The organism is Vibrio tritonius (genome assembly GCF_001547935.1).
In the GTDB taxonomy this organism is placed as follows: Bacteria; Pseudomonadota; Gammaproteobacteria; order Enterobacterales; family Vibrionaceae; genus Vibrio; species Vibrio tritonius.
In genome coordinates, this window is sequence record NZ_AP014635.1 from 1384118 (window position 1) to 1499460 (window position 115343).

99 protein-coding genes, 1 pseudogene and 1 riboswitch (2 of these 101 running past the window's edge) are annotated in these 115343 nt (G+C 43.8%); of the genes and pseudogenes, 60 read left to right on the top strand and 40 right to left on the bottom strand.

All coding sequences use genetic code 11. The features are described 5' to 3' along the window. The 7 genes from JCM16456_RS06235 to pspF form a co-directional block, all read right to left on the bottom strand. Positions 1–322 carry the 5' portion of a substrate-binding periplasmic protein gene (locus JCM16456_RS06235; protein WP_231894423.1) on the bottom strand. The gene continues 422 nt to the left of window position 1, outside the view, so the window shows 322 of its 744 coding nt (coding positions 1–322); its start codon is at positions 320–322; the stop codon falls past the left edge of the window. A gap of 164 nt (positions 323–486) precedes the next feature. Then, positions 487–1275, bottom strand: coding sequence for a peptide ABC transporter ATP-binding protein (locus tag JCM16456_RS06240; protein WP_068713394.1), 789 nt, complete (start codon positions 1273–1275; stop codon positions 487–489). A gap of 6 nt (positions 1276–1281) precedes the next feature. Further along, a complete protein-coding gene (locus tag JCM16456_RS06245; RefSeq protein ID WP_068713395.1) occupies positions 1282–2268 on the bottom strand; it encodes a peptide ABC transporter ATP-binding protein in 987 nt (328 codons plus the stop codon). Further along, positions 2268–3155: an ABC transporter permease subunit gene (locus JCM16456_RS06250; RefSeq protein WP_068713396.1), complete on the bottom strand. Its 888-nt coding sequence runs from the start codon at positions 3153–3155 to the stop codon at positions 2268–2270. The genes JCM16456_RS06245 and JCM16456_RS06250 overlap by 1 nt, the downstream gene beginning before the upstream one ends. Beyond that, positions 3142–4104 carry an ABC transporter permease gene (locus JCM16456_RS06255; RefSeq protein WP_068713397.1) on the bottom strand — a complete coding sequence of 321 codons (963 nt, stop codon included), beginning with the start codon at positions 4102–4104 and terminating at the stop codon, positions 3142–3144. The genes JCM16456_RS06250 and JCM16456_RS06255 overlap by 14 nt, the downstream gene beginning before the upstream one ends. Continuing rightward, complete coding sequence (gene sapA / locus JCM16456_RS06260; RefSeq protein WP_068713398.1) at positions 4104–5729, bottom strand: ABC transporter substrate-binding protein SapA; 1626 nt, start codon at positions 5727–5729, stop codon at positions 4104–4106. Before sapA ends, JCM16456_RS06255 begins: the two co-directional genes overlap by 1 nt. Positions 5730–5901: 172 nt before the next feature. Further along, positions 5902–6927: a phage shock protein operon transcriptional activator gene (gene pspF, locus JCM16456_RS06265; protein WP_068713399.1), complete on the bottom strand. Its 1026-nt coding sequence runs from the start codon at positions 6925–6927 to the stop codon at positions 5902–5904. A gap of 317 nt (positions 6928–7244) precedes the next feature. Here pspF and pspA point away from each other — a divergent pair, with 317 nt between their 5' ends. The 18 genes and pseudogenes from pspA (at position 7245) to JCM16456_RS06345 (ending at position 23018) form a co-directional block, all read left to right on the top strand. Next, the gene (gene pspA, locus JCM16456_RS06270; protein WP_068713400.1) at positions 7245–7907 is read left to right on the top strand and encodes a phage shock protein PspA; all 663 of its coding nucleotides are present in this window, start codon (positions 7245–7247) and stop codon (positions 7905–7907) included. A 41-nt stretch (positions 7908–7948) separates the two neighbouring features. Then, a complete protein-coding gene (gene pspB, locus JCM16456_RS06275; protein ID WP_068713401.1) occupies positions 7949–8182 on the top strand; it encodes an envelope stress response membrane protein PspB in 234 nt (77 codons plus the stop codon). Then, positions 8175–8552, top strand: a complete 378-nt coding sequence (gene pspC / locus JCM16456_RS06280; RefSeq protein WP_068713402.1) for an envelope stress response membrane protein PspC — start codon at positions 8175–8177, stop codon at positions 8550–8552. The genes pspB and pspC overlap by 8 nt, the downstream gene beginning before the upstream one ends. A 179-nt stretch (positions 8553–8731) precedes the next feature. Further along, complete coding sequence (locus JCM16456_RS06285) at positions 8732–9259, top strand: DNA-3-methyladenine glycosylase I (RefSeq protein ID WP_068715929.1); 528 nt, start codon at positions 8732–8734, stop codon at positions 9257–9259. Then, the gene (locus JCM16456_RS23605; RefSeq protein WP_156430466.1) at positions 9228–9383 is read left to right on the top strand and encodes a hypothetical protein; all 156 of its coding nucleotides are present in this window, start codon (positions 9228–9230) and stop codon (positions 9381–9383) included. Before JCM16456_RS06285 ends, JCM16456_RS23605 begins: the two co-directional genes overlap by 32 nt. A 19-nt stretch (positions 9384–9402) precedes the next feature. Then, on the top strand, positions 9403–9939 hold the full coding sequence (locus JCM16456_RS06290; RefSeq protein ID WP_068713403.1) for a shikimate kinase: 537 nt from the start codon (positions 9403–9405) through the stop codon (positions 9937–9939). Between the two features lie 256 nt (positions 9940–10195). Next, entirely contained in the window at positions 10196–10714 is a 519-nt protein-coding gene (locus tag JCM16456_RS06295) for an Hcp family type VI secretion system effector (protein ID WP_068713404.1), read from the top strand. 267 nt (positions 10715–10981) lie between these two features. Next, positions 10982–13042 carry a type VI secretion system Vgr family protein gene (locus tag JCM16456_RS06300; protein ID WP_068713405.1) on the top strand — a complete coding sequence of 687 codons (2061 nt, stop codon included), beginning with the start codon at positions 10982–10984 and terminating at the stop codon, positions 13040–13042. 2 nt (positions 13043–13044) lie between these two features. Beyond that, positions 13045–13341: pseudogene (locus JCM16456_RS24440) on the top strand (PAAR domain-containing protein); the annotation flags it as partial. Positions 13342–13646: 305 nt separating this feature from the next. Further along, positions 13647–14171 (top strand): DUF4123 domain-containing protein, encoded by a 525-nt coding sequence (locus JCM16456_RS06310; RefSeq protein WP_068713407.1) that lies wholly within the window; start codon positions 13647–13649, stop codon positions 14169–14171. Beyond that, positions 14164–14631, top strand: a complete 468-nt coding sequence (locus tag JCM16456_RS06315; RefSeq protein WP_068713408.1) for a hypothetical protein — start codon at positions 14164–14166, stop codon at positions 14629–14631. The genes JCM16456_RS06310 and JCM16456_RS06315 overlap by 8 nt, the downstream gene beginning before the upstream one ends. Next, entirely contained in the window at positions 14628–15014 is a 387-nt protein-coding gene (locus JCM16456_RS06320) for a DUF4123 domain-containing protein (protein ID WP_068713409.1), read from the top strand. Before JCM16456_RS06315 ends, JCM16456_RS06320 begins: the two co-directional genes overlap by 4 nt. Before the next feature lie 24 nt (positions 15015–15038). Continuing rightward, the gene (locus JCM16456_RS06325; protein WP_068713410.1) at positions 15039–15539 is read left to right on the top strand and encodes a hypothetical protein; all 501 of its coding nucleotides are present in this window, start codon (positions 15039–15041) and stop codon (positions 15537–15539) included. Next, positions 15536–20362 (top strand): RHS repeat-associated core domain-containing protein, encoded by a 4827-nt coding sequence (locus tag JCM16456_RS06330; protein WP_068713411.1) that lies wholly within the window; start codon positions 15536–15538, stop codon positions 20360–20362. Before JCM16456_RS06325 ends, JCM16456_RS06330 begins: the two co-directional genes overlap by 4 nt. A 2-nt stretch (positions 20363–20364) precedes the next feature. Further along, on the top strand, positions 20365–20784 hold the full coding sequence (locus JCM16456_RS06335) for a hypothetical protein (RefSeq protein WP_197655212.1): 420 nt from the start codon (positions 20365–20367) through the stop codon (positions 20782–20784). A 497-nt stretch (positions 20785–21281) separates the two neighbouring features. Beyond that, complete coding sequence (locus tag JCM16456_RS23610) at positions 21282–21446, top strand: RHS repeat domain-containing protein (RefSeq protein ID WP_156430467.1); 165 nt, start codon at positions 21282–21284, stop codon at positions 21444–21446. A 233-nt stretch (positions 21447–21679) separates the two neighbouring features. Then, positions 21680–22579 (top strand): hypothetical protein, encoded by a 900-nt coding sequence (locus JCM16456_RS06340; RefSeq protein WP_068713412.1) that lies wholly within the window; start codon positions 21680–21682, stop codon positions 22577–22579. Positions 22580–22625: 46 nt separating this feature from the next. After that, positions 22626–23018 (top strand): hypothetical protein, encoded by a 393-nt coding sequence (locus tag JCM16456_RS06345; protein ID WP_068713413.1) that lies wholly within the window; start codon positions 22626–22628, stop codon positions 23016–23018. Between the two features lie 333 nt (positions 23019–23351). On the opposite strand, the gene JCM16456_RS06350 is transcribed toward JCM16456_RS06345, so the two are convergent. The 3 genes from JCM16456_RS06350 to cls form a co-directional block, all read right to left on the bottom strand. Next, complete coding sequence (locus JCM16456_RS06350; RefSeq protein WP_068713414.1) at positions 23352–24431, bottom strand: alpha/beta hydrolase; 1080 nt, start codon at positions 24429–24431, stop codon at positions 23352–23354. 281 nt (positions 24432–24712) lie between these two features. Next, positions 24713–25909: a cystathionine beta-lyase gene (locus JCM16456_RS06355; protein ID WP_068713415.1), complete on the bottom strand. Its 1197-nt coding sequence runs from the start codon at positions 25907–25909 to the stop codon at positions 24713–24715. Between the two features lie 65 nt (positions 25910–25974). Then, positions 25975–27429, bottom strand: a complete 1455-nt coding sequence (gene cls / locus JCM16456_RS06360) for a cardiolipin synthase (RefSeq protein WP_068713416.1) — start codon at positions 27427–27429, stop codon at positions 25975–25977. 447 nt (positions 27430–27876) lie between these two features. On the opposite strand from cls, the gene JCM16456_RS06365 reads away from it, so the two are divergent. The 3 genes from JCM16456_RS06365 to JCM16456_RS06375 all read left to right on the top strand — a co-directional run bounded on the left by JCM16456_RS06365 (position 27877) and on the right by JCM16456_RS06375 (position 31003). Beyond that, a complete protein-coding gene (locus JCM16456_RS06365; protein WP_082712233.1) occupies positions 27877–29211 on the top strand; it encodes a sodium-dependent transporter in 1335 nt (444 codons plus the stop codon). 112 nt (positions 29212–29323) lie between these two features. Then, complete coding sequence (locus JCM16456_RS06370; protein WP_068713418.1) at positions 29324–30028, top strand: TIGR01621 family pseudouridine synthase; 705 nt, start codon at positions 29324–29326, stop codon at positions 30026–30028. Positions 30029–30067: 39 nt separating this feature from the next. After that, positions 30068–31003: a class I SAM-dependent methyltransferase gene (locus JCM16456_RS06375; protein ID WP_068715933.1), complete on the top strand. Its 936-nt coding sequence runs from the start codon at positions 30068–30070 to the stop codon at positions 31001–31003. Positions 31004–31198: 195 nt separating this feature from the next. Here JCM16456_RS06375 and JCM16456_RS06380 read toward each other — a convergent pair whose 3' ends face one another. Both JCM16456_RS06380 and JCM16456_RS06385 read right to left on the bottom strand, forming a co-directional pair. Then, positions 31199–32332, bottom strand: a complete 1134-nt coding sequence (locus JCM16456_RS06380; RefSeq protein WP_068713419.1) for an ABC transporter substrate-binding protein — start codon at positions 32330–32332, stop codon at positions 31199–31201. A 209-nt stretch (positions 32333–32541) separates the two neighbouring features. Further along, complete coding sequence (locus JCM16456_RS06385) at positions 32542–32982, bottom strand: META domain-containing protein (RefSeq protein ID WP_068713420.1); 441 nt, start codon at positions 32980–32982, stop codon at positions 32542–32544. Positions 32983–33135: 153 nt separating this feature from the next. Here JCM16456_RS06385 and JCM16456_RS06390 point away from each other — a divergent pair, with 153 nt between their 5' ends. Continuing rightward, on the top strand, positions 33136–33384 hold the full coding sequence (locus tag JCM16456_RS06390) for a DUF1289 domain-containing protein (RefSeq protein ID WP_068713421.1): 249 nt from the start codon (positions 33136–33138) through the stop codon (positions 33382–33384). Between the two features lie 99 nt (positions 33385–33483). On the opposite strand, the gene JCM16456_RS06395 is transcribed toward JCM16456_RS06390, so the two are convergent. The 3 genes from JCM16456_RS06395 to JCM16456_RS06405 all read right to left on the bottom strand — a co-directional run bounded on the left by JCM16456_RS06395 (position 33484) and on the right by JCM16456_RS06405 (position 36906). Then, on the bottom strand, positions 33484–33705 hold the full coding sequence (locus tag JCM16456_RS06395; protein ID WP_068713422.1) for a hypothetical protein: 222 nt from the start codon (positions 33703–33705) through the stop codon (positions 33484–33486). Between the two features lie 408 nt (positions 33706–34113). After that, a complete protein-coding gene (locus JCM16456_RS06400) occupies positions 34114–35373 on the bottom strand; it encodes an aromatic amino acid transport family protein (protein WP_068713423.1) in 1260 nt (419 codons plus the stop codon). Positions 35374–35706: 333 nt separating this feature from the next. Then, a complete protein-coding gene (locus tag JCM16456_RS06405; RefSeq protein ID WP_068713424.1) occupies positions 35707–36906 on the bottom strand; it encodes a DEAD/DEAH box helicase in 1200 nt (399 codons plus the stop codon). Between the two features lie 348 nt (positions 36907–37254). Here JCM16456_RS06405 and JCM16456_RS06410 point away from each other — a divergent pair, with 348 nt between their 5' ends. The 10 genes from JCM16456_RS06410 (at position 37255) to JCM16456_RS06455 (ending at position 46567) form a co-directional block, all read left to right on the top strand. Next, entirely contained in the window at positions 37255–37806 is a 552-nt protein-coding gene (locus JCM16456_RS06410; RefSeq protein WP_068713425.1) for a flavodoxin family protein, read from the top strand. Positions 37807–38068: 262 nt separating this feature from the next. After that, entirely contained in the window at positions 38069–39502 is a 1434-nt protein-coding gene (gene rhaB / locus JCM16456_RS06415; RefSeq protein WP_068713426.1) for a rhamnulokinase, read from the top strand. 14 nt (positions 39503–39516) lie between these two features. Beyond that, on the top strand, positions 39517–40776 hold the full coding sequence (locus tag JCM16456_RS06420; protein ID WP_068713427.1) for an L-rhamnose isomerase: 1260 nt from the start codon (positions 39517–39519) through the stop codon (positions 40774–40776). An 83-nt stretch (positions 40777–40859) separates the two neighbouring features. Then, positions 40860–41888, top strand: a complete 1029-nt coding sequence (locus JCM16456_RS06425) for an L-rhamnose/proton symporter RhaT (protein ID WP_068713428.1) — start codon at positions 40860–40862, stop codon at positions 41886–41888. 9 nt (positions 41889–41897) lie between these two features. Further along, the gene (rhaM, locus tag JCM16456_RS06430; protein ID WP_068713429.1) at positions 41898–42212 is read left to right on the top strand and encodes an L-rhamnose mutarotase; all 315 of its coding nucleotides are present in this window, start codon (positions 41898–41900) and stop codon (positions 42210–42212) included. Beyond that, positions 42209–43012 carry a rhamnulose-1-phosphate aldolase gene (gene rhaD, locus JCM16456_RS06435; RefSeq protein ID WP_068713430.1) on the top strand — a complete coding sequence of 268 codons (804 nt, stop codon included), beginning with the start codon at positions 42209–42211 and terminating at the stop codon, positions 43010–43012. Before rhaM ends, rhaD begins: the two co-directional genes overlap by 4 nt. A gap of 221 nt (positions 43013–43233) precedes the next feature. Then, positions 43234–44046 (top strand): helix-turn-helix domain-containing protein, encoded by an 813-nt coding sequence (locus JCM16456_RS06440; protein WP_068713431.1) that lies wholly within the window; start codon positions 43234–43236, stop codon positions 44044–44046. Between the two features lie 444 nt (positions 44047–44490). Then, positions 44491–45465, top strand: coding sequence for a calcium/sodium antiporter (locus JCM16456_RS06445; protein WP_068713432.1), 975 nt, complete (start codon positions 44491–44493; stop codon positions 45463–45465). 141 nt (positions 45466–45606) lie between these two features. Next, positions 45607–45945, top strand: a complete 339-nt coding sequence (locus JCM16456_RS06450; RefSeq protein WP_068713433.1) for a hypothetical protein — start codon at positions 45607–45609, stop codon at positions 45943–45945. A 103-nt stretch (positions 45946–46048) separates the two neighbouring features. After that, the gene (locus tag JCM16456_RS06455; RefSeq protein ID WP_404819156.1) at positions 46049–46567 is read left to right on the top strand and encodes a DUF3750 domain-containing protein; all 519 of its coding nucleotides are present in this window, start codon (positions 46049–46051) and stop codon (positions 46565–46567) included. Positions 46568–46670: 103 nt separating this feature from the next. On the opposite strand, the gene JCM16456_RS06460 is transcribed toward JCM16456_RS06455, so the two are convergent. The 7 genes from JCM16456_RS06460 to nikA all read right to left on the bottom strand — a co-directional run bounded on the left by JCM16456_RS06460 (position 46671) and on the right by nikA (position 52747). Further along, a complete protein-coding gene (locus tag JCM16456_RS06460) occupies positions 46671–46883 on the bottom strand; it encodes a cold-shock protein (RefSeq protein WP_068713434.1) in 213 nt (70 codons plus the stop codon). Between the two features lie 473 nt (positions 46884–47356). Next, entirely contained in the window at positions 47357–47806 is a 450-nt protein-coding gene (nikR, locus tag JCM16456_RS06465) for a nickel-responsive transcriptional regulator NikR (RefSeq protein ID WP_231894424.1), read from the bottom strand. A 7-nt stretch (positions 47807–47813) separates the two neighbouring features. Beyond that, a complete protein-coding gene (gene nikE / locus JCM16456_RS06470) occupies positions 47814–48611 on the bottom strand; it encodes a nickel import ATP-binding protein NikE (protein WP_068713436.1) in 798 nt (265 codons plus the stop codon). Continuing rightward, on the bottom strand, positions 48608–49393 hold the full coding sequence (locus JCM16456_RS06475) for an ATP-binding cassette domain-containing protein (RefSeq protein ID WP_231894425.1): 786 nt from the start codon (positions 49391–49393) through the stop codon (positions 48608–48610). Before JCM16456_RS06475 ends, nikE begins: the two co-directional genes overlap by 4 nt. 5 nt (positions 49394–49398) lie before the next feature. Beyond that, positions 49399–50229 (bottom strand): nickel ABC transporter permease subunit NikC, encoded by an 831-nt coding sequence (gene nikC, locus JCM16456_RS06480; protein ID WP_068713438.1) that lies wholly within the window; start codon positions 50227–50229, stop codon positions 49399–49401. Continuing rightward, on the bottom strand, positions 50226–51173 hold the full coding sequence (gene nikB / locus JCM16456_RS06485) for a nickel ABC transporter permease subunit NikB (protein WP_068713439.1): 948 nt from the start codon (positions 51171–51173) through the stop codon (positions 50226–50228). The genes nikC and nikB overlap by 4 nt, the downstream gene beginning before the upstream one ends. Beyond that, positions 51173–52747 carry a nickel ABC transporter substrate-binding protein gene (gene nikA, locus JCM16456_RS06490; RefSeq protein ID WP_082712321.1) on the bottom strand — a complete coding sequence of 525 codons (1575 nt, stop codon included), beginning with the start codon at positions 52745–52747 and terminating at the stop codon, positions 51173–51175. The genes nikB and nikA overlap by 1 nt, the downstream gene beginning before the upstream one ends. 360 nt (positions 52748–53107) lie before the next feature. Here nikA and JCM16456_RS06495 point away from each other — a divergent pair, with 360 nt between their 5' ends. From JCM16456_RS06495 to JCM16456_RS06505, 3 genes are all read left to right on the top strand, one after another. Next, positions 53108–53707 (top strand): hypothetical protein, encoded by a 600-nt coding sequence (locus JCM16456_RS06495; protein ID WP_068713440.1) that lies wholly within the window; start codon positions 53108–53110, stop codon positions 53705–53707. Continuing rightward, complete coding sequence (locus JCM16456_RS06500; RefSeq protein WP_068713441.1) at positions 53692–54399, top strand: helix-turn-helix domain-containing protein; 708 nt, start codon at positions 53692–53694, stop codon at positions 54397–54399. Before JCM16456_RS06495 ends, JCM16456_RS06500 begins: the two co-directional genes overlap by 16 nt. Before the next feature lie 120 nt (positions 54400–54519). Continuing rightward, positions 54520–55440: a DMT family transporter gene (locus tag JCM16456_RS06505; protein ID WP_231894426.1), complete on the top strand. Its 921-nt coding sequence runs from the start codon at positions 54520–54522 to the stop codon at positions 55438–55440. Positions 55441–55444: 4 nt separating this feature from the next. On the opposite strand, the gene JCM16456_RS06510 is transcribed toward JCM16456_RS06505, so the two are convergent. Then, positions 55445–56497, bottom strand: coding sequence for a GGDEF domain-containing protein (locus tag JCM16456_RS06510; protein WP_068713443.1), 1053 nt, complete (start codon positions 56495–56497; stop codon positions 55445–55447). Positions 56498–56879: 382 nt separating this feature from the next. Here JCM16456_RS06510 and JCM16456_RS06515 point away from each other — a divergent pair, with 382 nt between their 5' ends. Further along, positions 56880–58064, top strand: a complete 1185-nt coding sequence (locus JCM16456_RS06515; protein WP_068713444.1) for a flagellin N-terminal helical domain-containing protein — start codon at positions 56880–56882, stop codon at positions 58062–58064. A 1-nt stretch (position 58065) separates the two neighbouring features. On the opposite strand, the gene mntP is transcribed toward JCM16456_RS06515, so the two are convergent. Together mntP and JCM16456_RS06525 are read right to left on the bottom strand one after the other, a co-directional pair. Further along, on the bottom strand, positions 58066–58650 hold the full coding sequence (gene mntP / locus JCM16456_RS06520; RefSeq protein ID WP_068713445.1) for a manganese efflux pump MntP: 585 nt from the start codon (positions 58648–58650) through the stop codon (positions 58066–58068). An 8-nt stretch (positions 58651–58658) separates the two neighbouring features. After that, positions 58659–58823, bottom strand: a riboswitch (yybP-ykoY riboswitch). A 269-nt stretch (positions 58824–59092) separates the two neighbouring features. After that, positions 59093–59386 (bottom strand): hypothetical protein, encoded by a 294-nt coding sequence (locus JCM16456_RS06525; protein WP_156430469.1) that lies wholly within the window; start codon positions 59384–59386, stop codon positions 59093–59095. 418 nt (positions 59387–59804) lie between these two features. Here JCM16456_RS06525 and JCM16456_RS06530 point away from each other — a divergent pair, with 418 nt between their 5' ends. The 7 genes from JCM16456_RS06530 to JCM16456_RS06560 all read left to right on the top strand — a co-directional run bounded on the left by JCM16456_RS06530 (position 59805) and on the right by JCM16456_RS06560 (position 74363). Further along, entirely contained in the window at positions 59805–60494 is a 690-nt protein-coding gene (locus JCM16456_RS06530; RefSeq protein ID WP_068713447.1) for a hypothetical protein, read from the top strand. A 551-nt stretch (positions 60495–61045) separates the two neighbouring features. Then, positions 61046–61660 (top strand): hypothetical protein, encoded by a 615-nt coding sequence (locus JCM16456_RS06535; protein ID WP_068713448.1) that lies wholly within the window; start codon positions 61046–61048, stop codon positions 61658–61660. A 16-nt stretch (positions 61661–61676) separates the two neighbouring features. Further along, on the top strand, positions 61677–63800 hold the full coding sequence (locus tag JCM16456_RS06540; RefSeq protein WP_068713449.1) for a peptidase: 2124 nt from the start codon (positions 61677–61679) through the stop codon (positions 63798–63800). Positions 63801–63859: 59 nt separating this feature from the next. Then, the gene (locus JCM16456_RS06545) at positions 63860–68755 is read left to right on the top strand and encodes a DNA repair ATPase (protein ID WP_068713450.1); all 4896 of its coding nucleotides are present in this window, start codon (positions 63860–63862) and stop codon (positions 68753–68755) included. Then, complete coding sequence (locus tag JCM16456_RS06550; RefSeq protein ID WP_068713451.1) at positions 68752–69462, top strand: phospholipase D-like domain-containing protein; 711 nt, start codon at positions 68752–68754, stop codon at positions 69460–69462. Before JCM16456_RS06545 ends, JCM16456_RS06550 begins: the two co-directional genes overlap by 4 nt. A gap of 199 nt (positions 69463–69661) precedes the next feature. Next, positions 69662–70684 carry a toxic anion resistance protein gene (locus JCM16456_RS06555; protein WP_068715939.1) on the top strand — a complete coding sequence of 341 codons (1023 nt, stop codon included), beginning with the start codon at positions 69662–69664 and terminating at the stop codon, positions 70682–70684. Between the two features lie 211 nt (positions 70685–70895). Next, positions 70896–74363 (top strand): acyl-[ACP]--phospholipid O-acyltransferase, encoded by a 3468-nt coding sequence (locus JCM16456_RS06560; protein ID WP_068713452.1) that lies wholly within the window; start codon positions 70896–70898, stop codon positions 74361–74363. Between the two features lie 140 nt (positions 74364–74503). Here JCM16456_RS06560 and rplY read toward each other — a convergent pair whose 3' ends face one another. After that, positions 74504–74782 (bottom strand): 50S ribosomal protein L25, encoded by a 279-nt coding sequence (rplY, locus tag JCM16456_RS06565; RefSeq protein ID WP_068713453.1) that lies wholly within the window; start codon positions 74780–74782, stop codon positions 74504–74506. Between the two features lie 384 nt (positions 74783–75166). Here rplY and JCM16456_RS06570 point away from each other — a divergent pair, with 384 nt between their 5' ends. Next, complete coding sequence (locus JCM16456_RS06570) at positions 75167–75898, top strand: glycosyltransferase family 2 protein (protein ID WP_068713454.1); 732 nt, start codon at positions 75167–75169, stop codon at positions 75896–75898. Positions 75899–76144: 246 nt separating this feature from the next. Here the strand turns inward: JCM16456_RS06570 and JCM16456_RS06575 are convergent, their stop codons facing one another. From JCM16456_RS06575 to JCM16456_RS06585, 3 genes are all read right to left on the bottom strand, one after another. After that, a complete protein-coding gene (locus JCM16456_RS06575; RefSeq protein WP_068713455.1) occupies positions 76145–77065 on the bottom strand; it encodes a ParB/Srx family N-terminal domain-containing protein in 921 nt (306 codons plus the stop codon). Positions 77066–77392: 327 nt separating this feature from the next. Then, positions 77393–77683, bottom strand: coding sequence for a TetR-like C-terminal domain-containing protein (locus tag JCM16456_RS06580; protein ID WP_068713456.1), 291 nt, complete (start codon positions 77681–77683; stop codon positions 77393–77395). Positions 77684–77794: 111 nt separating this feature from the next. Continuing rightward, positions 77795–78975 (bottom strand): IS3 family transposase gene (locus JCM16456_RS06585; protein WP_408068373.1). Its coding sequence is split into 2 segments (ribosomal slippage): positions 77795–78708 and positions 78708–78975, totalling 1182 coding nucleotides; the frame shifts between segments, so codons are not numbered across the junction. 836 nt (positions 78976–79811) lie between these two features. On the opposite strand from JCM16456_RS06585, the gene JCM16456_RS06595 reads away from it, so the two are divergent. The 3 genes from JCM16456_RS06595 to JCM16456_RS06605 are packed head-to-tail and all read left to right on the top strand — an operon-like array spanning position 79812 to position 83358. Continuing rightward, the gene (locus JCM16456_RS06595; RefSeq protein WP_050941284.1) at positions 79812–80930 is read left to right on the top strand and encodes a hypothetical protein; all 1119 of its coding nucleotides are present in this window, start codon (positions 79812–79814) and stop codon (positions 80928–80930) included. Then, the gene (locus JCM16456_RS06600) at positions 80930–81409 is read left to right on the top strand and encodes a three component ABC system middle component (protein ID WP_021706403.1); all 480 of its coding nucleotides are present in this window, start codon (positions 80930–80932) and stop codon (positions 81407–81409) included. The genes JCM16456_RS06595 and JCM16456_RS06600 overlap by 1 nt, the downstream gene beginning before the upstream one ends. Next, positions 81406–83358, top strand: coding sequence for a DUF3732 domain-containing protein (locus tag JCM16456_RS06605; RefSeq protein WP_068713459.1), 1953 nt, complete (start codon positions 81406–81408; stop codon positions 83356–83358). Before JCM16456_RS06600 ends, JCM16456_RS06605 begins: the two co-directional genes overlap by 4 nt. A gap of 376 nt (positions 83359–83734) precedes the next feature. Here JCM16456_RS06605 and JCM16456_RS06610 read toward each other — a convergent pair whose 3' ends face one another. From JCM16456_RS06610 to JCM16456_RS06625, 4 genes are all read right to left on the bottom strand, one after another. Next, positions 83735–85084: an ATP-binding protein gene (locus JCM16456_RS06610; protein WP_068713460.1), complete on the bottom strand. Its 1350-nt coding sequence runs from the start codon at positions 85082–85084 to the stop codon at positions 83735–83737. Then, a complete protein-coding gene (locus JCM16456_RS06615; RefSeq protein WP_068713461.1) occupies positions 85074–85733 on the bottom strand; it encodes a response regulator transcription factor in 660 nt (219 codons plus the stop codon). The genes JCM16456_RS06610 and JCM16456_RS06615 overlap by 11 nt, the downstream gene beginning before the upstream one ends. Before the next feature lie 5 nt (positions 85734–85738). Further along, a complete protein-coding gene (locus JCM16456_RS06620; RefSeq protein WP_068713462.1) occupies positions 85739–86125 on the bottom strand; it encodes a PepSY domain-containing protein in 387 nt (128 codons plus the stop codon). Between the two features lie 144 nt (positions 86126–86269). Continuing rightward, positions 86270–88042 (bottom strand): DEAD/DEAH box helicase, encoded by a 1773-nt coding sequence (locus JCM16456_RS06625; protein WP_068713463.1) that lies wholly within the window; start codon positions 88040–88042, stop codon positions 86270–86272. An 86-nt stretch (positions 88043–88128) separates the two neighbouring features. On the opposite strand from JCM16456_RS06625, the gene rsuA reads away from it, so the two are divergent. The 3 genes from rsuA (at position 88129) to JCM16456_RS06640 (ending at position 90837) form a co-directional block, all read left to right on the top strand. Further along, positions 88129–88824 carry a 16S rRNA pseudouridine(516) synthase RsuA gene (gene rsuA / locus JCM16456_RS06630; RefSeq protein ID WP_068713464.1) on the top strand — a complete coding sequence of 232 codons (696 nt, stop codon included), beginning with the start codon at positions 88129–88131 and terminating at the stop codon, positions 88822–88824. Between the two features lie 151 nt (positions 88825–88975). Beyond that, positions 88976–90181, top strand: a complete 1206-nt coding sequence (locus tag JCM16456_RS06635; protein WP_068713465.1) for a Bcr/CflA family multidrug efflux MFS transporter — start codon at positions 88976–88978, stop codon at positions 90179–90181. Further along, the gene (locus JCM16456_RS06640) at positions 90181–90837 is read left to right on the top strand and encodes a DUF2913 family protein (RefSeq protein ID WP_068713466.1); all 657 of its coding nucleotides are present in this window, start codon (positions 90181–90183) and stop codon (positions 90835–90837) included. Before JCM16456_RS06635 ends, JCM16456_RS06640 begins: the two co-directional genes overlap by 1 nt. Positions 90838–90955: 118 nt before the next feature. Here the strand turns inward: JCM16456_RS06640 and JCM16456_RS06645 are convergent, their stop codons facing one another. Beyond that, positions 90956–92407 carry a DUF2867 domain-containing protein gene (locus tag JCM16456_RS06645; protein WP_068713467.1) on the bottom strand — a complete coding sequence of 484 codons (1452 nt, stop codon included), beginning with the start codon at positions 92405–92407 and terminating at the stop codon, positions 90956–90958. A gap of 546 nt (positions 92408–92953) precedes the next feature. Between JCM16456_RS06645 and JCM16456_RS06650 the strand changes: the two genes are divergently transcribed. The 7 genes from JCM16456_RS06650 (at position 92954) to nspC (ending at position 104597) form a co-directional block, all read left to right on the top strand. After that, complete coding sequence (locus tag JCM16456_RS06650; RefSeq protein WP_068713468.1) at positions 92954–93625, top strand: ABC transporter ATP-binding protein; 672 nt, start codon at positions 92954–92956, stop codon at positions 93623–93625. Beyond that, positions 93606–96062 (top strand): ABC transporter permease, encoded by a 2457-nt coding sequence (locus tag JCM16456_RS06655; protein ID WP_068713469.1) that lies wholly within the window; start codon positions 93606–93608, stop codon positions 96060–96062. The genes JCM16456_RS06650 and JCM16456_RS06655 overlap by 20 nt, the downstream gene beginning before the upstream one ends. Continuing rightward, positions 96062–97183, top strand: coding sequence for a lipocalin-like domain-containing protein (locus tag JCM16456_RS06660; RefSeq protein WP_068713470.1), 1122 nt, complete (start codon positions 96062–96064; stop codon positions 97181–97183). The genes JCM16456_RS06655 and JCM16456_RS06660 overlap by 1 nt, the downstream gene beginning before the upstream one ends. A gap of 168 nt (positions 97184–97351) precedes the next feature. Beyond that, positions 97352–98521 carry a Na+/H+ antiporter NhaA gene (nhaA, locus tag JCM16456_RS06665; RefSeq protein WP_068713471.1) on the top strand — a complete coding sequence of 390 codons (1170 nt, stop codon included), beginning with the start codon at positions 97352–97354 and terminating at the stop codon, positions 98519–98521. A gap of 641 nt (positions 98522–99162) precedes the next feature. After that, on the top strand, positions 99163–102051 hold the full coding sequence (locus JCM16456_RS06670; protein ID WP_068713472.1) for a pyridoxal phosphate-dependent class III aminotransferase: 2889 nt from the start codon (positions 99163–99165) through the stop codon (positions 102049–102051). Between the two features lie 16 nt (positions 102052–102067). Next, positions 102068–103318, top strand: a complete 1251-nt coding sequence (locus tag JCM16456_RS06675; protein ID WP_068713473.1) for a carboxynorspermidine synthase — start codon at positions 102068–102070, stop codon at positions 103316–103318. 145 nt (positions 103319–103463) lie between these two features. Further along, positions 103464–104597, top strand: coding sequence for a carboxynorspermidine decarboxylase (nspC, locus tag JCM16456_RS06680; RefSeq protein WP_068713474.1), 1134 nt, complete (start codon positions 103464–103466; stop codon positions 104595–104597). Positions 104598–104727: 130 nt separating this feature from the next. Here nspC and JCM16456_RS06685 read toward each other — a convergent pair whose 3' ends face one another. Together JCM16456_RS06685 and JCM16456_RS06690 are read right to left on the bottom strand one after the other, a co-directional pair. Further along, a complete protein-coding gene (locus JCM16456_RS06685) occupies positions 104728–106335 on the bottom strand; it encodes a methyl-accepting chemotaxis protein (protein WP_068713475.1) in 1608 nt (535 codons plus the stop codon). A gap of 301 nt (positions 106336–106636) precedes the next feature. Further along, complete coding sequence (locus tag JCM16456_RS06690; RefSeq protein WP_068713476.1) at positions 106637–107152, bottom strand: glycine cleavage system protein R; 516 nt, start codon at positions 107150–107152, stop codon at positions 106637–106639. Between the two features lie 740 nt (positions 107153–107892). Here JCM16456_RS06690 and JCM16456_RS06695 point away from each other — a divergent pair. Together JCM16456_RS06695 and JCM16456_RS06700 are read left to right on the top strand one after the other, a co-directional pair. Beyond that, entirely contained in the window at positions 107893–109134 is a 1242-nt protein-coding gene (locus tag JCM16456_RS06695; protein WP_068713477.1) for a CinA family nicotinamide mononucleotide deamidase-related protein, read from the top strand. Between the two features lie 268 nt (positions 109135–109402). Next, a complete protein-coding gene (locus tag JCM16456_RS06700; RefSeq protein ID WP_068713478.1) occupies positions 109403–109657 on the top strand; it encodes a 30S ribosomal protein S6 modification protein in 255 nt (84 codons plus the stop codon). Between the two features lie 38 nt (positions 109658–109695). Here JCM16456_RS06700 and yfaE read toward each other — a convergent pair whose 3' ends face one another. From yfaE to ubiG, 4 genes are all read right to left on the bottom strand, one after another. Beyond that, positions 109696–109974, bottom strand: coding sequence for a class I ribonucleotide reductase maintenance protein YfaE (gene yfaE / locus JCM16456_RS06705; RefSeq protein ID WP_068713479.1), 279 nt, complete (start codon positions 109972–109974; stop codon positions 109696–109698). After that, positions 109974–111107: a class Ia ribonucleoside-diphosphate reductase subunit beta gene (gene nrdB, locus JCM16456_RS06710; protein WP_068713480.1), complete on the bottom strand. Its 1134-nt coding sequence runs from the start codon at positions 111105–111107 to the stop codon at positions 109974–109976. The genes yfaE and nrdB overlap by 1 nt, the downstream gene beginning before the upstream one ends. A gap of 131 nt (positions 111108–111238) precedes the next feature. Then, positions 111239–113524, bottom strand: coding sequence for a class 1a ribonucleoside-diphosphate reductase subunit alpha (gene nrdA, locus JCM16456_RS06715; RefSeq protein ID WP_068713481.1), 2286 nt, complete (start codon positions 113522–113524; stop codon positions 111239–111241). Positions 113525–113971: 447 nt separating this feature from the next. After that, entirely contained in the window at positions 113972–114679 is a 708-nt protein-coding gene (ubiG, locus tag JCM16456_RS06720) for a bifunctional 2-polyprenyl-6-hydroxyphenol methylase/3-demethylubiquinol 3-O-methyltransferase UbiG (RefSeq protein WP_082712235.1), read from the bottom strand. 370 nt (positions 114680–115049) lie between these two features. On the opposite strand from ubiG, the gene gyrA reads away from it, so the two are divergent. Beyond that, positions 115050–115343: the beginning of a DNA topoisomerase (ATP-hydrolyzing) subunit A gene (gyrA, locus tag JCM16456_RS06725; RefSeq protein ID WP_068713482.1), read on the top strand. The gene runs 2346 nt beyond the window's last position; only the first 294 of its 2640 coding nucleotides appear in the window; it begins with the start codon at positions 115050–115052; its stop codon lies off the right edge, out of view.

Sequence of the window (115343 nt, forward strand, 5' to 3'; positions counted from 1 at the left end):
CGTTATAAAGATAAGGGTCAGAAAAGAGCAAGGTATCTTTACGGGTGTCTGAGTACCATGCTGCAATCACCACAACATCACGCCCATGTTCAGCTTCTTTCAATGAGCGAGACCATGGCTTAATCTCGATCTGAATATCGTAACCTTGAGTTGCATATGCAGCTTTAACGATGTCGACAGAGAGCCCTGTCGGTGGATTACCATCAATCACGTAGGGCGGCCACTCATTTTGCAGCCCGATGATTACCTGGGAATTTGCCAACGAAAGTGGGCTAAAGAGTAGCCAAATTACGCCAAGGAATGTGTAAAACCAATTTAGCACTGTATTGACCTTTCGTGAGGATACCTCGAAAGTTTAACCATTAACTCAATATTTTGCTGAGTATTTTTTGATTCGGCGTGTGGGATTTGAAAGTGTGATAGAGCCCGCTCAATAGATAGCGAGCTTTATCTTGTAGGTCGGTTTTTTTACTTAAAGCTTGTTTGTTATTTAAAGCTTGGCGCTTTATAAAAATGGCTTTCGATCATGCGTTCGGTAATCGGGTGTTGGGGATTAGACAGAACCTCTTGGGTATCACCAAATTCCACCACTTCACCTTCGTGCATGACCATGACTTTGTCGGTAATGTGTTTCACCACACCAATGTGCTGAGAAACATAAACAAAGGAGACGCCCATCTCTTCTTGTAGCTCTAAGAAGAGGTTGATAATTTGCGAGCGCATGGCCATATCTAAACCATTAAGTGCTTCATCTGCAATAATGATTGAGGGTTGGAGGACCAGAGCTCGAGCCAAACAAACACGTTGTTTTTGCCCTGTGGCAAGCATTTGTGGGTAGAAATAGGCGTGCTCAGGCAGTAGACCTACACGAACTAAAGTGTCTTTTACTCGGCGTTGGCGGTCTTCCGGGGCCATGTTGGTATTTCGTTTTAAAGGGCCTTCTAAAATATGCCCAATCTGCAGCCTTGGATTTAGCGAGGTGTTTGGGTCTTGAAAGATCATGCGTATGAGCTTACAGCGTGTTGCATAGTCTTTATGTTCCAATAGCTCGCCGTTAACACGAATTTCACCGCTAGAGGGTTCTATCATTCCGGCTAACATGCGAGCGAGAGTGGATTTTCCAGAGCCATTTTTGCCGATAAATCCCACGGTTTGACCTGCTTCTAAACGAAAGCTTACGGGTTTTACTGCATGATGAACGCGTTTACGAAACAGACCAGAGCGGGTCACGAACTCTTTCGATAAATTATCGACTTCTAAAAGAGAAATACTCACAGTGACTTACTCCATATTGAGCGGGAAGTGGCAAGAGAATTTATGGTTTTTGACCCACTTGGTTTGTGGTACTTCAACACATTGGCGCTGCGCGTAAGGGCAGCGAGGTCCAAGACGACAGCCAATCGGTAAATGCTGCAATGGAGGAATAGAACCAGGTAGTGATTGCAGTTTCTGCTTTGGCGGAATCCAATCGCTAAAATCGGGCATGGCCTTTAAAAGCGCAACGGTATAAGGGTGCTTAGGATATTCCAGCAAGTGTTGGGTTTCTGCTGATTCTACCGATTGCCCGCAATACATCACGGTAATGCGAGTTGCCCACTGTGTAATGGTATTCAAATCGTGCCCGATCAACATAATCGAGGTATTGTTGACCTGATTCATTCGGCTAAGCAAACGCAAAATTTGCGATTGTGTGATGGGGTCTAAGTCATTAGTGGGTTCATCGGCAATCAGAATTTTGGGTTTGGCTGCAATTGCCATGGCGATCATGACTTTCTGACACTCACCATCGGTCAGTTCATACGGGTAGCTTTCCATGATGCGTTTATGATCTTTAATACCAACTTTATGCAGTAGGGCGATCGCCTGTTTCTTACGCCAGCCAAATCGTTGCCACCAGCGCCCCTCAAAGGTTCGAAATGGAATAGACTCAATCAACTGTTTTCCTACTTCATCGGAAGGGTCCAAACAGGTTGAAGGTTCTTGAAAAATCATCGCGATATCTCGAGCAATAACACGACGACGCTCACGAGGCGTGAGCTGCAGTAGGTCAACGTTACCTAAACGCATCCGGTCAGCTGTGATGCGCCAGTTTTCTTTGGTTACACCGACAATGGCTTTCGCTACTAAGCTTTTCCCGGACCCTGACTCTCCCACAAGACCACGGATTTCTCCTTCACTCATCGTCAAGCTCATTCGGTCTACGGCTTTGACAATTCCTTGCGGCGTATCAATTTCAATCGTGAGGTGACGAATATCGAGAATAGGCATTATTCGACTCCAGCGTTCAGTGATTGGCGAATACCATCACCGACTAAGTTAATGATCACCACTGTGACCATGATGGCGATACCCGGTAGAGTCACCGTCCAAGGTGCAAGGTAAATCAGTTCAACCGAATCCCCCAAGATGGCACCCCATTCGGTACTTGGGGCTTGCGCGCCAAGACCGAGGAAACCCAGAGCGGTAATATCCAAAATAGCGATGGTAATTGCCATAGTAAACTCTGCCACAATCATAGGCAAAATATTGGGCAATATAGAATGCCAAAATAGATAAAAATCGGAAGCGCCATCTAAGCGTGCTGCCATGATGTAGTCTTTTTCTACTTCGGTGTGTACCGCAATGTAAACCGAACGAACGAAGCGTGGAATTAGGGCTAAACCAATCGCAAGTAACACATTCATTTCTCCAAAGCCCAAGAAAGCGACGAAAATGATCGCCAGCAGTAACGATGGGATGGACATAACCGTGTCAAACAGGTGATTAAGGGTACTTGAGAGTAAGCCGCGAGTCATACCGGCTAAGAAGCCGATTGAGCAACCGATGAGTGCTGACAGTAACGTCATTAACGCCGAGGCACCAAAGGTGAGGCGAGTGCCGTCGATCAAACGTGAGAGAATATCGCGCCCAAGGTCATCTGTGCCGAAGAAATAGTCTACGGTCCCCATCGGCTCCCAGGAAGGCGGGAGCAACAAATGACTGCTTTGTGCATGAGGGTCGTGTGGTGTTACCCAAAGTGAAAGAATGGTAATTAAAATTAAAAGCCCTAAACACCATAAGCTGAACATACTGAGCTTATCGGCTCGGTAGCTACGCCAAAAGCGCTGAAACTGTGTAGGAATATGCTCTTCTTGGTAAATGTTATTTGTTAGCATACCACTCTTTCCTTACCAGCGGATTGACCATAGCACCGATCAAATCTGAGAGAATGATGGCGGTTAACACTAGCGCTCCCACCACAATTACACCGGCTTGAATAGCCACATAATCTTGGCTTGATAAGGCATCAAGCAACCAACGGCCAATCCCGGGCCAATCGAATATCGATTCTGTAACGATGGCTAAAGTAAGCATACTCGACAACTGAACGCCGAATTTAGGTACGATAGGCGGAATTGCATTACGTAAAACATGCTGGGTTACGATTTCAAAATTGGACAAACCCTTGATTCGTGCGGCACGAATATAGTTTTGTGACATCACATGCGAGACGGACGTGCGCATTAAAGTAATGACTTGAGTGGTTGGGGATATCGCTAACACCAAGCAGGGCAAAATCATATGTTCAATGACGCTTTGCAAAGCATAACTGCGAAATGGTCCTTGTGCTAAAAACGCATCAATCAGCGAGAAACCGGTGACCCGTTTTACATCGTATAGCAGGTCATAACGTCCTGAGACTGGGAAAAATTGATAATGTAGTGAGAGCACCATAATCATCATCAAAGCGACCCAAAAAATCGGGGCTGAGTAGCCAGACATGGAAACGAATTTAATCAGGGTATCGACCCATTTACCTTGTTTCATTCCTGCAACCGTACCTAGGGGAATGCCGACCAGCAGAGAGAAAATAAAGGCAATGACGCACAGTTCCATGGTGGCAGGGAAGACCATGGCTAACTCTTTTGCAACGGGGATGCCGTTTTTATTGGTGCCAAAATTGAGGTGGGTGAGTTCACCTAAATAGACAGTCCAGCCAGACCAATAGCCCTGTTGTGACCACGGTGAAAAAGGATCAAGACGCAGTAGGCTATAGCCCACTAGAGTTAAAATTAGCAACGTAATCAAAAACAGATTAAAACGTCGCACAGTATAGATAAACATTACGGTTGAACCCTCTCTACGGTATTGAAGGGTTCGAGACTAAAGGGAGTCATGTGTAGGCCAGTCAACGATTTGTTATAGGCGATAAATTGCATGCCATGTGCCAAAGGAATCACCGGAAACTCTTGATTTAAAATATTTTGTGCTTGTCTGTATAAGTTAAGACGATATCGAGGTCGATCCACTTCGAGCGCCAAATCGAGCAAAAAATCAAAATCACTATTACACCACATGGAGTAGTTCAATCCTGCTCGATTCGCATCACAAGAGAGCATGGGACGTAAGAAACTATCTGGGTCACTGGTGGTGCCTTCCCAACCGGTGAGGATTAGATCCACACGTTCCCGGTCTGCTAGTTCAGTACGTTCTAAGCGGTCTTCTGGTATCAGGGTTAACTTTATACCGACCTCAGCCAGATTAGACTGGATAAGTTCAGCAGTTTTACGTGGGCTGGGATTATACCTACGTGGTTGTAAAGGTACAGTCATAGTTAATTCAAGACCTTTATCAAATCCAGCGGCGCGTAACAATCCTAATGCGTAGTTACGGTCGTAACGTATTTGTGAATGGTCTTTTTCATAAGCCCAGGAGTTGGGTGGCAACATATTGTATGCGATGCTACCAGAACCATAGAAGACCGAGTCGAGGATGTTTTGACGGTTTAATGCAAAACTGATGGCTTCACGCACACGCACGTCATTTAGCGCGGCATGGGTGGTATTGACAGCAATAAAGGCGACGTTCATCGCCGGAGTTGATGATAATGTGATGTTTTGCTGTTTTTTAATGGTTGGAATTTGGCTTGCAATAGGAGAATTGAGCACATCACATTCTGAACGTAACAGCTTAGCTAAGGTCCCGGTCCCGCGTTGTGAAATATCAAACACCACCTGCTCCATCTTAGCTACACCGTTCCAATAATGAGGGTGGCGTTTTAGGCGCACGTAATCGTGAATTTGGTAATCATCAAGATAAAAGGGCCCTGTACCAACAGGCAATGAGTCGATTTGGGATTTCTCGTCTAAGAGGCGTAGTTTGCGTGCGTATTCTGCCGATAAGATCACCGCATGTGGCGTGGCGATATTGGCTAGAAAGCTATTATCGGGACGGCTCAACGTGAATTTTACTCTATGTTCGTCAAGCTCTTGAACATCAACCAGCAAATTTTGGAAATCAAGGCTGGTAAACCACGGATAAATCCCGTCGTTAACATAGTGATAGGGGTTAGTTGCATCAATAATTCGGCGAAAGCTGAACACGACATCTTCAGCATTCATTTTGCGGCTTGGCGTAAACCAACGAGTGGTTTGAAATTCAACATCATCCCGTAAGGTAAAAATGTACTCGGTTCCTTCGAGATTGACGGTCCAATCTTTTGCTAAGCTAGAGGTCAACGATAACGTGGTTGGATCAAGAGTCAGTAAGGTATTGTATATTTGTGGGCTAAGCGCATTGGCGGTCAATTCATTGTCCACTAACTGTGGATTGAAAGTCGATAAATTACCCTGACCGCAATAGATGAAGCCAGTTTGCCGAATTTCACTGTGGTCTTCCGTTTTATCGCCGCAGCCTGCAAGCAGGCTTAAAGTACAAATTCCTAACGTGATTTTGATTAATGATTTCATATCGCCGATGCGTTAGAGAGTTAAGGTCATAGCCGAAACTGTGCCTCAAAGTCTCATCAATTTATCAGTTTTATGCAACAAAACCAAAAATAGCCACGATATTTGCTTTAGAGATGCAACCCTAATCGCAATCGAACTCCATTTATGGCGTTGTTACACCCCAGGTTTTGTATCACTTTTCGGTTGCTTTAATTGCGTGTTTACGCAATATGCCTCGCAGTTGATGATAGCTCAGCCCCAGCAATTCAGCGGCATGTCGTTGATTAAACTTAGCTGATTTGAGAGCTTGGTTAACAATCGTGCGCTCGTTTTCTTCTTGCCACTGTCGATAGTCAATGGGAAAGTTGATGTGTGGATTTGTCTTTATTTTGTCGTGACTAGTTTCATCGATGTTGTCTGAATTGGACAAATCGACAGTGGGTTCTCTTATCCATGGCGTGATAAAGGGGTCAAATATCAATTCTTCAATCGGTTGGTCAATTTCGCCATGCTGATAAATGGCCCTTTCTACGACGTTTTTAAGTTCTCGAACATTACCAGGCCAGGCGTAACTCAGTAGGGCCTGTTGCGCCGAGTGGCTAAAGCCGACAAAAAATGGCAATGACAGTTCGCGACACATGCGCATCGCAAAGTGCTCGGCGAGCAACAATATATCGGCGGTCCGTTCACGGAGTGGGGGAAGAAACACGACGTCAAATGCTAGGCGATCGAGCAGATCAGCGCGAAATCGTCCTTGTTTCGCTAGAGTTGGCAAGTCGGCGTTGGTTGCACAGACTACGCGTACATCGCTTGTAAGCGATTGTGAGCCACCGACACGCTCGTATTGACCATATTCGATTACTCGCAGCAGTTTTTCTTGCACCACCAAAGGCGCGGTTGCGAGTTCATCCAAAAAGAGTGTCCCACCTTCAGCGCGTTCAAACCGACCTTGGTGACGCTGCTTTGAACCAGTAAAGGCGCCATGTTCATGGCCAAACAGCTCCGAGTCGATTAAACCTTCACTCAATGTTGAGCAGTTTAATGTCACCAACGGTTGTTGCCAGCGAGGGGAAAGATAATGCAGACGTTCTGCGATGAGCTCTTTCCCTGTTCCTCGTTCGCCAATAATCAGAATGGGGCGGTTAATTCTCGCTAGATGGGACACTTTATCTAACACCGCGTGAAAGAGCGGTGATTCCCCTATAGGCGTATTTGGCATACGTACTCCTGATTCTGATAGCCAAGGTAATCTCCTTGGATATGTGAGAGGTTTATTTGTTGTGGTCAATCAAATAGAGCGTGGCGAAATTCACCACTAGTTAGTTAATTTATCCATGCGGTGAGGTGTTTTTTCAAGTGGTATTTTTTAACTACATGAAAAATAACAACTATTTTTTTGGCATTGTTCTTGTATTGACTAATATGTGAAAGCGAACTGAGCAATGAAGGGTTCGTTTATGTTGTGATAGGGTCGAGGTTAGCTGCAAAACGGCAAATCATCGACACCATGTAGTTAGTGATTCAAAGGAGTAAAGTATGGGTATTTTTTCTCGTTTTGCAGACATAGTGAACTCGAATATCAGCTCTTTGCTGGATAAAGCGGAAGATCCAGAAAAAATGATTCGCTTAATCATTCAGGAAATGGAAGACACGCTGGTGGAAGTAAGAACGCATTCTGCCCGCTCTCTCGCGGACAAAAAAGAATTGGTACGTAAAATCGCCGGGGTTGAGCAGCAAATCGCCGATTGGCAAAATAAAGCGCAACTAGCGTTAGCCAAAGAACGCGAAGACTTGGCGCGTAGTGCGCTATTGGAAAAACAGAGAGTGACCCAAGTTTTAGCCGGGCTGCGCACTGAATTTACCTTGGTTGAAGAAACCATTGAAAAGCTCACCAATGAAATTGCCAAATTGGAAACGAAAATCAGTGAAACGCGTGCTAAACAGCAAGCATTGATTATTCGTAATCAAAGCGCGCAGAGTCGCCGTGATATTCAGCGTCACTTGCATACCCATAAAACAGAAGATGCCATGGCTAAGTTTGATCACTACGCACGTCGAGTGGATGAGTTAGAAGCCGAAGCGGATGTCTATGCGCAATCGAACACTAAAAATTTGGAGCAGGAATTTGCTGAACTGCAAGCCCAAGAAGAAATCGATAGTGAGCTAGCTAAACTAAAACAAGCATTGCAAGATAAATAATTTTACAATAACAACAATGAGATACAGAGGCGGTAACAAACATGATGTCATTTTTGATGGTAGGCCCATTGATGGTGTTTATCTTAATTGTCGCACCATTATGGTTAATTCTGCATTATCGAAGTAAACGGAATTTCAGTGATTCATTGAGTCACGATGACTATGAGCAGTTGAATCAACTCAGCGAAACATCACGTCAATTGCAACAGCGTGTACAAACACTAGAAAAAATACTGGACGTGGAGTCACCAAATTGGAGAAATCACTATGAATAAAACACCGCTTTATAGGGATCCTCGTAATGGCAAACTTACTGGTGTGTGTGCCGGTGTGGCTAACTTCTTTGGGTTAGAGCGCTGGTTAGTTCGTATTTTAGTGGTATCAGCAACCTTGCTTGGTGGCGGGTTTTTAGTGATTTTACTGTATATCGCGCTGTCATTAATGTTAGAAAAGCAGCCTTATATGCAAAATGAATACTCAACGCATACCATCAAAAGTAAACCCTGGGAACAGGGGAAAACGGCGAAACAGCTATTGGAAACGATTGACCGTGATTTACAACAAGTGGAAAGCCGTGTAAAAAAAATGGAAGCTTATGTGACGTCAGAAGCTTTTGATGTCAATCGAGAGTTTAATAAATTGTAATGTTTAAAAGACCCCGTTTAATACCTAAACGGTTCTCTTCCAAAGCATGGCGAACAATTCAACGAGGGAAAGTGAAACCCATGTCATCTTCATCAGTTAATTCAAAGGATTTGAAAATAAACACAACAGAAACCAACGTTTCTAACGAAGAAACGGCCAAACCCGTATGCGCTTGGGCGATGAACCATCCCCTTGAAAGAGAGTATCACGACCGAGAGTGGGGCAACCCAGTGCATGATGATACGATACTGTTCGAGTTTTTGACCCTAGAGGGGGCGCAAGCTGGATTAAGCTGGCTCACGGTACTGAAAAAACGGGAAGGCTATCGTGCGGCATTTTTGCAGTATGATATTGCAGCTTTGGCGCAACTTGACGATTCAGCAATCGATGGCATCATCGCTCAATATGACGTGGTGAAACATCGAGGTAAAATTGCTTCTGTTTTTTCCAATGCGCGCGCGGCATTACAACTACAACAAGAGTTTGGTTCGTTAGATAGCGCCCTGTGGCAGTTTGTTGGTGGGGAACCTATGGTTAATCACTGGACGCAGCAGCATCAGGTCCCAGCATCGACCGAACAATCTAAAGCCATGAGCCGTTTTCTCAAAAAACGTGGTTTCAAATTTGTCGGTGAAACCATTTGTTATGCGTTCATGCAAGCAACCGGAATGGTGAATGACCATTTGGTGGATTGTCCTTGTCGATAGGGATAATGGCGCTTTTTACACCACGCACAAACCAGGCACGCTAGCTACCGATCATTTATTTTTTACCTTATTAATGATCGTTATCAATGATCGTTTGATGTTGCGTAGTACCCCATCCATTTAAATTAAACATGAATAACAAGATGAAAAAAATCAATATTGTCGGTACTAGTGGCAGTGGTAAGTCCACAGTTGGTCAAAGGTTGGCAGCAAAACTCAATATTCCCTTTATAGAAATGGATGCACTGTATTGGAAACCCAATTGGCAAGAGCCTTCTGATGAAGAGTTCTTTGCCCATTTAGCAACTGCATTACAGCAAAATAGATGGGTTTTAGATGGAAATTACAATCGGACTGTGGCGATTAAATGGGCTGATGTCGATACGGTTATCTGGATTGATTACAGTTTTGCCAGAACACTATTTCAGGCAGTAAGACGTGCGATTGTGCGCTCTTTAGGTCAAAAGGAAATTTGGGCTAATACGGGTAATAAAGAGAGCTTGCGTAAGGCATTTTTCAGCAAAGACTCGATCATTCTCTGGACATTAAAGACCTACAAAAAGAATAGAACACGTTACCAAGCTCTATTGGATGACCCCAATTACAGTCATATTCAATTTGTCCGATTAACCAGCCCAGCCAAGGTGGATGCATTTATTAACCAGATGTCGGTTGATTAAGTGCCGTGATAGTCAGCGCCAGTCTTCTTATTTCATCTCTCTCAAAACTATCCAATTTAATCGTATCCTAAAGAGAGTATGCAATAGTTTACTCCCATAAGCAATTATTTGCTCAACGTTGGCAAATAATTGCTTATGATGATAAAAATAACATTATAACTATATAATAATGTTGGTTTCGTTATTGGCATCATTAATGCTTTAGTGTTAAGCGGCACAGAATAGTGCCTAACTTACTAAAATAAAGGATTTTGCAATGCCAACTCCATGTTATATCTCAATCGAAGGTCAAACTCAGGGGCTAATTACTGCTGGTGCATGTACATCAGATTCAATTGGCGATTCTTACGTAGAAGGCCATGAAGATGAAATGCTAGTGCAACAATTTGATCACGTAGTGACAGTTCCGACTGATCCTCAATCTGGCCAGCCTTCGGGTCAACGTGTTCACAAACCATTTAAATTCACAGTATCACTAAACAAAGCTGTGCCACTGCTATACAACGCATTGGCTTCAGGTGAAAAGATGTCTTCAGTGACACTAAAATGGTACCGCACTTCTATTGAAGGTAAGCAAGAAAACTTCTTCACAACGACTTTAGAAAACGCATCTATTGTTGATATCCGTTGTGAAATGCCACACTGCCAAGATCCATCAAAATCAGACTTTACTCAAAACCTAACAGTGTCTTTGACTTACCGTCAAATCACTTGGGATCACGTAAATGCGGGTACTTCTGGTTCTGACGATTGGCGTAAGCCTGTTGAAGCATAAGTGATTGTCATAGATGCAATTGCTATCTAACTTGCTTAGATAAAAGAAAAAGCGTCGAGATTCTCGGCGCTTTTGTCGTTATGTTTGGGGCTAATGTGATTCGTATTCCAAATCAGACAGTATTGGCATAGTCCTTAACAAAGGGGTGTTTATCACACCATTATTTTTAGGTATTTGAAATAGGCTAAACCCGATAGCGTTACTTACTTCAGAGCTATGGCGTTTAGGTTATTTAAGTACAACATATTGGCTAGGGGTTATCATTCAATGGCAACATTAGGCTATACATTTACCGTCGATGGTCAGGATGAGGAAGCGTTTCTTGTCGTAAGCTATGAGGGACAAGAGTCTATTTCAGATTCAGTCATGCAATCGGGAGCGCCTTGTTTTGGTTTCCGCTACCATTTGGAATTAGCAAGTCGAGATGACACTCTAAAACCTGAGAATATCGTAGACAAAACCGGCTTACTTACTGTGTGGCGTAATGGTGAACCGGTTCAGTATGTTCACGGGGTGGTTCGTCGTTTTTCGTTAGGCGATATTGGTCATCACCATACTTTTTACAAACTCACTCTAGTTTCATCATTAGAGCGCTTATCTTTGCGCCATAATAGCCGGATATTCCAAACTAAAACGGTTCAAGAAATCATTTCTTCTCTGTTAGATGAAATGCAAATTACCGCTTATTCGTTTTCTCTAAAACGTACCTTGGCTCAACGTGAGTTTTGTGTTCAATATCGAGAAAGTGACCTCGAATTTGTTCACCGCCTCGCCGCAGAAGAAGGGATCGTTTATTACGTAAAGCATGAAAAAGGTAAGCACACTATTGTTTTTACCGACGATACTTCCAAGTTAAAAAAATCAACAGAAGTGCCTTATAACGGGCTTTCTGGGGGAGCAATTGATACGCCTTATGTTTCAGCTGTTCATGTTGATTACCAGAGTGAATCGAGCAGCGTTGTGATGCAAGATTACAGTTTTAAAAAGCCATCATATGGTTTTTTACAACAGCAAAAAGGCCAAAATCTCGATCATCAACAAGCGATCTATGAGCATTACGATTTTCCAGGACGATACAAAGATGACACGTCCGGTAAAGCGTTTAGTGAATATCGTATGGAATACTTGCGCCGAGATGCGATTTCAGGTCATGGCGAGTCTAATGAGCCTAAATTGCAAGCTGGGGTGAAGTTTGCCCTAACCGATCATTTGCAAGATTCAATGAATCGTGAATGGCTCGTGACGGTTGTGACTCATCAAGGCTCTCAACCACAAGCATTAGAAGAAGAAGCTGGCAGTGGTGCGACAACGTACGCTAACCAGTTCCAATGTGTTCCCGGAACAACATTATGGCGCGCGGCGCCTCAGCCAAAACCTCAGGTTGATGGCCCGATGATCGCTAAGGTGGTTGGCCCCGCAGGAGAAGAGATCTTTTGTGATAAAGATGGCCGCGTAAAAGTGCATTTTCCGTGGGACAGAGAAAGTCAACAAAACGAAAAAAGCTCTTGTTGGGTACGGGTTTCTCAAGGCTGGGCTGGCGTTCAATATGGCTTTATCGCGATTCCTCGCATCGGGCATGAAGTGATCGTTTCGTTCTTAAATGGCGATCCTGATCAGCCGATTATCACAGGGCGAACCTATCATGCCACCAATGTCGCTCCTTATGTCTTGCCCAATCATAAAACACGTACGGTGCTGAAAACCCAAACACACAAAGGTGATGGTTCGAACGAAATTCGTTTTGAAGATGAAGCGAGTATTGAGCAAATCTACATTCACGCACAAAAAGACCAAGATATTGTGACTAACAATATTCATCGTGAATCGGTAGGGGTTGATCAACATACCCGTATTGGGCGTCATAAATACGAGATGATCACAGAAAATGAGCATCGGTTAGTGGGTAAAAACGTCACCGAAGAATATGGGCAAGATCATCACCAAAAAGTGGGTCGCAATATTGTGCAGCGCGTGTTGGGCAAAGTCAGTCGTTATATTACTGGCGGGGTGATCAATAAGATTGATGGTAGTTCGGTGACCCAAGTGGCCGCTTCTGAAGAGAAAGAAATCGGCGCGAATCAAAGAATTAAAGTGAATAACGAAAGTTATCTCAACGCCAAAACCGTGGTGTTAGAGGCAAATAGTTCACTGACTATTAAAGGGCCGGGCGGTTTTGTGAAAATCGATAGTGGGGGCGTTACGATCTCTGGAACCAAAGTGAAAATCAACGAGGGTGGCTCTCCTGACACCGGAACAGCGCCAACTATGGTCACGCCAGATGACACAGATAAACCGCAAGAACCCGATAAACCGGATCAAAGGGGTTAAGTATGCCTAAAGCAGCAAGGCTTGGTGATACTGCTGGTGGACACGGATGTTTTCCACCAACCGTCATTATTGCCGGTAGTTCTGATGTATCCATTAATGGTAAACCGGCTGCTCGAAAGGGGGATGCCGCTCTATTACATGCATGTCCGTGTCCTTATGTGGTTCATGGCGTGCATGGTCGAACGATCAATGCTGGCTCTTCAACTGTGTCGATTAACGGTAAACCTGCAGCCCGTGTGGGCGATGCTTTTGACTGTGGTGGTTCAGTTGCTTCTGGTTCGGGAGACGTTTTAATTGGCGATACGCCTTACAGTTCCACAACGCAATCATGTGGTGAAGGAGCGGCGCAAGAGCAATCTACATTCTTAAAGATATTGCCATTGGCCGAACCCATATCAGCCGTCTGGAATAGCCCTGTATTCTCTCCCGATATGTTTAATGAAATGATTCAGGACCAATTAACAAGTACGACAGTGGATTTAGCGGTAGATAATACCTTGTCGAAATCTGCTTCAACGTCAGCAAGTTCTAGCAAGTTAACCAGCAGTTCGAATAACAACGCTAGTTCGATCTCTTCTACGTCAAAAGTGTGAGAGTAGAGAACGTGCAGCTATTTTCACTTGTAGAACCACATCCAAATTCGCTATTCCCTGTGCTCGATAACGCTGAGGGGAAATTGGTGTATTTGTTATTTGAGCAAGCGCTCTTTCCGACCGCCAAAGAATTCTGGGACACGATGCAATATCGAGATGATGTGCAGTGGTGCTCTTTGGTGGCAGGTACGCCACTGGCTTATTTGGAAAAGGTGGCTCCCATGTTGATTTCGGTAACAGATGGTAACCCCGGAGAAACCTTGTATTACTGGCTGTGTGAAAACGAAGATTTAGTGGAGCGTTTCGGTTTTGTGGGGGTATTTGATGGTTCATTTGAATCGCTGGCACGACATTGGCAGCGGTGGGTTAATTTTATCAGTGCCGACGAAAAAAACATGATGTTGCGTTTTTATGATGAAAAAGTGCTGCCTCGTTGGTTTGAAATATTAACACCTGCGCAAAAGCTGGCTTTTATTGGTCAGCATGAGGCGGTTTACTATCTCGATTCGAGAAGATGGCGTCATCCGGTTGCGTGAATGTGAAATTAAGCAAGGCTCTGTCAAACGTGATGAGCTTAGTGAAGAAGATACTGTGAGCTTTCCGATTACGCTCACTCAAGAGCAGCATGACCAATTTTACTATCCTGAACAGTTACAAAGGATTATTGATCAAACCTATCGCAAAATTGCCCCTAACTCGGCGTGGATCTTATCTAGAGAAAAGGTGGCAGAGCGGTTCTACGAGGGAATGGAGATAGCAACCCAGCGATATCGAGATGTATCCAAACTGGATGCTCAAACCTTTGCGTTATATCGCTTTTATATCGCTGACCGTTTCTATGAACACCCCCTATTTCTGCAAATGTTGGGTCATTTCACACTGCGCAAAGCGATCGGCAAGTTTTATGAAAAAGTGCAGGCAGGTGAGGTTGAGCTTGAAGACTACCGCACGGAATTTTGGTTAGACATTGAAGGCGAGGCAAGATTATTACCATGAACGAACATCTAAATGGTACCGCTCTCGTTGCGATGGGAGACTGGGAGAAAGACCTGCGACAGCCGGGATGGTTTATTATTGCAGATGCTGCAATCAACAATAATGTACGCAGTTTGGTCGCCGATGACAGAGCGACCGAACAACGCCTTTATTGGGGACAAATGGGAGAGCAACATGCCTCCATTTCTCCCTACTTATTGCCAATGCCTGAGTGGCAATGGTTGAGTGACAATATTACTTCCATACCCCATTGGGGTGTAGCCGTACAGCTTCATGAGTCTTTTCATTCTTATGATCTAGATGACCAAATTCGATTGGTGATGCAGCATTTTCGCGCATGGACATTGGCTGAGCTGCCAAACCAAGATACCGTCATTTTGTGATTAACCGATTGGGATATTTTTAATGTGTTGTGGAACGCCACAACAAACGAGCGCCTTGCTGAGCTGCAAGGGCCAATTCAAACAATCGGATATTGGTCAACTGGGGAGGACAATGCCATGGTGCGCCGTTGTGACTTCCCACTCTCCGCGATACCTATGGTGATGCCTAATCGCTTAGATGACACTCAATATCAAGCCTTAAGCTGGTGGAATGAACGGAAGATCTTCCAACAGTATCAGGCTCACCTCTTTCAGCAGCACGAAATCACCCATGATTGGGAACAAGATACTTGGCAAACCTTTATTCAAACCCATGTAACACAGGCACGCCAGTTGGGTTTTCAGCAACAGGCTGAAGTCGCCACCTTTTTAAGTCTAACAGTATTGTTAGGCGATACATTTTATCTCGCCCCTTGGGCGCAAACCATTTTGCAATCGCCCCAATTTGTGGGTAATGAAAGCCGCATGGATCGCTTAGTAGCAGAGGCGGTCAACCATATCGATGAGGAATCAACACCATCATGAGTGACAGTAAAAAGGCCGAATTGTTGTCGAGTGCAGAGGCCGCAAAACAAAACTTTTCTACTGACAATGTGCTTGATGGCGGTTGTGTGGAATGTGGTTGTGAAATTTTTATTCGTTATCACTACGATGATGATAAGCCTATTGGAAATGCTTCCTTTGTTCTAACCGACAGCAATAAAACGGAAATTTCCGGACAAACTGATGCAAATGGGATGTGCAAAGTCACCAACATGGGTTGTGGCGGCTATGAATTGTTGCTTGGGGAAGGGAGTGATGAATTTAAGCCAACTCCCCTTGCTGAGAATAACCCTGTTATACAGCAAAATCCCGAATACGCTGCGTTAGCTGGGGAGTATTTTGCGCTATTTACCTTGCTGCGAAATGCGGGGTGCTTAGTCTACGATGCTGATGACAGCAGCGACCAATATGTCGATGTGGATCGAGACACCTTTAATGTGCCAGATAAATACGAAGCAGCCTATGATCGCTTTTGGCAATTAGACAAGAAGGTTAATCAAGGCCCCGTTGATTTACGCAAAGCGGTCAACAAAATGCACTGCGGCTTAGCAGGAGAATTAGCTGGCCATGCACAAGATAACAGTGCGATCTTGCTTTTCTGCCAAATTGCTTTGGGGTTTGTTCCTGTGGTGGGGCAAGCCATGGACCTCTACGATTTAGGCGATTGGGGTTGGCGTACTTACGAGGGTAATCAATTAGATAATTGGCACTGGGCAGAAGGTGCACTTGTGTTGGTGGGATTTGTTCCGGGGCTTGGTGATGCGACCAAAAAAACCGGTAAAGCGATCATTAACGCACTGAAAAAATCCGATTCACGGTCGATTCAGTTTGCTATCAAAGTTCTACGTGGTTTATCCAACGGTAATATCGTTAAGTACCTAAAAGGGTTAGCTAGCACCTTAAAAGAGTATGGGAAAAAAGCCAGTGAGCTTATAGAGAAAATTATCGATGGCTTGAAGAAAGTTATCAACGAAAGTGACAGCTGGATTATCAAACTCGCTGCGGGCGCCTTTGAAGGCATCATTAAAGCGATGGAAACGCTCGAGAAAAAAATCGATGAAATGATCAATTGGCTTATCAAGCAAGTGGATAAATTCATTGGAAAAGTGACCACGCGAGTGACCGGAACGAGCGCACCGAAAAAAACATTGAAAGATGCTCAGGAAGTCAATGCTGGTACGGCGGACCTAACCCATGGTGATGGCAGCACGGCTGAGGCGAATAAAGCGGGTGTGTCCAAAAAAGAATCTGAAGCATGCACCAATGAAACTGAATGTAAGGGAACAGAACCGATTGATTTGAATACGGGTAAAATGCTAGAAACCCGTACCGATTTCACCGTCGATGGTCTAATGCCTCTCTCTATGACTCGTTATTATCAATCGACAGGTCAACGCGAAGCAGGATTGTTGGGACGTTTGTGGCGCACCAATTGGGATATCAGCTTAGAGATCAATGGCTCAGAGGCAGAATGGGTCGATTATGATCATAGTCGAGCACTGTTCCCACTGCCTAGCGCAGATGAACCAGCACTTTCTATGCGCAAGCCCGGTTGGGTTCTACAGCGGGATGGGTTTGACTTTACCCTGACCAATGTGTCTGGCTTGCAATATCGCTTTGGGTATGCATTGGGCAATACCCTTAAACTGAGCAAAATTACCGACGGGTTTGGTCATGAAACCGAATTCGTTTACGACCGCGGTACACTAAAAGGTGTGTTGTTGGCCGATGGTCGCTATGTCAAAGTCGCGACCCAACACCGCCGAATTGAATCGGTAACCTTGTGTGATGCAAATGGTGAGCCTTTAGAAACATTGGCGACGTACGATTACGATGCGTATGGCAGTTTATTGCAAGTGCGAGCAGGCCCCGGCTGTAACTTTGATTATCAATACGACAAACAAGGTTATCTTATTCGCTGGGATGACTTGGCGCACACCTGGGTTGAGCACGATTTTGACGAACAAGGGCGGGCGATTGCGACACGCTGCTCTGGCGATTTTTGGTGGGATAAAGTGCGCTATGATGATGAGCGCCATATTACTTACCACCATGATGCGTTGGGCGGGGTGGTGCAATACCATCTGGATGAGCGAAACCGCGCCATTAAAGTAGTGGCCGCTGATGGTGCTGAAACCTTGCAAGAGTGGCAAGGTGAGTTGCTTTCAGCCATTGTCAATCCACTAGGAGAGCGCACTGAATACACTTACGATGCGTTAGGTAACCTCACTTCGGTCACATTACCTTCAGGCATTGCTCACCAATATCAATACAATGATGCCGGGCAGCTCACGGCCTATGTTAATCCATTGGGAGCCAGTTGGGCGTTAGAGTACCACGCTGCGGGCACGCTCAAATCGGTAACCGACCCTGATGGTCATCAATGGCATTATGAATACAATGAGCACGGTTTACGCACGTTAAGCCAAGGCCCTGATGGGCTTGCGGTTCGTTATGACTATGACGACTTTGGTCGCTTAGTGCGGTTACGCCCAGAGATGGGTGAAGCGGTGAGTTTTGCTTATGACACGTTAGGCCGCTTAGAATCGCGCACTATCGCCAATCAAACCCGTCGCTGGCGCTATGAAGATGCGCAGCGCATGCCAAGCCAAGTGTGGTATGAAGATGGTACCCACGCCAGCTTTAAATACGACATTGAAGGCAACCTCATTAAGGTAACGGATGCGCTAGGTAATGCATCGACCTTTACTTATGGGGCGTTTGATAAACTGCTCTCGGCGACGGACCCAATGGGTTCGGTCACCCAGTATCACTACAACCCGATGGCGGAGTTTGCTGGGGTCACCAACAGCCAAGGTCGCCAGTGGCGTTATGAGTTTGATGCCTGTGGTCGCATTCATACCGAGCGCCATTACGATGGACGTCAAGAGCGTTACCAATACGACTTGGCAGGGCGGTTGGTGCAACACACCAAACCCGACCAACACGCCTTAACCTACCTCTATAACCAAGATGGGCAGTTAACCGAAAACCACACCTTCGACCCACAGGGTGAACGCACCAGTCGCACTTGGTATGAGTATGACGATGCTGGGCGTTTAATCAGTGCAGAAAACGGCGATATTGACGTGGTGATGCAATACAGCTTGGGTGGCCAACTGTTGCAAGAGAGCTTAGGTGGCGTGCCGCTGACTCACCATTATGATAAAGCGGGCTATCGCGAACAACTGATCGGCACTCACACTCCACGCCAATACCAATGGCAACAAGGTCAGCTAGCTGGGCTGCAAGTGGGTAACCACCAAGCGTTACTGTTTAACTACACCCCCATGGGGTTAGAGCAGCAACGTTTAAATGGTCAAGGTTTTCACCTGCATCACGATTGGGATGAGAAAGGGCGATTACAAGCGCAGCGCTTAGGCACGCAAACTATCACGGGGATGCCACAAGCGTTACGGGAATACCACTACGATAACCTCGACCGCTTAGTGGGCATTGATGATAGCCACTGGGGCAGTGAACGCTTTGAGCTTAACCGAAATGGCCAAATTACCCAACGTACCTTTACGCCACATAAGGGTAGCCAACGCCAATTTGTGACCTTGTTTGGTTACGACAGCGAACTGAACTTAAATGAAACGGCCAGTGCCACACAATACGCCGATAATGTGGTGCCTATTAGCCAAGCGATACTGACCAAAGAAGCACGCCACTACGATAACGCAGGGCGAGTGGTGCAAGTAGGGCGCTTTACCTACCATTACGATGAGTGTGGTCGGGCAATACAGAAAGTTGAACGCAAAGAGGGCTTTCGCCCACAAGCAACCCGCTTTACATGGGATGAGCATGACCGGTTAACCCGGATTGAACTGCCTAATGGTGAGCGCTGGCGCTACCGCTACGATGCCTTTGGGCGACGAGTCGCCAAAGAGTGTGAACAAGGCGCACAAGCGAGCCACCAAGTGCACTATCTTTACGATGGCGCGCAGGTGATTCAGCAAACGCTGAAAACGGCCAATGGTGAAGCCTTACAAAGCACAGAATACATATACGAACCTGGCTCGTTTAGACCGGTCGCGCAAGTTGATACCAACCATACGCTCGCTATTGAAAAACTGCATTACGTGGTGACCGACCACGCCGGTACCCCTCGGGAGCTGTGCGCAGAAGACGGTGATATTGTGTGGCGTGGTGAACAAAGCTTATGGCATCGCCATACCCAAACATTACAAAGTAATGTAAAGCGGCTATTTGAAGATGCAGCCAACGACCCAGTGCACTGTGACCTACGTTATCAAGGTCAGCTTGAAGATAAAGAATCTGGGCTTTACTATAACTTAAACCGTTATTACGATGCGGACAGCGGCCAATACCTCAGCTCAGACCCAATAGGTATGCTGGGTGGCTTGCGACCTCAGGCGTATGTGCATAATCCAATGGAGTGGGTGGATCCGCTGGGGCTGGCTGGACATCCTGATGAATCCAAGTTAGCTAAGCCAGGAGACGATCTATATGTAGGTACATATAATCAAGTCAGGGGAGCTAATATAAGAAGTGGTCTTAATCCAACTCATACTCCACACCATGCTATTCAAAATGCAGCCAGCCCTACAACTCATGGTAAGGGGATAACCATTAATATGACAAAAGAACTTCATGAGTTAACTTGGACTTACAAAAAGCCGATGGTAAAAGGACTGAGTAATCGAGAATATTTGGCTAGAGATATCGTTGATCTTCGTAAAATATTGCGTAATGCTGGCTATGATCGTGACGTTATTAATAGACAATTGGGTGAGTTAATTCGACAAAATAAAGAACTATGGAAAACTATAGAGCAATGAACATGACCAAAGAAGACGCATTTGATTTTTTATTTAAGCACCAGCCAATGCCATCAGATAAAGATTTAACTCAAGATATTATTGACAACTATGATAGGGTTAGATTGTATTTTATTGAAAATCCAGATAAAGATGCAATAGAGCTGTTTCTCCGCTCTTATGGTGATGGTGATGGTTGGGGAGTGTATCAAGTAGTAGAAGATTTCTATTATAAATGCCAAGAACGGGATGTAAAAAAAACATTAAAAAAGGTTCTTGAAGATAAAACTATTCCCGACAGCGTTAGATACTGGGTTACCCAAACAGCTGCTGCTTTTAATGACGATATGCTAAGAGATGGACTTATAGTGTCACTGAAATCTAACAATTCTGATATAAAAGAGGCTGCTGAAATGGCAATGAATTTGTTAGATGATGAATAGAAAAATTAATAACAGGGTGACGAAATGTCGGAAATAAGTAGAACACCCATAAAAAAGCAATGGAGTCAGTTCTTGTATCTTTCCGTTTGGGACTAACTTTATGATTAATAGAAAAATATAATTCAATTTAGTCTACATTATTTCTTTTAAGTGGCAGGTGCTTTCGTTATGAAAGCACCTGCCATCTTAGTGTTCTTTTTAAGCACTATTAAGACAATTCTGGTTGTCATATTCAACTGCTCGGAACCCACGCTTCCTGCGAATACCAATAGTAAAAAGGGTAGTTACCCATGCTACAAGCGGTCCACCATTAATCAATGAAAAAATTTAAATGGGACACACACCGTTAATTAAATAGTAACTTTGATTATCAATACGACAAACAGGGGTACCTCATTCGCTGGGATAACTTAGCTCATACCTGGGTTGAGCACGATTTTGACGAACAAGGGCGGGCGATTGCGACACGCTGCTCGGGAGATTTTTGGTGGGATAAAGTGCGCTATGATGATGAGCGCCATATTACTTACCACCATGATGCGTTGGGCGGGGTGGTGCAATACCATCTGGATGAGCGAAACCGAGTCATTAAAGTGGTGGCTGCCGATGGTGCTGAAACCTTGCAAGAGTGGCAAAAATTTAAATGGGACACACACCGTTAAATACAACGCCTATTCAGGGATTTAACTGGGACATTCACCTTAAAATAAGGCTCGTTTGACATCGATATCTATCAACACATTATCATACGTTTATAACGCTTTTAGTGTCGTAGATTCGCTGGCGGCACCAACAGTCAAAGTCGCCAATGGCGTTATGAGTTTGATGTCTGTGGTCGCATTCATACCGAACGTTTTTTGTATAAATCATCGTCAATAGCTCGTGTGGAAAAGTAATGAAAAAGCAAGTACAGAAAAATAAAGTACAGAAAAAGAAAGTACTCATCTGGCTAATGGTATTGTGGGTTATCGTTCTGGGAACGGCCACCTGGTTACATGCGGATGCCCCCCAATTTGGCAGCTATTTAGCGCTAACGCTGTTTCCCGTTCTGTTGTCCATCGGGCTATTTCTACTTTTTCTTGCATGCGATGAAAAAGTGATGAAAAACAAAGTAACCATTGGGCTATTGGTATTGTGGTTTATCGTTCTGGGAACGGCCACCTGGTTACATGCAGATACCCCACAATTTGGCATATATTTAGTGATAACGCTGTCACCAGTGCTGTTACCCTTAGCGAGCATTCTATTTCTAATTGCTGTTGTTTTACTGATTGAACTCTATAAGTCTGGGTTTAAGAAAGGAAAAAAACCGCGCTTTTGGGTTATCGTGTCTTTTGCCATTCCTTTATTCTGGATTCAGTTAGCCTTTGTCACCAGAGGTGCCGATCTTCCTTTTTGGTATAAACAGAATTACGCTGGGCTGCTGACGGCGGGAACAGCTCTCACTTTCTTGCTTCCTCTCATGTTATTGAAGAAACATGAAGCGGTTATGATTAAATATTGTACGCCTTTTGGTGTGCTGTTTCTTATTCTGAACCTGCTGTGTTTTGCTGAAATATGGGCGCCTTATCCTGTGAGTGTTTACACGTATCATACGAATGGGTGTTATTCTGGTACCTATCATGCTATTTCGGCAAAAGGTCCTGGCTACGATGTTGATTACACCAGATGCGATATAAAGTATGTCGATGATGCAGGTGACACCAGATATATAGATGACCTCAGTGCGTTTGGCCCTGGTGAAGGTAAGCTGTATATCCGTCACGGGTTGCTAAAGCATTATTCCCTCGATTAGCATCAGAAAACGTCCATCAGTTCAGGCCACGAATAAGGAATAAGTCATGTCTGGGGATCATATCACGATAAAAAAAGTGGATTCTTACGGAGAGGAAACGGCGACGGTGGTGGTTGACAGTGGTCAGCTATCCATCGAGGTGTTTTGTCGTCTGGGAGACTATCGTCAAGGTGATCTTACCGCGAACCTGTTACATGTTCTCGACGCTGATATCAAAGCCGCCTTTCTTTCAGACTGGCCGCAACCAACTTTTAAAGAGCAGGAGTTTATTAAACAAACGGGCCCATATTCGTATGTCGGTCGCGCAACCGCTATCGATCCAGAAAATCAAATAATAGAGGTTAAAGGCTTTAGAATTGAGGTGGGGGAGTTACCGGCAGGCGTGGGACAACTGGTTGATTTTACAATCACTCGCTTAGACCTGTGGTCGCATGATTAGCAGATTCCTTTCGATCAATAAAAGCCCATAACTGATCTGGATACGCCGTCATGGGCTTAATGTTAGCGTATCCAAACCATTCCATTCACAACATATTTATTTCCTTTACTTTCAACCGCAGCATTGACACTGGAGTTGAACCCTCGCTAGTTATCTTAAACCGCCAGTGAACATGGACGTTGCAAATGGTTGTTAGAATCACAGCCACAGGGTTGAAAGACTTTTTCCGATTGGTCATACAGAAAAATAAACATTGCCACGTGGGTTAACTCGCGTGGCAATGTTGAGCTGATGTTATTCTTGGCAGTTTAGAGCCAGTGCGCGTTTGTTGGATTAAAACGAGAAAAGCGTATTAAGATAAGTCGGGTAGATGGTTTTCCAGTTTTTATCAAAAAAGTGACCGCCGGGATGGGTGGCAACTTCTAACTGATTATCCTTAGCGAAATAACCACTGAGTTTTTTATCCAGCTTTAGGTTACTGGCATACTCATCTTCACCATAACTAATAACGATGCGTTTACCTTTTGGCGCGGCGGTATTAAACGATGTTTGATGACCTCCGGGCGAGAGTAGTAGCGCGGCCATATAGTGATCACTGTAGTCAGTAATAAGGTGTGCGCCGTGCAATGCTCCCTGTGAAAAGCCCATTAGTACCACTTTATTCGTGTTGATTGTGGTAGATTTTTTCGCCTTGGTCAGAGCGTTTTGAATCGCTAAATGGGTCGATTTTATGTCGGTGCGCGACCAACGGAAACTGTGATGGTCGAGTTTTTCTGTACCGTTAATGCCAATAAACACCACGCGTTTGCCCAAAACCTTAGCGATGCCGTCGCTTTGTTTACCTTCAGTGCCGTATCCAGAAAGCCACACTAGCACCGGCCAGCCCCCAGCGGGCGCTTTGCCTTTAGGAATATGAATAGAGGCCTGACCGGCATCTTTGGCCATCACGTCGTAGCGTGCTTTAGTGTGGATCAGCAGTTGTTTATACTCTTCACTATCACTAACGCTGGCCATTTCGTCGTCATTATTGGCGATATAATATTGCCAGAAACCACGTTTATCAGCTTCTTTGAGGTATTCTTTTGCTTGTGAGGTGATCTTGAGAGTGGCTAGTGCCGCCGCTGCCTGATAAGGGGCAAAGGCATTTTGGGGATCGCGGTTGGTGGCTGTCAGGTAATACATTAGAGCACCTGCGTAGTTACCCCATTCTGATTTTTCTGTGTCTCCCTGCTCCATAAATTTGCTGGCAGGGGCATCTTGTAGCAGCAGGTTAACCATCGGGGCGCTTGCATCCCAGCGAATATCTGCTTCGGATTTTTGTTGTGGCGGTTGTTCGTCTGCATAGCTGGCAAAAGGGGCAGTCAGCGCGAGTAATAATAATCCGGAATAACCGATACGACTAAGGTGTTTCATGTTGTCAACTCTACGATATGAGGGGAGGCTTACGCTAACATAAGTGCATAATTATGCTAAATCTGATGAGAGTGTCGTCATCCATAATGGGAAATAATGTCACAATATTTAAATTGAGGTTTGCAGTGTCGTTACATGAATCCTGTCTGCTGTAAAAGCGAAGCCGCCGAAACAAGGCTAAAAGCTAAAGAATGGAAAGTTGTTGGACAAAATACGACGATACAGCTGATATAAAAAAGAGCGCCGTAGCGCTCTTTAACTTTCTGTTTTCTTCAAGAAGATTAAGCTTCTTGCGCAAGCACTTCTTGGTAGATTTTTAGTGCGGAGTCTAAGTCTGCAATAAGATCGTCGGTTTCTTCCAAACCAATATGTAAACGAATCAACGTGCCGGCAAAGTGCGGGTTGGCAACCGTACGTAGCACATCAAAACTCTTTGGCTCATTCGCTAAGGCTAAGCTTTCAAATCCGCCCCAAGAATAACCCATGCTGAAATGGGTTAGGTTATCTAAAAAAGCGGTTGTCGCTTTTGGACAACTCTGTTTGAGCACAAACGAGAATAGCCCGTTGCCGCCAGTAAAATCGCGTTTAAAGAACTCATGGCCTGGGTTGGTTTCTAATGCCGGATGGCGAACTTCTGCTACTTGAGGATGCTGCTCAAGCCATTTGGCAACTTTGAGGCTGCTTGCTTGGTGCTGCTGTAAACGTACGCCAAGAGTACGAATGCCGCGCATGGCAAGGTAAGCATCATCAGGAGAGACGCATTGACCCATCAAATAGCTTTGTTCACGCAGTTGATCCCAATAAGGAGCTGATGCAACAGCGGTGCCTAGCATCACATCTGAGTGACCCACGATGTATTTGGTTGCAGCTTGAATTGAAATATCGACACCATGTTTAAACGGGTCGAAATTAACCCCAGCAGCCCAAGTATTATCCAACATCACAACGATGTCGTGCTCATGAGCAATACGTGACAGGGTAGGGATGTCTTGCACTTCCATAGTGATAGAACCAGGCGATTCAGTAAACAGCACCTTAGTATTAGGTTGAATCAGATCTCGGATACCTTCACCAATCATTGGATCATAGTAAGTGGTTTCCACACCAAGCTTTTTCAGCATGATATTACAAAAATCACGAGTGGGTTCGTAACAGGTATCAACCATCAAAACATGGTCACCGGTGCTGACAAACGACAAAATAGAGTTGGTGATGGCGGCTGCTCCGCAAGGGAATAGTGCGCATCCTGCGCCACCTTCCAGTTCAACCATCGCTTCTTGAAGCGCAAAGTGCGTGGTGGTGCCTCGACGTCCATAAAAAAGCGCTTTATTGGCACGATTGACGGTGGCTTGATGTTTTTGAGCTACAGAATCAAATACAACGGTGGAAGCGCGCTGTACCGGTGGGTTAACCACGCCTTGTGTCCATTTTTTATTGCGGCCTGCGGTGACAAACTGTGTCTTCTTACCTTCTGACATTGGCTGTCCTTGTCTAACTAATGATGTAAAACATGGGCGGCTTCAAGGCCGACCCATCTGAAAAATTACAGCAGTGGACTAAAGAGATAGAACAGTCGTTCTTTAAAGCGATGTCCTAGGGAGCGTTGTTTCCATTGCTTAGCATCAATCGTTTTGGATTGACGCATATAGTCGCACTGTTGCCAGTAGAGCTGTTTGGTAAATTGTTCATCATCGACAGCAAGGGTCAACTCAAAATTGAGCCACAGGCTACGCATATCGATGTTAACGGTACCGATTAAGCAGAATTTCTGGTCGATCACAACCGATTTAGTATGCAGCAGGCCCCCATGAAATTCATGAATTCGAACGCCTGCCAGCATCAGTTCTTCATAGAACGCACGTGATGCCCACTGCACCATGTAAGAGTCATTTTTTTCTGGCAAGATAATGTCAACGGATACCCCGCGCTGCGCGGTCATCTTGATGGTGGCAAGAAGATCGGCGCTAGGAACAAAGTAAGGCGTTGTAATACAAACCGATTTCCTAGCCTGATGCATCGCCAGCGTGAGCACTTGAGAAATTAAGTTTTCTGGCATGCCAGGGCCTGATGGCACCACCTGAATCGGATGATGATGTTCAAGCGGATCAAGCTGACACTCAGGAATCGCGGGTAGGCGACGTTCTCCAGTCTCAAATTCCCAGTCCCAAGCATGAATGGCAGACAGCACATTGACCGTGGGTCCCGTCACTCTCACAAACACATCGATCCACTGTCCCACGCCCGAGTCTTGCTTGAAGTAGGCAGGGTCGACCATATTCATTGACCCTGTATACGCAATTTTTTCATCAATCACAATGATTTTTCTGTGCTGACGTAGATCCAATCGATTTAAGAAAATGCGCAATACGTTGACATGCATGACTTCGACTAAGTGAATATCTGCCTCACGCATCATATTGACCCAGTGACTACGAAAGAAGCGAGCACTGCCTGCGGAATCGAGAAGTAGCTTTACCTCCACACCTCGTCTAGCGGCACGGATTAATGCCGATGCCACTGCATCAGTAAGTCCACCGGGGTGCCAGATATAAAACACCATGTAAATACTCGTTTGTGCCGATTCAATATCTTTGATGACGGAATTGAGAATATCACTAGGCGAATTCTGCAGAGTCAGAGTGTTACCGCTTAATGCTGGGATGCCCATTCGATGGTTACACAACTCATCTATTTTAGTGATGTGAGCACCCATACCTTGTGGATTATGCGCTTGGCAATCCATAAGGGAGCGAAACCATTGCTCAAAAGGTGCGAACATGACTTTTGCTCGCTCAGCACGTTTTCTTCCGAGGTTCAGTTCGCCAAATAAGAAGTAACAGAGCACGCCCACGATAGGAATGATGTAGATAATCATCAACCATGAGAGAGAAACACTGACGGCCTTGCGTTTTAGTACCACTCGCAAAGTTACCCCAGCCACTAACAGCCAGTATATTCCAATGCCAACTAAAGTAAGTATGTGATAAATCTGTTCCATGCGTCACTGTTCTGAAAGTGTTCAACTCTGTGATAGTAAAGCGAATGCGTAAGCATAGGAAGAGCGCTGCCATGTTTTCTTACCATTCTTATACAAACTTTGTTTTTTCCAGTAAATATTTTGATTGGGAACGCATTCAATAGTGTTTAGATGCGTGTTATTAGCGTGATTATCACTCGTTATATTCGCACGAAAGAGGTGTAGACAATTATGGTTGAAATGGGGAAATGGCGAGAGGGTAATGCATGATATGAGCAAAAAAACAGCACTTAAACATTAAAAGCGCGGCTAATGCAGGAATTTACACTGTTCGGGCTTCCAATTTTAGCGGCTAACTGGTCTACTTGCCATATTAACGGTGCCACTTCACTTTTTAAAAGGTGTAAATAAAAATATACACATAAAATTTTGGCACACCATTCCACACAACATATTTGGTATACACATATGGCGAGTAGTTCAAGAAGCCAATTTAGTTCGAGATTTGGATTTATCATGGCGGCTGCTGGGTCGGCAGTCGGTTTGGGTAACGTTTGGGGGTTCCCAACGCAAGCAGCAAGTAATGGTGGGGCGGTCTTTTTGATTGTCTACTTATGCATGGTGTTTTTGCTTGCTTATCCTATGTTAGTGGCAGAGATGACCATTGGGCGTTATGGACAATCTAATGCGATTCGTTCGTTTCGTGCCGGCTGGCCGAAGGGACAACTCGGCGCAATTTTACTGGGTATTGTTGGCCTAGTGGTGGTATCACTTATTTTGAGCTTCTACGCGATTGTTGCCGGTTGGCTGATGGGGTCGTTTGCAGATAGCGGAATGAATTTGTTTGGTATTCACGACCACAGTCATTGGTTAACTACCTTTAGTACTTCGCGTAACTTGATTCTTATGGTGACCTTTATGTTACTTACCATGTACGTGGTACGTAATGGGGTGGCTGATGGTATCGAGAAATGGTCAACTCGGTTAATGCCATTGTTGTTCATTCTCTTTTTCGTCCTAACGGCGTATATATTTACGCAAGATGGAGCGATGGAAGGTTTGAAGATGTATCTCATCCCAGACTTATCGCACCTAACGCCAGAATTGTGTGTAAGCGCCATGGGACAAGCGTTCTTCTCTCTTTCGCTCGGGGTGTGCGTTATGACAACGTACGGCTCTTATTTAAAGAAAGACGCCAATATTCCTAAAACGGCTGCTCAAGTTGCGTTGATTGATACCGGTGTGGCTTTCACCGCAGGTTTGATGGTATTACCTGCTATGTTCGTAGCAAAACAGAATGGCGTGCAAATTTTTTCTGATACTGGAGCACTGCTTAACTCGGATACATTGGTGTTTGATGTACTGCCTGCCATGTTCAATACCATGGGGATTGTCGGTGCATTGGTTGGTGCGATTTTCTTCTTACTGATGATCATTGCTGCGCTAACTTCATCCATTTCAATGTTAGAAGTGCCAGTGTCATGTGCGACAGAGGAGCTAAAACTGAGTCGTAACAAAGCGGTATTATTGATTGGTGGTTTGATTACCTTAGTTTCAGCTATCGTCGTTGTTAATTTCTCTGATTTATTTGGTTTAGTTGTTACCTTTACCACGGTTTATTCACAACCTATCATCGCCCTCTTGATTACGTTGATTGTGGGCTGGATCTGGAACCGTAACCAAATCCTTGGCGAGTTAAAACAAGGTTGTCCTGATATTGAGCAGGGTTGGTTCTGGAAAATATGGCCATGGTATGTGCGCGTGGTTTGTCCAATTTTAATGTTGCTTGTGTTCTTTGCTTAAGAACTGCGCATTAAAGAGAAAAAGCTGCCGATGAGGCAGCTTTTTTTATGGCTGACTTACTGACCTTTTAGGCGACATAGGTATAATTGGCAGCCTATTACAGAGAGGTCTTATGTTTGATATCGTCTACACTCATGCGGATTTTGTGTTAATCAACAAACATCCAAACGTCTCCGTTCATAAAGACGATGGCGATGTAATGTTGTTGCAAGAAGTGGCCGCAGCTACGGGAGATGAACATCTTTACCTCGTACATCGACTCGATAAGATGACCTCTGGATTGTTACTGCTGGCGCGCAGTGCAGAAGCGGCCAGTTTGCTTTCTGGCTTGTTTGCACAACGTGCAATGCAGAAGTTTTATTTGGCCATTGGCAGTAAAAAACCGAAGAAAAAGCAAGGATTGGTCAGTGGCGATATGGAACGGTCGCGCCGTTCTGCGTGGAAGCTTGTCACAACGCAGAATAATCCAGCCATCACGCAATTTCTCTCTGCGGCTGGCGAACCTGGTGAACGACTGTTTATTTGTAAGCCCTATACCGGTAAAACGCATCAGATTCGAGTGGCCCTCAAATCCGTGGGGTCAGCGATTTTGGGCGACCCAATTTATAACCCAACGAGCCAAGCTGACCGTGGTTACTTACACGCATTCGCGATGCGTTTTGATTACCAAGGAGAGACGCTCTCTTTTGTTTGTGATCCAAGGCAATTCACCGCGTGCGGTAGTAAATGGCAGGAATCGACAGTGAGCCAAGGAATTGATGCATGGTTATCGCCTTGGGAACTTAATTGGCCAACGTTAAAAGTATTTTCAAAATAAGGACCCTTTATGCAGGATCTTTCCTCTACTGATGCCGGAATGCAGGTCAGCGCATTACCTGCTTTTTTCAGCCATGTTACTCAGCAGCTTGCCACAATGACTGATGAAGTGAGACGTCTATTTCATGGTCGTGGTCGCCAATGGCCGGGGTTAGAGCAATTAACCTGTGATTGGTTAGGTGGGCAATTGGTCGTCAACTTGTTTAAACCTGTTGATGATGAGTTTATGCAAGCGCTCGTCATGGGCTTAGTGTCATTGAGTGAGAGCGAGCAGTGGCAGACGGTGCAAGGCACGTCAATGACGGTTCAACATCGTTATGCCGATGGTGCGCCAGCGCAGGTGGTCGTGGGAGAACTAGAGTCTCGCCCTGTTGTGGTGGAAAACGGTTTGCAATACCAACTTGATTTGGGCCGTAACCAAAATATGGGCCTGTTTTTAGACATGCGCTTGGGTCGTCAATGGGTTCAAGAGCATGCCAAACAGAAAAATGTTCTTAACTTATTTTCGTACACTTGTGGTTTTTCTGTTGCGGCGATTGCTGGTGGGGCGGACCAAGTGATCAATGTTGATATGGCGAAAGCGTCGTTGTCAAAAGGACGAGAGAATCATCGTCTTAATGATCATAACCTGAATCAAGTGAAATTTTGGGCACACGATATTTTCAAATCGTGGGGCAAAATTAAGAAAAGCGGCCCTTATGATTTGATCATTATCGACCCACCATCGTTTCAAAAGGGCAGTTTTGCACTCACTAAGGATTATCAAAAGATTTTACGCCGTTTACCCGATTTACTCAGTGAACAAGGGGAGGTGTTAGCGTGCGTCAACTCACCTGCGGTTCGAGAAGATTTTCTTATTGATGGCATGGCCGAACAAGCGCCAGAGTTAACATTCCGTCGTCGATTAGACAATCCAGTTGAGTTCGCTGATATTGATGATCAGGCTGCGTTAAAAGTATTGCTGTTTAGCCGCTAAGCGGAAACGGCAGTTGCGCCGACCAATACATTCTCGCTGAAACAGCATCTTGAGGTTACTTGGGTATAGTATAAAAATACGACGATAAAAAACGCCGATTCTACTGTAGAGTCGGCGCTTTCTTATGGTCGTTCCCTTAGACCAATCACTATCTATCGCTACGCTGGGGATCAACGCTTAAACAGCAACTTGAGGTTACTTGGGGATATACCGTTTTATCCATGCTTCATTTAGTGCTCTTGCCCAAGAGGGGTCTGGAGCCGTGATCGGATAGTAGGTGGATACGTGTTTGACTGCACCAGTAAGTGACTCGCTGCGCAGTATTGAAAGGTCGCCCCATACACTGATCATCCCCTTGCGGCTTTGTGCTTCTGGGCTAAGTAGAAAATTAATCGTGACCAAAGCGCCTTCTTTTGCTTGTGCCGCTGATGGGATGGCTAAGTAATGGATAACCGTGAGCGCGCCTCTGTCCATGGAGTAAACTTTAGTGCTCAGTGGCAAATGTCCTTTCGATTGCGCGTCGTACAGCATATTGGTATTAAAAGTTGGAATTAGGTCAATTTTATTTTGCGCTAGCATCTTCATCATTGCTGTGGCACTGGTAGGAAACACTTTTCCTTGTCGCCATAAATAAGGGTGCAAATCGTCTAAATAACGCCATAGAGGTGCAGTTAGCGCGGCAAAGTCTGCATCGTTAACAGGCTGTTGTAACGCGGGGTTGTTATTGGTAAGTTCAATCAGCAACGCTTGCAGAAATTGGGTTCCTAAAAACTGCTTGGGACTCGGATAAGCAATTCTGCCGGGAAATGCACGCGCATAACTCAGCAGTTCATGGTAGTTTTGCGGGGGATTATAGAGCCGTTTACTGTCGTAAATATAAGCCAATTGACCCATTCCCCATGGTGCTTCTAAACCTAAAGTTGTTAAAGCTGCATCTTGTTCTATTGGTAAAGATTGATCGACATAACTCCAGTTAGGTAACTGTTCTACGAATGGTCCATACAGCATAGCGTTGTTGCGTAAGTGCGCGAATGAAGATCCACTGAGCCAAAATACATCTGCTTTTGCCTTCAAGGGGGCGGAAAGATCTTGAATAACGGCATTAAAGTCATGAATAGGATGAATACGCAAAACTATTTGATAGCGAGTATGCAAAATTGATGCGCTCCATTTTAGATAGTTGATTGCATCAGAGCTTCCTGCTGGAAGATAAAAATCGACGACTTGACCTTGGGCGTTCTCTGTTATTTCACTCCAAGTTTGCGCATGTGCGGGAAGAGTGAATAGCAACATCAAAGATAAATAGATTGTTCGGATCTTGCCCCACATAGCAACTCCTTGTGGTGGGTGGAAATCGTTTTAATTCATCGTATACATGAAATTAGCAAAAAAACGTCCAGAGGGAGAGGTTCATAAGCTGCTGCTTGAAGTATGCGCTATAGCACGATATTTACGCAGGTGGGAGCATATAAATGAGAGGTAGATTAAAAAAGCAGCTCTAGGCTGCTTTTTATTTAAGAGGATTAAGGTTTTAGATATTACTTTTGAGCAACTTCTTGGAATTCCAAAGTGTGAACGTCGTTTTTAAGAGTAAGAATGTTCTCTTTTAACGTCATATGATTCCAATCCCCTAGGCTTTGCTGAACCAAAAACTCATTATCCATGACGTCGCCAATACACATTTTCATGGTCATTGACATTTTTTCAATGCGGAATTTATTTTTCTTTTTGAGTTCGCCTTGGCCGAAGAAATCATTACAGCCGGCGTTGCCACTTGCCATCATTTTCTCACCAAATTGGAGAAATGGTTTGGTATCGCGAGGGCTTGGTTTAACCGCTTGGTCGTCCACCTTTACTAGTTGCCAACGGTGGCCTTCAAGATCTTTCTCGGTGATAGGGGCATCGCCGTGATTGGCACAACCACTCAAAACAAGTGCACAGGCCGTTGCGGCTAGCAATGATTTTGAACTAAGCTTCATAGTAAATTACTCCAAATTCAGGCAGTGTGACCAGTATATGCACTTAGTCAGATAGTTTGTCAGTGTATCGTTATGGTTTGCTTTTATCATGACGTTACGCTGGTGTTATTCAGACATTCGTCAGTAATTGATGACCTTTGAGCAGATAACATTATGGAACAGTTAGAATTTTTTACAGTCCCAAGCCCTTGTGTCGGTGTCTGTACCGTCGATGAAAAGGGCTATTGCCAAGGCTGTATGCGTAAGCGCGATGAGCGGTTCAATTGGCTAACTATGTCCCCAGCTCAGCAACTGCATGTTATCAAGTTATGCAAACAACGTTATCGCCGTAAAATATCACAAAGTCAGGCTCAGCCCGAGAAAACTCATCAATCAGAGAGCCCACAACAAGAGTTATTTTAAATTTTTGGGCGAGCATCAAACTTTACGCTAATTGCGTTTTAGAAAGGGAACAATAGGGAAATGGAGACCGCCATTATTACATGGCGGTCATATGATTAATTACTCAGCAGGATTCCAGCGGTCACTCACCCAACCACCGACTTTTTCGTCAAAATGTACTCCAGCAAATTGCACTTTGGGCTCAGCATGTTGAACTCGAGCTTCAGGGTTAGCCATGATATTAAAAATATAATCCGCCATGGGATCGGTATGTGGCGTTTGGTTACGGGTTGCTACTTCTTTGATCATTTGTAAGCGATAGGTTTTGCTGGCGCGTTTCATTTCATTAACCTCCTAGTTTTTTGCAACGGGTAGATCAAAGTTAGATCTGTCACTAGGGAAGGTCAACACAAGGGAAGGAGTATATTTTCTAATGCGTAATACGCCTAAATTTGAGCTAACACACTGGAAAATGGGAAATGTCAGATGAAATTTTAGTCGATAAGGACCTCAATAACGGTGAATGTCTCACCAAGATGGTGATTTTATCAACACTAACGCACCAGTTTAATGCATTAAAAAGCACTGCATAATAACGTTATACCATGAGTTGCATTACAAATTGATAACACGAGATGCCAAATGTCACAATACTTTTTGTTGGCTACGAAACGAAATTGTGCGGATGATTGTACTTTTTATGTATGCCGATTTTCTTCACATTCAGAAAATCGGCATAGTTTGAAGGTGTTAAAACAGTAGATTATACAAAATTGCAGAGACAGCTAAGGCGCCTGTAAGCAGGATAAAATAGGTGCTGATATCTGAGCGGTATCGATTCAATGCCGGTACTTTAAATACTGCTAGCATTGGCATCAAAAAGAGTATCATCGCAATCACAGGACCTGATAACGCTTCCATCATTCCTAAAATACTCGGGTTCATGACGGCTGCAATCCAAATAGAGACAAACAAAATAGCAATACCCAGTTTATCTGCCTGTTTAGGTTGCAATTTTAAGTGTTTGGATAAAAGACCATTAATGCTTTCACGTGCGCCCAAAAAATGCCCCAAGAAAGAGGAAGTAATCGCAACAAACGCGACCAATGGACCTAGGCTTGCGATAAACGGGTTATCGGTGACATTTGCAAGATAGGTTAATACCGAGATATTTTGATCTTTTGCTTGCGCAAGCTGTGCTGGAGTAAGAGAGAATACACAAGAAAAAACGAACAACAACACGAAGATAATCAGTAACACGCTGGTATTACGTAGAATTCGTTCTGACTTTTCAACCGCTTCATGATGATAGTGACGACGTTGAGTGTTGGCGAAGCTGGAAATGGCTGCAGCGTGGCTAAATGAGAAGACCACTACAGGGATTGCCAGCCAAACTGTGCGGCCGAAATCAGACCATGCGGGTACGGATAAATTCGGCGCTTGCCAGTACGGGATAAGATAGAAAGACAACGCGAGCAGGGTGGCTGCTAATGGATACACCATGGCGGCAAAAGCGCGTAGCATTAATTTTTCCCCACCAAGCATAATGGCGATCAGAACAAAAATCATTGAACCAGAGAGTAACCAACGCTCAGGTGAGGCAAAGCCAGCCTGGTTGACTAAAAAGCTGTCTACCGTATTGGTTAGCCCAACACCATAAATAAGAAGAATTGGGAAAATTGACAAGAAGTACAACCACGAGATCAAGCGTCCTGCTTTAGGACCAAAGTGCTCATCAACTACGTCTGTAAAGTCGGTTGGTTCTTGCTTTGATGACAACACAAAACGGGCCAGACCGCGATGCGCTAAGTAGGTCATTGGTAAGGCAAGAATTGCCATAATGATTAATGGCCAAAATCCACCGATGCCAAGGTTAATAGGTAAAAAGAGAATACCTGCACCTACGGCAGTACCAAACAGGCTTAACAGCCAGTGCGTGTCGTGCTTTGTCCAAGTGCTAGATGGGTTTTTGGATATGCTAAAGTTGGTTGTTTCTTGAGACTCTTTCACTGATATACCGCTAATTGTGAAATTTAATGCGGAAGATACTACTACTTTCAGAATATATGGTCATATAAGTAACCTAGTTAGATTCTCTATGATAAAAAAACATCCCTTCCCGCAATAACCTGTTTTTTAATAAAAAGCAGTGGTTTATTCTAATTATAAATTAATTATTGGTTTAATTATCTAAATTTTAACCATAAATCAGAATTCAAGAGTTTGCCTATTTATTGTTCACAGAGTTTTTTACCCTGTTGCAACTGAGGCGGAGGAAAAAAAGAGAAAAATGGTGGCAGTATTATATGCCAACAGCTCAGTACGGAGCTGTTGGCGAGAAGGTTATTCTGCGTCTTTCTTTGGACGTTTATTTTTAGGGACGTAATTCAAAATGGAAATCGGTACGGGTTTTTTCGGTGTAAAACCTGCCACTTCTCGGCGTTCTAAAAGATGACCAAGACGACTTTCAATCATACAAAGATTTTTAAAGTTATCTTTAGAAACCAAAGAAATGGCTTCACCTTTGGCGTCTGCTCGTCCAGTTCGACCGATGCGGTGGATATACTCATCAGCAGGGAATGGTAAATCGTAGTTTATGACACGTTCGAGTTGGTCGATGTCGATACCACGTGCACCTACGCCAGTCGCGATCAGATAGGCTATCTCACCAGCTTTAAACTGTTCTAGCAATTGATTACGTACTGCTTGACTACGTCCGCTGTGAAACGCTTCGGCATGAATACCGCGTTTGGCTAACTGATCGGATAGCTTGGCCGCACCGTGTTTGGTTTCAATGAAAATTAACGCTTGTTTCCATTGGTTTTCTTTAATGAGATGACTCAGTAGAGCCGATTTGGTGTCTTTATCTACAGTAATGATCCACTGCTCGATGTTGGCTTTGGAAGCATCTTTCGCCGCAATGCTGATTTCGTGTGCATCATGTACCGCTGAGCGGGCTAAGTCTCGCACCTTATTAGACAGTGTTGCTGAAAAGAGCAACTGTTGTATTTCTTCTGGTAAGCGGTCCAAAATTTTGTTGATGTCGTCGATAAAGCCCATATCGAGCATTCGGTCTGCTTCATCAAGAACCACGGTTTCAATTTCTTCAAAATGGACAGCATGTTGGCCATATAAGTCAAGTAAACGCCCAGGGGTTGCCACCAAAATATCGCGACCTTCGATTAAAGCTTGTTTTTGGCTTTTATCGTCTACACCGCCGAAGGCAGCCATACCTTTAAGAGTGGTATAGCGACAGTAATCTTCAATCGATTTCGCCACCTGAACCGCCAGTTCACGCGTCGGAACCAAAATCAGCGCACGAACTCGTTTTTTGCGCTGTGTTTCTCCTTGGCGTAAGCGTTCGATGATGGGTAACAAATAGGCACCGGTTTTACCTGTACCTGTTTGTGACGCGGCAATCACATTTTTGCCCGCTAGAATCGGTGGAATGGCTTGATTCTGAATGCGAGTTGGTTTTGGGTAGTTCAGCGCTTTAAGTGCTTGAATTACGGTTTGGCTTAAGCCAAGTTGTTCAAATGACATAACATGCTCAATAAGTAATATCCGCGTTAGCGGAAATCACATCGGCTGATAGCTAGCGTTTATTTCGCTGTTATCGAACCCATGTGAGTGAATACAAAATAGGGTGTCGCAATTGGCGGCGACTATACCATATCTCTAAGCCTGAGCTGCATAAAAGCGAGCGTTTCAGCATAAAATCCCGATGTAAACATCTTCATTCTAGTGAGTAAACTTACCAAAAGGTGAGCTACCCACTTTTTTGTAGGTAATTGCTGTGTATGCTAACTAAGAGTTAGTATGTGACGTGTTGGCTAGAGAAAGAAGCGAACTATTCTCTGCCTGTTTTTTACAATAATAGGGGTTCTTTACATGAGTAATACCGTCGTTGTTTATTTTTCAGGATATGGTCACACCAAGAAAGTGGCTGAGTTTGTTGCCAAAGGTGCTAACGCAAAACTGATTGCGGTCAGCGCAGAAGGTGACATTACTGATGCCGATTGGGATACGTTAAATGCCGCTGATGCGATTATTTTTGGTGCGCCAACTTATATGGGTAACTACCCATGGCAATTCAAAAAATTCGCTGATGCATCGTCTAAAATTTGGTTTAATCAGGGTTGGAAAGATAAAGTCTTTGGTGGGTTTAGTAACAGTGCAAGCCTAAATGGAGACAAGCAAGTTACCTTGATCGCACTGCAGACACTTGCCTCACAACACGGTGGTATTTGGGTAAGCCTTGGTTTGCCACCATCAAATACGCAAGCGGCAACCCGCCAAGATGTGAATAACTTAGGTGCGTCCGTTGGCGTGTTGGTACAGTCTCCATCTGATGCTGGTGATGAAGCCATTCCTGCTGGCGATTTAGAAACCGCACGTCTGTATGGTGAACGCGTTGCCGCTGTTGCTGCGCGTCTAAAATAGCGTTTGCACACGCAAATGAATCTGTTGTTTGATATCAAAGCCGGTGCCTTGCATCGGCTTTTTAGTCTCACCTCATAAGGCATTTTTACGCCTCATTTCTTACCGATTCTTCTTCGGTTATGGCGAATGTTTGAAATTTTGAACTAGTACCGAACCATCTTAGAAAAAAAGGTCGCTTGCGACTGAGGTACGCCGTTTTATTAAGTTTTGTTTACGCGATATTGGCTTTAATACCTTTCATGATGAATAAGGATTATCGCCAATGAAAACCGTGATAGCTATTGACCTTGGAGCATCGAGCGGCCGTGTGATGGCAGGGCACTTCTCCCAAGGCAAAATCAGTTTAGAGGAAGCGCATCGCTTTCCTAATCAACAAGTGACCCGTGAGGGACACAGCTGCTGGGACCTCTACTCCATTCTTGAAGAGATTAAAGTTGGGATTAACAAAGTCGTCGCAACTTATCCCAATGTCAGCTCCTTAGGCATTGATACTTGGGGCGTGGATTTTGTGCTGCTTGATCAATACGGTACGCATCTTGGTGAATTTGTTAGCTACCGAGATGCGCGCACCCAAGGGGTTGGCGCAGCTTTACAACACCATCTTAGTGCCAATGAGATTTACGCGATCAGTGGTATCCAATTCCTCTCTTTTAACACCATTAATCAGCTCAAAGCGATCGTTGATAGTCAACCATCCTGGTTAGATAAGGTCGATACCTTGCTGTTTATTCCCGACTACCTCAACTACAAGTTATGTGGGATTAAACATTGCGAGTATACCAACGCGTCTACCAGCCAACTGCTTGATTGTGTGAAGAAAACATGGAGTTCAGACCTTATCAATGCTTGTGGTGCTAAAGAACAATGGTTTCTCCCTCCGCAAATGCCCAATCGTCTTATCGGGCAATATCAGCTAGGTAATGTGACCATTCCAGTCTGCTCTGTAGCGAGTCATGATACTGCTTCAGCGGTGGCAGCGACTCCATTACATAACAGTGAAACCGCCTATTTAAGCTCGGGTACTTGGTCGCTGATCGGTATTGAAAGCCTAACGCCATGTGTTAGTGAGAAAGCATTTAGCTACAACCTCACTAATGAAGGGGGAGTGGATGGACGCTATCGTGTATTAAAAAACATCATGGGCCTTTGGCTTATTCAACGAATTAAAGCGGAAAATCCGTCCCTTACTTTTAGTGATATCAAGTTACTTGCACAGCAAGCTACGCCCTTCGAATTCATTCTCAACCCAAACGATGATGCTTTCCTCAATCCGGCTTCGATGACGCAAGCGATCAAACAATGGTTCGAGCAGCGTGAGTTAGCTGCACCACAAACTCTTGCTCAGATTGTGCGCTGTATCTATGACAGTTTAGCGCTGGCATATAGTGATGCGCTTACCCAGCTGAGCGACGTGCTTGGCAAGCCCATTCAAGAGCTGCGTATTGTCGGTGGTGGTACGCAGGACGCTTTTCTCAATCAATTGTGCGCTGATGTTTGTGCGATCCCGGTTTCAACGGAGCCAACGGAAGCATCTGCGCTCGGCAATGTGATTAATCAACTTATCGCGTTGGATGTGATTTCGTGTTTGGAGGAAGGGCGGCAAATCATTGATGCCTGTTCAGATGTGAAGCGTTATCAGCCAACAGCTATCCCTCAATTACAACAAATCAAAATGCAGTATCAACTGCTGAAATGAACCAAGGTGAAACCATGAAAGAAGAATACATTACATCGGCATACCGTGCTGCTCAAGCACGCTTTCAAGAACTCGGCGTTGATACCGAAGCTGCGATGGCTCAACTAGCACAAACGCCTATCTCAATGCACTGTTGGCAAGGGGATGATGTACGTGGTTTTGAGTCACCAGATGTGGCCCTTAGCGGTGGTATCCAAGCCACGGGTAATTTCCCTGGTGCGGCCAAAACACCAGCGCAACTGCGTGCCGATATGGAACAAGCGTTTGCGATGATTCCTGGGAAAAAACGCATTAATTTGCATGCGATTTACCTCGATAGTGAAGAAAAAGTCGAACGTGACCAACTTGAGCCGAAACATTTTGCGTCTTGGGTGGAATGGGCCAAACAGCAGCAAATTGGTTTGGATTTTAACCCAACTCTGTTTTCACACCCGCTGGCGGATGATGGATTTACCCTTTCACATCCCGACGAAAAAGTACGTCAGTTTTGGATTGATCATGTCAAAGTGTGCCGCCAAATTTCCGCTTACTTTGGTAAAGAGTTAGGCACGCCTTCAGTAATGAATATCTGGATTCCTGATGGTATGAAAGATCAAACCTTTGACCGTCTTGCTCCTCGTCAGCGTTTGCTGGCTGCGTTGGATGAAGCCATCTCTGAAAAGTTTGACACCAAATATCATATTGATGCGGTGGAAAGCAAACTGTTTGGTATTGGCGCTGAAGCCTACACCGTCGGCAGTAACGAATTTTATATGGGCTATGCCGCAACGCGCGGAACGGCACTATGTCTTGATGCGGGTCACTTCCATCCTACAGAGGTGATCAGTGACAAAATCACCGCTTGCTCACTTTACATTCCTCATTTGTTACTCCATGTCACTCGTCCGGTACGTTGGGACTCCGACCACGTCGTGGCCTTCGATGATGAAACTCAAGCCATTATGCGCGAAATCGTGCGTAACCAACTGCAAGACCGAGTGTCAATCGGTTTGGATTTCTTTGATGCGTCGATTAACCGTATTGCTGCGTGGGTCATTGGCACACGTAACGCGCAAAAAGCGCTATTGAAAGCCCTACTTGAACCCACAGCAACACTTAAACGTGCGGAGCAATCTTTTGATTACACCACCCGTTTAGCTCTCCTTGAAGAAAACCATTCTCAGCCATGGAATGCGGTGTGGGATTACTTCTGTTGGAAAAATGGGGCCCCAGTGGGTCAAGAGTGGTTACCCCTAGTTAAAGACTACGAAGCGACGGTTCTCGCTGCTCGTTAATGCTATTTCGTGAAACACCGTATTTCGGCTCAAAGTGAGACCGAAATACGGATAAAACCCTACAAAATAATAAGGAAAATAGTATGTCTGTTGTCGCCGGTATTGGTTGGCACTTAGTTGGGGCAGCTTCCGCTGCGGCCTTCTATGCGCCATATAAAAAAGTTCAAGGTTGGTCATGGGAATTGATGTGGTCAATCGGTGGTTTGTTCTCATGGATCATCATGCCATGGTTAGTCACTATGTTGTTAGTGCCTGATCTTGGTGCATTTTATTCAAATATTCCGATATCAACATTCGCCATGTTGATATTCTGTGGCGCCATGTGGGGCATTGGTAACATCACTTATGGGTTGACCATGCGCTACTTGGGTTTATCGATGGGAATTGGGATTGCCATTGGTTTGAACCTCGCCGTCGGTACATTGCTGCCGCCATTGATTCGCGGTCAGCTTGGGGCGCTTGTTCACTCTCATGGTGGCTCTTTGACCATGCTAGGTATCGCGATTGCGCTGGTTGGGATTGCCATTGTGACTTATGCCGGCAATGAAAAAGAAAAAGTTATTGGTGAACGAGCACAAGAGTTCAATTTACGTAAAGGCGTCATGTTAGCCATTATCTGTGGCATTTTCTCCGCTGGATTTGCTTTTGGCCTCGATGCCGCAGGTCCTATCAAAGCGCAATCGGAAGCATTAGGCATTAATTACCTTTATGTCGCAATGCCTGCTTACGGTTTCATCATGGGCGGTGGGGCACTCGTTAACTTCCTGTTCTGTGGTTACAACATCTTTACTAACCGCGAAATTTCTGTGCGCCACGACTTATCACTCAGTAAATCGCTGATGACGCGTAACCTACTGTTCACCGCGATGGGTGGCATCATGTGGTATTTGCAGTTTTTCTTCTACGGTTGGGGAGAAGCTTCAGTACCCGAACGTTTAGGTTACATCAACTGGATGTTGCATATGTCTGGTTACGTTCTGTTCGGTGGGGTCATAGGCTTGATTATGGCGGAATGGAAAGGTGTAGGCACTCGCCCAGTGCGAATTTTGATTGCTGGCCTACTGGTGATTATTGGTGCTGCCAACGTGGTTGGTTTAGGTATGGCAGCTTAGGAGAACATTATGATTCGTAAAACATTTGTTATGTACGTGAACCCAGATTGCCATCAAATCTATGAGCAACGCCACAACGAATTGTGGCAAGGAATGAAAGACGTGCTCAAAGCCCATGGCGGACATAACTATTCCATTCATTTGTTTGCTGAACAGAACTTATTGTTTGGCTATGTAGAAATTGAAAACGAGGCGCAATGGGAAGCAGTCAGTGAGACTGAAATTTGCCGTGAATGGTGGGATTACATGCAAGATGTTATGGCCACCAACAGCGATCATTCCCCAATTAGCAAACCATTGAAAGAGGTTTTTTACTTAAAATGATTACATTAAATCAAGCGGTTCAACATGAAATCGACAAAGTGCAAGAAGTGTCGCAGTACTTGTGGCAAAAAGAGTGGGCCGAACGCAATGGTGGTAATATCTCGGTTGATTTAACGGATATCTTTGGTCCTGCGGTGGATATCAGTCTCTTTGAAGAGCATGCGTTACCGCTGCAATTGCCAATAAGCGCTGCTCATCGCATCTACTTTGTTAAAGGGACAGGGCAACGAATTCGTGAATTACGCGATCCAAGTTATGCTGGTTGTGTGTTGCAAATTAATGCAAACGCAAATGGCTACGTGATTCTTTGGGGAGGAAACGCGAGCCAACATTTTGCACCCACATCGGAATTCATCAGTCATATTAAAATCTTGGAAGCGAAGCGTGCACAGGGTGCAGCGGACAAATCGGTTGTGCATACTCATCCGTTAGAATTGATTGCTCTGTCTCACCACCCAGACATCTCTGCCAGCAGTGACTTATTTACTTACACTTGCTGGAAGATGCTGCCAGAGGTACGTGCGTTTGTACCGAAAGGCATTGCGATGATTCCGTATTGTTTACCTTCTTCCGAGGAGTTAGCCGACCGTACGACACAAGCCTTGTTAGACCACGATGTGGCGATTTGGGAAAAACATGGTGCGACGGCTTCTGGTGCCGATGTCCTGCAAGCATTTGACTATATTGATGTTTCAAATAAAGGGGCAAAACTGTATCTCATGTGTTTGGCATCGGGTTATGAACCGCAAGGGGTAAGCCGAGAAAATATGGAGATTTTAAAGCGCGAATTTAATCTCTAAACACACAATAATTAAGCAAAGTAAAAGGTCATTTTTAGAGTGGCCTTTTTTATTTAATTTATTGAAATATAGATTAAATTTTACCCATTGTGTTTGCTTCGTGATGTGTTTAACAATCTGACAAATTGTTGATGTCAACGACGTTCAGGATGAGAGAAGTATCGCATCTTCCCAAGGTCAAATATGGAAAATGACGAAAGGATCTTGATAAGGCAAACGGTATGCTATTTCTATCATCGGAAGAGTATGTGGGGAACGCGGGTAACATTCGTGTTTTATCACGTCAACCGCAATTGGATTATCCAGAACATTGTCACGATTTTTCAGAGTTAGTGCTCGTTAGTAGCGGCAGTGGTACTCATATCGTTAACGGTAAGCAGTCGCTTTTACTCCCTAACAGTGTGAGTTGCATTAGTGAAAAGGACTATCACCAGTTTACCGACAATAAAGACGTTTATTTGGTCAATGTACTTTACAGTAAACGCGATCTGCACATTAACCAACGCTGTGTACAAGTGATAGAGCAATTAGAGCAGCAGACGCGCCAGTTTTTTATCACCCATGATGCATTTCAACCCTTGTTTCAGTTGGCTCAATCCATTGAACGAGAACAAGAAACAGGATTTAAAAATGGCGATGTGATGATCACACTGCTGTTTGAACAGTTGCTTTTGAGTATTGACCGACTTGATGCACGCATGCTTGAAAATTCTCCGATGATGAATGCAATTGTTTACCTTTCAAATCACTACATGGAGCCCGACCTTTCTGTTGGTGCTGTTTGTGAGCAATTTTCTATTGCGGCGAAAAGCTTAGGCAAAGAAATTACCCGTCTTACGGGCTTGTCGACCAACAAGTTCATTAACCATTTGCGTATTCGCCATGCAATGCGTGAATTGGCTCTCGGAGAGAGTGTCACGGAAGTCGCGTTCAATTGTGGTTACACCGACAGTAACTACTTCAGTTCTAAATTTAAAGCAGTGACTGGGGCGACGCCAACAGGGTATCTAAAGCAACTTCAGTTACAGCGGTGAAATGCATCTTGTTGATTATGTCATTTTCACCCATGCACATTTCATTTTGTTTCAAGTAGAGATACAGGATTGTAATCTCTCATGGCCTTCTCTATAATCCGTTTCGCTTAAGGGAGTAGCCTTCTTTATCTGCTTATCGTGCATCAGCGTGGTAAGAGATAAAGAGTAACCATCAACAGTCTCCGAGCTATACGCTTGTGGTGGTTACATTCCTCTGGTTTGGCAAGACTTAAGCAGATGTTCTAACACGGGTAGGGGTTAGGGTATCTGCTATAAGTTGAAGTCCTACCCAAGGAATGTGTCTACAGTGCTACAACCGAAATGCTTCTCTAGTCAAAGCTTCTTTAACTGATGTTGCCTTTCTCTCACTGACACCTTCTAAACTTACTGTGCTTAATGTTTTTAACATTAGGTGACGAGTCACTTTTCTAAGAGAAATGAGCAATGTTAACTGCAATACTCGCCATCATTATTGGTTTTGTTTTATTGGTTTGGAGTGCGGATAAATTTGTAGAAAGCGCTTCTGCAACTGCTTTCCACGCTGGTATGCCACCGCTATTGATCGGTATGTTGATCGTCGGGTTTGGTACGTCTGCACCAGAAATGGTGGTATCAGCCATGGCGGCTTTAGAAGGATCACCAGCACTTGCGTTAGGGAATGCTCTGGGGTCAAACGTCGTCAATATCAGTTTAGTTCTTGGTTTTGCCGCCATTATCGCGCCACTGACAGTACAATCAAAAATAGTGACTAAAGAATTGCCATTGTTAATGGTAGTGGTGTTAGTACTGGGTGCAATGCTGTGGAACCACACATTGTCGCAACTTGAAGCATGGGCATTACTGATTGGTTTCTTTGTGGTTATTTTTTGGTCCATTTACAGTGGAATGAAAAATAAAGGCGATGCAATGGAAGCAGATACGGTAGAAGATCTAAAAACCAATACCATGTCACTTAAAGTGGCGGGTGTTTGGTTAGCGGTAAGCTTAGCGCTTCTGATTGGTAGCTCTCGTTTATTAGTTTGGGGAGCGGTGGACGTGGCTCATGCGCTTGGCATCAGCGATTTGATCATTGGCCTTACCGTTGTGGCACTAGGTACCTCATTACCTGAGCTTGCGGCTACCGTGATTGCGGCGCGCAAAGGCGAGCACGATATTGCATTAGGCAATGTGATTGGTTCTAACATGTTTAACATCTTGGCGGTGATTGGTATTGCTGCTGCAATTAAGCCGATGGAGAATATTGGCAGTGAAATTTTCTGGCGCGACTGGATGACCATGATGGTCACAACGGTTGTGTTGTTTATTACTGCGATAAGCTTTAAAGGTAAAAAAGGCCGCATTAATCGATTTGAAGGGGCTATTTTGCTGCTGTTCTATATTGGTTATAACGGTTACCTCATCATGGACGTTCTCAAGTAATTGATAGCCCACCTTAATATTAGGTGGGTTTTTATTTTGAGAAGAGCTAAAACTAGAGCCAGTCATTTGTCAGCTCTGGTTTGGTTATGCTGGCTGGTATTGTTAGGATATATTCGAGAAATAAGCAAAGGTAAATAAGTTATGTCGCTGGTGGAATACGTTGCTGCAATTGAAGGTTTAGCATCGGCAAAAGTGATTGTGGGCAGTTCGGTGCCTGTGATTGAACAGGTCGACGAATCACTAAGTGCTGCTGAGCAATATTTTCGTTTTTCTGATGGCGCTGTCATTACTAAACAGAGTGAAATGGATAGTGAAGAGCGTACTGAGTGTGACCAAGTGTGTGAAGAAGTGTGGTTGAAATACCAAGTAGCAACACAGCCTCAAGCAGAGACTATTGTTCCCACGCAAAAGTCGTTTACCAATCGCTGCCAACAATCCTTTTGGATAAAAATGCAGCGCCAGCAAGCTGGTGCCGTCTAGACTAACCAGTAAAGTCGTGTCGTAACTTGATCTAATCGGGCTAAGTATCTGTATGGGGGAGAGTATGGACCAACGAAGTATCAGTAAAGTGGTGTCCACTTTAATGACGTTCGCCTTAATGGTGAGTTTAACCGCGTGCAGTGATAGTGGCGGTTGGCGCGATGCAAGTCGAGAACCGGCTGGCATTGCTCTCGATCCTAGCGTATATCGTCAAGCAATTGTCGAAGTCTATGGCGCAGATGCCTACAGTTGGCGTGGATGGTTTGCGATTCATACTTGGATAGCGGTAAAGCCAAAGGATGCCGCCGAGTATACCGTTTATGAAGTGGTTGGATGGCGTCTAAAACAAGGGTTGCCTGCGCTACATCACTATCAAACTACCACTCCGGACAGATATTGGTATGGTTCACGGCCGAAGAAGATATTGTCGATTCAAGGCAAGCTTGCCAGTCAATTGATTCCCAAAATTGAAGCTGCGGTTGAACGTTATCCTTGGGCCAATGAATACACATTATTTCCTGGACCTAATAGTAATACCTTCCCCGCATGGATTGGGAAACAGGTACCAGAGATGGAGTTGAAATTGCCTTTTAGTGCCTTGGGGAGCGGATACGCTAACTAATACTAATCACAGCAACTGTCTGCTCATGCTTGTGGGGCGCAAACTGAAAAATAAAAGGGCCGGTTCTATAAACCGGCCCTAAGAAATCGATTTCGGTTGCAGCTTACAGCGGAGTGACTTGGCTGGCTTGAAGACCTTTAGGGCCATCTTCTACAACAAAGCTGACTTTTTGGCCTTCAGTAAGAGTTTTGAAGCCTTCGCCAGTAATAGCACGGAAGTGTACAAATACATCTTTCCCGCCATTGTCTTGTGCAATAAAACCAAATCCTTTTGTTTCGTTAAACCATTTAACTGAACCTGTCACTTTCTCTGACATGCTAACCTCTATTTTGACATCCTAAAAAACATATGTATCGATATTGTATTGCGTGAACTGAGGGTACTTGTTTAGGAGTTAATGACTCCTAGTAAGCAACAACTCAGATGTGGTGAGACAGAGTAAAGTAGGGTTGTCTATAACCACAGCGAATTAAATATCTTGTTTTACTATACTCGTCTTTGGGGGAATAGCGAGATATATTAGCGAATTTTTCGTGACTCCGACCAAGATATATCCAAATGAGTGCAATAGGACAAAATTTGAGACTTATCAGTACGCTTATTTGCTGCTCATTTGGTGCCAATTGACGATGTTATCGACAATTAGACTTAAGTTGATTTGCTTTTTTATGTGCGGATCACCTGCTTTTCTTATTTTATTCTCTCACCGTTTTCGGTTTAACGATGCCTGAGCGTCGAGAAATGCCTCTATTCACGAACGGAGAGAGTTGAGGGAACAACCTTGTCCAATTATTTGTTATTGTGCTGATTGTTATTCTTGTCGTCATTGATATCGGAAGCAGGTGCTGGTATCAATTGAAGGTGCCCATGGTTTACACCTCTCTGAGAGGTCACGCTGTCTGCAAATTGTTCTAATTCGTGTCGTAACCCTTTGAGGATACTGACTTCTAAACAGTCTGTTTCGTTAACATGCATGTGCAGAGTAGAGACCGAAAGGTCATGATGATGGTGTTGGCTTTCGGTTAAACGGCGAGCCAGTTCTCGGGTGTTATGCTCATAGAGGTATGACAGTATGCCAAAGCAGCGCGGTTCATCGGGCTGTTCATGGTGATTCACCAATGCATCGCGGACTAAATCTCGTACCGCTTCTGACCGACTAGCGTAAGACTTTTGCGCAATGTAGTCGTCCAAGTAGGTTGCAAGTTCATCATCCATCGTAATCGTAATTCGTTGCATCATTTGTTTCCTAAGCTTGAGTAACCATGGTGGGGAGTGGTGGCAAAATAGCTTCTTTAAGGCGAATTGAGGCTGGGTGCTCGAAAACCGTTGTTGTGCCAGGTTTGCACTCTTCTACAATTTCTCCGTTATCCATCACCAAAATTCGCTCGCAAAAGCGTTGGGCAATGCGCAAATCATGAGTAACAAGCAGCCATGCTGTGCCTGTTTTTTGTTGGATTTTTTTCAATAGTTCAATAAGCTGAATTTGTAGGACTAAATCCAGATTTGACAGTGCTTCATCGAGAATGACTAGTTCAGGCTGTAAGGCGAGGGCGCGAGCAATACATACGCGCTGCAATTGTCCACCGCTCATTTGTGATGGCCTTTTATTCATATCACTGGGCTTTAGGTCTAAACTCAGCAGTAGCTCAGAAATGCGAGCGTCTTGCTGTTCTTTATTCATATCTGCCAAATGGCGCAGTGGTTCACTGATGATATCACGAATGGTTTTACGTGGATTGACAGCGCTTACAGAGTCTTGAAACACCATTTGTATATGACGACGCATCTCTTGACGTTGTCGTTGATTCATCTGTTTCGTGGTGCGGCCACGAAATACCACTTCTCCCACCGTGGGGATTTCTAATCCGCATAAGGTTTTGGCAAAGGTACTTTTTCCACAGCCACTTTGACCAATGAGTGCAACGGATTCTCCGCTATGGATGTTTAACGTAATGTCTTTTAATACCTCACGATAGGTTTGCCGATGGAATAACGAAAAGCGTTTATAACCGTGGGAAAGATGATAAGTAGTTAACAAAATCATAATGTTGGTTCCAAATCAGAAAGAGACAGGCCATAAAGAGCGAGGTGGGCGCTGATAAGTTCGCGAGTAATGGGGTGTTTGGGATGAGTAAACAGTTCGGAGATATCGGCTCGTTCAACGATTTGTCCCCGATCCATCACCATTACTCGCTGAGCCATACGCGCTACAACTCCCATATCGTGGGTAACCAATAGCATGCCTAAGCGATGACTTTTTACTAAGGATTCAAGCAGGTTAAGTATGCTGGCTTGCATCACTAAGTCGAGGTCGGTGGTTGGTTCATCGGCAAATAGAAATGGACTATTACTGAGCATCACTAATGCGATCATCATGCGTTGTAGCATCCCGCCACTCATCTCATGTGGATAGAGTTTTAAAACGGAACTCACATCAGTAAGACCTGCGTTTTGCATCTGTTGAGTCACTTGCTCTTTCGCATTACTTGGTGTGGTTCCGTGAGCCGCGCTGAGCGTTTCTAAGGCATGCTGCCACATGGTGTGTACTGGATTAAAGGCGCTACGGGGATTTTGCATGATGGTTGATACATAGCGACCGCGTACTTGTTCCGCAGGTATTGGGTTACCGTTAATCAGCAGTCGACCACTGGTTTGAGTTAAACCATGTGGCAGCACTCCTTGTGACGCAGTGCAAGTGATGGATTTTCCCGAGCCACTAGCACCAATCAGGGCGAGGATTTCACCGCTATTAATGGTAAGCGAAAGGTGCGACACCAGTGGTTTACTGCCGGAATTAACGGATAAATTTTCTATGGTGAGCTGCATAACCATTAGTGACAGTGCTCCGATTGCAAAAAAGGGTCTAAGTGGTCACGCAGTGCGTCACCTAGCCAGTTAAATGCGATAACGCAAATAAAGAGCGCCAAGCCTGGCCAAATCATCAATGAAGGTTCTGTCCAAATATATTGCCGCGCATCGCTGATCATCACCCCCCATTCTGGGGTTGGTGCTTTAACACCTAGCCCCAAAAACGACATACCAGCAATGTGCAGCATCATGTGACCAATATCCATAGTGGCAAGTACGCCCAGTTGGGAAATAATAGGCACGATAAAATGTTCTTTAAACAGAGCAATACCATGGTTACCAGACATACGTGCCGCGAGGATAAATTCTCGGGTTTTCATCGATATCACAATAGAGCGTACCATTCGTGCGTACCATGCCCAGTGAGAGAAAACGATGGCGAAAATCACATTGGTAATACCGGTACCGAGTATCGCAACCATAAAAAGGGCGAGAACTAATGTTGGAAAGGTGAGAAAAACATCCGTTATTCTCATCAGCAGAGTATCGACTTTGCCACCCATTAAGCCGGCCAAAGCGCCAATCGTGATGCCGACCAGTAGAATGCAGCCAATCGCAGTGGCGACGGCACTTAAAGAGACTCGACTGCCAATGATGAGTCGCGTGAGCATGTCTCGACCGAGATGATCGGTTCCAAGCCAATGAGCGTCTGAGGGAGCCATAAGGCGTTGACTCAAATCGATAGTGTTTGGATCCCAACTGAGCCAGTAGGGACCAAACAAAGCAATACCAATGATCATTGCGACCAGAATCAGTGACACAGTATTGAGTCGATGTTGAAAGAAACCGTTCATGCATGGCTCTCCAAGGTAGATTTTCTAACGCGAGGGTCAAGGGCCGCACAAGCAATGTCGACCAAAAGATTACAAAGCACATAGATGACGACCATAACCAGTGTGACGCATTGAATTACTGGGTAGTCGCGATTGAAGACTGCCGTGACAGCGTAACGACCAACGCCTGGCCATCCAAAAATACTTTCTACGACGAGCGTCCCGCCAATCAATTCACCAATATGCATACCAAGAGAGGTAACGACCGGCAATAGAGCGTTTCGCAAGATATGCGATAACTCGATACGACGTTCATTTACGCCGCGCAGTCTGGCCCACACCACATGCCTTTGTGTGGCAATTTCCAGCATGTTGGTACGAATCAATCGAGCATTGATCGAGAGGGACATAAACGCGATTGAAAAAGCGGGCATCCACAGGTGAGATAACGTGCCATAGCCTAATGGGGGTAACCAATGTAGGTGGATTGAAAAAAGAATGACCAGCAAAAAAGCCAACCAAAAATTGGGAATGCTGACACCAATAAACATTACTAGGCGTGCCAGATGGTCGGGCAGGCGATTTCGCCAGCGCGCCGCCATGATTCCCATCGGAATGGACAGCAGCAAGATCATCACTAATGCGGTTCCTGCGAGCAGTAACGTGGCAGGAATAAAATGCAATAACTCAGGTAATACCGCACGCCCAGTGGTATAGGAGACACCAAAATCTAAGCACAATGCTTTTTTGACCCAAACACCATACTGAACCCACAAGGGTTGGTTGAGTCCTAACATCTCTCTGGTGCTGTTTAACAATGCATCTGTTGGCGGCAGTCCAGACAGGCGTAAATAATCCATGGCGGGATCGCTAGGTCCAAGACGTAGCATAAAGAAGATAATCACGGATGCGCACAATACGATAGGAATCAGTGTCAGTAGTCGATGTAGAACAAATCTGCGCATCAGAGAGCTTCCTCTGGAGTGATGCGTTCAAAAGGAATCTCACTCGGTATCGGGTTAAATGGAATTTGGCCAAGCTTAGGGTTGGCGACCACGTACATTCTCACCCAAGTCAATGGCAAATAAACGGCTTCGCGGTGTAAGCGAGTAATGACATCGCGGTAAAGTGTTTGACGCTGAGTTTCATCTGTCGCGATCAACGCTTGTTCAATTTTCTCATCAATCAGCGCCTTATCTTTCAATCCTAATTGTGCTTGATAGTCAGCATGAGAAGGCACCCGCATGGAACTCATAAAGGCATGGGGGTCGTATGGTGCGCCCCAAGTGCGATTAAATATCATGCCAAATTCACCGGATTTTTGGCGGTGGTAAACAGAGCTTTCTTCTTCACCGATCAAGTTAACTTCAACGCCGATATTGCGAAGATCCCCTTGGATAATCTCCGCCAATGATTTGTTGACGGCATTGGTTCCTACGTAGATAAGGTCGATACTGAGGCGTTGGCCTTCTTTATAGCGCACTCCATCATGTTGATTAAAATGCCATCCGGCTTCTTCCAATGTCTGACTGGCTTGCTCAAGGTCATATTGATAAGGCGTTAAACCCAGGTTGGCATAAGGAACCGATGGTGCAAACAGGCTATCGGCTGCCAGTTGGGTGTTATAGAGCACGGTGTCTAACATCAACTTTTTGTTTACTGCATGATTTATTGCAATACGTACTGCTTGATCTGCGGTTGGGCCTCGCTGAGAATTTAACGCAAGGTCGATGGTTTCAATGGGCTCAGAGAGTTCGGTGGTGTAAAGGCCTGAGCGGCGAAAACGTTCAAAGGTATCGGGAGAGACGCTTCCGTCAACGCCATACAGGAGATCGACTTCGCCAGTTTCAAATGCCATTGCTCGGCTATTGGGATCGGGGATCACTTTCACGGTAATCGAATCGATCGCAGGTTGGTTGCCCCAATAGTTGGGGTTACGGACAAATTCATCAAATTGATTAAGTTGAATGTGTGTCAATATCCAAGGACCAGTACCGATGGGGTTTACAATGCCGTTTTTGGTTTGGTTATGAATGAATTGCGATGGGGCGATAAAACGAAAAGGACGAGGAAGAGAAAGTTCAAGCAGTGCAGGATAATAAGGGTGTTTTAGAGTAAGTTCAAAAGTATCGTTATTTATCGCCTTAAAAGAGTCGATTTGATTGACCAACTCTAGCCATGAGTGCCGTTCTTTATTATCCATAACCGCCCGAAAGTTTGCTGCGACGGCTTGGGCATTAAAAGGTTCGCCATTTGAGAAGGTGACTTGATGGCGAAGTGTAAAAGTATAAGTCCGTCCATCTGGGGATAATGTCCAGTGGGTGGCTAGCCAAGGTTTTACGGTTCCATCTTGTTGATATTTGACCAACGGTTCGTAAACCATGCTTTGGGCAAACATTTGGTTGGGTGAATAAAGATGAGGATTTAATGGTCCGACATTCACAGGCCAGGCAAAATTAAGATGGTGGGCAGCCAGTACAGGTAAGCTGAACATCGTCATTAGGGCTGCAACCCAAAATGTAATACTAAACGATTTCATATCGGTTTGAATAAGATGTTGGAGACGGGATGTAAGATATTTTATAAAAAAGATCACACTGCATCCCGATCTATATCAATGTTTATTCAACTTGCTGCATTTAAAAGCATATGGCTGATGTGTCTTTTTTTTGATGGGGTCATGTGGTATCAATTGCATTAATTGATAAAAATGTGATAAGTAACTTAATGATATATATGATATTAAGTTACTATATCTAAGTCACTTCCGGATGCTGAATTTTGCACCTTGAGGTCATTTGGGGGTATCCATTTTTTCTAAGTCGTTTGAAGCCAATCTCGCAGGTGGATTGTGGGTAAAATGACTTACTCCCTGCCTTTGATATACGAGAGATAATTGATGAAGGTTGAATCTTTTCAAGTCATGAACCATGACCGTGTTACGGTAATGAAACCCAACACGCATTTAGCGTCAAAAATGCTGCAAGTGATAAAGAACGAGCCTTGCGCTGACCTCCTCTCTTTTTTTTCTCTCGGTCATTCATGCGCTTCGTTACCCGATTGGGTACTGTCGGATGTCGAAGCGACGCTTTCTGCATTAGCTCAAGAGTGGCGTGATGATTCTCAAAGCATCACCCTTATCATGTGGGATAACTGCCACAACGAATGGAATGGGTTGATACGTCTCACACAACAGTCAGATGTAGAGACCGTTAAGATCGATTGCTGGATTCGTCCCAGATACGCTGGCAGCGGGAATGCGAGGTTAGCATTAAACCTGATTCAACGTGAGTTACAGCAACAATATCCCCAATTAACACTAACGATTTGCTGTAAAGAAACCGATGTTATGCAGCGTGGCCTTGCTTTGATTTGTGGTTTCCATTATCACTCAACAGTAAAGCAAGCGGTAATTTTGCCCAGCGGCTTGATTGATAACTTAGTGATTTATGCTCAAAAAGCGTTAAATGAGTCAGATCCAATATGCCAAACTGCCTAACAATTCGTTCTTATTCAAAGCAAAAACATAGTCATGCTCATGATTACCATCAATTGGTGCTTCCTGTGGAAGGGAGCATCATTATTCGTGTTGCCGATTTCTCTGGAAAAGTGACGGTTGGAGAATGTGTTGTCATTCGCGCAGGTGAAGAACATCAGTTTTCCGCCGAAGAAGCCGCGCGATTCATTGTTGCTGATATGGATACTTTGCCAATCAGCATGACTTTAGCTGCTTTCAGTGTGTTTTCGATAACCCCTCCGCTGCTGAGTTACCTTTTTTACGTCAAAGCTCAATTGGAATTCCAAGTAGACAGTGCGATGGAGCAGGCGTTGCTGAATATGTTCTACCAGTTGCTTGAGCGGCAAACTTTCCATGGTCGTCATGACTTGAGAATTCATCAAGTACAAAGTTATATCGCAGACCACTTAGCTGAGAATCTAACACTCGATGAGCTTGCAGCTATTGCCTATTTGAGCTCGACTCAGTTTAAAAAACGGTTTAAACAAGAAACCGGCATGACCACATTTCAGTACATTACCCAGCAGCGAATGTTGAAAGCTAAAGCGTTATTAACTCATACCGATTTGCCGGTTCATCGCATTGCAGAATCGGTTGGATACCAAGATCTATCGGCATTTAGTCGTCGTTTTTCCGTTCACTTTGGTTTGTCTCCTCGTGCCTTAGCCCGTTAAATCATCTCCAGTCGATGTTTTTCTGCGCCTTACTAGACAATTTCAGCGTCCTTTGAGCAAAGTTCTATGCAGACTTTGATGTTAAATTGAAGCCATTCTTCACTGTTAATGGAGCAGTCTGTGAACGGCATTTTAGCCATTTTATTAGCATCGTTATTTTGGGGGACTACTGGCACAATGGCGGCGTCAGTGCCGGATGTGACCTCCTACGCTTTGGGTGCATTGTCAACGGGAGGTGGTGGACTGTTATTGGCGTTAACTGCCTATAAATCCTTACTCAAGGATTGGGAAAAACTACGGAGCAACGTTGGGTTATGCTTGCTAGGTGGTGTGTTTGTTGCTCTTTATCCTATGGCGTTTTATACATCGATGCGTTTTTCAGGCGTTGCGATTGGAACCGTTATTTGTATTGCAACAGCGCCTTTTGCCGCTGCGTTATTAGAGCGTCTGATAAGCAAATCGACTGGCTGGGAATTACGTTGGTTAGCCAGTGTCGGTTTTGGTGTGGTAGGGATCATCTTGATGACATTGCCACAGGCGTCAAGCTTATCTGGCAATGACACATCAGCCACCGTAACGGATGAAAAATTTGTGTTAGGAATAGTGTTTGCCGTATTGGGTGGATTCACTTATGCGGGCTATACGTGGGTCGCTAAGCGACTTATTGAGCACGGAGTCACATCGACAAGCGCCATGGGGTGTCAGTTTGGCATTAGTGCATTGTTATTGCTGCCAAGTCTGTGGTGGACAGGTCATGCTTGGTTAGCTGATTCGCATCACCTGTTCGTTGCAGGATATATGGTGGTTATCCCTATCTGTTTAGGTTATCTGCTCTTTGGTTATGGTTTAAAAAGCGTAGCAGCCAGTCAGGCGACTTTATTGAGTTTGCTAGAGCCAGTGATAGCAACACTTTTAGCTGTCACTATCGTTGGCGAAACGTTAAGTGGGTTAGGGTGGTTAGGTATGGGGGCCATAATGGTTTGCTTAATTATGCAGTCTTGGCCAAGTAAATCAGCCACTTTAAGACAAACTTCCACCTAAAAGGTTAAGCATATGCAGAGGCGTTGGACACAAAGACTTTTACGTTATTGCGTCCATCGTTTTTCGCAGAATAGAGTGCTTGATCTGCGCGGCTTAAAACACCTTCGAAGCTTTCTGCAGGCAACATTTGAGCTATACCAAAGCTGGCTGTTAAGTGCTCAACGTGGTTAAAGTCATGGTGATGAATAATAGCCAATAATGACTCTGCAACGGTTTGCGCTTGGGTAACCTGAGTATTGGGCATGACCACACAAAACTCTTCACCGCCAAAACGACCTACATAATCCGAACGACGCAAATTTTCTTGTAATAACTGAGCAAACTCGACTAATAAACTGTCTCCGACAATATGGCCGAATTTGTCGTTTACCTGTTTAAAGTAATCAAGGTCGACCATCATCACTGATATGGGTAGATGTTGTGACTGATAGCTTTTATGAAAAAAACGTTGCATGGCATTGCGATTCCATAAATGGGTAAGGCTGTCGGTATCCTCTACCTTAGCGAGTTTTTGCTGGTGAGTGAAAATTGAGTAATTTACCTGACGAAAAATGATTGCAGTGACCAAACCGAAAATAGCTGAAGATAGCATCCATAAGCAGTATAGATACATATAAGGATGAGGGAATTCTTGGTAGTAATGGAACATCATCGTTATAACGATATTGAAAAGTACCACGATAATACCTAGCCGAAGAGATAACCCCGACATTGCAATGGTCCATATGATGTTGAGATATATTTCTGGGACAAAATAGTCAAACGCTTCGGTTCCAACGTTTAAGTATAAATTACCGAATACAGCGCATATTGGAGAGATGAACAGCAGTGCTTTCATGATAGGAATAAAGCTAGGGATATAGGTCATTCCTAATATAACGATAAGCATGGATGGGACGAACAACGCATGAAAAAATACCCGAAGTTCAGGCATATGAAGATTCATGCGATATTCTACAAATCCATACAAAATATAAAGAGGTGCAGTGAATAGCATCATGTAGCGAATTTGTGGTAGTCGATTGTTAAAAAACCACGTGTCGAAATCTGTACTCATTGACAACCTTTTTTGTCTTTCAATCCCAACCAGTCGTTGGCATTTTTCACGTGTAACATGTGTGAATTAAGTTACTTTTAGGGCTTGAAACGATCTTAGTTGAGGATTCTATAGATTGGGTATTACCCTTCTTGGGTGTATTGCAAAGAGATTGAGATGTAATTGATTTGCATCAATTGACGTGCGAGATTGGTTTGTGTGAAACGCGTCACATAATAATTGCGGTTTAATACCAAATATTTTCAGTAGCATGCCGTTAACCTAAGTAGGATATGTGCAAGTTTATACAATAACTTACAAGTGATATGCCCAAGCAATCTCTAAGTTCAGCATCTTGAGGTTATTTGGGTACATGACATAGAGTAGTGGCATTTTTAGTAGCATGACGGTAAACCTACGAACCAATTTGACCAGTATGCACACGCAGCGTTATTTGAACGGTGCGAATCGTCGTGTCGACGATTCGTTGCAGCGCTTAATGTCAGGGCAAAAGGTCAATAGTGCAAAAGATGATGCTTCTGGGTTACAAATTGCCGGGCGCTTACAAGCACAGAAAAGTGGGTTTGACGTCGCCAGTCGTAATGCAAATGAAGGCATCTCTGTCGTTGAAACGGCCGAAGGAGCGCTTAAGCAATATGACGAAATTCTGATGCGTATGCGTGATCTCACTTTACAATATGCCAACGGTGCCAATTCATTTAACGAACAAGATGCTATTCGAGGTGAATTTGATTCTCTTAAAGATGAGTTAGGTCGTATTACCCAAACGACACGTTTTGGTGGGCAAAACCTTCTTACGGGATGGCATAGCGAACGTTCTTTTCAAATTGGAGCGCAATCAGGGGAGGCAATAAAGGTCACTTTACCTGATCTTAGCCAAATTCGAGATCAAGCCAATGTCAAAAACGAACCTGTCCGCGCGCGATTTTCCTATGTCCGGCCCCATTGGCATGCACAGCAAGGAGATACATTCCGTTTTCGCAATGATACCAACCCTTATCAACCGTCGTTAGAGATAAAGCTTAAGGGAGGGGAGTCGATGCAAGATGTGGCGGCTCATATCAATAGCGAACTTGGTGATAAATTGCATGCAGAGGTTCAATCGACTCAAGAGCATAGTGGTGAGCGGTTAGTTTATTACTCAAAAGGGGATGAACGCTACATTCATGACCCTTTTCAGGGGGCGAATTCGCACAGTCGCTCACCTTATTACGGCGTGGAAGGTGAAATGTCGTTGGTACCAGAGCAAGATTCTCAATTACTACTTCCGGTTCTTTCATCGGGGCATCATACCGATGAGGTGTTAAAGCGCATTGATGAAGTGATGGATTTTATCGACACTCATCGTTCACAGTTGGGGACGGTGCAAAATCGGTTTTCTCATGCTATTGATAATCTAACGCAGAGTTCGATTAGTGTGGCAAGTAGCCACAGCCAAATTCGCGATACTGATTTTGCCAAAGAGACCCAGAAACTGGCTCGTGAATCGATATTGAAGCAGGCTAATGTCACCATGCTGACACAAGCCAACCAAACACCTCAAGAAGCACTTCGTTTACTGAACTGATTTATAGCATCGCACTGGTGATGACGCCTGTATGCTCGCCCAAAATCCATAAACCAATCACAATCAGGGTGGCACCGCCGAGCAATTCAGCACGATGGCCGACAAGATTGCCTACCACTCGACCAATCATCACGCCAAGCGTCACCATAATGGTGGTGGCTAGGCCAATTAATCCTGCGGCAACAAAGATATTCACATTCACAAACGCTAAACTCACCCCAACGGCGGCAGAATCAATACTGGTTGCGATTGCGGTTAATACCAAGGAGAGAAAAGAGTGTTTATCGGCTTTGTTAGTCTCTTCATCGTCGTGACTCGATAAGCCAGATTTGATCATGTTTAGGCCAAGAAAGGCGAGCAGAGTAAAAGCGATCCAGTGATCCCAAGCTTCTACATAGGCTGAGGCAAACTGACCTAAGAACCAACCAATAAGCGGGGTAATGGCTTCAATAACACCGAAAAGAATCCCCATGCGTAGAGCATCAGTAAAACGAGGACGTTGTAAAGTGGCACCTTTACCAATGGCGGCGGCGAACGCATCCGTAGACATAGCAAACGCTAACAAGAGTAGAGCAATAATATTCAATGTGGGTTCCTCTCGGGCTACAACAACCACGACTTAACCATACGCCCGAACATCAGCATGATTAAATCGATGGTCTTGCCAACCGAAAAGGTGTTTGCACCACGGCAATGAGGCCGATTATGTTGATACAAACGCTTTCTTGCGAAAGCAGGCTACTCCCCAACGAGGCGCAATATAGCATCGCAATTCTGTCTAATCAACCTAGTGATTGTATGGAAAAGTACGCAAAATCATCAACTTATATGATAATAACTCTCATTCGCATGCATTATTGCTTAGGTTGTTACTTAGGTTATTACGTAGATTGTCGTTAGGTTATTGCTTGAAAATTAAGCTATTTGAACAAAGAGTCGTAAAGTTTATAACGGCGCTAATGTATGGGGGATAAAAACAAAAACAGCCCTCATTTTGGGGCTGTTTTTCTCTCGTCTAACTTGAGCGATTAGTGAGTGAGCATGACTTGAGAAACCACACTATATTTCGGCTCGACCTGCTGCCAAAGCTCATTGTGTTTGACTAGGTAGCCTTCGCGAGTGAATGAGAGAACTTTGACATTAGTACGTTCAAGGCGGTGAATATCAACATCAGACAGTAAAGCCCGAGGGAACTGACAATGGATGCTGCAAGGTTGCTGAGCAAAAATCGATTCAACGAAATCGTCAAAGCTCTCTTTACTACGAGCTATAAAAGTATTCAGTGATGGAGTCATTTTTTTTAGCCAACATTTACTATTCATTATTTTGTCAGTATACGGTGAAAAAATAAGCGTAATGTCACGGCAATTACAGAATTTTGTTTGGAAATAGCACAGAAAGTCGCGTATCTCGTATCATTTGCATCATTAAAATAGGGCGTTAAATTGAGATAAGGTCATAATAGAAATAAGAAAATACTTCATAAGGAAGCCTTTCACTCTCACTATTTATATGCAACTTTGAGTTCATCTTAGGTTCAGGTTGTCTTTGAGCCCCCTTATTTCTTTAAAAATAGCTCGCTGGTGGCAATAAAGTGACTCCAATCTTTACCCTCAGCACGGTCAATATTTTTCCTAGCTAACTTATTGATGTGATAGTATAAATGACACTCAGGTTCAACAGAAACTGTCAATAAGCCATATTGCGGGCTTTTATGTCAATAGGTAAGGAGAGCATCGGATGCAGGCCATATATGACCAAATGTGGAACTCGTTTGTCTGTGCGATGGACGAGGGAAACTACGTACTTGATCCGTGGTTAAATAAACTTGCAGAGGATGACCGGCGTGGTATTACCGCTTTGGCCTATCTTGAACCTCACAATTCGTCTTTAACGAGCAATATCGGAGAGTTTTTACGTTGTGTTCGAGCGCTAGAGCCGGACCAGTATTATCATCCCTTAAGAGAGCTACATATCACAGTATTGTCAATTATTAGCTGTGTCAGTGGCTTTACTCTTAATGATATCGATAGTCAGGCCTACGTAGACATTTTTCTTGATGTGGTGAAACAGCACCAGCAGCCGATAGAAATTGAGTTTCGTGGTATTACAGCTTCGCCTTCATGTTTGTTGCTGCAGGGTTTCACCAAAGATAATACCTTGGATGAGCTGAGAAGGAATCTTCGACTGGCTTATCAAGCATCCGGCCTTCGCACTAGTATCGATAGCCGTTATAAAATTGTCACTGCGCACAGTTCTTGTGTGCGGTTTTGTCGCCCGTTGAGAAATCCTCAGTCCCTTCTTGCCCTATGTCAACAGTGGCGAACAACGTATTTTGGTTCTTTGAATGTAAGTGAAATTGAGTTGGTATTTAATAATTGGTATCAAAATCTTTCCGTAACAAAAAATTTAAGCGATGTATCCAAATGACCTCAAGATGCAGAATTCATCAAGCATAGCTTAGGCGCAATAATGGAAGGGTGGGAATGTCCCTTCAGTGGAGTTTGGAGCAATTGCTTTTTTTGAAAGTCGATGCTTTACATTTGGACAGTTAATCTAAGGCATACTATTCGAAACATAATGAATATTCTGTGTTTTTTATCTATTACAGCTATTTCTATTTAAAATGAGAAGTTGTCCCAAAATAGTGGATCAGGAACTACGTGGCACACCATCTCTAGTGTAATCTACATCCATTGCTAGGTTACTTCTCGTTAATTAGGCATTAAGTTATTGAATTATTATCAATTTATTCGGCTTTTATAATTCAAAAATGTCGTTTCTTGTATTTAAGAGATTATAAGTTGCATTAAAGCAACCTTTTAAACGCACGACAATTCCATTCTTAATGCCATAAGGGAAGACAGGTTTGAATTCTCAAAGAAACGCACAAGACGGTTCTCGGATTCTTACACCCAAAAATAAATTCTAAGCGATTGAATAAACGATCATAATTATTAATAAACGTCAATTGGTAACTTATGGATTTACAAGGCTTTGTATCTCTATTACTGGGTTTTCCTACCAGTATATTCTTCATTCCGTTAACGGTTCTTTTTGTCATCATGTTGGTTGATATGGTGTGCAATGTGTTTGAAACCTTCACCGCGGACTTAGACCTGTTTGATTTAGATGATATTCCTGGCTCAGGAATTCTTCTACCTCCGGTTTTATCGAAAGTGCCATTGGCTGTTGCCTTATTTGTTAGCTTTTTTTTCGCCACCATTCTCTCTTTTTATTACCAAGAGTGGACGGTGCGATTCTCTGATTTAACCGTATGGTTTGTGGTAGATATTATCAGTATTCCTGTTACTGCATATCTCGCCCTATTTATTTCAGCTTGGGTTCTAAAACCACTGACTCCGCTATTTAGCAAACACAATTTCGCCGAGGTTAATTACATCGGCTTAAAAGCACGCGTGCATAGCAGCACTATTAATCAAGATATTGGAGAGATTATGGTTAAACATCGAGGTAATGAATATTTGCTCGATGCCATTATCGACCAAAACACTCCAGTTCATTATGGCGATGAGGTCATCATCGTTTCTAAAGACAAAGCCTCGAACCGTTATATCGTGGCAGTAAGCAGCTGATAATTGAGGAATTAGCATGGTACTTTCCCCCAGTATGATATTTGTAATCTCAGGAGTAGTCGTCTTCCTGTTGATCTTATTTTTCCTAACATCACGGTATAAAAAAGTACGCGGTGAAGGGGACGCTTTGATTGTCAATGGATTAGAGCGAACCCGAGCATCTTTAACGGGTACATTTGTTTGGCCTGTTATCAATCAATATGAATATATGGATATTACCCGTAAGAAGATCTCCGTTATTCGTAGCGGTAAAAAAGACAAAGATGGGGAAGAATATGAAGGTCTTCACTGCCGCGATAATATTCGCGCCGATTTAAAAGTAGATTTTTATATTGGGGTTAATCACGAAGAAGAAGATATTGTTCGTGTCGCTAAGTTGTTCACTGCTAAAGAAGCTTCAAACATTGAACGTCTTAAAGAGCACTTCCAGCCTAAATTCTCTGAAGCCTTGAAAACTGCAGTAAAACAGTTCGAGTTTGAAGAGCTCCTGACGAATCGCCGAGCATTCCGTGATGCGGTTGTGACGGTTATTGGCAGTGAAATGGATGGCTTTAAAATTTATGACGTGGTGATTGATAAGATCGATCAGACATCTTTAGATGCCCATAGCCCAGACAACATTCTCGATGTGGAAGGTATTCGCAAGATTTCGATGATCACTGCGCAAAAAAATACCGAAACCAACGCAATTCGCCAAGATGAGCAAACCACCATCAAGAAGAAAAACGTTGAAGCTGAAGCTAACCGCCTGCAGTTAGATAAACAAGAAAAAGAAAGCATTGCGAGAACTCAGCGAGAAATTGAGATCATCAAAGCGCAAGAAGAAGCGTTGGCTGCGGAAAAGCGTGAAGAATACAATCGCTTAACTCGCCTTGCTGAATTGGAAACTGAAGAAGAAATTTCCAAAAGACGTGAAAGTGTCGAGATGGAAGTTGAAATGACTCGTATCGCCAACCAGCGTCAGGTAGCCATTCAACAAGAAGAGTTAACTCGCTCTGTTGAAACGGAAAAAGTGCGTACAGCTGCAGAAGTGGCTGAAAAAGAGATGCACAAAGAAACTACCGTCGAAGAGGCACGTAAGTCGGTGGCTGAAATGCGCTCTCAACGTGTGGAAATTGAACGTAAGATTGCCAAAGAAGAAGAAGAGACTGAAAACCTTCGTGTTAACGAGCAAGTCAATCGTGATAAACGAGTGAAAATGGTTGAAGCAGAAGCTCAAGCAGAAGCGAAGCAACTGGAACTTCTCGTGGCAGCTCGTGCAGAAAAAGATGCGGCTCGTGAACAAGCAGAACGTCTGTTGATTGAAAATGAAGCAGAGATGAAAGTGAAAACTCGCACTGCTGAAAACGATCTTGCGGTACGCACTCGTGAAGCGGAAGCAGAGCAAGTGGTTATCACAAAACGCGCAGAAGCAGAACAAATCGCTGCAGAAAAACGTGCACAAGCTGAATACGTGGCGAAAGAGCGTGAAGCGGCTGCGAAAGAACGTATGGCACAAGCTGAGAAAGAATTCATCAGTGCTACTGGCCTAGCGGAAATTACAGTTGAACGAGAACGTGCTCAAGCGATTCGAGAAACTGGTGAAGCGCAAGCATATACATTGCAAACGACTGGCCAAGCGGAAGCGGAAGCACTACGTGCGAAAGGCATTGCAGAAGCTGAAGCGCAAACCGCGCGCTTTGAAGCAACTCAGAAATACGATGATCACACTCGTGAACATGACAAGTGGGTTATGCAGCTACAACAAGCGAAAGAGCTTGAGTTAGCACGTATTGACGCTCAGAAATCGGTTGTGAGTGAAAACGCGAAAGCACTTTCACAAGCATTATCTCAAGCCGATATCAAACTGTTTGGTGGGGAAGGAATGGAGCAATTACGCCGCACTATTCTTGATGCTGCCTCAATTGATACCAAATTTACTGAATCTGAAGTGATGAAGCCGTTAGTGGCTGAATATATGAATGGTAACCGCAGTTTACCGCAAGATCTCAAAGATATTTTAGAGAACAGCGAACTGAAGAGCAGCGATTTGAGCAATGTTGCATTAGCGGGCTTATTGAACTCGCAAGGTGGAGCAACAGAAGTGCTTAATAAGCTAAAAGCGACACTAGGATCTTCTAGTCACAACGATAACGCCTAACATTCATTTCTTCAAACTATCTCGCCTCTTGAAAGAGGCGAGATTTTAAAGGGTTTAGTATGTCAGAAAAGACGCAACAAGCAGTCACTGAAGGTGGTGCATACGAGGTTCTCAAATCCCGATTAGCACAGCAAGGTGAACAACTTAAATCTCTCGCCACATCATTTAATCAAGAACGCCAACAGATATTCGGTGGTCAGGAAATGGCCTTAATTGGGAAAACCAATGTGCAGACCGAAGCACGTTGCATCCCAATCGATATGGCTCAAGTGAATAATCAACTGCTGTTTGGTTATCAAGTTAAAGTTGGTTTAAAGGCAGTGCCAGAGCTTAAAGATGTATTTGGCCTGTATCAATTGCACGAAAACGATGGCATTTTCCGCGTTGAACCCTTATCGGTAAATGAGAGCTTCTTGGCAGATGACCGATTCCACCATGAATTCACCGAGCTATTTACCTATTATAGTGACGCGAAATTACAGCAAATATCGCGTCAAGAGAGCACTCTCTATGTGGTTTTTCAAATCGGGATGCGACCTGATGACCGCAAGGTATTTCGCTTTCAAGTTAATGGAGAATCGGTTAGCTACCTAGACGCCCTTGGTCACACTACATTAGAGAGTGTGCCTCAATTTGATTTTGATTGGATTGTGACCACACGCGATAACCATATTCTTGGTACTCACCCCCATGTTTCGATACAAGATAAGCTTTTTGTTGAATGTGTGGGCGGCGATTTAACGATTAAGGTCGAAGATAACACTGAAGATGGAAAAGGGATTTATAGCGAAGAAGTGGAAGATCCGCATCAAAGTGTTGCCGATGCGAGCATTGACTATGCATTCGTGGGTGAGTTAATTGCGCTGCGAATTAAGCCTCATCGTGAGAAAAAGCATCGTTACTTTATTTATAACCCAATGAATCAATCGGTCGTTCGGGCTGATTCGTTGGGACGAAGCGCGAAAGTTCTGCCGGAAAACCATGGCATTTTACTAGCGCATGGCTATGTGTTGGCCAATGGCGATTACAAGCTGTTTGATATTCCTTGGCAGGATTTGGAGTTTTTCCAAAAAATAGCATCACCCAATGGCGAAGATGTGATTTATTACTTCTTTAACAAAGCCAAAGGGGCTTATGTTTCTTTTTCATACAATATGATTGAGAAACGATTTTCTGCACCACTCGATAGCTATGGCTATAGCCTCTATGCGGATGGGCGAATGTTGGTTTTTCAGGCGGCGGAAAATCCGGAAGCCTCAACCATTCATCCATTGCAAATATGGGCAACTCCATACTGTACGCCGGAGTTTTACACCAAAGAAAATGCCAAGGAAGATGGTTCAAGTCCGCTATTTAATTTAGGGAATGCTGAGCTGGTTCGAGCGCTTTCCTCCATATTGTCTATCTGTCAGCTCACGTTCAATGAAGATGTGACTCAAGCCGCTTATGAAATGTTGCTTAAACAGTGTCATACCACGCTGGATCATTATCATTGGCTGAAACATCATTACGCATTAGGAATTGGTAATGCAATCAATGAGATCGTGGAAACGTCTGACAATATCATTGACGAATTTGCTAAGGTGCAACAACTTCAAATCGCCGCCGCACAGAGCCTAGAGCAGCAGCAAAACAAAGTCGTAGAGTTAATCGGTAAGATTAAACTTACGCCTAAAGAGCAGGCGAATGCGCTATTATCCTTGCTCGCTGTGGTCAAAACAGAAGTCGGTTCTGTGATGTCTTTGCGCCAACAACACTATATGGATATCCATAGTGTTGATGCGATGCTCGAACAACTTCAGCAGCAGCGTGATGAGCTCAATCATCATTTGTTAACACTCTTGCAAGAAGAAAAGGCGTATCAACCGTATAAGCAAACAATTACTGATATCGAAGTTCGGCTGGAAACCACCGAAAAAACGGCTGAGCTGCATGATTTGCAGCAGGAAGTTGATGAACTACGTTCGCAACTGCAGTTAGTGACAGAAGAAGTAACGGATATCGAAACCGAAGATCCTACGCAGTCTACTCGGATCTTAGATCTGACGACGGAAGTGTCATCGCTACTGAATGCGCTGTCGGCCAAATTGCGCGCTAAAGGTCAATCGTTACAAAGCGAAGAAGCTCAGGCAGAATTCAGTGCTCAGTTTAAGTTACTGGGGCAGGCTGTCAGCACTGCGATGGAGCAGGCGACGACGCCTGATGAGTGCGATAACCAGTTAGCGCGTTTGATCGGTCAATTAGATAAATTGGAGTCGCGTTTTGCTGACTTTGACCAATTTCTTGCAGAAATCTATACCAAGCGCGATGAAATTCAGTCGACATTAGATAATCACAAGCAGCAATTAGTCGCAGCGCAGCAACGTCGAGTTCAGAATTTACAACAAGCCGCGAACGTTACGTTAAATAGCATTGAAAAACGGATTGATCGCTTTGATGATGTTGCAGGATTGAACAGCTACTTTGCAACCGATGCGATGGTGATGAAACTGCGTCAACTTTCTGAATCAATCAGAGAACTAGGTGACAGTGTAAAAGCCGATAGTATTGATGCGAAATTAAAGTCGCTGCAAGATCAATCGCTGCGTTCAATGCGCGATAATCAAGATATTTTTGAGCAGGGCGGTAAAGTACTGCGCCTTGGTCAGCACCGTTTTAGTGTGAATCAGCAGGGGTTGGATTTAAGCCTCATTGAACAAAATGAGCAGTTATGTACTCATATTTCCGGTACCGACTTCTATCAGCCAATCGAGGATCAAGCGTTTCTTGAACTGCAGGATATCGCCAAGCTGGATGTTACATCAGAAAGTGAATATGTCTATCGTGGTGAATACTTAGCTTATTTGATTTTGCATGCTGCCCAACAGCATCGGAGTGACCTTTCTTTGGAGCGCTTATATCAAGCCCAGCAAGATAAATCATTAACAGAGTTGATCCAGCGTTTCGCGGCGCCGCGTTACAAAGAAGGGTATGTGAAAGGTATTCATGACCATGACGCAGCCCAGATATTGACGACGATGTTACCCATTTACCAGCGCGCAGGTCTTTTGCGTTATAGCCAAGGTGCTCGCGCTCTTGCATTGATTTGGTTACTTGAGCAAAACGATACCACTCAGTGGCAAGAGCAAGCAGTGAATGCCGTTTTGCTAAGGGAACACTTACAATCTACTGATGCTTACCAAGCTCTTCAGCAAGCCTTGATTCCGCAGCTAGACATAAAATATGCACATGAAGCGGCTGATTATTTAATTCAAATTTTGGCCGATAGCGTGCTAAGAATTGAAGTAAGCCAAGATGCTTACGAACTGTGTGAAGATTATCTTCAGTTTAGACGCAGCTTGGGCTGGGCGACGAAAGAAATGCCAATGGCCGCTGCATTTGCAGACCATGTGCAATGGCTCACGCCTTACACTAAACAGAATCAGACGGGTGAGGCCTTTGTTTTAGAAGCAGCGGCTATTGCGATGTGTAAGACCTTATCGCAACAATCACTCTCTTGCGTCGATTTTTCGTTGACGGGCAAAGTGACCAAATTACTTGGCGAGCATAAACGCATCAAACAAGGGGACTTACCTTTAGTCCTTGATGATTTTATTCGCCGTTGCGAGCATCACCGTAGTGTCATCGTTCCTCGTTTTGATACTTACTTGGAAAAACGTTCAGCTTTATTAGCGCAAGCGAAGCAACAGTTCCGTTTACAAGAATTTAAGCCGCGTCCATTAACTTCATTTGTCCGTAACAAACTGATCAGTGACAGTTATTTGCCGCTAATTGGCGATAACCTAGCTAAGCAGATGGGAACATTAGGCGATAAAAAGCGGACCGATTTGATGGGGATGCTATTGCTTATTTCTCCTCCTGGTTACGGTAAAACCACCTTGATTGAATACGTTGCCTCTAAGTTGGGCTTGGTGTTTATGAAAGTCAATGGTCCATCAATTGGTCACCAAGTGACCTCGCTTGATCCAGCTCATGCACCGGATCAAAACGCGGCTCGTGAAATTGAAAAAATAAACTTAGCGTTTGAAATGGGTAATAACGTTCTGCTCTATCTGGACGATATCCAACATACCAACCCAGAATTACTACAGAAGTTTATCTCTTTGTGTGACGGAACTCGTCGTGTAGAAGGCACGTGGCAGGGTAAGACGAAAACCTACGATATGCGCGGTAAAAAGTTTGCCGTGGTAATGGCGGGTAACCCTTATACAGAAACCGGTGAGGCGTTCCGTATTCCCGATATGTTAGCCAACCGTGCTGACATCTACAACTTGGGCGATATGTTGTCGGATCAGGGTAATGCCTTTGCGTTGAGTTTTATCGAAAACTCATTGACGTCCAACTCGGTATTGGCTCCGCTTGCGACTCGTGATCTCAATGATTTATACCGTTTTGTACGTATGGCGCAAGGGGAGAGTATCGCACTGAGTGAGATGACCCATTCTTACTCAGCAACACAAGCCAATGAAATAGTGACCACGTTACAAAAATTGATGCGTGTGCAGCAAACGGTTCTTAAAGTCAATCAACAGTATATTCAATCGGCTGCAACGGCGGACGATTACCGAGTGGAACCTGCATTTAAGCTGCAAGGTTCCTATCGAAATATGAATAAGTTGGCCGAGAAAATTTCATCGGTAATGACGGACGAAGAGCTTGATACCCTTATTCAAGATCACTATCAAGGTGAAGCACAAACCCTTGCCAACGGTACCGAGGAAAACTTGCTTAAGTTAGCAGAGCTGCGTGGCAATATGAGCAAAGAACAACAAGCTCGCTGGCAAGAGATCAAACAGAGTTATCAGCGTCAGCAAATGATGGGTGATTCTGAGGACCGTGCAGGACAGGTCGTACAGCAATTGGCAATGCTAAACCAATATGTCGCTGGTGTTTCAGCCCGCTTTTCAGGAGGCAGCGCCTCACAAGATAACGTTTTAGGAGATACAAGCGCATGAACCAGCAGCAGTGGCAACAGTGGTTAAAGGAGTCTCTTGCCGACGTTAGGTTGGACGACCAGGAACGAAAAGATCTCAAACAAAAATTGGCGCAGCTAAACTGTTCTGATGAAGAACGGGCCTATTTGCGCAATCAGGCTTTTCGTTTGGCACATGAAGCGGTTGAGTCAGGAGAAGATGCTCGCCAAGTTATCCGGTGGTTGGAGCGTATCGTCAAAATTTTAGACACTGCGCGTGAAACGCAGGTAAGTGAAATAGCGGGCAGTTGGTTTTCTCCGGGGAAAGCCTGTTTCAATGGAATTGTTGAACAGTTGAAATTAGCTCAACACCACATTGATATCTGTGTGTTTACGATTGCAGATGACGATTTGACCAAGCATATTCTACAGGCTCATGAGCGAGGTGTTGAAGTGCGAGTGATTACCGACCGAAATAAGCGCTTCGATGTGGGAAGTGATGTGGATTATCTCGCTCGCAAAGGAGTGCAAGTGAAGATAGATACATCGGATTATCACATGCACCACAAGTTTGCGATCTTCGATGGCATCCGCATGATTAATGGCAGTTTTAACTGGACGCGCAGTGCTTCTCGCTACAATCAAGAAGACATTACTCTGACAGATGATGAGCGCTTTATTACCGCTTTTCAGCAACAGTTTGAAAAACTGTGGCGGCAATTTCCCAGGCATCGCTCAAACGAGCACTAAGGAGACTATCCCTATGACTGAATCGATTCCAGAATCAAAGCCAACCATGGAGGCTCCTCATTTGAATGAGTCAGAACCCACACCTCAGGTTGAGCACCAACCTGATCTTGAGCCTTTGCAAGAACAAGCTAGTGAAGTTGAAGCGGCGCAGCAATCTCAGCAGCCACTACCGCAACAAGTAGTAGAACCTAAGGTCGATATGGTGGTGTCTCCCGAAGCAACGAAGTTGGCTGAAACCTTCGACCCTTTTAACACCGTAGCGACAATTACATTTGGTAAAGAAGCATTAGAAACCATTACCGCATTTTCAGATGAGATTCTTGACCAAATTCGTGTTAGAGATTCCGGTGAGGCTGGTGAAGTTCTGCAAGCCATGATCACGTCAATGGACTCGACCCACTTTGATGGTTTAGGTAATGACAGTTGGCTGGCGAAACTCCCTTTAATTGGAGAGTTATTTGATTCATTTAAGAAGTTCTCCGCGAGTTTTGATTCGGTGAAAGACCATATCGACTCTTTAGCCGAGAAGCTCGAAGGGCAGGAAGCTAAACTGGCCCATGATATTCAACAATTAGACGGTTTATACGGTCATAATTTAGAGTTACTCAAAGGGCTAGAAACTTATATTGAAGCCGGTCAGTTTAAATTGGCTGAACTAAATCAAGTGGTTTTGCCAACGTTACTGTCTCAGTCGCAAGCCAGTGGTGATGCGTTAGATGCGCAGAAATATCGTGATGCGACTCAGGCGGTGGCGCGCTTAGAGAAACGTGTTCATAACTTAGAGTTAACTCGATTAGCGGCAATTCAAACGGCACCGCAGATTAGGTTATCCCAAGAAGGCAATAAAATGCTGATGGAGGACATTCAAGATATTGTGCACAATACATTTCCACTTTGGAAACGGCAATTCTTGATTGCTATCTCTAACTATGAAAAAGAAAAAGCGCTCAAGGTGACTCGAGCCGTGAAAGATTACACCAATGCGCAATATCAGCAAAATGCACAAAAGTTGAAAGTGTTGGAAGAGCAGATTGCCGAGAACTATCAACGCGGTATTTTGGATGTGGAATCTTTACAAGCGGTGAATCAATTAACAATTGATACCTTGAATAATACGCTAGCTCGTGTCAAAGAGGGACGCCAGCAACGAGAACAGGCTCAAAAGCTAATTGAACAAGCAGAGCAAGAACTCAAAACGGCGTTAGCACAAACATTGGAATAGTCCTAAATCCCTAGTAAAGAGAATTTGGTGTCGTTAACGTCATCAAGCTTAAGACCAATGATAAAGAGAGCAGTAAATGGCTCTCTTTTTGTGTGTTCACTTCCACTTTTAAGTCAAGATATAAAATTCCTGTGGCATAACTTTACAATCGAACGGTGTTCGATTAGATTAAGTAAAAATTAATTGAACAGTGTTCGATTGGGAAAATACAATGAGCAGATTATTTAAAAACAAAGGCTTTATCGCTTATTTACTGGTGGCATTTATTAATGCATTCGTCGATTTTGGACATAAAATTGTTATCCAAAATACTCTTTTTAAAAGCTACGATGGTAATCAACAAATGTTACTGATGGCGATAGTCAATGCGCTAATCCTATTACCATTTGTTATGTTATTCACTCCATCTGGCTACTTAGCTGACCGCTTTCCTAAAGCAAAGGTGATGCGCTATAGCGCGATGTTGGCCATTCTAGTGACCTTGCTTATCACTTACTGTTACTACCATGGTTATTTTTATGCAGCGTTTGCTTTAACGTTTATCCTGGCAATGCAGAGTGCACTATATTCTCCAGCCAAGTATGGCTACATTCGTGAATTACTTGGGGCTGAATATTTGAGTGCGGGCAATGGCTGGGTACAAGCGGTCTCTATGATTGCTGTATTGGCAGGAAGCGCTGCATTTTCTGCATTATTTGAGTTTGATTTACACCTAGATACGCCGCTGATCCCGAGCGCCATTTTACAAGATGTTGCCAATATTGGCTGGTTACTGGTGTTAGGAGCAACCATTGAGTGTATTCTCGCGTTTCGTTTGCCTGAAGGGCAATCAGCGAAAAAGCATACTCCAAAAGTAGAGGTGAGCTTTCCTTGGAGTCAGTACGTTACAGGTAAAACCTTAATAAGTAATATCCGATTGCTCTTTAAAGAAAAAGCGATTTGGCAATCGGTGTTGGGGCTGACCTGTTTTCTCTCAATTAGCCAAGTACTTATTGCAGCATTTCCTTCTTACGCGAAGTCAACGCTGGGAATTGGTAATACTTTTGCCATTCAGTGTGTGATAGCAATGGCGATTATTGGCCTGATGTTAGGTTCGGCTTTTGTGGCGAAGCATTCGGTTCGTCATATCAACATTTCACTGATTCCAGCAGGGGCTGTGGTGGTGTGCATCAGCCTATTTTTCTTGGCTCAAGCGACCATGTTAACGTTGATGGCCGTTTTGTTCTTGTTAGTTGGGTTTGGCGGCGCGTTGATGTTGGTGCCCTTGAATTCACTGATACAGTTTCATGCTAGTGAATCGGAAATTGGCCGTGTATTGGCGGGCAATAACTTTATCCAAAACATTGGTATGTTATTGTTTTTAGGGCTGACTGTTCTTTTTGCTACCACATCTTTAGATGCACAATACGTGTTGTGGGGACTGTGTGGTTTTAGTGCGTTGGTGGCGCTATGCGCAATAGTGATTTTGCCTCAAGCACTCGTGCGTGGCTTAATGACCCGTTTGCTTGGGCACAAATACCGTTTGAAAGTCATCGGTTTTGATCATTTGCCAGAGTCGGGCACCGGGACTTTGCTGCTGGGTAACCATATTAGTTGGATGGATTGGGCGATTATTCAAATGGCCGTGCCTAAACAGGTCTACTTTGTAATGGATCGCAGTATCTACCAGCAATGGTATCTGAAATGTTTTTTTGACTTATTTGGTGTTATCCCAATTTCGGCAGGACAGAGTAAGCAAGCCTTAGCCAAAGTGACTGAGTTACTTAATGCTGGTGAAACAGTCTGCTTGTTCCCTGAAGGTCGTATCAGTCATTTGGGTCAACTAGGTGAATTCAAAAAAGGGTTTGAGCGTGCCTGCAAAGAAGCAAATGGTGTGATTGTGCCATTTTATCTGCGTGGTATGTGGGGCAGTGCATTTTCTCGTTCGACCAAGAAACTGGGGAAAATGCGTAAAAATGGTATCAAGCGTGACATTATTGCCGCGTTTGGAGAGCCAATTAGCATTCATTCTGATGCAGCACAAGTAAAACAAAAAGTGTTTGAAATGTCGGTTGCCAGCTGGAATGTGTACGCAGATACGTTAGATACTTTGCCGAAAACTTGGATTGAAACGGCGAAATCCAAACCGAGTGATTGGGCGGTAGTCGATAGCACTGGTAACCCGATTTCACATTTAAAATTTTTGGTTGGTAGCTTATTAATAAAGCAAAAGCTACAGCGTTTGCCTGGGCAAAATTTAGGCTTGCTAGTACCAACCTCTGCACCGGGTTTAATGTCAAATATTGCAACGCTTATGGCAGGTAAAACGGTCGTTAATATTAATTACACTTCATCTATTGAAGCGATCAGTAATGCTAAACAAAGTGCCGAGATCAAGAGCATCGTGACCTCACGTCGCTTTATTAACAAGCTTGAAAAACGAGGCATTGATTGCGAAACCATTTTGAGTGGCTGCGAACTGTTTTACTTAGAAGACCTTAAAACAAGCATAAGCCCAATACGTAAATGGTTGACCACTGCGGCTGCGCTTTGTTTGCCTGCAGCATGGATTCATGCACTATTGTGTAAGCCGACCGACTTGGATGATAACGCAGCGATTCTGTTTTCTTCAGGTAGTGAAGGGGCTCCCAAAGGTGTAATGCTGACACACAAAAATATTATGGCGAACTTACGTCAAGTGTCTGATGTGCTCAATGTACGTGAAGAAGACCGTATTATGGCGACATTGCCGTTGTTCCATGCGTTTGGTTTAACGGTAACGGGCATGCTGCCATTAATGGAAGGGATTCCTGTGATTTGTCATCCAGACCCAACAGATGGGCATAACATTGCGAAAGCGGTCGCTAAGTATGAAGCTACATTGATGTGTGCAACGTCGACTTTCTTACGTATGTATCAGCGTAACCGCCGTATTAAGCCGATGATGTTCAATTCCCTCCGAGCAGTCGTTTCTGGCGCTGAAAAGCTAGATAAGACGGTAAAAGAGGCGTTTCAGCAGAAATTTATGGTGCCTGTATTAGAGGGATATGGAACAACAGAGACGACTCCAGTAGCGAGTGTTAATTTGCCTGGCCATATGATTCGTGAGCAAGCCTATATTCAAGAAGCGGCTAAAGACGGCACGGTTGGCCTAGCGTTACCGGGAACGACTTTCCGTATTGTTGACCCTGTGTCTCTTGAAACACTGCCCGTTGGAGAAGATGGCCTAATTCTGATTGGTGGTGCCCAGATCATGAAAGGGTATCTAAATGACCCAGAAAAGACCGATTCTGTCATTGTGAATCTTGATGGCATGCGTTGGTACAAGACTGGCGACAAAGGGCATTTAGATGAAGATGGTTACTTAACCATTGTTGACCGTTACTCACGTTTTGCCAAGCTAGCAGGGGAGATGGTGAGCTTAGGTGCTGTTGAGCAAACCATTAAACAATTACTTGAAGATTCTGAGACAAATTTAGTTGCAGTCAATTTGCCCGACGAAAAGAAAGGTGAGCAGATCATCTTATTGATTGAAAGTGAGCAAGATCCTGCAAACATCAAGAAAACCCTAACACAAAAGGGTATGCCAGCACTGATGATTCCAAGCGCTATTTTTCAAGTAGAACAAGTGCCCGTACTGGGAACTGGAAAATTGGACTTTGCTGGTGCAAAAGCACTCGCTAAGGAAATGATAGGCTAGATATATAACCATCTAAAACGGTGAAACCCCGATGTTGGTAGCATCGGGGTTTCGAATTTTTAGATATTTCGGATGGTAAGGCCGATAATCTTAATGCAAAAGGCTGGATTAAATCCTAGCTAACTCTCTGGTAAGGAGAATTAGATACGGATGAAGTCCATGTGTTCAACTTTTGGCTTGAACGCGTGACGTTGAACGTCTTGTGGTTTAACCTTAAGTTCTTTACCGTCGATCACTAGAGTGATGCCTTCGTAGAATTCAGGTTTGTCCATTTGGTTCATCACTTCATCGTGATTCAACGCGATTGATACTGGAGCTGCTTCACCACCGTAAACGATAGCAGGAAACTCACCAGCGATACGTAGGCGGCGGCTCGCACCTTTACCTAGTTCAGTACGTACTACTGCTTCAAATTTCATAGTATTTACTCTCAAATAGTAAAATAAAAACAAATTTACAGGAACAATGCGACCTTGTTCGTCTGTAGTAATGTTTCGAAGTCGTTTATAACCACTCCAAAACGAGCGCGGATACTAACATCCCGCTGCTTTAAGGGCAATAGAAATTGTTATTTTCTCTAGGTTTAAAATGCGATTGTCGCATTATGCATCGATCTGGCGCTATCTTATCCGACAGATAACGATGAGTGGTAAGCAATAGAGCGAATGCATTTTCGCTGAAACAGCATTTTGAGGTGACTTGGATAGAAAGATGAACCGAATCTGAATGTTCGGATCAGCATGGGTTCAGTTGTGTTCACGTAAAGTGACTTTAAAACGTGGATAAACCAACGAGGAGCCCACATGAAGCCTATAAGTATCGTTATCATTGCCCTAAATGAAGAAAAACGGATTGGTCGTCTTTTGAGTGACTTAGTTGGCCAAAGTTATCGTCATTTTGAAGTCATCTTGGTTGACTCTAATAGTGATGATCTGACATTGCAGGTCGCTAAAGGGTATCAAGCACACTTACCAGATATGACCATTCATAAAATGGATCAGCGTGGCGTGAGCTTAGGGCGCAATACGGGCGCTGCAATAGCAAAACATGAACGTTTATTGTTCTTAGATGCAGACGTTCGTCTACCACCTGATTTTCTCGATAATGCGATGCAAGCGTTAGACGAAAGCAAGTTAGAAGTGGCTGGTGTTTATCGAAGCGCAGAACACTTGTCTACTAAGTACAAATTGGGTTACAGTTTGTTCAATTCAGGCTTGTATGCGTCGCAATTCTTCTTCCCAACCGCGGTAGGAGCGTGTTTGTTCTCAACTCAAAGAGTGCATAAAGAACTCAATGGTTTTGATGAGCAGATAGAGCTTTGTGAAGATTGTGATTATGTGAAACGAGCTTCTAAAACATGGCGTTATCGTATGTTGCCAGCGTCGGTTAAATTTGAGTTTGACCCAAGACGACTTGAGCAAGACGGGTATTTTAAAACGGGTGGTTTATATTTGAAAGCCAACTTACGTCGCTTGTTTTTGGGAGAGATGCGTAATCGTGAGATTCCATATCAGTTCGGTCACTATGAACATTAAGCCGTCACCCAATCGCGCTTCACGTTAATTTGTAAAGGCAGTCCCCTTTACGTCCACAAAAACGTTAACGTATTGAGCGATATGCCCCAGTAGCCTGCCAGCTACTGGGGCTTTTTATTGCCTGTCGCTTATGACCAATTCCTGTCATTGAACATGAAAGCCCTGTTATTACGGTTTACCCTAAGCAAAGTAATCATTGTCAAAAGGCAATACTTAACCCCATCGGCGCGACCCCATCCGTTTTTCTCACTTACTGAGTCGCTGTTTGTATTCGATCATGTAACTCAGTTTACTGAAGGTTTTTTGCAAATGCTTAAGTCCTTTTTTACTGACTTTTGGATATTGACCGAGATCGACGGCGTTTTTACCAGAGCCGCCTAGGTTTGAGCTACGCAAGCGAGTAATGGCCTCGCCACCTTCGGCTAAGGCTTTCAAGTAACCTTGTTGAGTGTTGAGATCATACGGATTCAAATCAAAGACAGTACGCACTGCTGTGGCCCAGTAAAACTCAATATATGGCATGGCTGGGTTAGGCTTATCCCAACTGACGCCTCGTGAAAAATACATAAATGACCGATAACGGTCATCATCAAATTTGCTTAACTCAAGATCGGTAGGTAATTGATGCCATGAAATCGGATTGTGGTAACGATTGAATAGCCAAGCGTTATTATCCATGATCATGTTCTGCCAAAAATCAGTGGTACTTTCGCTGCGGTAATCTTTAGTGATAATGACATGGACTTTAAGGTCCATCCCCGCTTCAGGCAGTTGCCATAAACTGACAAAAGTGTGGTGACCATCGGTAAGGTATAGTTTTGCATCAGGACCAATCACTGCGGTTTTCATGGCATCGCGCTCAGTACCAACAGGCTCTTTACATTTATAGCTAGAAGCATCGGTTGGTTTTGAGTGCTTGTAAAAATGGGCAATCCCTTTCTCGCCGTTTATCTCGCATAGCGTGTCATAAAGTTTTTTAGGCTCATGGGAAAACCGCCCCAATTTATAGTAGATTTCGTCATAACCAACAGAAGGCTGAGTGGGATGTAGTTGTGACAATGTCACTTGGATGATTTGATTAGGTTTTACGTTATCAATATTATCAGCCAAAGCAGTATGAGATCCTGCAATAAAGATGAGGGCTGACAGTATGTAGCCTAGTTTCATGAACATCGTCCTTTTATAAGCAAATTGAGCCGTCACAGCGTAGAGAAGTGGTATGGCAGGTATCACTCTTATTATCGAAGCAGCTTTTATCTCTATAATAATCCGCTAGGGATAAGATTTGGTTAAGATTTTTCTGTGACAGTGTCTTTACCACAGAGGAAGGAGCGGCGTATACAACGCGAGACACAGTGATAGTAAGGCGCCATTTACTGCTCTAAGAAGGTTTTGCCTCATTGTGTGTTTCGAATGGTGACAATGCCATTAAAAGTCCAACTGTCCCCAACTTAATCTAATCTATCTACTATGAGAAAAAGAGACGGTTAGCGGTCATCGTAACTTGTGTAGAAGGTTCAAAATATGTTCAACCATAATCGCTGGTTTGTAACGTGCTGGGCTTTTAACCCACCATTCAATAGTGCCAGTCATAGCAGAAGCGACAAAATGGTACTTTATTTCTTGCGGAATTGAATCTTCAGTATGTTGATTTCGGTTTGCCTTTGTTAAACCTGAAAATACCATTTCCTGTAACGTCTCTTTGAATGATGTGGCACCACCATTCATGAGTAATGTTTTAAAGACATCGACATTTTCTTCAATGTATTCAAATGTTCCCAGCATGAGCACTTCTGGGCTTTCTACAGAACATTCTTGTTGAAATGGAGCGATACAGCTAGCGATGTATTTTTTTAACAGGTCATTTTTGTCTGTGTAATGGGAATAGTGTAGTGGTCAACAAAAATTGGCCACAGTTTTAGAGTTTTCCCAATACAATCGTTCTGATTCATTGGGTGTTAAGCCACCATTGTACTGATGGGGTCTGAGTTGGCTGTAATAACCAATAATATATCTAATGATCTCTTGTTGAGCTTCAGCAAAGCTACGATAACCTGTTACTGGAACCCATTCTGTTTTTAAGCTTCGGAAAAAACGCTCCATGGGTGCATTATCCCAGCAATTTCCTCGTCGTGATAAGCTTTGCTTTATTTGGTAACGCCAGAGCAATTTTCGATAATAGCGGCTCGTATAATGACTTCCTTGGTCACTGTGGAACATGACATTATTAGGCTTTCCGCGAGATTCAAACGCCATTGTCAGTGCCTTACCAGTAAGTTTACTGTCTGGTGATAATGACATTGCCCAGCCAATCGGTTTGCGCGCAAATAAATCGATCACGACTGCTAAGTACATCCAACGGTTACCTGCCCACACATAGGTCACATCACCCACCCATACTTGATTGGGTTCAGTGACTGCAAATTGGCGACCTAAGTGATTGGGGATTTCAACATGCTCTTGTGTTGCCCGTTTATACCGGTGTTTGGGCGATTGACAACTCACTAAGCCAAGTACTTTCATCATTTTGGTCGCACGATAACGACTGAGAGAAACCCCTTTAGTATTCGTGACGATATCAGCAATAGTTCGTGCGCCAGCCGAGCCATTACTGGCCTCATGAGCTTCACGAACCATAGCTTGAAGTTTTACCTGCTCTGGTGACAATTGCTTTGAACGTTTACGCCAATATCGATAACTGCTGCGATGAACATTGAACACCTCGCACAGCTTTTTAACGCAATAGTTCAAGCTAAGCTGTTCGATTATCGAGAATTGTTCAGTGAGTCCGACATCACCAGAGCCGTAGCCTTTTTTAAAATTTCATTGTGTTCTCGAAGACGAGCATTTTCTTTCTTGAGTTCACGAATTTGAATCTGCTCTGGCGTCATTGGAGCAGATTTGGGAGCAACACCATCACGTTCTTGGCGAAGTTGTCGAACCCACTTATCCATGGTGGATTTACCTACGCCCATGGCATCCGCTGCTTCTCGAATGGAATAATTTTGTTCAACAACGAGCAGTGCGGCTTCAAGGCGAAACTCGGGGCTAAAAGTCGGTCTTGTTCGTTTAGTCATATTGTCACCTGTCTATTTATGAGGTGTATCATAACACCTCTTATCAGGTGGCCAAATTCACTATGCCACTACAGTTGGCTATTGGTTATAGCAGCCTTTCTTAGTTTCAGTATTGCTTGGAAGAACGCTCATTACAGAACTCATGACAAAGAAATTCATAAGTGGGTTAATGCGTGGCGGCACAATGGGTTGTCTAACGCATTTCTTTGTTTAGCCATGGCGCTGTTGATATCAGCATTCGCATACTTCAAGTAACGCGAGTTACAATCAAGGATAAGTTTCGCCCAGACCACACTTTATCTGGGCCTGGATCAAACCGTATTTTTTATTCAGTAAATTGACCGAGTGTGTCTGTTCAGCGAGTCTGCCTTATTAAAAATTATCCGTTAAAAGCTAACTTAGTGAAGTGACTAACACACTTTTGTCCATTTTCGTTTCATCCTGTTCGGGCTGAAACATTTCTGCCCCAAATGAGTTGCGCCTCCAAATCACAAAATGATACTCAGTCAACTTTGATATACAAAAAGTAATAAGAGACAAAAGGCAAGACCTGACCCCGTGAGCTTTAATAGCTTGCCCTTCAATGGTGTAAAAATTGTACGAGCGTAACCTTTTTACTAAGTCTCGTAACTACACCGCTCAATATTCAACAGGTTTTACTTGCATTCATGGAGTATTTGTACAAAATTAATCCCTTCTAACCGTATAGTAACTATGGTGATTTTATTTGCTTCGATCTAGCATGGTGGTGAAATTGGTTTCGAGAACATAACGAGATCGCGAGTTTTTCCCAGTGCGCGAAGTTAATGAGAGTGAATCTAGGAGTAATCGACAGGATGACAGAAGGTTTTGCCAACAACGCTACACCAAAGTATTTAGGCTATGTTTACCAAGTCTTAATCGCCATTGAGAAGTGCTTTGATGCAAAACCCAATGAGACTATCTGGATAGAGTGCTTTGGGGATGTCTATGATGGTAAGACGTTCACAGAGGTAAAACACCACGTAGAAGAGCATAACTTAGCTAGTAACTCAAAAGATTTCTGGAACACTTTGAAGAACTTGGTGGTTGAAGACTCCTCTATGTTTGAGCAAATTGTGTTACACACGACATCTTTCATTTCCGAGAGTTCAATATTTCATGGTTGGAACACACGAAGTGCTCATGAAAAACTCAATATCATAAAGTCTCACGTACCATCATCTTCAGTTAAGCCTCTCTATGACAAAATTTTTGAAGATGCATCGGATGCCGAGCTATTGAGCATATTGTCTAGATTTACAATTGATCAATCTCGGGAACATGTAGAAGATAAATGGAAGAGCTTATTGGAAGCTCGCAAATTGAAGTGCGTGTTAGAGCCATACAGAGAAAGCATTTTCCATTGGATATACTCATACGTTAATAAAAGTGCAATTGTAGACCACCGACATTGGAAGGTTAATATCAATGATTTTGATGATGCTTTCCAGTTTCAGGTTAACAGGTGGAGTGGAGATAGCATTCCTTTTCCTGTAGACCGCACGGAGTATGATACGGAGCAGCAGAATGCTGACGGTTACTTGTTTTTATTAGAGTATAGAGATATTGGTTTGAAAGGCAGAGATAGAGGTGTTGCTCTCAATGATTACTTCAAAGCTAAAAACAGTGAAGAGAGCCTTGTAGATCTTAAACCAGACATTATGCCCGAAATTATTGATAACTATTTAGTAGATGCAGTAGAGAAAGCTACAGGATATAAAAGACAATATTCTTACGAAATAGATTATGAAGATTTAGGTTCATCCAAATCTAACAAGGCAGCTTGTAAAGCATATTTTGAATTTCATAATAGTTCGGTGTTAGAAGTGCCTGAGGTAAGTGGTACGAAACCTTACTTCATGAGAGGTAAAGTACACGAGGCTATTAATAACACCGCTTATACTTGGAAATATAATAAAGAGGATATTGACTAATGAATCCTCAGGTTATTAGAGATTTGAAGTATTCTCCCTCTTTTGTTGCTGAAATACTATATTCATTTATTCAAGGAGCTAGACGAGTTGATGAGCGAGGCGCGAAGTTTGAGTTGATTTATCTTGTTGTTCCTTTTGTTATGGATGATGTTTTAAGGGCGAAACTAAATAGGTCTAATGTTAGTAGTACTTTTCAAACTGCATTTCTAAAGGATGATGAAATTAAAGAACGTTTGTTTTTGATAAATGATAAAGTTCAATACTCAAAGTCTGTAACAAATTGTGGAATAATCTACCTCAGTTCAATTTGTGAAATTATAATCAATTCTTTTATTTTGAATGGAAATGATTTAGAAGAAATATCAATAACAAATGACTATAAAAAAGAATTTATAAAGGCATCTTATAACTTAGGTATTATTTTTTCGAAAGAAGGATATGTTAATGTTCTTCTGAAATCCAAGGTTACAAATATATGAAAGCTTTTTTAAAAAATATAATTCTCATTGGTCACGATGGTGATTTGAAACGTCTTGGCTTTGACCGAGGGTTAAACATAATAACAGGTGACTCTAAAACAGGTAAAAGTGCTTTAATAGAGATTGTAGATTTTTGTTTGTTTTCGAATCGCTCTACAATCCCTATGGGAAAAGTTACTGATTTCACAGATATATTCTGTTGCGTATTTGAACACAATAATAAAAAGATAATCATTGGACGCTCAAATAATCAGCCAACAAAGTGTTATTTTTCTGTTGAATATTCGGCTGATTTCAATGTTGATAATAAAATTAACTCTAACTATTTTAAGTCCAAGAAAACTAGAACTAAATTCGAAGTTCAAAAGGATTTCGAAGAGCACTTAGGATTATCGGTTGAAGATACATCATTGAATGATGATGACGATCATAAACTTAAGAAAGGGAAAGTCTCGATTCGGAATGCTACTTCACTATTCTTTCAGCATCAAAACTTAATAGCTAACAAGCATAGTTTGTTTTATAGGTTTGATAACTTCATTAAAAGTAGAACAGTAATTGATCAATTTCCTATATTTATGGGTTGGGTTGATAGCAGATACTACAGATTGAAGAAAAGATCTGAAGATTTAGAAAAGCAAATAAAAAAGATAGAGATAGAAGAAAAGAAAGCTCTGCTAGGTATTCAAGAAAAAAGAGAAAAATTACTTATACCAATTAGGCAGTATTATAGAGTTTTAAATCTTAAATTTTTGGATGAAGATGCATCACTAGGAAAGCTGAAAAATTTAGCGAGAAACCTGCCTTCTGTACCATTGAATGCAGAGCAAAATGTTGATTTCAATAAGCAGCTAAATGCCTTAGAGAAAGCAAAAGATAAAGAGCTAACGTCTTTATATGAATGTAATCAATTGATAAGTCTTATTAAGGCGAATGAGGAGGAGTCAATAGATTACTCCAACTCGATGGCACGCCTTGCTGAAGTATCGCAAGATGAGTCAGTACCTAAAAACAGTGTTAGTTGCCCGTTATGTAGCACACCAGTAACTAGTGTTGTTTCTAAAGTGGAAGAGGTTAAGCGCTCTAGAGCGCTACTTCTTGATGAACTGTCCCGAATTGGTAGTTACAAACAGGACAGTTCTAAATCTCTTAACTCATTACTTTTAAAGCGAGACAAGCAAAAACAGGTCGTAGCTAATATAGATAATGAAATAAGACAATTAAGAAAATTATTCAAAGTTAAAAATAATCTAGATATAAGGGACTCACTAAATAATATTCGTGGGAGGATAGAGAACACCTTAGAATTCTTTATTGAAGGGAAAAAGTTAGAAAAATCTAACCACGATCTTCCAGCTATGAAAGAGGAATTAGAAAATTGTATCAGACTGATTCGAGGCTATGGTCTTGAACATAAATTTTCCGAGGCTAATGCACTTATCAATGAGACAATGAATGAGCTTAAAAAAGACTTAGATTTTGAAGATGATTTACGAAATGGTGAAATGAAATTCAAAACAGAAGATTTTACGTTCGCTTATTACTTTAAAAATCAAGAAATACTACTATCAGAAATGGGTAGTGGTGCGAACTGGTTAGCTTGTCATCTAGCGGTTTTCTTGTCAATTTTAAAATTAACCTCAAGCTCAAATTCTGTAATACCAGCAATGTTATTTCTAGACCAACCTAGTCAGGTATATTTTCCAAAAGTAACAAGAAGATTTTCTTCTAATAATAAGCAAGAGTTATTGGGTGAAGAAGAAGTTGATGAGAATATTAAACAAGTAATAAATATATTCAAGGTTTTTGAACGATTCTTAAATGAACTTGAAAGAGATCCAAAAATTGGGTTTAAGCCACAGATTATAGTTTTAGAACATGCAGATGAACCTGAGTTTGATCAGTATGTTAGATATAGATGGTTTTCAAATGGTCAAAAGTTGATATAATTTTACTAAGGTCAAGCAGTAACGTTTGACCTTAATATTATTGCTAATGATATCTATGACATAAAGGCTAACAATACTCGGGGTCAGATCTTTCTTTTTACCCTAGCAAAATTTATCTGAGAGTCCGACATTCACCAGATATCGTAACACGGAAATATCCAAAACCGAGTTTCAATCTTTGTTGTTCAAAATCCCATTACGCCTGAGTGGATGCCAACACTCTCTATTTTGGCCGTGCTTGCTATAAACAGTGACTTTCTGACTTCCTCTTTGCTGTTTGTAGAGGGCACGTCAGAAACACGTGCAGAAATAGCGTGGGGATTTAAACCAATAAAAAAGCAGAACGGATGTTCTGCTTTGATAGCAAAATAGCGTGTTAGTGGGCCATTTTTAATTTTAGGGTGGCTTTTAAACCACCAAGCTTGGCTTTTTCTAAGCGCAATTCACCGCGATAGCTGTGCGCCATTTCGGCGACAATGTTTAAGCCAAGGCCTGTTCCGGGCATGGTTTCATCAAGACGTACGCCGCGTTCAGTCGCGCTCTCAAGCTTCTCTGCCGCAATGCCGGGGCCATCATCTTCAATACACAGCTCAACCCATTCTTTATCGATAGGTTGGCTATAGATTCGAATTAAGGAATTAGACCATTTATAACTGTTTTCCAGTAGGTTACCTAACATCTCATCTAGGTCTGAGCCTTCGACCGCCACCAACAAATCTGAATCGAGTTCATTGACTAAGGTCACTTCTCGCGCAGCGTAGATTTTGTCGAACGCCATTGATATCGCGTCCACTCGTTCACTTGGACAGGATTTTACTGCCAGAATATTGCCAGCCCCAGCCATGCGGGCACGTCCAAGGTGATAATCTATCTGGCCCTGAATTTGGGATACCGGCGCCGACAGTTTTTGATACGTCTCTTCATCAAGTTTATCGATTTCGTTTTTCAGCACGGATAACGGTGTTTTTAACGCATGGGAAAGGTTACCCGCGTGGTTACGGGCTCGGTCGAGAAGCTCTTGATAATGAAAGAGTAGGGCATTGAGGTCGTTAACCAATGGTGAAATTTCTAGAGGATAACTATCGCTCAGTTCAGATTGTTGCCCGTTACGTAGAGATGTGAGTTCTTTTTGCATGCGTCGCAGTGGTAACAGCGACCATGAAACTTGGAGACTGACTAAGATGAGAATGCCAATAAACAGCATGCCAAGAATGATCCATAATTGCCCAATCACTTTCGACACCGTTTCTTCTACTGGTGCTTTGTCCATTCCCACCACGATATCAATAGAGTGAGAAAATTCAGGCAGATAGATAGTGCGAACAAGGGTGATAAGTGGTTCACCTTTAGCCCCAAGCCACTCCTTTTTTAAACCATGTTTATCTTGGCGTAGCACTTGGTCCCATAATGAACGAGAGCGCAGACGCTGGTCACCCATTTGAGCGGTCCAGTAAAGCCCACTATATGGTTGCGTATATCGTGGGTCGGATAAAGGAATTGGTAGGGTCAACTGGCCTTGGCTATTGGCACCTAAATTGGCGGTAATTTGATCCATCGCTAGTGTCATTTGTTGCTGAGCATTTTGCACCAAATATTGTTTTACTAGGCTTGGAATCAAATAGCCTGCGGCTAAAATCATTAAGCTCAACCAAAGCGTAGCCGCCCATAATAGGCGGCTTTTGATACTGAGTTTGATTGAGCGTTTACTGAGGGCGTTATTCGGCATGTAAACGGTAACCTAATCCACGAACAGTTTTGAGCACGTCAGGGGCAATTTTTTTACGAATTCGCCCGATAAACACTTCAATGGTGTTGGAGTCACGGTCGAAGTCTTGTTTGTAAATGTGTTCCACTAGCTCAGTGCGAGAAATGACTTTTTCAGGGTTGTGCATAAAGTATGCGACCACTTTATACTCCAAAGCAGTCAGACTAATTGCTTGACCTTGCCACATCACTTTTGAACTTCGGGTATCCAAGCTTAAAGAGCCCACTTGCATAATTGGCGAGGCATTACCTGAAGCGCGGCGTAATTGGGCTCGAATTCGGGCGATAAGCTCCATGGTCTCAAACGGTTTGGTGAGATAATCATCAGCACCGGCATTCAAGCCTTCCACACGTTGTGTCAGGTTGTCGCGGGCACTAAGAATCACAACCGGGGTATTGATGTTCTCATCACGCAGGCTTTTTAACACAGTTAAGCCATCTAGTTTGGGTAAGCCAAGATCCAGCACAATAACGTCCCACTCTTCTGATGTAGCTCGATAAAGCGCATCAACCCCATCTTGAGATAATTCCGGCACCCAATCATTGCCTTCCAGAGCAGAGATAATCTGCTCACCTAAACGAATGTCATCTTCAACCACTAATATTTTCATTATCTTTATCTTTTAATCAGTTCCATCACGTTACGACCGCGTATGGAAAAAATACTCAGGTCGCGTGCATTGTATTCCACTTTATAGACACTGTTTTGGTAGACTATTTTTAGCTCATACACCCACATGTCATCATCTTCTTCAAGCTCTACTTTTATCACACGTCCATTTAATTGCTGTGCAACCGTTTGATAAAGTTCGGAGAATGGGCGTATTTTCCCTTCTCGTACCGCCTCTAACACTTCGTCTTGGTCTTCATCGATATCGACCTTAGCACCGGGGGGATGCATATCTTGCCCAGGGAGTAGCGAAGGCGTGTCTGCCCAGCTCGCAAAGGAGAGACTGGTAAGTAAAGCACACAAGGTCAGTGCTTTCCTATTTGATATAAGCATAGTAGACACCTTAATCAGTTGTTCATAAGCCATGCCTTCACTTAATGGCGTTGTTCTATCGACTAGGGTAGCAACAACGAAGGCTGGCTTACAGAGATGGTAACAAGTATAAAATGCGTAATATGAACGGAAGCTGAACTTTCGTTAAGCTTGTGATACAGCGTTGATTTGTGCCATGGCTTTTTCACTTGGACGTTCGAATAATTTGTCGCGAATGACCCAAAAGCGGCCTTCTTTACGGGCAATAATCAGCTCCGGTGGCCGAAAGCGATGTTCATTAGCGGCGATTTTGGTTGGCGCGGTTTCAGTAAATGGTCGATGGCGATCCACCAAATGCGGATTCACAAACCGTTGCAGAAAATCGTCTTTCTGTTTTTTGGTTCCTAATTGCCAAAATTCGCTGATCTCCGCATCGGTATCACTGATGTAAACCACTTTAAGCTGCGGTTTGCCATGTTTGTTTTTGCCCGGTTCCATACGCAAATCAACACAATTCATGATAAGGGCATCTTTGAGTTTGAGCGCATCACGCAGTTTTTTATCTGGGTCGACCAGAACTGCATCACATTCATGGCAACGGCGTGCAGCAATGTCGTTATCGGCGCCACATTCACCACAGAATTTGGCACGGAAACGGTAACCACACTCTTCTCGTTCGCCTGTTTCGTCATCTTCAAAATAGCCTTGGCAGCGACGACCATAATGTTCGATAAGAAAACCGTTGCTATCGAGCTTGCCCCAAAAGTTATTGTTAAAACCACAAGCGGGGCAGGGAATGGTGACGATTTCACTATCCGAATTGGGCTGTGGTTCGCCAACTTCAGGTTGAAAAAGGTCGTAATGGTTACCGGCGTACTCCAACACCAAACAGTCGGTTTTTCCTTCGCTTAAACGTAAACCACGACCCACGATTTGTTGATACAAGCTGATGGATTCTGTTGGGCGTAGCACGGCAATTAAATCGACATGGGGTGCGTCAAACCCAGTGGTTAATACGGAAACATTCACGAGGAATTTGATTTCGCGGCGTTTAAAAGAATTGATAATTCGGTCGCGCTCATCGGCTGAGGTATCGCCAATCACCAATGCGGCCGATTCATCAGTGAGATAACTCATGATCTCTTTCGCGTGATCAACGGTGGAGGCAAAAATCATCACCCCTTGGCGCTCTTTCGCTAATTCAACCACTTGTTCGATGATAGCAGGGGTCGCACGGGAGGATTTTTTAAGTACCGCATTCAGGTCGGACTCGCGATAGTAACCGTTCGCTGAGGGGCGAATCGTGGAAAAATCATAGCCTAGTACCGCCATATCCATGATTTTGGCCGGTGTTAGAAAGCCCTCATCGAGCAGATATCGAATTGGCAGCTCGAAGATACAGTCGCGGAAAAAACGGTCTTGCTCGGTGCGCACTTGGCCACGAGTGTGGTAGCGATATATCCAGCCCATATCCAAACGATAAGGGGTCGCGGTTAAGCCAAGGATTTTGATATTGGGATTGCACTCTTGAACGTGCGCAATTGCTCGGCGATAGGTGCTTTTGTCATTATCAGGTACGCGATGGCATTCATCGATAACCAGCAGCGAAAACTCTTCAGTAAAAGCATCAAGACTGTTTGCCATTGACTGAACAGACGCAAACACCACTTTCTCGTCGGTTTCTTTACGGCCTAATCCTGCGGAAAATATGGCGGCGGTTAGCCCGTAGCTTTCATATTTCGCGTGGTTTTGTTCAACCAACTCTTTCACGTGAGTCAACACCAAAACACGACCTTTTGCCAGCCGCGCCAATTCTGCGATAACCAGGCTTTTACCTGCTCCTGTGGGGAGGACGATCACCGCTGGGGTGCTGTGATGACGAAAGTAGTGAATAACGGCTTTAACCGAATCACTTTGATAAGGGCGCAGTGTATACATAATAAGGGCGAATAAATTCTGTGAAATAGCTCAACTATTTAAGTTAGGCTCTGTATAATACCCGACTTAAAGCAGATGAGGTATGCATGCGTTTAGATAAATTTCTGTGTGATGTTTTAGGCGTGACACGTAAAGAAGCAACTCAGCTTCTAAAAAGCGGTGAAGTTGAAGTAGATGGCGCGGTAGTGAAGAAAGGCGCTACTCAAGTCAACGATCAAAGTGAAGTGCTGTGGCAAGAGCGTGAGCTTATCCTATCGGGACCAAAATACATCATGCTCAATAAACCAGAAGGGTTTGTTTGTTCTCATGCTGATGATTTTAATCAAACAGCGTTTGTTTTACTTGATGAGCCAAACATTAAAGATTTGCACTTTGCTGGTCGTTTAGACGCAGATACCACAGGTTTGGTGCTTATTACCGATGATGGTCAATGGTCGCATCGCATTACGTCACCAAAACATAAGTGTGATAAAACCTATCGAGTGTGGCTTGCTGACCCTATTCAAGCCGATTATGCAGAGCAATTTGCTGCGGGTATCGAACTGCGTAGTGAACGTGATAAAACGTTACCAGCAGAGCTAGAAGTCGTCGATGAAACACAAGTTTTGCTGACCATTCATGAAGGTAAGTATCACCAAGTAAAACGCATGTTTGCTGCTTTAGGCAATAAGGTCGTTGGTCTGCACCGTGAAAGTGTCGGTGCCATTGTTTTAGATGACACCTTAGAACCTGGTGAATATCGTTTTTTAACTGAAGAAGAAGTCGCTTCAGTTTGGGCTTAATTAACAATTTGGACTTAATTAACAACAAGTTCTAGCCTAATTACATAGTTACCATAGAGTTACGAACATACGTAACCGGTAAAGTCGTTCAAATGAAGTGAGATGGTACCCCCCATTTCACTTCATTTTTTTCATAGTAAATTGGAGAGTTATGAGTTCAACATCCCCAACGTCTAATCATGTCTCACATATCAGTTTTCTGATGTTTATCGCTCTCGGTGCCATCGGTACGTTGACTCCTTTGGCGATCGATATGTATTTACCTGCCATGCCTGCGATCGCAAAAGATTTAGGTGTTTCTGCGGGGGCAGTACAGGTTACGCTAACGGCATATACGGCAGGTTTTGCCATTGGACAGTTAATTCATGGTCCTTTGGCAGACAGCTATGGTCGTCGACCGATCATGATCGTCGGTACTTTATGCTTTGCGCTAGCAGGCGTATTGAGTGCCTTATCTCAAGGAATTATTGAGTTAACTTGGATACGAGCGGCGCAAGGTTTTGCTGGTGCTGCGGCAGCGGTGATCATTCAAGCTGTGGTGCGCGATATGTTTGATCGTGAAGATTTTGCCCGCGCAATGTCATTTGTGACCTTAACGGTGACGTTGGCGCCGCTGATTGCACCCATGTTGGGTGGTTACTTAGCCATTTGGTTTGGTTGGCGCTCGATTTTTTGGGTGTTGGCACTATTTGCTATCGCAGTGATTGGTTTGGTGCTTTGGCAAATTCCAGAGACTCTCAAACCCGAGAACCGACAACCATTGCATCTTGGTAGTACGCTCAAAAACTACTTTAGTCTGTGCCGTAATAGCGAAGCGATGGGGCTTATTTTCGCCGGGGCGTTTTCTTTCTCTGGGATGTTTGCCTTTTTAACAGCAGGGTCTTTTATTTACATCGATATTTTTGGCGTGAGTCCTAGTGAATTTGGCTACCTATTTGGTTTAAACATTGTCGCTATGATCGCCATGACCATGCTTAATGGTCGCATGGTGAAAAAAGTGGGCTCACATGCCATGTTGCGTTTGGGACTTACCATCCAATTACTTGCAGGCTTTGGTCTATTCTTAGGCTGGTGGTTTGATGCTGGAATTTGGGGGACGGTGCCATTTGTTGTGATGTTTATTGGTACGATTTCGACGATCGGCAGTAATTCTATGGGGCTGCTTCTTAGCGGGTATCCCCGTATGGCTGGCACAGCATCCTCTTTGGCGGGAACGTTACGTTTCGGCACAGGTTCGCTGGTCGGCTCGATTGTGGCTGCATTACCGGGCGACACTATGTGGCCGATGGTCTTTGCGATGGCAGGTTGTTCTCTGTTGTCTGTTGCCTGTTATTGGATATTTGGAAGAAAAGCATAGTGACTGAATATTATTTAGAAATTCAAAACGTGGTGAACACCGCTTTAGCTGAGTTGGCGGATGAGCATCAAACAGGAAAATTAGTTGATGCTCCTGTGGCGAATAACCATTTTTTAGTTCGTTGGGTAACGAAAGCGATCAAAGGTCAGCGTTTTCACCGTTGCGTGCTGGATGATTTAACCCGTTGGCAGAAAGCTGGACGTTCAAAAGGTAATGATGCGATGCTATTGCCAACGTTTCGCCGAATTTCTGCTTATTACCAGCACTTTTTCGCGGCTGATCAAATTGTGATTACCGACAGCAAAATTGAAGCTTTTTTGGATAAGATGGAGCAGGAAGATTGGGAAGTGACTACGTCAGAACCGATCGTCGGCCAGCGTAAAGTGCAGATTTTTACCGAAGGACAAAACTCTTTGGCTCTATGCTCTTTGCAGTGTGAATCTTGCTTTGATGGCCCTAATCTAGTTAAACCAATGAGTTGGTTTGTGCGTGGAAATCATGCGCGCTTTATTGAGCTTGCAATGGAAGCCGGCTTTATGTTGCACAAGCGTACCGATTACAAATCGAATGTGAAATACCATGGTGAGTATCTGATTTACCCACTAAACCAAGGTGTTCAACTCGCGGAAATGCCACTGTCGTTTACAGGCGCATAACGCTTTAGTAGCGATAATGTCATCGTTTAACAAGGCTTGGCGTTATTTTTAAATAACGCCAAGCCTTTTTTCTCTCTTTCGTTACTGATTCTACTCGCTTTGTTACCGAGTTTACCCACTAGGAGGTTTGATTCTCTTGGTAAATTGTGCGCGCTTTACGTTCAATGGCCTTAACCATGCCGCGAAAAATAAACAGGTGCGCAGGCATCATGGCAAACCAGTAGAGTAAGCCGGGCATACCTTGAGGATGCCACCACGCCCGAATATCCAACTCACGCTGATCACCATGATCACTAATCGTACACTCTAGCCTGCCTAGTCCGGGCGCTTTCATGCCAAAAAACAGTGAAAGAAAACGGTTTTTCTCGCAGCGAATCACTTTCCAAGAATCGATAAAATCACCGACTTTTAATTCAGGCCCCGCTGGCGAACGGCGCACAGGAACACCACCGCCAAAGAACAGGTCTAGCCATTCCCGAGTTCGCCACAGAATGTTGGCAAAGAAATAGCCTTCTTGGGCGCTACCAATCTTTTGTATCACTTCCCATAACGCTTCAGCGGGAAGATCGGTTTTAATCGACGCGCCTGCTTGTTTGGGATAATAACCAAACCCAGGTTGCCAACGGTGCAGGGCTGTTGGATCAAACCCCCACACCTTATTGCGTACAAACACACCTTCTTGTTCGATGGTTTGCCGAGCCGCTTCTTGATATGTGATTAATGGCTGAGGGAAGCGGGTTTCAATCGCATGGCTATCGGCAATGAAATCATGGGATAGCCCATCCATTAAAGCACGACCAATGGCTTTGGGGACTGAGGTAATCAAAGAGAGCCAATAAGACGCCATACGGGGTGTAAGTAGTCGCGTCGACCATAAGCGAAACGGTTTACCTGCCAACTCACAAATAATTCGAAACTGTTCCCGATAGGTAAGAATATTTGGGCCTCCTACCTCATAGGTCTGGTGAGTTTGCGGCGCATCATTGATGAGACACAATAGGTAGTAATTGAGGTTATCTAAGGCGATGGGGTTTGCTTTAGAGTCAACCGATTTGGGCGTGATTAAGATGGGAAGGTTATAGACAAAATCGCGCATGATCTCAAACGCAGCGGAGCCCGGGCCAATAATGACGCCTGCTTGCAGCTCTGTCACTGGAATAGGGCTTTGGCGCAATATATTGCCCGTTTCACTGCGTGCTTTAATGTGTTCTGAAGTCCCGGACAATGGTTGAATGGCACTCAAATAGATCACATGTTGCACTTGGCTGTCCGCCAATGCATCGCGCACGTTTTTGGCCAGCGAGAGTTCATAGTTAATAAAATCGTCACCTTGAGCCATGCCGTGAACAAGAAAAAACACAAGATCAAAATGGGGGACAACCTCTTTAACTGTTTGTGCGTTTGCCAAATCTAAATATTGGATAGAGAGATTTGGGTGGTCATGCAAGCGGGCATGGAGGTATTGTACATTACGAGCGGCGGCGGTGACGGTATAGCCTTGGTCTAGCAAAATAGGAACCAGTTGTGAGCCAACATAGCCAGAGGCGCCAAGCACCAAAATTCGCTTCATCCCATCTCCTTAGGAGTGAACAGTAAGTCTTTAAGTTTAACAAGTTTGCTACCTTACTAACAACTCAGGTCAACGTCAGATTCTAAACGATAAAATAATTCTTTTTAGAGTGAGATTACCTTGCCAATACACGTACAAATTGTGTTAGCATTTGTGTCTATAATAAGTGTCTCGCAAGAATTTATACCATGATTTCAATAGGTAGAGATATTTCCATAACTTACTGAAATGATTTTATAAAAATATAATTGGTAACCTCTTTTATCTCCTAATAACGACTTCATGTTACTGGGGTAGGGTAGAGTTATTTATCATCACGCGATTTAAGACACAGTTGCCCCACATGCTGGGTATAAATATAACGTGAAATCTACATCTGCTGTCCCATCGCAACGGTTTAATAAAAAATCGTTCATCTCATAGAGTTTGAGCTCTACAAATATGTAATTTTTTGCATATAATGTGATCGGGTTAGCAAATCACTTCCTGTTGCTTGGGATTTGGTGTAGATTCTGCCCCGAATCAAGAAATGCAGAGAGAGTGTTAATGTTACGACTAGTGAACCTATCCAAAGGATATGCGGACGGCGATGAATTTCATCCAGTACTGCAAGGAGCTAAGTTAACATTGCACCGTGGTGATCAAGTGGCCTTAATGGGCGAAAGTGGTTCAGGCAAAAGTACCTTACTTAATTTGATTTCCGGACTGGATGTTGCCGATTCTGGTGAAATTTGGTTTGATGATTTTGCCATGCATGATACCAGCGAAAAGAAACGTACAGAGTTTCGCCGTAATGGTATCGGTCATATTTTCCAGCAGTTTAACCTACTCCCTACCTTGAATGTCGCCGATAACATTCGGTTTTGTCGCCAACTTAAAGGCTTACCTGAAGACCCAAGTCTATGGCGTCAAATTCTATCTGCTCTTGACCTTATGCCTTTACTAGGGCGTTATCCTGAAGAGGTGTCGGGTGGGCAGCAGCAGCGCGCCGCAATTGCACGCGCTTTGTATATGGAGCCACGTATTCTGCTAGCAGATGAACCCACAGGAAGCCTTGATGAGCGTAATGCTGAAGCTGTGATGCGTCTGCTTACCAGTTTGGCGCGTGAAGTGGAATGTACCCTGCTATTAGTTACTCACAGTGAGCAGGTTGCCAAACATTTGGATGGCAGTATTAAGCTGCAAGGGGGGCAGTTGCATGTTATGGCCCGTAGTTAAAGCGCTACTTGGTCATTACCGCCGTTATCCATTGCAAGTTGTTTTGGTCTGGCTTGGTTTAACGCTGGGGGTATCACTATTATCCGGCGTGACCGCGATTAACCAATATGCTCGCCAGTCTTATCAGACGGGAGAAAAACTGTTTGCTAGCCCGCTACCTTATCGTATCCGACCTCAGCATGTTTCTGCTCGTATTCCGCAAGGCTTCTATGTGCACTTACGTCGTGCCGGTTTTGAACAGTGTGTTCCTCTGGATAGTTACGCAGTCACTACACAAAAGGGCGTCGAACTCAATTTAGTTGGGATTGATCCCGCAGCGATGGTGCCCCTAAATCGTGGGTTGAACTTAGATAGCCTTCCGACACTGCAATTGATGTATCCACCGCATCCGGTCATGGTGAGTAAAGACTTAGCCCATCTACAGCATTGGCGAGATGGCGACTCGATTATCTTGGATGATGGCAGTCAGCTTGGTCCGATTTTGGTCGACCAACATAATTTGCTCAAAGGTATTCGTATTGTTGCGGATATGACAGTGGTCCATCAATACCGTAACAGTAATGGTTTTTCGATGATCGCTTGTGGTGATATGTCTTCCGCAACACTTGATCGTTTACAGCAGCAACTTCCGCAAGGCATCGTGTTAGTGCGTACGGCCAAGACGGAACTTTCCTCTTTAACTCATGCGTTCCATCTAAATCTCACTGCGATGGGGATGCTGTCGTTTTTAGTGGGATTATTTATTTTCTACCAAGCCATGTCGTTATCACTCACGCAGCGTCAGCCGTTGGTCGGTATGTTAAGACAAGCGGGTGTGTCCGGAGGACAGCTTGCGAAAGCTTTAACGATTGAGTTGGTGCTATTGGTTTCAGTGAGTTGGTTGTGTGGCAATTTATTTGGCCTAATATTAGCCAATAAACTGATTCCAGCTGTTTCTGCCAGCTTACACGATTTGTATGATGCCAACGTAGGGCTTTCAATTCATTGGCAATGGTCATGGAGTCTATACAGTCTCTTTATGGCGTTTCTTGGTGCATTTGCGTCTTGCGCGTGGCCTCTGGTGCGTTTACTGAAATCTCAACCGATTCGTCTTACGACTCGACTTTCCTTGCTGCGTTTTGCCGGGGCAGAATTTGCGGTACAAGCTGTCATCGCAATTGCGCTTGGTATTACCGCATTTGCAGTGTATCAATCCCCAAAAACTCAATCTGTTGGTTTTATTCTTATTGGTTTAGTGCTGCTCAGTGTTGCCTTAATTACCCCCTTTATTGTGTGGAAAGTGTTTGACTTCTTATCCTATCGGGTTGGTTGGGTAAAAGTTCGTTGGTTTTTTGCTGATGCGGCGGCAAGCATGAGCTATCGCGGTGTTGCTACCATGGCATTTATGATTGCAATGGCGGCGAATATTGGTGTCGAAACCATGGTTGGTAGCTTTCGAAGCACCACCGACCAGTGGCTGAATGACCGTCTTGCTGCGGACCTATACCTTTATCCAACGAATGCAAATGCGTCACAAATTAGTAATTGGCTTGAGCAACAACCAGAAGTCTCAAATGTTTGGTGGCGTTGGCAAAAAGATGTGCTGTCAAATAAAGGTACGATTCAAGTGGTTAGCACGGGTCATACTCAAGGTGAACAAGACTCATTGACGATTAAGCTGGCCATTCCACATTATTGGTATTTTACCCATTCAACCAAAGCCGTGATGATCAGTGAATCCATGGCAATTAAGCAGCAAATTCGCCCTGGCGATTTTATCGACTTACCAACGCCATTGGGCAAAAACTGGTTAGTGACTGGGGTGTATTACGATTACGGTAACCCCTACAGCCAGATCATGATGTCCCAGTACAACTGGTTATCGGTATTTGCTGGCGAAGGTAATGTTTCCCTTGCGGTAGTATTTAGCCCTGGGCATCACGATACTGATGCATTGAAAAAACGCCTGATCAGTGAATTTCGCTTTGGTATTGATCGAATACACAGCAATGCAGTGATTCATAAGAAGGCGATGAGGGTGTTTGATAGAACTTTTACTATCACCGATACCTTGGGAAATATCACTTTGTTGATTGCTGTATGTGGCATTTTCTTTGCCACCTTAGCGGGGGAGATTTCTCGTCAACGACATGTATCGCTCTTACGGTGCCTTGGTGTATCGGGCAAAGAGCTCGTGTGGGTTGGCGCTCTACAATTGTTTGTCTTTTGGGCAATAGCGCTGTTGATTGCTTTACCTCTTGGTATTTTGCTCGCCCATCTAATGGTGGATGTGTTACTACGTGACTCTTTTGGCTGGACAATGCAGGTACAGTTAGTGCCTAGTAAATATGCACAAACAGCATTGCTTTCTATGTTGGCCCTGCTGGTGGCAGGAGCGTTACCTGTATTGCGATTGGTGCGTAAATCACCATTGAAATCATTGAGGGATGCCTTGTAATGAGAACTTCTCGTCATGGCTGGTGTTTGCCGTTAATTGTTTTTCTTATTGTTTTGTTGGTTGTTGGCCTTGGTTATGCCTTTTGGGGAGGTTTGCTTGTTCATCGTTCAAACCAAGATAATAGCCTCGCTCCTTTTTTCTCTGAACAGCAACATTATCAAGAGGTGAAGGCAGAGCGTCCCGTCGTATTGCCTCAGGATTTTTCGTTTCATCCCGCGTTTCAAAATGAGTGGTGGACTTTAATGGCGAATGTTACCGATAGTGATGGCCATCGGTATGGTATTCAATGGACTTATATGCGACTTGCTCACGATGATGTTGAGTCAATTAGCTGGGAGCATCCGCAACTTTACTTAGCGCAGGTGGCTGTTTCAGATAAACACCACGTATGGAAAAGTCAGCGTCTTTCTCGGGGCGGAATTGGTCAAGCAGGGCTATCGCTTAAACCGTTTCACTTGTGGCTTGATAATTGGGATTGGCACGGTATGACGGAATCTCCGTTACCGGGTGTGCTCGCTGTGGATACCGATGAGGTTAGCTTCAGGTTAAGCATGGCCGCACAAACACCATTCGTTTTACCCGGACACCAAGGCTACAAATCTCTTAATCGTGATGGTCCGGTGGCGCTATACGCCATAGATATGCCAAGGATTGAAATGACGGGGTCATTGCGGTTACGTGGTGTTAACAAGCCGATTTCAGTGTCTGGAATTGCATGGCTGAGTAAGCGCTGGGGCAATGATTTTGTCATGCAAAAAAACCGTAATTGGGATTGGATGGTTTTTCATTTACAGGGTGGAACCGAATTGTCGGTCACGCGTTACCGACAATCGAATCAAATGCCATTTGATGGGGGAGTGCTTACCTTACAAAATGGGGAAGTGCATAACCTTGGACCTGATGAGTTAATGATCGTGCCACAATTGGTTGCTACAACGGATAATGGACATGAAATTCCTTCTCAGTGGCATATTCAAGTTCCCGCTTATGGTATTGATTTAACCGCAACGACAATCAATAAAGATTTGTGGTTACCTTTTATTGTGCCATATTGGCAAGGACCGGTGAATGTGAGTGGTTCTCACAGTGCCGTTGGTTTTATGCAACTAACAGGTTACTGATGGTGACTCTTTGAAATAGCGGTATATCAGTATTTACGTTGTAAACATGCGAATACTTCGGTATTTTCGAAGTGTTAACTCATTACAAGCGATTATTCATATAGCATTTGAGCGACTAAACTTTAAATATCACTTTGTTACGTGTTTTAACACAATAAGGATAATTACATGGGTGAACGGATACGTAAGTTTTTTCAAATGGAATCGGCCAGTGGCATCATGTTGGTGATTGCTGCTGTATTAGCAATGGTTGTTGCTAACTCTTCTCTCTATCCAATCTACGATGGTTTCTTGCATCATTATGTTGCCGGGTTGTCCGTAGCTCATTGGATTAATGATGGGTTAATGGCAATTTTCTTCTTGCTTATCGGGTTAGAAGTAAAGCGCGAACTGATGATTGGTGCTCTGCAATCGAAAGAAACAGCAGTGTTTCCTGCTATTGCTGCTTTAGGGGGAATGCTTGCCCCTGCACTTATTTACGTATTATTTAACTATCAAGATCAACATGCGATCGGTGGCTGGGCTATCCCTGCAGCAACAGATATTGCATTTGCTTTAGGTATTATGGCGTTATTGGGTAGTCGAGTTCCGGTGAGCTTGAAAGTCTTTTTGCTTGCTTTGGCTATCATTGATGACTTAGGCGTTGTTATTATTATCGCTCTGTTTTATAGCAATGATTTGTCAACAATGGCGCTTTCGATTGGTCTTGCGATGACAGTAGTACTGTTTGTACTGAATCATTTCAAGGTTACGCGCTTGCTTCCTTATATCATCGTTGGTGGTATCTTGTGGATAGCTGTGCTCAAATCTGGCGTGCATGCCACTCTAGCAGGGGTTGTGATTGGTTTTGCTATTCCGCTCAAAGGTAAAGAAGGCCAGCCTTCACCACTCAAAACTCTAGAACATGGTCTTCACCCTTATGTTTCATTTGCTATCTTACCGTTATTTGCTTTTGCCAATGCAGGTATTTCTCTGGCAGGGGTATCGTTAGATGGGCTAGCTGGAGCATTGCCTCTGGGTGTAGCGCTTGGGCTGTTGGTTGGCAAACCGTTGGGTATATTCACGTTTAGCTGGTTAGCAATTAAATCAGGCGTGGCGAAAATGCCACAAGGTGTTGGTATTCGTCATATCTTTGCTGTGTCGGTTTTGTGTGGTATTGGTTTTACCATGTCAATCTTCATCTCCTCTTTAGCGTTTGGAACGGAGCATTCGACTTACGATACGTATGCTCGTTTAGGGATTTTAATGGGTTCAACCATGGCGGCTATTTTGGGGTACAGCTTGCTCCATTCATCGCTGCCTAAACAAGTGTTTAAAACAGATTCGGTATCCGAATAATAAATAACCACATTTTGTGTGGGATTGAAAGGGACTGGTGAAAGCCAGTCCCTTTTTTTGCGGCTGATGATAAATGAAAACACTATATATGGTGCTTTTTGAGAAAAAAAACACCAAATAAGCAACTTGTTGCAAAATCAAATAATTGCGCAATAAATATGATCTTTATCTCAAAAAAAAAGAGAGATAGTTCAGTGTAATCAAATAAAAGTGATTGCAAGTGGGAATATTTTTGTGTTAATTTCCGCACCAATCTCAGACGGCGTTTCTGAGGGATACGCGAAGTGACTATCAGGCTGATTATGACACTTCGTAGGGTAGGTACTGGTAAGGCCTTTTACCAGTAGACGGGATACTCTTGCTGCGCGTAAAACAGCATGTGAATGGGAAACCCAACATTGAAATCACATAACTTACACACATTGATCAGCTTCTTACTTCCACTATGCCCGGTCTGTCAGGACCAGAGTATAACCGAACCTTGATTTTCTGATTGTTAAATAGTTAGTGGCTCTCTATGTGGCCATAACCTGCTGTTGTTCCGCTGTACGTAAAGTATGAGCGGTTTGTTTGCTGTTTGTCGTCTCCTCATTGCTGATTCAATGAGGTAATGAACTGAAATTTTTATTCAAGGTGATGAAATGAGTACAGCCTTTGGTGTCGAGAATTCAATTTCGACCATGTTCTCTTCTCAAGTTCCAGTATTAACTGGTACATACGATCTAACTCCAGATGAAGTGCTTCTTGATCAAGCAGCAATGGAGTCAGAAGTCCGTTCTTACCCACGTCGTCTTCCTATTGCAATTAAGCAGGCATATGGCTGTTTAGTTGAAGACACTCGCGGACAAATCTTCCTAGATTGTCTTGCTGGCGCAGGTACCTTGGCTTTAGGGTACAATCACCCTGAGATCAACCAAGCATTGAAAGATCAGTTAGACGCTGGTTTGCCATATCAAACCTTAGATATTGCGACTAAAGCAAAAACAAATTATATCCAAGCTGTGCGTAATTTCTTACCGACAGAATTAGGGGATAATTGCGTCATTCAGTTCTGTGGTCCTTCTGGCGCAGACTGTGTTGAAGCCGCGATTAAACTAGCGAAACAAACGACTGGTCGCAACACCATGTTTGCTTTCCGTGGGGCATACCATGGCATGACAAACGGCACAATGGGCATGATGGGTAACTTGGGGACGAAAGCTCGTCGTACAGGTTTGATGTCTGACGTTCATTTTATGCCTTTCCCATACGATCTACGCTGCCCGTTTGGTCTTGGCGGTGATGAAGGTGCCAAAGCTGGTATTCGTTATATCGAACGTCTTCTTAATGATGACGAAGCCGGTATTGCTAAACCTGCGGCTATCATCGTAGAACCTGTTCAAGGTGAAGGCGGTGTGGTTCCTGCCCCAGCATTCTGGCTACGTGAACTTCGTCGTATCTGTGACGAGCACGGCATCATGCTTATCTTTGATGAAATCCAATGTGGTGTTGGTAAAACAGGTTACAACTTCGCGTTTGAAGAATCCGGTATTGTGCCTGATGTATTGTGTTTGTCTAAAGCAATTGGTGGCGGTATGCCAATGTCATTGCTTGTTATCAACAAGAAGTGCGATACATGGCGTCCGGGTGAACACACGGGAACATTCCGTGGTAACCAACTTGCGATGGTTGCAGGCGCTAAGGCATTAGAAATCATTACACGTGACAATCTGACTCAGGAAGCTCGTGAGAAGGGTGCTTATTTGCGTGCTGGCTTTGAAAAGATTGCTCAACGCCTTAACTGTGTTGCTGATGTGCGTGGTAAAGGTTTGATGCTTGGGCTTGAAATCAAAGACCCAAGTGGTGAACTTAACAAGTTTGGCGAACCTAAAGCGGGATCGGAACTGACACTTAAGATTCAGCGTGCAGCACTTGAGCGTGGCTTGATGGTGGAAAAAGGTGGCCGTGAAGGTTCGGTTATTCGTTTCCTACCGCCATTGATTATCTCTTACGAACAACTTGATTTTGCGCTACGTGTGCTTGAAGAAGCCATGATTGCTGCAGGCGCAAGCCGTGTTGAGGAAGAAGAAGCACATAATCAAGAGTGGAAAAAGCACTTTATCCATACTGGCGCTTTAGGCAGTAAAGATTTCGCTCGTGCAATGCACCAAACGACAGAAGCAATGCGTGCTGTGTTTGAACAAGTCAATGCGCCTTATTCAGGTCTAGAGCCTGAGCAACTAGAGCAGGCCATTAATGCGGTTGATCTAGACAACAAAAATGCGCCACTTCAACAAGTGATTGAAGAAACGGCTGAACTTGTTGCTAAAAACTCAATTATTGTACAGCACCCACACTGTATTGCGCACTTACATACGCCACCATTGATGCCATCTGTGGTCGCTGAAGCGATCATTGGTTCACTTAACCAATCAATGGACTCTTGGGACCAAGCTTCTGCAGCGACTTATGTTGAGCAAAAAGTGGTTAATTGGTTATGTGACAAATATGATCTGGGCGCAGCTTCTGACGGTATTTTCACTAGTGGTGGTACTCAAAGCAACCAAATGGGCTTAATGCTCGCTCGTGATTGGATCGCAGACAAAACATCGGGTCACTCAATTCAAAAATTGGGTCTACCAGAGTATGCGGACAAATTACGCATCATCTGTTCTAAGAAATCTCATTTCACAGTGCAAAAATCTGCTGCGTGGATGGGGCTTGGTGAAAAAGCAATTATTGCTGTTGATGCACATGACAACGGCACGATGGATGTGTCTCAGCTTAATGATGTGATTGCGTCAGCGAAAGCGGAAGGGTTAATTCCATTTGCTATCGTTGGTACAGCAGGTACAACCGATCACGGTGCTATTGATGATTTGAATGCGATTGCCGATGTCGCTCAAGAACATGGCATTTGGATGCATGTAGATAGTGCTTACGGCGGTGCTTTGATTCTAAGTAGTCACAAAGATCGTTTATCTGGTATCGAACGCGCACAATCTATCAGTGTTGACTTCCACAAATTGTTCTTCCAAACAATCAGTTGTGGTGCCTTGATTGTCAGTGATAAAGCAAATCTTAAATACTTGCTTCATCATGCTGACTATTTAAATCGTGAACACGATACATTGCCAAATCTTGTGGACAAGTCCATTGCAACCACAAAACGTTTTGATGCGCTAAAAGTGTTTATGACAATGCAAAGTGTTGGTCCTAAACAATTAGGTGCTATGTACGATCACTTGCTAGCTCAAACACTGCAAGTGGCTGATATGGTCCGCAGCAACTCTGCTTTTGAGCTGTTGGCTGAGCCATCTCTTTCTACGGTATTGTTCCGTACCGTAAATGCTAAAGCGGCTAATTTGGACAAACTGAACCAGAAAGTTCGAATTGAAGCTTTAGTTAAAGGTATCGCTGTGTTAGGCGAAACCGTTGTGAATGGTCAATCTGCATTGAAATTCACAATCCTGAACCCATGCTTAAAGACCTCAGATTTTGAGGCTTTACTGGCTAACATTGAAACTCTAGCTGAAGAGCTAGCGAACTAAAGGTATTAAAACAAAAATGTCTATTCTACAGATTGGGGCGGGCGGAGTTGGTTGGGTTGTTGCACATAAAGCAGCTCAAAACAATGACGTGCTGGGTGATATTACCATTGCTTCTCGTTCTATTGAGAAGTGTGAGAAGATCATTGAATCGATTAAAGGTAAAAATAACCTGAAAGATTCTACTAAGAAGTTAGAAGCGAAAGCAGTTAATGCTGACGACGTGGAAGCGTTGGTGGCATTAATTAAAGACGTGCAACCTGATCTTGTTATTAACGCTGGCCCTCCTTGGGTCAACGTTTCTATCATGGAAGCATGTTATCAAGCTAAAGTTTCTTACTTAGACACTTCTGTCGCTGTGGATTTATGTTCAGAAGGTCAACAAGTTCCTGAAGCTTACGACCCTCAATGGGCATTCCGTGAGAAGTTTGAAGAAGCAGGAATCACCGGCATCCTTGGTGCTGGTTTTGACCCTGGTGTTGTTAGTGTGTTTGCCGCATATGCTGCCAAACACCTTTTTGATGAAATAGAAACCATTGATGTTATGGACATTAATGCAGGTGACCACGGTAAAAAGTTTGCGACTAACTTTGACCCAGAAACGAACATGCTTGAAATCCAAGGTGATTCTTTCTACTGGGAACAAGAAGAATGGCATCAAGTACCATGTCACACTCGTATGATGGAATTTGATTTTCCACGTTGTGGCAACTTCAAAGTTTACTCAATGGCGCATGATGAAGTACGTTCACTAAAAGAATTCATCCCAGCAAAACGCATTGAGTTTTGGATGGGCTTTGGTGACCGTTATCTAAACTACTTCAACTGCATGCGAGATATTGGTTTGCTAAGTGCAGATCCTGTAACACTGCAAGACGGCACATCGGTTTATCCACTTAAAGTATTGAAGGCATTATTGCCTGATCCAACCTCGTTGGCACCAGGTTACACTGGTTTAACGTGTATTGGTACTTGGGTTCGTGGTAAGAAAGATGGCAAAGAGCGCAGTGTATTCATCTATAACAATGCAGACCATGAAGTCGCTTATAAAGATGTTGAACATCAAGCCATTGCTTATACTACCGGCGTACCAGCGATTACCGCTGCACTGCAGTATTTCCGTGGTGAGTGGGCTGGCAAAGGTGTGTACAATATGGAGCAATTGAATCCAGACCCATTCTTGGAAACCATGCCAACCATTGGTTTGAGCTGGGATGTACAAGAGTTGGATCCAAGTGAGCCTGTGATTCACCATCTTGATAAAGAATAATCGTCGCTTATTGTGATTTAATTGAACAGCTGTAGTGAATGCTACGGCTGTTTTTTTCTGGCACAAGGGCTACTTATACCAATCATGGTCATGATGTCGTTCGATAATGGCAGTGATTGGTTTGATAACGGTAAAGAGATTCAACATGCAGAAAAGTGATTTGAAAACTCCGTATTTTATGATTGATGAAGCTAAGTTAATTCATAACTTGGAAATCGCTAAACGTCTTAAAGAGCTATCAGGTGTTAAACTGGTTCTTGCTCTGAAATGTTTCTCAACTTGGGGCGTTTTTGACATCATCAAACCTTACCTTGATGGTACAACCAGCTCAGGTCCTTTTGAAGTAAAACTCGGTTATGAAACCTTTGGCGGAGAAACGCACGCCTACAGTGTGGGTTATTCTGAAGAAGATGTGAAAGAAGTTGCTGATATCTGCGACAAGATGATCTTTAACTCTCAATCACAATTAAAAGCTTACCGCCATATTATTGAGGGTAAAGCATCGATCGGTTTACGTTTGAATCCGGGCGTAAGTTATGCGGGGCAAGACCTTGCTAACCCTGCGCGTCAATTTTCTCGTTTAGGTGTTCAAGCTGACCATATCGACCCTGCCGTGCTTGAAACGGTTAACGGTGTGATGTTCCACATGAACTGTGAAAATAAAGATGTAGATGCCTTTACGTCTTTGTTGGATGCGATCTCAGAACGGTTTGGCGCTTACCTAGACAACATGGAATGGGTGAGTCTTGGTGGCGGCGTTTTCTTTACTTGGCCGGGCTACGATGTTGAAAAATTAGCCGTCGCGCTTAAAGCCTTCTCTGAGCGTCACGGTGTACAACTTTACTTAGAGCCGGGTGAAGCGATCATCACTAAGACCACCGACTTAGTAGTAACGGTTGTGGACTTGGTTGAGAATGGCATGAAGACAGCTATCGTTGATTCTGCCACAGAAGCGCACCGTTTAGATACGCTGATCTATAACGAGCCAGCGTCTATTATGGAAGCGTCAGAGCAGGGTGAACACGAATACGTGATTGGTTCATGTTCTTGTTTGGCTGGCGACCAATTTTGTGTGGCTCGTTTTGCTGAGCCGCTGCAAATTGGCCAACGCCTACACATTATGGACAGTGCCGGCTATACCATGGTGAAACTCAACTGGTTTAATGGTTTGCGTATGCCAACGGTGTACTGTGAACGTTCTAATGGTGAAATTCAAAAACTCAACGAGTTTGGTTTTGAAGATTTCAAACGTTCATTGTCACAATGGTCGGTTTATTAATTACTCGATGGCCATAGCCAAATAACCGCCAGACGCGGTTGCAGCCAATACAACTAGCCCGTCTAATTGGACGGGCTAGTTTCTCGGTGCTTAGAGTGTTCGTTTAATCTGCTTCATATCGGTTCTGCTATTAGAGAACAAAACGTTTTAACTCGCCATCAAGCTGACGGGATAAGTCGGCCAATTTTTCGCTTTCTTCTGCTAGATAATTTGCCGCTTGAGACATTTCGGAAGCAGAATCATTAATGCCACTCACGTTTTTATTCATGTCTTCTGCAACGACGCTTTGCTCTTCCGCTGCGGTCGCGATTTGTGTTGCGTTGTCACTGACTTTTCGAATGTGGCTAACGATAAGGGATAAATCACTGCCCGCATTTTCAGCACGTTCCACACTGTCGTAAGCCAATTTTTGACTTGTTTCCATTGAGGTTGCAGAAGCCATAGCTAATTGTTGCAAGCGGTTGATGGTGGTTTGAATTTCATCCGTTGAGTGGTGAGTTCGGCTTGCCAAATTACGCACTTCTTCGGCAACGACTGCAAACCCACGGCCTTGTTCACCAGCGCGTGCAGCTTCAATGGCGGCATTTAATGCCAAGAGATTCGTTTGCTCAGAGATGCCACTAATGACGGCAGTGACTTCACTGATTTCCATTACGCCTTCTTTCAGTTTCGTGACTTGGTTGTTGGCACTTTCTAGTTCATCTGTGAGGGCTTTAATACTGTCCACACTGGCGTGAACATCTTTATCTCCCATATTGGCTTCATTACTTGCTTCTTGGGTATCTTTCGCCGTATCTTCCGCATGACGTGCTACCTCAGAGACAGTTGCACTCATTTCATTCATTGCGGTTGCAAGGCTATTTAATTGCCCTTGCTGACTAATAACAGATTGACTTGTTTCTTCTGCGGTGGAAGCGATACGTACAGCCGCTTCTGCCACTGCATTAGCTGAGGTTACCGATTGAGAAAGTGCCTCATGCACGGCACCAATACTTTCATTCACTCGTTTACCGAGAATACCGATCTCATCCTTACCGTCATAATCGACGCGGGCTGTGAGATCGCCTTTTGCGATTTTGTACATGGTTTGTACAATCTTTTCGAGCGGTTGTAAGATAGAATTACGCACGACCACGCCTAGAATGATCATAATTATAACCACAATCGCGGCAGCAATAGCCATTGATGTAAATTGTTGGTTAACTGCTGTTTCAATATCATCAATTAACATACCTGAGCCAACAACCCACCCCCAAGGTGCGAAACCTTGAACAAAAGATAGCTTTTTGGCATTAGTTCCGTTACTTAACTGCCAGTCGTATTCAATTTTCCCGCTTTTTCCTCCTTTGGCAATATTCACTGCACGTAACCATACGTTATCGGCTGCTGGGTTACTACCGCCCATGGTTTTACCGATTAAATCGGGTTGCACCGGATGAACAATCGCGCGCCGACTCTCATCAATGACAAACACATAGTTACCATTATCGTAACGTTGGTTATTGATGAGCTCTTTGGCGAGTTTTTGTGCTTGCTCCTTAGGATAGATAGCGTTGAGATGCGAGATTTGGGAAAGCGTACTTTGTACTACTGCTTTGAGCCGGGCTTCTCGTTCGAATTTGAGGTTGTCTTCTAGGGCGTTTGCGGCAATGAGCAGCATACAAATAAACCCTAAGACACTCGCGATTAAAATTAGAGTAAACTTGTGGCCAACTTTAATATTTTTTAGATGAAACATTACGATTACCACCTAGCTAGGTTACACGCACTTGGGTTGCGTTTAGGTTGTTGATTCTGTTTTGGGGGAATGTTTATGAAACGTATTGAGCACTCAATGAGTTCCATAATAAAGCGTGGTAGAAAAGAATGAATTTTCTACCACAAACGAAGTAGAGTGTTAACTAGCTCAAGATTTTTTTTGCGGTGAGTAATAAAAGGAGATAGTGAAGGACTATCTCCTGAATAATATGGTTAGTGGCATATCCCAATGACCTAAAGATGCAAATTCAGAGCTCCATTAAGGTTAGTTGGGTGTAGAATCATTTTGATGTAATCATGACACGAGTGTCTTCAGAAAGAGACTCCAATTCTTTAGCAAGATCGTCTATCTGTCTGTCTGCTGGAAGCCTCAACGCGATATTGGCAGTAAAAATACTGGCTTGCACACCACCGTCGTTAGCGATGAAAACGCGGTTACAGTCCATATCCAATAACGTAATGCCTTGGGAGTCGAGTAGGTGAGTAATATCGTTGACGATACCGGTTCGATCGTTAGCATCCAAACGCAATTTAAACACGGTATGTTCATCGTGCGGCTGAACATCACTGTCTACAATACTGACTGTCAGCTCAGGGTAGGAAATAAACGCATCTTTGACGATGTCAGCACGATCAATAGGGACTTCAACCTTAATAATAGCGGCTATTTGTTGGTCAATAAAATTGACTTTACTAATGAGCCACTTACCTTCGTTCTCATTGGTAATCGCTGCCAAGTTCTTCAATGTGCTTGGTGAGGTTTTGCCAATAAAGCTGACTACAAAGTTCGAAATCATAACAACTCTCCAAACGTTCGGTTGGGCTAAGATACGTGACGCTATCTGTCCTCAGGTGAGGACCTGTATCTGGTGTGCGAAACTAAGGTTTCAGCAGCCACTTGAGATTAGATATACCCAAATGACCTCAGGATGCAGACTTCAGAGCTTCATCAACGAGCACAGGTCAAGCTCAATGACGGCAGGAATGGCATTCCCTTTCAACGTCATAGGGCGCAGATATGGGCTTGTTGATGAGCTCCCAAAGGGCAAGTTGTATTCGCTTCTATGCTGCGTTACCGATTTTCTACGTAGAATAACTATGTATTCAAATCGGTGCCTTGCCTATAAGCGAATACATTCTCGCTGAAACAGCATCTTGAGGTTACTTGGGTATAGTTAGTGTATTACGTGAGAAAAAACAGGCTATGACCTTCTTCAAAGATCCACAAGTTGTTTCTAATACTCCTATTAAGAGGTAGAGCTAACTTTTTGAACTAGCGAGGATCCATGCCAGCAATAGTGATTTGTATTCGCTGAATTCTGAGTACAATAGTATGACAAAATTAGTACTCTGGATTTGTTATCATCAAGTTCAAATGTGACTATACCCAAATAACCTCAAGATACATTCTCGCTGAAACAGCATTTTAAGGTTACTTGGGTTATAGCGTTATCTATAGATGACAAGTACAGTAGAGACTCTACTCTTATTAGAGTTGCTGATCAGAGCGGTCGAAAGAACAATAAGGTGAAAGTATATGCTTAAAATTGCGATGTTGAGTACCGGAGAAGAAGTTCTACATGGGGACATCGTCGATACGAATGCCGCGTGGTTAGGTCGAGAATGTTTTCAACATGGCTTTGCTTTAGCCAAACGTTCCACTGTTGGAGATAGTCAAGCAACGATTACCGAAGAGTTGATGATGCTGAGCTTTAATTATGATGTGGTGATCGTCAATGGTGGCTTGGGGCCGACAAGTGATGACTTAAGCGCTGTAGCGGCAGGAGAGGCGGCAGAGCAACCATTAGTGTTGTTTCCAGAATGGGTCAAAGTAATGGAAGGCTTTTTTGCGTCACGTAATAAAAAGATGCCTGAAAGCAACTTAAAGCAGGCAATGTTGCCAGAAAAAGCAACGATCGTGGACAACCCGATCGGTACAGCTTGTGGATTTAAATTACTGATCAATGACTGTTGGTTCTATTTTACTCCCGGGGTGCCGAGTGAGTTTAAGCGAATGGTTAGCGAGCAGATACTACCTGATCTCTCCGCCATGTACCCAGAAGAGCCTCGTTTGGAATGCAGCTATTTTTATACCTTTGGTTCGTCTGAATCCGGTCTTTCCGATATTCTCGATAAAATGCAATTGCCGGAAGGTTATTCGTTGGGCTACCGTTCTTATTTACCATTTATCGAAATCAAGTTGTTTGGTCCGGCGGGCGATGATGATGTTCGTTTAAAATTGGCTCAAATAATCTATCGTCATATCGAGCCTTTCCTTGTGAGCGTGGATGAACCCATGCTCGACCATTTAGGCCATTTAATGCAGGATAAACAACAAACGCTGTCGATTGCTGAGCAAAGCAGTAAAGGGTGGTTATCTTATTGGCTACAAGGTAACAGTAATATTGAGCAGCTTTGTGGTCATAGTTGGGTATTGAGTCAGAAAGTCGAAGCTGATCTAGGAATAAAAGACCCGTTAGCTGCGGCATTTGCTTTGGCAGGCGCTACCAAAGAAAAATGTGGTACCCATCTCGCGTTGGTCACGGGACCCTTAACGGATGACGATCAATTTACGGTTGCGTTGTCAGCTCCTGAGGGAGAGTGGGGACAAATTTTCCGCTTTAGTCGGCGTTATACTGCAGACGACCAGAAACAGGTTATTGGTACGCTAGCGGCAGATATGTTGCGCCGCTATTTATCCGGCAAACCAGTCTTTACTCAGTACAATGCAACAATGAAAGTAAAAGAGCTTTACCTTCCTGCTAGTGCGTTAAATTAATTTCCCCTTTTAGTGAGGGTAGGGGGCATTTGACCTATCCTCACCTTGTCATTATCGTTCTCATACGTTCTTTAGTGCCATCAATATTATGAATGATAAGCTTATTCCCAATAGAATGAGATAATCATTTTTTATGCGTAATTTGTCTAAGAACTAACCACCTGATTTCGATAGAGAGCTTAATTAATAGTCAAAATTGCGCTTTTTTTACTGGTTTTTATCGGTACACTAAATCGACCAATAAACAATAAGTCGGCAGGAGGCTGGTATGTTTAACCAATCCAAATTGTTGGTCTGGTATGAGGTAGCAAGTCAAAAAGTCGTTTTAGGTGAAGCGCTTAGCAGTGGTGTTTATGATATTGCATCTATGTGGCGGCATGTCCCAACAGATTGGGAAGAGCAGGACCGTTTAGGCTATCGTTTATCTTTGTTTGATGCTGATGGCAGAGAGATTGCCGCTAAACCGATCTCCGTAGGGTTGGTTGATGAAATCCTTTCCGGAATGAAACAAGCCAGAGCATAGCTCTGGCTTTTCTTTCTGGTTCAAATGCGTGTAACGGATTACGCGCGTTTGGCTTTTACTTGATAACGAACATCTTTTAACGTAACTGCAGTTTTGGCCTTACAAATACAAGGCAAAACCTCTCCGGGTTGCGTATATGCCATGGCAAAACCAACGTACTCCACGGAGCCATCAACTAACTTGCAACGGCAAGCTCCACAATGCCCATCTCGGCAGTGATATTCTGGAACAAGACCTGCTTGCTCCATAGTTTCTAACAACGTATTTGATGAATTTGACTCAATGGTAATGCTGTCGTTGATTTTGACCTGTGCCATTACAGTTCGAAGCCCTCGAAGTCATCACTATTGACTTCAGTATCGATTTGGCCAACCAAGTAAGAGCTGATTTCAGCTTCTTGTGGTGCAACCTGTACGTTATCCGAAGAGAGCCACGCATTGATCCAAGGAATCGGGTTGGTCGTTGCGCCTGGGTAAGCTGCATCTAAGCCAACCGCTTGCATACGGATGTTGGTGATGTATTCAACGTATTGGCATAGAATGTCTTTATTCAAACCGATCATTGAGCCATCTTTAAATAGGTATTCAGCCCACTCTTTTTCTTGTTCAGCTGCTTCTTTGAACAGGTCAAAACACTCTTGCTTAGCTTCTTCGGCAACTTGAATGAATGAAAAATCATCCATACCATTACGCAACAAGTTAATCATGTGCTGAGTTCCCGTTAGGTGCAACGCTTCATCGCGGGCAATCAGTTTAATGATTTTGGCATTACCTTCCATCAGTTCGCGTTCCGCAAAAGCGAATGAACAAGCAAAACTGACGTAGAAACGAATCGCTTCTAGCGCGTTTACAGACATCAAGCATAAGTAGAGTTGTTTCTTCAGCGCCTGTAGGCTCACACTGACGTTTTCGCCATTGAGATTATGTTCGCCTTCACCAAAACGATGGTAGTCATTGGTTAGTTGAATGAGCTTGTCATAATAGTGAGAAATGTCTTTGGCACGTTTGATGATGTGGTCGTTTTCAACAATATCGTCAAATACGAGCGCAGGATCATTTACGATGTTACGAATGATGTGCGTGTATGAGCGAGAGTGAATCGTTTCAGAAAATGACCATGTTTCAATCCAAGTTTCTAGCTCAGGTAGAGAAACCAATGGTAGTAGTGCGACGTTTGGACTGCGCCCTTGGATAGAATCCAACAGAGTTTGATATTTCAAGTTAGAGATGAAGATGTGTTTTTCATGCTCTGGTAGCTTGGCGTAATCGATGCGATCTGAAGATACGTCAACTTCTTCTGGACGCCAGAAGAAAGAGAGTTGCTTTTCAATAAGCTTTTCAAAGATTTCGTATTTCTGTTGGTCGTAGCGCGCTACGTTTACTGGCTGACCTAAGAACATAGGTTCTTTCAATTGGTCATTTTTTGTTTGAGTAAAAGTACTGTAAGCCATGTCACTTTCATCCGTTTGGTTACTGCTATTGAACTTGCAGCAACGTTCAAATTAATGAGGGTTTGCTCTGCAAAGGAGTCACTTATCCAAGTAACTCCTTTGTGGTTCAGAGCGAGATATCGTCAAACCGCTTAGATTTTACAAGCACCGCCTGCACAATCATCATCTTGTGGTTGAGCCACCGCGTCTTTTTGATCGTCTTTCGCACCATCACGTGTGTTATGGTAGTACAGAGTTTTAACACCAAATTTATAAGCGGTTAGCAGATCTTTTAGCAGCTGTTTCATTGGCACTTTGCCTGTTTCATAGCGGCTTGGATCGTAGTTTGTATTTGACGAAATCGCTTGGTCAACAAACTTCTGCATAACGCCTACTAAGTGTAGGTAACCATCGTTGTTTGGGATATTCCAAAGCAATTCGTAGTTATCTTTATACTTAGTAAACTCTGGAACCACTTGTTTCAAGATACCATCTTTTGACGCTTTTACCGATACGTAGCCACGAGGTGGTTCAATACCATTGGTTGCGTTCGAAATCTGAGATGAGGTTTCTGAAGGCATCAACGCGGTTAAGGTTGAGTTACGTAGACCATGTTCCATGATCTCTTTACGTAGCCCATCCCAATCGTAGTGCAGCGGCTCTTCACAAATAAGATCGATATCTTTCTTATACGTGTCGATTGGCATCAGGCCTTTCGCGTAGTTAGTTTCGTCAAACGCAGGGCAGCGACCTTGCTCTTTGGCTAAATTCATCGACGCTTTCAATAGGTAGTATTGGATCGCTTCGAAAGTACGGTGAGTTAAACCAACCGCGCTGTCATCTGAATAGCGTACGCCATTTTTCGCTAGGTAGTAAGCGTAGTTGATTACGCCAACACCTAAAGTGCGACGGTTCATGGTCGACTTACGTGCCGCTGGTAGAGGGTAGTCCTGGTAATCCAAAAGAGCGTCTAGCGCACGAACAACCAGTTCAGACAGTTCCTCAAAGTCATCTAGAGATTTGATTTCGCCTAAGTTAAACGCAGATAGCGTACATAGCGCGATTTCACCAGAATCGTCTTCAACGTTAGTCAACGGTTTGGTCGGTAGAGCAATTTCTAAACATAGGTTAGATTGACGTACCGGTGCAACGCTGGCATCGAAAGGGCTGTGAGTATTACAGTGGTCAACGTTCTGAATATAGATACGACCCGTTGAAGCGCGCTCTTGCATCAATAGTGCAAACAGCTCAACCGCCTTAACGGTTGTCTTCTTGATGGATGGATCATTTTCATATTTTACATACAGACGTTCGAACTTATCTTGGTCTTCGAAGAAGGCATCGTAAAGCCCTGGTACGTCAGAAGGAGAGAACAACGTAATGTTGCCGCCTTCAACCAGACGTTGATACATCAGTTTATTCAACTGAACACCATAGTCCATATGACGAACACGGTTTTCTTCAACACCGCGGTTGTTACGCAACACTAGTAGCGATTGAGCTTCGCCATGCCATAATGGGTAGAACACGGTAGCTGCACCGCCACGAACGCCGCCTTGAGAACAGCATTTCACAGCAGTTTGGAAATATTTGTAGAATGGGATACAACCCGTGTGGAATGCTTCACCACCACGAATTTCAGAGCCCAATGCACGAATACGACCTGCATTGATACCAATGCCAGCACGTTGAGATACGTAACGTACGATAGAGCTAGCGGTAGCGTTGATAGAATCTAGGCTATCACCACATTCAATCAATACACATGAGCTGAACTGACGAGTTGGGGTACGCACACCTGCCATGATAGGGGTTGGCAGAGAGATCTTAAACGTAGACGTCGCATCGTAGAAACGTTTGATGTAGCTCAGACGCGTTTCTTTCGGATAGTTAGCAAACAGACATGCCGCAACTAAGATGTACAGAAACTGTGCGCTTTCGTAGATTTGACCCGTCACGCGGTTTTGTACAAAGTATTTACCTTCTAGCTGTTTAACTGCAGCGTAAGAGAAGTTCAAGTCACGGCGGTGGTCGATATAAGAGTCTAACTGGTCTAACTCGGCACGAGTGTAATCAGTTAAAAGGTGTTTATCGTATTTACCGGTCTCAACCATTTTCGTTACGTGATCGAAAAGCGATGGTGGCTCGTATTCGCCGTACGCTTTTTTACGTAGGTGGAAAATGGCAAGACGTGCTGCCATGTATTGATAGTCTGGCGTCTCTTCAGAGATAAGATCCGCTGCAGATTTAATAATGGTTTCGTGAATGTCTGAAGTGGTGATGCCTTCATAGAACTGAATGTGAGCGCGTAGTTCTACTTGAGAAACAGAGACGTTCTCTAAACCTTCAGCCGCCCAAGTAATTACGCGGTGAATTTTGTCGAGATTGATCTTTTCTTTACGGCCATCACGTTTAGTGACAGTGAGTTCTTGGTTCATTCTGCTTTATTTCCCTAACAAAACTGATAAAAGCTGCATTTTGTTTAGTTGTTGTCGAATAACTGCTAACTTTTCTCAAAAAGCAAACCCTATAGATAGTGGGTCAAAACACTATATATAGGGGTCTGTGTCGTTTCGCATTACAAGATAGTGCCATCAAATGGCTATTGCAAGTAAGAGTTCTTGTAAAGATTGTGGATAACTTGCAAAACAAAAAAAATCAGTTAGTGACTACTTACCGATGATCTAAGAGCAGGGTTGAAGTGAAAAAATCCCCACTTAGAGATTGATTTATTGATAACCAATAACAAAAAAAATATCTTGATCTTTGAGAGAAAATGACTCCGCAAACTTAGGTGATTAAAGTGGAATCAAACGCACAAATTCCCACCGAAATATGGCAGTTTTTCACTCTGGTTAATTTGTTATCAATTGCCGGCTATCAAACTAAAAAAGTCGAGTATGGACAATGTAATTGACATCCACATTACGGCCGAGGCGATAAGTGTCTGTTATCGGGTTATACAATAGCCCGGTGATGCCCATCTCTTGCAGTGGCGTGTGGTCAATCATCTTCATCATTTCAGATGGGCGAATGAACTTGTCATGATCGTGCGTGTTATCGGGTACGATCTTCAATAGTTTTTCTGCGCCAACAATTGCGAACAGGTAGGACTTAAAGTTACGGTTTAAGGTTGAAAAGAAAACGTGGCCACCAGGTTTGACTAAACGTGAGCAGGCATCAATAACGGATTGCGGGTCAGGAACGTGTTCGAGCATCTCCATACATGTCACTACATCATAGTGCTGTGGATTGGCTTGCGCGTGATCTTCAATAGTACTTTGAATATAGTCGAGTTTTGTGCCGGTTTCTAAGGCATGCAGTCTGGCCACTTCAAGCGGCTCTTTACCCATATCTAAACCAGTAACGTGTGCACCTTCACGAGCCATACTTTCAGCAAGAATGCCTCCACCGCAACCGACATCGAGCACTTGTTTATCAAACAAACCGTTGGCTTTATCTAAAACGTAATTGAGACGCAGTGGGTTAATTTGATGCAGAGGTTTAAATTCCCCATTGAGATCCCACCAGCGAGAAGCCATATCTTCGAATTTTTTTATTTCGTTTGGATCGACATTTTGTGCTTGAGTCATGCGTATCTTGCCTATGATGCTCATTAGAAACGTGTTGAGTGTGGTTGGCATTATAACCTTGCGATAAAAGTTAACCAGTGCTTATCTCTGATTACCTGCTGTGTGACTAATTTTTCAACGCTTTATCTTTGATAAATAGACGAATGAGCAAATTGTCGACAAACGAATCTCAACCAAAGTCACAACATGATAAAAGCAGTGGGAAAGTAATGCCTCAACTTCAAAATTTGTGTTATATTTTTTCACCTTATACGTATCAATTATATCTAGATGGCAATTCAAGCCATTTTTGGTTAAATGCTAATCAAAGTGGCAAGGAAAGCCGTTTTATCTGGATATACCGATCAAACTATAGAGGGATAATGGCTCTATGAGCGATCTAGCTAGAGAGATCACGCCCATAAACATTGAAGATGAGCTTCGTGGTTCATACCTAGACTATGCGATGTCAGTTATCGTTGGTCGTGCTCTTCCTGATGTGCGTGATGGCCTAAAACCAGTACACCGTCGTGTGTTATTCGCGATGAATGTATTGGGTAATGACTGGAACAAACCTTATAAAAAATCTGCTCGTGTTGTTGGCGACGTAATCGGTAAATATCACCCACATGGTGATACGGCGGTGTACGACACTATCGTACGTATGGCTCAGCCATTCTCACTA

What these genes read in the sequence shown, in the direction of transcription:
- JCM16456_RS06450 (WP_068713433.1), top strand. Translation starts at nt 45,607, where the DNA reads ATGTCGCTGGTGGAATACGTTGCTGCAATTGAAGGTTTAGCATCGGCA.
- JCM16456_RS06385 (WP_068713420.1), bottom strand. Translation starts at nt 32,982, where the DNA reads ATGAAGCTTAGTTCAAAATCATTGCTAGCCGCAACGGCCTGTGCACTT.
- JCM16456_RS06695 (WP_068713477.1), top strand. Translation starts at nt 107,893, where the DNA reads ATGCTTAAAATTGCGATGTTGAGTACCGGAGAAGAAGTTCTACATGGG.
- nrdA (WP_068713481.1), bottom strand. Translation starts at nt 113,524, where the DNA reads ATGAACCAAGAACTCACTGTCACTAAACGTGATGGCCGTAAAGAAAAG.
- nikB (WP_068713439.1), bottom strand. Translation starts at nt 51,173, where the DNA reads ATGCGCAGATTTGTTCTACATCGACTACTGACACTGATTCCTATCGTA.
- JCM16456_RS06575 (WP_068713455.1), bottom strand. Translation starts at nt 77,065, where the DNA reads ATGAAACTAGGCTACATACTGTCAGCCCTCATCTTTATTGCAGGATCT.
- JCM16456_RS06340 (WP_068713412.1), top strand. Translation starts at nt 21,680, where the DNA reads ATGAAAAAGCAAGTACAGAAAAATAAAGTACAGAAAAAGAAAGTACTC.
- JCM16456_RS06285 (WP_068715929.1), top strand. Translation starts at nt 8,732, where the DNA reads ATGAACCATCCCCTTGAAAGAGAGTATCACGACCGAGAGTGGGGCAAC.
- JCM16456_RS06675 (WP_068713473.1), top strand. Translation starts at nt 102,068, where the DNA reads ATGTCTATTCTACAGATTGGGGCGGGCGGAGTTGGTTGGGTTGTTGCA.
- rsuA (WP_068713464.1), top strand. Translation starts at nt 88,129, where the DNA reads ATGCGTTTAGATAAATTTCTGTGTGATGTTTTAGGCGTGACACGTAAA.
- JCM16456_RS06390 (WP_068713421.1), top strand. Translation starts at nt 33,136, where the DNA reads ATGGAACAGTTAGAATTTTTTACAGTCCCAAGCCCTTGTGTCGGTGTC.
- JCM16456_RS06410 (WP_068713425.1), top strand. Translation starts at nt 37,255, where the DNA reads ATGAGTAATACCGTCGTTGTTTATTTTTCAGGATATGGTCACACCAAG.
- cls (WP_068713416.1), bottom strand. Translation starts at nt 27,429, where the DNA reads ATGGAACAGATTTATCACATACTTACTTTAGTTGGCATTGGAATATAC.
- nikA (WP_082712321.1), bottom strand. Translation starts at nt 52,747, where the DNA reads ATGAAATCGTTTAGTATTACATTTTGGGTTGCAGCCCTAATGACGATG.
- ubiG (WP_082712235.1), bottom strand. Translation starts at nt 114,679, where the DNA reads ATGACTCAAGCACAAAATGTCGATCCAAACGAAATAAAAAAATTCGAA.
- JCM16456_RS06425 (WP_068713428.1), top strand. Translation starts at nt 40,860, where the DNA reads ATGTCTGTTGTCGCCGGTATTGGTTGGCACTTAGTTGGGGCAGCTTCC.
- JCM16456_RS23605 (WP_156430466.1), top strand. Translation starts at nt 9,228, where the DNA reads ATGACCATTTGGTGGATTGTCCTTGTCGATAGGGATAATGGCGCTTTT.
- JCM16456_RS06530 (WP_068713447.1), top strand. Translation starts at nt 59,805, where the DNA reads ATGCAGGCCATATATGACCAAATGTGGAACTCGTTTGTCTGTGCGATG.
- JCM16456_RS06475 (WP_231894425.1), bottom strand. Translation starts at nt 49,393, where the DNA reads ATGCAGCTCACCATAGAAAATTTATCCGTTAATTCCGGCAGTAAACCA.
- JCM16456_RS06615 (WP_068713461.1), bottom strand. Translation starts at nt 85,733, where the DNA reads ATGAAAATATTAGTGGTTGAAGATGACATTCGTTTAGGTGAGCAGATT.
- yfaE (WP_068713479.1), bottom strand. Translation starts at nt 109,974, where the DNA reads ATGGCACAGGTCAAAATCAACGACAGCATTACCATTGAGTCAAATTCA.
- sapA (WP_068713398.1), bottom strand. Translation starts at nt 5,729, where the DNA reads ATGAAATCATTAATCAAAATCACGTTAGGAATTTGTACTTTAAGCCTG.
- JCM16456_RS06690 (WP_068713476.1), bottom strand. Translation starts at nt 107,152, where the DNA reads ATGATTTCGAACTTTGTAGTCAGCTTTATTGGCAAAACCTCACCAAGC.
- rhaD (WP_068713430.1), top strand. Translation starts at nt 42,209, where the DNA reads ATGATTACATTAAATCAAGCGGTTCAACATGAAATCGACAAAGTGCAA.
- JCM16456_RS06545 (WP_068713450.1), top strand. Translation starts at nt 63,860, where the DNA reads ATGTCAGAAAAGACGCAACAAGCAGTCACTGAAGGTGGTGCATACGAG.
- JCM16456_RS06525 (WP_156430469.1), bottom strand. Translation starts at nt 59,386, where the DNA reads ATGAATAGTAAATGTTGGCTAAAAAAAATGACTCCATCACTGAATACT.
- JCM16456_RS06510 (WP_068713443.1), bottom strand. Translation starts at nt 56,497, where the DNA reads ATGAGTACAGATTTCGACACGTGGTTTTTTAACAATCGACTACCACAA.
- JCM16456_RS06625 (WP_068713463.1), bottom strand. Translation starts at nt 88,042, where the DNA reads ATGTATACACTGCGCCCTTATCAAAGTGATTCGGTTAAAGCCGTTATT.
- nspC (WP_068713474.1), top strand. Translation starts at nt 103,464, where the DNA reads ATGCAGAAAAGTGATTTGAAAACTCCGTATTTTATGATTGATGAAGCT.
- pspF (WP_068713399.1), bottom strand. Translation starts at nt 6,927, where the DNA reads ATGCCAAATACGCCTATAGGGGAATCACCGCTCTTTCACGCGGTGTTA.
- pspC (WP_068713402.1), top strand. Translation starts at nt 8,175, where the DNA reads ATGAATAAAACACCGCTTTATAGGGATCCTCGTAATGGCAAACTTACT.
- JCM16456_RS06290 (WP_068713403.1), top strand. Translation starts at nt 9,403, where the DNA reads ATGAAAAAAATCAATATTGTCGGTACTAGTGGCAGTGGTAAGTCCACA.
- JCM16456_RS06295 (WP_068713404.1), top strand. Translation starts at nt 10,196, where the DNA reads ATGCCAACTCCATGTTATATCTCAATCGAAGGTCAAACTCAGGGGCTA.
- pspB (WP_068713401.1), top strand. Translation starts at nt 7,949, where the DNA reads ATGATGTCATTTTTGATGGTAGGCCCATTGATGGTGTTTATCTTAATT.
- JCM16456_RS06555 (WP_068715939.1), top strand. Translation starts at nt 69,662, where the DNA reads ATGGTGGTGTCTCCCGAAGCAACGAAGTTGGCTGAAACCTTCGACCCT.
- JCM16456_RS06645 (WP_068713467.1), bottom strand. Translation starts at nt 92,407, where the DNA reads ATGAAGCGAATTTTGGTGCTTGGCGCCTCTGGCTATGTTGGCTCACAA.
- JCM16456_RS06245 (WP_068713395.1), bottom strand. Translation starts at nt 2,268, where the DNA reads ATGCCTATTCTCGATATTCGTCACCTCACGATTGAAATTGATACGCCG.
- nhaA (WP_068713471.1), top strand. Translation starts at nt 97,352, where the DNA reads ATGGGTGAACGGATACGTAAGTTTTTTCAAATGGAATCGGCCAGTGGC.
- JCM16456_RS06455 (WP_404819156.1), top strand. Translation starts at nt 46,049, where the DNA reads ATGACGTTCGCCTTAATGGTGAGTTTAACCGCGTGCAGTGATAGTGGC.
- JCM16456_RS06335 (WP_197655212.1), top strand. Translation starts at nt 20,365, where the DNA reads ATGACCAAAGAAGACGCATTTGATTTTTTATTTAAGCACCAGCCAATG.
- pspA (WP_068713400.1), top strand. Translation starts at nt 7,245, where the DNA reads ATGGGTATTTTTTCTCGTTTTGCAGACATAGTGAACTCGAATATCAGC.
- JCM16456_RS06300 (WP_068713405.1), top strand. Translation starts at nt 10,982, where the DNA reads ATGGCAACATTAGGCTATACATTTACCGTCGATGGTCAGGATGAGGAA.
- JCM16456_RS06365 (WP_082712233.1), top strand. Translation starts at nt 27,877, where the DNA reads ATGGCGAGTAGTTCAAGAAGCCAATTTAGTTCGAGATTTGGATTTATC.
- JCM16456_RS06380 (WP_068713419.1), bottom strand. Translation starts at nt 32,332, where the DNA reads ATGTGGGGCAAGATCCGAACAATCTATTTATCTTTGATGTTGCTATTC.
- JCM16456_RS06685 (WP_068713475.1), bottom strand. Translation starts at nt 106,335, where the DNA reads ATGTTTCATCTAAAAAATATTAAAGTTGGCCACAAGTTTACTCTAATT.
- JCM16456_RS06635 (WP_068713465.1), top strand. Translation starts at nt 88,976, where the DNA reads ATGAGTTCAACATCCCCAACGTCTAATCATGTCTCACATATCAGTTTT.
- JCM16456_RS06560 (WP_068713452.1), top strand. Translation starts at nt 70,896, where the DNA reads ATGAGCAGATTATTTAAAAACAAAGGCTTTATCGCTTATTTACTGGTG.
- JCM16456_RS06595 (WP_050941284.1), top strand. Translation starts at nt 79,812, where the DNA reads ATGACAGAAGGTTTTGCCAACAACGCTACACCAAAGTATTTAGGCTAT.
- nikE (WP_068713436.1), bottom strand. Translation starts at nt 48,611, where the DNA reads ATGATTTTGTTAACTACTTATCATCTTTCCCACGGTTATAAACGCTTT.
- JCM16456_RS06580 (WP_068713456.1), bottom strand. Translation starts at nt 77,683, where the DNA reads ATGCTGGGAACATTTGAATACATTGAAGAAAATGTCGATGTCTTTAAA.
- JCM16456_RS06420 (WP_068713427.1), top strand. Translation starts at nt 39,517, where the DNA reads ATGAAAGAAGAATACATTACATCGGCATACCGTGCTGCTCAAGCACGC.
- JCM16456_RS06605 (WP_068713459.1), top strand. Translation starts at nt 81,406, where the DNA reads ATGAAAGCTTTTTTAAAAAATATAATTCTCATTGGTCACGATGGTGAT.
- JCM16456_RS06370 (WP_068713418.1), top strand. Translation starts at nt 29,324, where the DNA reads ATGTTTGATATCGTCTACACTCATGCGGATTTTGTGTTAATCAACAAA.
- nikC (WP_068713438.1), bottom strand. Translation starts at nt 50,229, where the DNA reads ATGAACGGTTTCTTTCAACATCGACTCAATACTGTGTCACTGATTCTG.
- JCM16456_RS06670 (WP_068713472.1), top strand. Translation starts at nt 99,163, where the DNA reads ATGAGTACAGCCTTTGGTGTCGAGAATTCAATTTCGACCATGTTCTCT.
- rplY (WP_068713453.1), bottom strand. Translation starts at nt 74,782, where the DNA reads ATGAAATTTGAAGCAGTAGTACGTACTGAACTAGGTAAAGGTGCGAGC.
- nrdB (WP_068713480.1), bottom strand. Translation starts at nt 111,107, where the DNA reads ATGGCTTACAGTACTTTTACTCAAACAAAAAATGACCAATTGAAAGAA.
- JCM16456_RS06500 (WP_068713441.1), top strand. Translation starts at nt 53,692, where the DNA reads ATGCCAAACTGCCTAACAATTCGTTCTTATTCAAAGCAAAAACATAGT.
- JCM16456_RS06405 (WP_068713424.1), bottom strand. Translation starts at nt 36,906, where the DNA reads ATGTCATTTGAACAACTTGGCTTAAGCCAAACCGTAATTCAAGCACTT.
- JCM16456_RS06660 (WP_068713470.1), top strand. Translation starts at nt 96,062, where the DNA reads ATGAGAACTTCTCGTCATGGCTGGTGTTTGCCGTTAATTGTTTTTCTT.
- JCM16456_RS06250 (WP_068713396.1), bottom strand. Translation starts at nt 3,155, where the DNA reads ATGCTAACAAATAACATTTACCAAGAAGAGCATATTCCTACACAGTTT.
- JCM16456_RS06540 (WP_068713449.1), top strand. Translation starts at nt 61,677, where the DNA reads ATGGTACTTTCCCCCAGTATGATATTTGTAATCTCAGGAGTAGTCGTC.
- JCM16456_RS06355 (WP_068713415.1), bottom strand. Translation starts at nt 25,909, where the DNA reads ATGTCAGAAGGTAAGAAGACACAGTTTGTCACCGCAGGCCGCAATAAA.
- rhaB (WP_068713426.1), top strand. Translation starts at nt 38,069, where the DNA reads ATGAAAACCGTGATAGCTATTGACCTTGGAGCATCGAGCGGCCGTGTG.
- JCM16456_RS06320 (WP_068713409.1), top strand. Translation starts at nt 14,628, where the DNA reads ATGAACGAACATCTAAATGGTACCGCTCTCGTTGCGATGGGAGACTGG.
- JCM16456_RS06600 (WP_021706403.1), top strand. Translation starts at nt 80,930, where the DNA reads ATGAATCCTCAGGTTATTAGAGATTTGAAGTATTCTCCCTCTTTTGTT.
- JCM16456_RS06550 (WP_068713451.1), top strand. Translation starts at nt 68,752, where the DNA reads ATGAACCAGCAGCAGTGGCAACAGTGGTTAAAGGAGTCTCTTGCCGAC.
- JCM16456_RS06620 (WP_068713462.1), bottom strand. Translation starts at nt 86,125, where the DNA reads ATGCTTATATCAAATAGGAAAGCACTGACCTTGTGTGCTTTACTTACC.
- JCM16456_RS06700 (WP_068713478.1), top strand. Translation starts at nt 109,403, where the DNA reads ATGTTTAACCAATCCAAATTGTTGGTCTGGTATGAGGTAGCAAGTCAA.
- JCM16456_RS06655 (WP_068713469.1), top strand. Translation starts at nt 93,606, where the DNA reads ATGTTATGGCCCGTAGTTAAAGCGCTACTTGGTCATTACCGCCGTTAT.
- JCM16456_RS06445 (WP_068713432.1), top strand. Translation starts at nt 44,491, where the DNA reads ATGTTAACTGCAATACTCGCCATCATTATTGGTTTTGTTTTATTGGTT.
- JCM16456_RS06650 (WP_068713468.1), top strand. Translation starts at nt 92,954, where the DNA reads ATGTTACGACTAGTGAACCTATCCAAAGGATATGCGGACGGCGATGAA.
- JCM16456_RS06395 (WP_068713422.1), bottom strand. Translation starts at nt 33,705, where the DNA reads ATGAAACGCGCCAGCAAAACCTATCGCTTACAAATGATCAAAGAAGTA.
- JCM16456_RS06570 (WP_068713454.1), top strand. Translation starts at nt 75,167, where the DNA reads ATGAAGCCTATAAGTATCGTTATCATTGCCCTAAATGAAGAAAAACGG.
- JCM16456_RS06330 (WP_068713411.1), top strand. Translation starts at nt 15,536, where the DNA reads ATGAGTGACAGTAAAAAGGCCGAATTGTTGTCGAGTGCAGAGGCCGCA.
- JCM16456_RS06460 (WP_068713434.1), bottom strand. Translation starts at nt 46,883, where the DNA reads ATGTCAGAGAAAGTGACAGGTTCAGTTAAATGGTTTAACGAAACAAAA.
- JCM16456_RS06345 (WP_068713413.1), top strand. Translation starts at nt 22,626, where the DNA reads ATGTCTGGGGATCATATCACGATAAAAAAAGTGGATTCTTACGGAGAG.
- JCM16456_RS06375 (WP_068715933.1), top strand. Translation starts at nt 30,068, where the DNA reads ATGCAGGTCAGCGCATTACCTGCTTTTTTCAGCCATGTTACTCAGCAG.
- JCM16456_RS06610 (WP_068713460.1), bottom strand. Translation starts at nt 85,084, where the DNA reads ATGCCGAATAACGCCCTCAGTAAACGCTCAATCAAACTCAGTATCAAA.
- nikR (WP_231894424.1), bottom strand. Translation starts at nt 47,806, where the DNA reads ATGATGCAACGAATTACGATTACGATGGATGATGAACTTGCAACCTAC.
- JCM16456_RS06535 (WP_068713448.1), top strand. Translation starts at nt 61,046, where the DNA reads ATGGATTTACAAGGCTTTGTATCTCTATTACTGGGTTTTCCTACCAGT.
- JCM16456_RS06255 (WP_068713397.1), bottom strand. Translation starts at nt 4,104, where the DNA reads ATGTTTATCTATACTGTGCGACGTTTTAATCTGTTTTTGATTACGTTG.
- rhaM (WP_068713429.1), top strand. Translation starts at nt 41,898, where the DNA reads ATGATTCGTAAAACATTTGTTATGTACGTGAACCCAGATTGCCATCAA.
- JCM16456_RS06350 (WP_068713414.1), bottom strand. Translation starts at nt 24,431, where the DNA reads ATGAAACACCTTAGTCGTATCGGTTATTCCGGATTATTATTACTCGCG.
- JCM16456_RS06440 (WP_068713431.1), top strand. Translation starts at nt 43,234, where the DNA reads ATGCTATTTCTATCATCGGAAGAGTATGTGGGGAACGCGGGTAACATT.
- JCM16456_RS06495 (WP_068713440.1), top strand. Translation starts at nt 53,108, where the DNA reads ATGAAGGTTGAATCTTTTCAAGTCATGAACCATGACCGTGTTACGGTA.
- JCM16456_RS06515 (WP_068713444.1), top strand. Translation starts at nt 56,880, where the DNA reads ATGACGGTAAACCTACGAACCAATTTGACCAGTATGCACACGCAGCGT.